This window comes from Mesorhizobium sp. M0496 (assembly GCF_040321205.1).
GTDB lineage: Bacteria > Pseudomonadota > Alphaproteobacteria > Rhizobiales > Rhizobiaceae > Mesorhizobium.
Genome location: NZ_JAMYRC010000027.1, coordinates 1 through 96601, shown reverse-complemented (window position 1 = coordinate 96601; position 96601 = coordinate 1). Strand labels below are relative to the sequence as shown.

The following is a 96601-nucleotide window of genomic DNA, read 5'->3' as shown; positions in this document are numbered from 1 at the left end:
TCCTCTGTAACGAGAAAGCCTCTCAAGAATCCCTCTTTTCCTACTTGGCAAGAGCAAATCAACTTATCTGCGATTCCCCTGCCCTCAAGGGGGGAGATTGGCAGTTTCGAGCGCATTGCTCATCCTTGTGCGTCGGTGATTGGCGAAGGCCGGTGTGACGTCCAATCTCCCCCCTTGAGGGGGAGATGTCCGGCAGGACAGAGGGGGGCGCCACGGAATACCTACCTTTCCTTTCTTAGCCTTCTTGCCAGCCTCTTCTTCCTCCCGATCACCGCCCTCGCTGCCGAACTCCCAGCCCTGACCGGCCGTGTCGTCGACAATGCCGGCATCATCGATGCCGCGACCAAGGCGGCGCTGACGCAGAAGCTCGCCGATTTCGAGACAAAAGGCTCCGACCAGATCGTCGTGGCGACGATCCCCAGCCTCGACGGCGAGGAGGTCGAGCCCTACGCCAACCGGCTGTTCCGCTTCTGGAAACTCGGCCAGGCGAAGGAGAATAACGGCGTCCTGCTGCTGGTGGCCCCGAACGACCGCAAGATGCGCATCGAGGTGGGCTATGGTCTTGAAGGCACGCTGACCGACCTGCACACCAAGCTGATCATCGAAAACGACATGGTGCCAGCCTTCCGCGCCGGTGATTTCTCCGGCGGCATATCCAAGGCCGTCGACGACATGATCATGGTGCTGGAAGGCAATCCGGAGGAGCTGGAAGCGCGCGGCGAGCGCAACCAGCAGGCGCCGTTTGATTCCGACGACCTCTTCTTCGCCGTCTTCATCAGCATCTGGGCGATCATCTTCTTCGGCAGCATCGCGGTTTCCGTCCTGCCACCGATTTTCGGCCAGAAGCTCGGTCCCGGCCGCTACCGCTGGCTCGGCATGACCTTCGAGCCAAGCCGGCGATCCTCCGGTGGCGGCTGGTCGTCGGGAAGCTCCGGCGGCGGTTGGTCTTCGGGAGGCGTCGGTGGCGGCTTTTCCGGTGGCGGCGGCTCGTCCGGCGGCGGCGGCTCGTCGGGAAGCTGGTGACGGCATGACGATCCGCACCATCAGCCTATCGAAACCCGGCCGCTTCGCCTCAGTCGTCCTGATGGCTGTGGCCGTGCTGTTCTCCTGCTTCTCGGCTTCTGCCGCCGACCTGCCGGCGCTGACGGGCCGTGTCGTCGACAATGCCGGCATCATCGATGCCGCGACCAGGGCGTCGCTGACCCGGAAGCTCGCCGATTTCCAGACAAAAGGCTCCGACCAGATCGTCGTCGCGACGATCCCCAGCCTTGATGGCGAGGAGATCGAGCCCTACGCCAACCGGCTGTTCCGCTTCTGGAAACTCGGCCAGGCCAAGGAAAACAACGGCGTCCTGCTGCTGGTGGCCCAGAACGATCGCAAGATGCGCATCGAGGTGGGCTATGGCCTTGAAGGCACGCTGACCGACCTGCATACCAAGCTGATCATCGAAAACGACATGGTGCCGGCCTTCCGCGCTGGCGATTTCTCCGGCGGGATCAGAAAGGCCGTCGACGACATGATCATGGTGCTGGAAGGCAATCCGGAGGAGCTGGAGGCACGCGGCCACCGTAATCCCGCTGACAACAGCATTTCTATCGACCCAATATTCGCGGTGTTCCTGATCCTGTGGGCGACGATGTTCTTCGGCGGGATGGCGATGGCATTCCTGCCGCCGATGTTCGGCACAAAGCTGTCGCCGGGCGTGTACAAATGGCTGGGCATGACCTTTCGCTACGGCCGCGGACCGAGCGGGTCGGGCGGCAGGAGCGGCTGGACAACGGGTTCGTCGTCGGGCGGCGGCTGGTCGTCGGGAAGTTCGAGCAGTGGCTGGTCTTCGGGGTCAAGCAGCGGTGGCGGTTTTTCCGGCGGCGGCGGTTCATCCGGTGGTGGCGGTTCTTCAGGAAGCTGGTGAGACAAATCATGGCAACACGACCAATCAGCCCGCAGGATCATGAGCGCATCGCCACCGCGATCCGCACCGCCGAATCGAAAACCGACGGCGAGATCTACTGCGTCGTGGCGCATGCCAGCGACGGCTATTTCTTCCCGGCCGCCTTCATGGCGACCGTGGGCATGCTGATCGTCAGTCTGGCCGTCGGCTATGGGCTGGAGGCATGGTGGCTGTCGATCCGGCTGCCGCATTTCGTCCTCGCCCAGCTCCTGGCGCTGGCCTGCGTGCTGGCCCTGTTGTGGGCGATGCCCGGCCTGCGCATCCATCTTGTGCCGAGGCGGCTGCGTTACCAGGCGGCGCATGCCAATGCGATCAAGCAATTCCTCGCCCGCAACGTCCACCGCACCACGGCGCGCACCGGCGTGCTGGTCTTCGTCTCGATCGCCGAACGCTATGCCGAAGTGGTCGCCGATTCGGGCATCGATGCCAAGGTCGGCCAGCATGTCTGGGATGGCGTCGTGCGCGATCTCACCGCACATGCCGGCAATGATCGGCTTGCCGACGGCTTCGTCAAGGCGATCGAGCAGGTGGGCGCGGTGCTTGCCGAGCATTTCCCGGTCACGGCGGGTGACAGCAACGAACTGGACGACCATCTGGTCGAAATCTGAGTTCTTCCAGAGAGATTTCGAAGGCGCCTCACCGATGCGATGATCGCCTGTGAGAAAGCCGGCGCCGGGCCGCCCGGACTCTTGCAATCGGGCGATGCGGGTTTATGGTTAACAAATCATGAATACGCTGACCATCGACATCAGAAAAGCTGACCCGCGCGATGCCAGTGCCATCGCCGAGGTGCATCTGGAGGCTTGGCGCGGCGCTTATTCCGGCATCATTCCGCACCGTACCCTGACATCGATGATCAACCGTCGCGGCGCCGACTGGTGGGCGAATGCGATTCGCCGCGCCGCTACCGTTCTGGTGGTCGAAATCGGCGGCAAGATCGCCGGCTATGCGACGATCGGCAAGAACCGTGCCCGCGAACTGCGCCAGCAGGGCGAAATCTACGAATTGTACCTGCGGCCGGAATATCAGGGCATCGGGCTTGGCAGCCGGCTGTTCGCGGCGGCCAGGGCGCGTCTGGCCGATCATGGGCTGAAAGGCATGGTGGTTTGGGCGCTGGAAGACAACCAGAACGCGCTTGCCTTCTATGCCGGCGCCGGCGGCCGCGATGTCGCCGAGGGCGTCGAGATCTTCGAGCAGAAGGCGCTGAAGAAGGTCGCTTTCGTCTGGGAATGACAGCCCGGCTTTTCGGCCGCCGCGTCTTATCACACCCAGCACCATTCGCCGCATTGCACCATGGCGCGCCGCCCGCTATCGATCTCTCATCAAAAGAGGGACAAAGCCATGCGCATTGAAGCCATAGCCATCGGAAAGAATCCGCCGGAGGACATCAACGTCATCATCGAGGTGCCGATCGGCGGTGAGCCGATCAAGTACGAGATGGACAAGGAGGCCGGCACACTGTTCGTCGACCGCTTCCTGCACACCTCGATGCGCTACCCCGGCAATTACGGCTTCGTGCCGCATACGCTGTCGGGTGACGGCGATCCGATCGACGTGCTGGTCTGCAACACGCGCGCGCTGGTGCCCGGCTGCGTCATCAACGTCAGGCCGATCGGCGTGCTGGTGATGGAAGACAATGCCGGCCAGGACGAGAAGGTGATCGCCGTGCCGTCACCAAAACTGACGCTGCGCTACGAAAACGTCACCGAATACACCCATCTGCCCGATATCACGCGCCAGCAGGTGCAGCACTTCTTCGAGCACTACAAGGATCTCGAGCCCGGCAAATGGGTCAAGATCGAAGGCTGGCACGATTCCAAATATGCCAAGAAGATGATCGTCGACGCCATCGAGCGGGCGAAGAAGAGCAAGTAGCCCGACCGGTCAGTTGTCGACCCGGCCGAAAGCCGGCACCTTGCCGATGACGGTGTGCCTGTCCTTGCCGCAGGCGAAGGTTCGCGCCTTGTCGTCGGCAAGCTTGCGCGCCTGGTCGTTGGCGGCGGGATTGCCGGTGGCCAGCACCAGGCCGACCGTGCAGCCGTCGCGGGCGCCCATCTGGCCGACCTTGGCGACGAGCAGCACGTCGGTCGGCTTTTTTTCGTCGTCCGGGTTGCTGATCGAGCGGCGGTGGATGGCGGCAAAGGGCACCGCCGTCTCGCCCTTGGTCTCGATGCGCCATTCGATCTTGGCTCCGGATGAATTGAAACCGGAAAAGCTTTCCCAGACCGTTGTCATGTCGCCGCCGGGCGGAAAACCGTAAAACAGCGATTCACGGGCATCGTCATAGGCGATCAGCACGGGATAGCCGCGATAACCCGAACAGGCGAGTTCGGCCCAGTCGCCGTCGCCTTCTTCGGCCTGCGCATAGGTCACGCAATCCTTCTTCGAGTCGAGATCGGTATAGGCGCTTGCAATGCCGTCGGCGTGTGCAGCCTGGCAGAAGCCGGCGAGGGTGAGCGAAATCAGCAGGCTACGCATCGCGGGACATCTCCGTTGGAGGCTGTCCTAGCGTATCGCCTGCCGCTATTTCTTCAAGCTGGCTTCGATCAACAGATCGGCGTTGCGGGCGACCGCTTGCGCCGGGCCGCCAAGCCCGAACAGCTGGCCGCTGATATAGGCGCCTTCGATCAGGAGCAGCAGGCCGTCGCCGAGCGTGTCAGGGTCTTGCGCACCCATCGCAACCGCCATGGCGCGCAGGCGGCGGCGCAATTCCTGCTTGTTGGCCTCGCTGACGACGCGGGCCGGATGGCTGTGGTCGGGATATTCGACCGCTGCGTTGGTCATGCCGCAGCCGCGATAGTCCGCCACTTGCGTGCGCTTGCCGATACGGGTCAGGAAAGCCTTGATCTGCGCGCGCGGGTCGCCGGGATGAGCGGCGACCGCCTCATCGAAACGCTCCCAGTATTCAAGATCGTATTGCCTGAGATAGGAAGCGGCCAACTCATCCTTGGACGGAAAGCTACGATAGAGGCTGGGCTTGGTGACACCGGCGCGTTTGACGATCTCGTCGACGCCGATCGCCCTGATGCCGCGCCGGTAGAACAAATCATAGGCCACATCGAGGATCTTCTTGGCGGCCTTCGGCGGCGCCGATGCATGACCACGCCTGATGGTCAGATCAATATTTTTGTCCGTTGGCATCGTGTGACTCGATTGACAATGTTACCGATCGGTACGATACAGGTTCCCACCCTGCAACGTACCGGTCAGTAACATGATAACTCAATCCCGTCCCTTTGGCCAGCGCTACGCCTTCGTCGTGGTTGGCGTCATCTTCCTCTGCCTGCTGGTCGCGGCCGGCCTGCGGTCCGCGCCCGCGGTCATGATGCTGCCGCTGGAGAACAGTTTCGGCTGGCGGCGCGACGTCATCTCGCTGGCCGCCGGTGTCGGCATCCTGCTCTACGGTCTCACCGGTCCATTTGCCGCAGCCCTGATGGAGCGCGTCGGGCTGCGTCGCACGCTGCTCGCCTCGCTGGTGGTGATGTCGGGCTCAACCGCGCTCAGCCTGCTGATGACCAAGCCCTGGCATCTGTTCATCACCTGGGGCGTGTTCTCGGGCATTGGTTCCGGCGCTGTCGCCAGCGTGCTCGGCGCCACCATCGTCAATCGCTGGTTCAAGACCAATCGCGGCCTTGTCATGGGATTGATGTCGGCCTCAAGCGCCTCTGGCATGCTGGTGTTCCTGCCGATGATCGCTGCTCTGGCGCAGTCCGGTGGCTGGCAGCCGGTCGTCATAGCGGTCGCGATCGCCACCGCGGCTCTGATACCGCTGGTCTGGCTGCTGGTGCCGGAGCGTCCGGCTTCGATCGGCATGGTGCGCTACGGCGCCGAGGCCGACGACGTGCCGCCGACATCGCCTGCGTCGCAAGGCAATTTCCTCGCGCATACGCTCAACACGCTGCGCCGTGCCGCCGGCACAAGGGTGTTCTGGTACCTGTTCGCCACCTTCTTCGTCTGCGGCTTCACCACCAACGGTCTGGTCGGTACCCATCTGATCGCCTTCTGCGGCGACATGGGCATCGGCGAGGTTCAGGCCGCCGGCCTGCTGTCGATGATGGGCATTTTCGACCTGATCGGTACGACGCTGTCGGGCTGGCTCACCGACCGCTACGATCCGCGCAAGCTGCTTGGCGTCTATTACGGCATTCGCGGCCTGTCGCTGATCTATCTGCCCTATTCCGGCTTCTCGGCGACCAGCCTGATCATCTTCGCCGTGCTCTACGGCCTCGACTGGATCGCCACCGTGCCGCCGACGCTGAGGCTCGCCAATGAGGCGTTCGGCGACCGCAGCGGACCGATCGTGTTCGGCTGGATCGTCGCCGGTCACCAGATCGGCGCGGCCACCGCCGCCGCTTTCGGCGGCACCATGCGCGAGTTGCAGGGCAATTACGAACTGGCCTTCCTGATTGCCGGCATGACGGCGATTGCCGCCGCCTGTATCTCGCTGCTGATCAACACCAGCCGGCCGGCTTTCGATCCGGAGCCGCAGGCGGCGTAGCTGCGACGGCGGAGCGCTAATCTCCCCCCTTGAGAGGGAGATGGCCGCGAAGCGGCCAGAGGAGGTCGGTCCGACCGGGCTCGGCCTCCTGGTGCAGATGGAGGTCGGCGCTCCATGCGAGGCGACCCCTCTGTCGCCTTCGGCGACATCTCCCCCTCAAGGGGGGAGATCACCCTGTTCACTGTTATCAAACCTTCATCATCCCGAGATGCGCCTGAAACATTGACGCTGGACCTTGGTGGCACCGTTCAAGCCACCCAGGAGACAGCCATGAACAAGCTCTCGATGACCCGCCGCGCCTTCGTCACGTCCGCCAGCGCCGTTGGCCTGGCCGGGGTCTCGAGCTTGGCGCTGCCATACTATTCGCGCGCCAATCAGCGGCCAGCCTTCACCCATGGCGTCCAGTCGGGCGATGTCGACGCCACTAGCGGCATGGTGTGGACGCGCACCGACCGCCCGTCGCGCGTCATGTTCGAAGTGTCGTCGACGGAGAATTTCGCCAATGCGACGCGCCTGGCGCCGCTCGATACGTCGCCGGCCAGCGACTACACCGTCAAGCGGCTGCTTACCGACCTCGCTTCCGATCAGGACATCTTCTACCGCATGACATCAGCCGATCTCGCCGACATCAACGCCGTTTCCGAGCCGATCATCGGCCGCTTCAGGACGGCGCCGGCCTCGAAGCGCGACATCCGATTTGCCTGGTCGGGCGACACCGCCGGCCAGGGCTGGGGCATCGACGAGACCGGCATGAAGACCTACGCCACGATCGGCAAGCATACGCCCGACTTCTTCCTGCATTCAGGCGACACCATCTACGCCGACGGCGCCATGAAGGACGAGGTCGACCTGCCCGGCGGCGGCAAGTGGAAGAACGTCGTGCTGATCGACGGCAAGCGCAAGGTCGCCGAGACATTGGACGAGTACCGGGACCAGTGGAAATACAACATGATGGACAGGAACGTGCTCGGCCTGAGTGCCATCTGCCCGACCTTCTACCAGTGGGACGACCACGAAGTGCTCAACAATTGGTCGGATTCGAAGGATCTCAGCGCCGACAATCGCTACACGGAGAAATCCATCCACGTGCTGGCGGCCCGTGCGGCGCGCGCCTTCCATGAAATGACGACGATCCGCTACGAACCGTCCGAGCCCGGCCGCGTCTATCGCAAGATCGCCTACGGGCCGCTGCTCGACGTGTTCTTCCTCGACATGCGGTCCTATCGCGGCCCCAATGGTCCGGACATGCAGGATGAGATGACGCCGCAATCGCGCATTCTCGGCGAACAGCAGACGAAATGGCTGAAGCGCGAACTGGCAAATTCGAAGGCGACCTGGAAAATCATCGCTGCCGACATGCCGCTCGGCCTGGTCGTCTGGGACGACGGCGCCAAGAAAGTTGGCGCCGAGGCAGTCAGCAATGGCGATAATGGCTTGCCAAAGGGACGCGAACTTGAGATCGCCGACCTGCTGCGCTTCATCAAGAATGCCGGCATCAGCAACACCGTCTGGCTAACCGCCGACGTGCATTACACGGCCGCTCACCACTACAACCCGGACAAGGCTCAGTTCCAGGATTTCAATCCGTTCTGGGAATTCGTGTCGGGCCCGATCCATGCCGGCACGTTCGGCCCCAACGATTTCGACATGACCTTCGGGCCGGAACTGAAGTTCATCAAGGCGCCGACTGCCGAACAGGGTCAGAACCTGCCGCCATCGGCGGGCCTGCAATTCTTCGGGCTGGTCGATATTTCAGGCGCCAGCGAGCAGATGACCGTGCGGCTGATGGATCGCGACGACAATGAACTCTACAAGGTGACGCTCGACCCGGTGCGGTCGGCGTAAACGCACTTTTCGCCGGCTTCGCAAAGCGAAGCTGGCGAGACGGGCGGGGGTAAAGCGCCGCCTTAGTCCGGGTAGCAGACCATTGGAATGTTCGGCCAGACGGCGCTGTCGCAGTTGGCGCTGTCCTGTCTTTGCTTGAAAGAGGCGCTGACCGGGCCGGTCACCATCGGGTCGACGCCGTCGGGTGCGTCGGCGAAGACCTGCTCGGCTGTCTGGATGCCGGACTGCGCAACGGGGCGCGCTTCGCGCAGCGTCGCGGCGGACTGCGCGGCATTGGCCGCCAGCAGGATTGCAAAGGCAGCGGACGCGATAAGCGGCCAAAATCGGTTGAGTTTATCGGTCATGACGTTCGAACTGCCCGGGCCCTGAAAGGTTCCCGCCTTGGTTAACAAAATCATCTCACACGCAGATGCTTAAGATTTGATGAGTATTTGGTATCGCGCCTCCTCTTTCGCAATTGCGAAAAACCCTGTATGAGCCGCCCAACCGAAAGAGGCAGCGCCTTTTGGCCTGCTGCCTGCAACGCTCCCGAGACCCAGAACATGAAAATCCGTAATATCGCGATCATCGCGCACGTCGACCATGGAAAGACCACCCTTGTCGATCAGCTTTTGAAGCAATCCGGCTCCTTCCGCGACAACCAGCGGGTCGCAGAACGCGCCATGGATTCCAACGACCTCGAAAAGGAACGCGGCATCACCATCCTGGCCAAGGCGACCTCGGTCGACTGGAAGGATACCCGCATCAATATCGTCGATACCCCCGGCCACGCCGATTTCGGCGGCGAGGTTGAACGCATCCTGTCGATGGTGGATTCGGCCATCGTGCTGGTCGACGCCGCCGAAGGGCCGATGCCGCAGACCAAATTCGTCGTAGGCAAGGCGCTCAAGGTCGGCCTGAAGCCGATCGTGGTCATCAACAAGATCGACCGTCCGGACGCCCGCCATGTCGAAGTGGTCAACGAGGTGTTCGACCTGTTCGCCGCCCTCGACGCCACCGATGAGCAGCTCGACTTCCCGATTCTGTACGGTTCGGGCCGTGATGGCTGGGTTTCGGAGAACCCGGAAGGGCCGAAGGACCAGCAGTTGGCGCCGCTGTTCGACCTCGTCATCAAGCATGTGCCGGCGCCGACCGTGCATCCCGGCCCGTTCCGCATGATCGGCACCATCCTGGAAGCCAATCCGTTCCTCGGCCGCATCATCACCGGCCGTATCGAATCGGGTACGCTGAAGTCCAACCAGCCGGTCAAGGTGCTGCACCATGACGGTACTCTGGTCGAAACCGGCCGTATCTCCAAGATCCTCGCCTTCCGCGGCCTCGAGCGCCAGCCGATCGATGAAGCCCAGGCGGGCGACATCGTCGCCATTGCCGGTCTCTCGAAAGGCACCGTCGCCGACACGTTCTGCGATCCGGCGGTGAGCGAGCCGCTGCATGCGCAGCCGATCGATCCGCCGACCGTGACCATGTCCTTCCTCGTCAACGACAGTCCGCTGGCCGGCACGGAAGGCGACAAGGTGACCAGCCGCGTCATCCGCGACCGCCTGCTGCGCGAGGCCGAGGGCAATGTCGCGCTGAAGATCGAGGAATCGCCCGACAAGGATTCGTTCTTCGTCTCCGGCCGCGGCGAATTGCAGCTGGCCGTGCTGATCGAGACGATGCGCCGCGAAGGTTTTGAGATCGCCGTGTCGCGTCCGCGCGTCGTCATGCAGAAGGGCGAGAACGGCGAGTTGCAGGAACCCATCGAGGAAGTCGTTATCGACGTCGACGAGGAGCATGCCGGCATCGTCGTGCAGAAGATGTCGGAGCGCAAAGCGGAGATGGTGGAGCTGCGCCCATCCGGCGGCAACCGCCAGCGCATCGTCTTCCACGCGCCGACGCGCGGCCTGATCGGCTACCAGTCGGAACTGTTGACCGATACGCGCGGCACCGCCGTGATGAACCGGCTGTTCCATGCCTACGAGCCTTACAAGGGCGAGCTGCCGGGCCGTACCAACGGCGTTCTGATCTCCAACGAGCAAGGCGAGGCGGTGGCCTACGCCATGTGGAACCTGGAAGACCGCGGCCCGATGGTCATCGACCCCGGCGTCAAGGTCTATCAGGGCATGATCATCGGCATCCACAGCCGCGACAACGATCTCGAAGTGAATGTGCTCAAGGGCAAGAAGCTGACCAACATCCGCGCTGCCGGCAAGGATGAGGCGGTGAAGCTGACGCCGCCGATCCGCATGACTCTGGAACGCGCACTGGCCTGGATCCAGGACGACGAGCTGGTCGAAGTCACGCCGAAGACCATCCGGCTGCGCAAGCTTTATCTCGACCCGAACGAGCGCAAGCGCTTCGAAAAGTCGGCCAAGGCGGTCGGCGCCGCGTAATCTTCTCTATTTCCAACAGCTGAGAGGGCGAAGCAAACCAATTGCTCCGCACTCTTTTCATTCACCACCGGCAGCCGAGATAATGTCGTCCTGGTCGACCTCACCGGCCAGATCTATGCGGATCGTCATTCCCTGGCGGATCGGCTTGCGCAAGGCGTTGGCACTGTCGGCAACGACGATCAGCAGTCGCCGCTCGTCCAGCGCCTGAAGCCGTGATCGCGAGATGCCGAGTTCGCTGGCAAGCAACCGGTCGAGTCGCAGGGATGTCGACATTTCGAGCCTAAGCTGGAGTTCCAGCGCGGTTGCGGTCTCCCTTATGCCGCCAAGCCTGCACTTGTGAACGGCGACATCGGGAAACTCCTCGACACGCCCGATCCGGTTTCGCAGTGCGACGACATCGAAGGCATGGCGCCGGGCCAGCGCCGGATCGTTGCTTTCGAGTGCCTGCAGCAGCGCCGGTTCGATATCGCGGCGGTTGCAGCGCTCGAAAATGCCGAAATTCCAGGAATTGTCGCAGTCGATGCAGCGATAGATCAGCCAGACATCGATGCGTTTGCCATTGGCGTTGACGCGGAATTTTCCACTGCTGCAATAGGCCTTGACGGTGCCGCAGCGATTGCAGTTGATGAGCGGTCGAGGTGGGGTTTGGGGCGCGATCGCCCAATGGATACGCAGAAATCCAGACATGCCGATAAGCCCTTCCCGTCGGGAAGTTCATCAGGCCGGCGATGTCGAGATGCCCATGCGGGCACGGCGTGGCGGTAGGCTGCGGTTTTTGGAAATCAGGTGTCACGGGCAAAAGCCGCGCGACGCGGTTCAGCAGTGCCAAACCGGTCTCGAACCGCCGCCCAGAAGAACACGTGAACATGAAAACAGACACCGCGAATGCGGCGTCATGCAGTGTGTCGGGGGAGTTGACGAGACCGGCGGTTACGTAGGCAAAGTGAAGCTCAAAATTGTTTCGCGGCGGCACTTCTAGCCGCGAGATGCCGGACGGGCAAGCCTGTTCTTGTCGGCGCTACCGCAGCAAAGTTACTTGCGCTAATGTCTGACATCGACGGTTTTCAAACAGAGATCCTGGCCCATGCACCTCACATCGCTCCTGATCTTCGCCGCCGCTTTGTTCGTTGCCGCCGGCTCGCCCGGCCCATCGATCGCGGCACTTGTCGCGCGCGTCATCTCGAAAGGTTTTCGCGACGTGTTCCCGTTCCTGCTCGCCATGTGGATCGGCGAGGGCATCTGGCTGTCGCTGGCGGTGTTCGGGCTGGCTGTGGTGGCGCAAACCTTCCATTTTGCCTTTGTCGTCGTGAAATGGGTCGGCGTCGCCTATCTCGCCTACCTTGCCTGGAAGATGTGGACCGCACCTGTCGACGCGAAAGAGAGCGAGATGCCGCGCGAGGATTCCCCGGCAAAGCTGTTCTTCGCCGGATGGCGGTGACGCTCGGCAATCCCAAGATCATGATGTTCTACCTGGCGCTGCTGCCGACCATCATCGACCTCGCTTCGGTCAGCGTCGTCGGCTGGGTCGAGCTGACGGCGACCATGGCCGTGGTGCTGGTCGCCATCGATCTGGCCTGGGTGCTCGCCGCGTCACAGGCGCGCAAGCTCCTCAGGAGCAAGCGCGCCATGAAGATCGCCAACCGCATCAGTGCCACTACGATGGCCGGCGCGGCTGCAGCGATCGCGGCGCGGTCGTAACCCGTCACATCATCTCGATGATCGGCGCGATCTCGACGCTGAAGGCCGGGTCCATCAGGATCGGGCAATCCTTGGCCTTGGCTACGGCATCGTCGATGTCTTTCGCTTCGACGATGGTGTAGCCGGCGGTCGGATTGCTGCCGCCATTGTTCTCGACCTTGCCGCCGGGCAGCACCATCTTCGACATGCCGACCGGATTGCCGCCGTCGACCACGGCCGAGCCGAGCTTGCCGTACCAGCCGTTCCAGGCGTCCATTGCGGCTTTCCGCTCGGCCTCGTCGGTCGGCATCTTGCCCGAGCCATGATAGACGTAGAGATACTTCGCCATGTTCTCCTCCCTTGGTGAGCGGCATCGAACCGGCATGCGGTCATGCCGCCTGCCGATCATCGGACCAAACCGGCAAACAAGCAACGAGAATGCGAAACAGCCAATATAAGGCCTAGTCGGGTTGCCGCCACCAACCTCACCGCGCCATGGCATGATATTCGTCGTTTGGCCGCATATCGATCGCCGCGGCCACCCGGTTCGACATGTTGAAGAAGGCAGTGGTCGTGGCGATGTCCCAGATGTCGCGATCGGTGAAGCCGGCCTTGCGAAGTGCTGCCCGATCGGCCTCGACGATCTTCGCCGGCTCCTCGGTCAACTTGACGGCGAATTCGAGCATCGTGGTCTGCTTGGGCGAAAGATCGGCGGCGCGGAAATTCATCACCATCATTTCGCCGAGCGCAGGGTCGCCGGACAGCTGGCGTACCGCCGCGCCATGCGCGGTCAGGCAATAGTAGCAATGGTTGATCGAAGAGACGGCGACCGCGATCATCTCGCGCTCCAGCTTCGACAGGCCGGATTCTCCGAGCATCAAATCGTTGTACATGTCGGTGAAGGCACGCAGCTTTTTGTCGTCGAAGGCATAGGCGCGCAGCACGTTGGGGACGAGGCCGAGCTTCTCCTCGCATTTGGCGAAATAGGCTTTTGTCGCCTCGCTCTGATCTCTCAGGCCAAGGTCAAGCGCGGTGATTTTGCCGGTCATGGGTCATTTCTCCTCGTTGGATGACGTCTTGTTGCCGAATTCCGATATTTCTTTGCAAGCCGTCAAACCTTTGTCGCCAAACAGCGGTCATCTGCTACCATAGTCGTAAAAGCATTGACGGGAGGGAAGTGCGTGATGGCCAGCGTGAAATCCGCGAGCAAGCCGAAGAAAAGAGCCACGGCAGCGACAAAAGCGGAGGAAAGGCCAGCCAGGCTCGCCGATTATCTGCTCGCCCGCGCGCCGGCTGAAGACATCGCCACTTATGAGGTAGCCGACCTCGAACGCGCCGCCGATCTCGCCGGCCGGGCTGTTGCCGCTCATAAAAAAGGCGAGTGCGTTGTCGCCGTCGATGCCGATTCCGGCGTCATGCGAGACGGCCGCCCGATGACGGTCATCACGGTCGTCAACGACAACATGCCCTTCCTGTTCGATTCCATCCTCGGCGAGGTCACCGAGACATCAGGCGAACCGACTCTTGTCACCCACCCTGTCATCGTGGTGCGTCACGGCAAGAGCGGTGTCGACGAAATCCTCGGCGACGGCAATTTCGCTAGGGATGACGGCAATCACCACCGGCTGAGCGTCATCCATGTCCATATCCCGCGGCTGACCGCGGAGCAGGCGAGCGGACTGACCGAGCGGCTGCGCAAGATGCTCGGCCAGGTTCATGCCGCAGTCAACGACTGGAGACCGATGCTGGCCCGCCTCGATCAGGCGATTTCCGAGTTCCGCTATACGGCCGTGCCGCTCGACAAGAAGAGCGTCGCCGAGGCGATCGCCTTCCTCGAGTGGCTGCGCGACGACAATTTCACCTTCCTCGGCATGCGCGAATTCAAATACACCGGCGGCGAGGAAAGCGGCAATCTGGAACGCGCCGACAAGCCCGGCCTCGGCATCCTCGCCGATCCCGATGTGCTGGTTCTCAGGCGCGGCACCGAAGCGGTGACGACAACGCCGGAAATCCGCGCTTTCCTGCATGGGCCGGAGCCACTGATCGTCACCAAGGCCAATGCCAAGTCTTCCGTGCATCGCCGAATCTATCTCGATTACATCGGTGTCAAGACCTACACCGCAAAGGGCACGCTTGCGGGCGAATTGCGTATCGTTGGCCTGTTCACCTCGACCGCCTACACGCGCTCGGTGATGAAGATCCCTTATCTCCGCTCAAAGGCCGAAACCATCATCGCCAAGTCCGGCTTCGACCGCCACGATCACTCCGGCAAGGCGCTGATCAACGTTTTGGAGAGCTATCCGCGCGACGAGTTGTTCCAGGTGCCGGTGCCGATCCTGAGGAAGCACGCCGCCGCCATTCTCGGCCTGGTCGAGCGGCCGCGGGTGCGGGCGTTGGTGCGCGCCGACCAGTTCGACCGTTTCGTCTCGATCCTCGTCTTCGTGCCGCGCGACCGTTACGACAGCGTGGTACGCGAGAAGATCGGCCTCTATCTGAAAACCATGTTCGAAGGCCGGCTGTCGGCCTATTACCCGGCCTTCCCCGAAGGCGGGCTGGCGCGAGTGCATTTCATCATCGGCCGATCCGGCGGCAAGACGCCGAAGGTCGAGCAGGCGACGATCGAGGCGGCGATCCGGGACATCGTGCGCACGTGGGAAGATGCCCTTTCCGATGCGGCGGAGGCCAGTGGCGGCGACCAGGCGTTGAAGGCGATTGCGGCGCGGCTGCCGGAAAGCTACCGCGATTCGTTCAGCGCGGCGGTGGCGCTGGCCGATGCTCGGCGCATTGCCAAAATCAGCGCCGATAATCCGATCGCCATCGACTATTATCGTCATGCCGAGCAGAAGCCGCACCAGGCTTCGCTGAAGATCTATCACCACGGCAGCCCGGTGGCGTTGTCGCGGCGGGTGCCTGTGCTGGAAAACATCGGCTTCCGCGTCATCAGCGAGCGCACTTTCGAGGTCGGCGACGACCAGTCCGGCATGATCAGTAATGATCAGTCCGGCATGATCAGTAATGATCAGTCCGGCATGATCAGTAGTGATCAGCCCGGCCTGGTCTTCATCCACGACATGGAGCTGGAGAACAGCTACGGCAAGCCGATCGACCTTGCCGATGGCGGCGCGGTGTTCGAGGACGCGTTCCTTTCCGTCTGGCGCGGCGACGTCGACAATGACGGCTATAACGGCCTTGCCCAGACCGCCGGCCTGTGGTCAGGCGAGATCACCATCCTGCGCGCCTATGGCCGCTATCTGCAGCAGGTCGGCATTCCGCAAAGCCAGGATTTCATCGCCGCTGCGCTCAACCGCTATCCCGACATCGCGCGCGGCCTGCATGCGCTGTTCATCGCCCGGCTTGGCCCAACGGCCGAGACAGAAGGCGTGGTGGCGGCAAAGCACCTCAAGGCCAAGATCAAGGACGCGCTGGAAGATGTGCCGAATATCGACGACGACACCATCATCCGGCGTTATCTCAATCTGATCGAAGCCTCGCTGCGCACCAATCATTTCGTTGCCGATACGAAAGAGAAAGGCCAGTCGCTGGCGATCAAGCTCGATTCGCATGCGGTGGAAGGATTGCCGGCGCCGCGGCCGTGGCGGGAGATCTTCGTCTACGGTTCCGAGGTCGAGGGGCTGCACCTGCGCTTCGGTCCGGTGGCGCGCGGCGGCCTGCGCTGGTCGGACCGCGCCCAGGACTATCGCACCGAGGTGCTCGGCCTGGTCAAGGCGCAGCAGGTCAAGAACGCCGTCATCGTGCCGGTCGGCGCCAAGGGCGGCTTCTATCCCAAGAAGCTGCCGATGAGCGCCGGCCGCGATGCGATCTTCGAGGCCGGCACATCGGCCTACAAGAACTTCGTCTCCAGCCTGCTGTCGATCACCGACAATATCGGCCTCGACGGTGTCATCCCGCCGGCCGGCGTCGTGCGCCGCGACCCGGACGATCCGTATTTCGTCGTCGCCGCCGACAAGGGCACGGCGACCTTCTCCGACACCGCCAATGCGATCTCGGAGAAGCACGGCTTCTGGCTCGACGACGCCTTCGCCAGCGGCGGCTCGGCCGGCTACGATCACAAGAAGATGGGCATCACCGCCAAGGGCGCCTGGGAAGCGGTCAAGCGGCATTTCCGCGAGATCAACCGCGACATCCAGACCTCGCCCTTCACCGTCGTCGGTGTCGGCGACATGTCGGGCGACGTGTTCGGCAACGGCATGCTTTTGTCGCCGAAGACCCGGCTGATCGCCGCCTTCGACCATCGCGACATCTTCATTGATCCCGATCCGGACATGGCCGCGTCGATGTCCGAGCGCGAGCGCATGTTCGCTCTCCCCCGCTCGAGCTGGCAGGACTACGACAAGACCAAACTGTCGGAAGGCGGCATCATCGTCTCGCGCAACCAGAAGTCGATCACCTTGCCGGCGGCAGCGGCAGCAGCGATCGGCCTCGGCAAGACGACCGCCACGCCGGTCGAGATCATGACCGCCATCCTGAAGGCGCCGGTCGATCTTCTGTGGTTCGGCGGCATCGGCACATATTTGCGGGCTTCGAACGAGACCAATGCCGAGGTCGGCGACCGCGCCAATGATGCCATCCGCATCACCGCGCTGGAGGTGCGCGCCAAGGTGATCGGCGAGGGCGCCAATCTCGGCGTCACGCAGCGCGCGCGCATCGAGTTCGGCATGAATGGCGGCCGCTGCAATTCCGACGCCATCGACAATTCCGGCGGCGTCAACTGCTCCGACGTCGAGGTCAACATCAAGATCGCGCTGGCGTCCGCCATGCGCAAGGGATCGTTGACGCGCCCGGCACGTAACAAGCTGCTGGCCGAGATGACCGACGAGGTCGGCTCGCTCGTCCTGTCCAACAACTACCAGCAGACGCTGGCGCTTTCGATCGCCCGCAAGCGCGGCCTCGCCGACATCGCGCATCAGAGCCGTTTCATGACGGCGCTGGAGGCGCGGGGCCTGCTCGACCGCGCCGTCGAGACACTACCGTCGCCGGCAGCGCTTGCCGATCGCGAAGCGCGCGGCGAACCGCTGACCAGGGCCGAGCTCGGCGTCTTGCTCGCCTATGCCAAGATCGTGCTGTTTTCCGACATCGTCGCCAGCGACGTGCCGGACGATGCGCATTTCGACCGCGACCTGATGGGCTATTTCCCGGACCGGATGGCGAAGAAATACGCCGCCGAGATCCACGGCCATCGGCTGCGCCGCGAGATCATCACGCGGGTCGTCGCCAACGATCTGGTCAATCGCGGCGGCCCGTCCTTCGTCAACCGGCTGCAGGAAGCCACGGGGCGCACCGCCGCCGACGTGGTGCGGACCTTCGCGGTAGTGCGCGATGGTTTTGCCTTGCCGGCGCTCTATCGCGAGATCGACGCGCTCGACAATCAGATCGACGGCCAGGTGCAGCTCGATCTCTATCAGATGGTCAGCCGGCTGATCTATGTGACGAGCGGGTGGTATCTGAAGAACGACACCGGCACGGCACCGCTTGGCCAGCGCATCACTGAGCTGCTGGAAGCCCGCAAGGCGCTGGAGCCCAAGCTCGTTTCGCTGCTGCCGGCTTTCTCGCGCGAGCGGATCGAGGAGAAGCGCCACGGGCTGTTCAAGAGCGGTGCGCCGGAACGGCTGGCCGGGCAGCTGGCGCTGAGCGAGGTGGCGGAACTGATCCCCGACATCGCGCTGACGGCGCGTACGGCCGGCGCCGACATCGTCGTGGCGGCCAGGGCGTTCTTCGCGGTCAGCGATGCCTTCCGTATCCCGCGTGTCGAGGATGCTGCACGCTCGATCACGCCATCGGACTATTACGACCAGCTGGCGCTTTCGCGCGCCACCGACATGATCGGCGCCGCACGGCGCGGCATCGCTGTGGCGGCGCTCACCGGCCACGCCAAGACGGCCGATCCGGTAGCGACCTGGCTGGAAGCCGGTGGCGAACGAGTGGCGCGCATCCGCGACCGGCTGCAGGCGCTCACCGAGGGCGGCGACATCACCGTGTCGCGGCTATCGGTCGCTTCCGGGCTGATGAGTGATCTGACGGGGATGTGAGCGAGATTCGTTTGGCGCGGTTGGCGCTGCCCGTTCAGCCGGCTGATAAGCTGCGCCAATCGTGGTCGTTTGCATGCGCACTGCAAAACATGCAGACATGGGCCAACCGCTAGCGTTACGAAGGCGATCGGAGGGGACATGACCGAAATAGCACTGCAGCGTGCGTCTGGGCGCGGCATCTGGGGATGGATGCTGTTCGACTGGGCGGCGCAGCCGTTCTTCACGGTCGTCACCACCTTTATCTTCGGGCCTTACTTCGTCTCGCGCATGGCGAGCGATCCGGAATCCGGCCAGGCGGCCTGGGGTTACGGCATCGCCGCGGCAGGCCTGGTCATCGCCGTGCTGTCGCCGGTCCTCGGCTCGATCGCCGATCAGACCGGCCCACGCAAGCCGTGGATCGCGTTCTTCGCCGCGGTCAAGGTCACCAGCCTTTGCCTGCTTTGGTTCGCGGCCCCCGGTTCGAACCTTTTCCTTGTCGTGTTCTTGTTCTCGCTGGCGTCGGTCGCGGCCGAATTTTCGACCGTGTTCAACGATTCGATGATGCCGCGCCTGGTGCCGAAGAGCGAGATCGGCCGGATTTCCAACATGGCCTGGGGTCTTGGTTATCTCGGCGGGATGATCGCGCTGATCTTCGTGGTCGCCTGCATGGCCGGTTCGCCGGAAACGGGCAAGACGATCATCGGCATCGACCCGCTGTTCGGCCTCGACCCGAAGCTCGGCGAGGACGCCCGGGCCACCGGGCCGCTGTCGGCCGGCTGGTATTTCCTCTTCATCCTGCCGATGTTCTTCTTCACGCCGGACGCCATCAAGGGCATCCCGATCGGGCCGGCGGTGCGAGAGGGGTTGGCGGAGCTGAAAGTAACACTGGGTGAGGTGCGCAAGCGCAGCGGTATCTTTCGCTTCCTCGTCGCCCGCATGATCTATCAGGACGGCGTCAATGCGCTGCTGGCGCTGGGTGGTACATTTGCGGCTGCAATGTTCCATTGGTCGATCACCGAGATCGGCATTTTCGGCATCATTCTCAACGTCGTCGCCATCTTCGGCTGCCTGGCTGCAGCCCGTCTCGACACGGCGCTTGGCTCCAAAACCATCGTGATGATCTCACTGATCCTGCTCAGCATCGCCACGATCGGCATCGTCTCGACCGGACCGGGCTACACTTTGTTCGGCCTCTGGATGATGCCCGGACCAGACAGCGGCGGCCTGTTCGGTACGGCGGCGGAAAAGGCCTACATCTTCTTCGGCCTGTTGATCGGCGTGGCTTTCGGGCCGGTGCAGGCGTCGTCACGGTCCTATATGGCGCGCAGCGTCACAGCCGCCGAATCCGGCCGTTATTTCGGCATTTACGCGCTGGCCGGCAGGGCAACCAGTTTCCTGGCGCCGTTCATGGTCGCGTCCGTCACCCTGGCCAGTGGCTCGGCGCGCCTCGGCATGGCGGTCATCGTGCTGTTCCTTGGGCTCGGCATGGCGATCCTGGTCAACACGCCCTATCCGGCGGACCGGCCAAGCGAATAGCAACAGCGCTTCTTCCTTTTCCGCAAAGGGAAAAGGAAGAACGCTCAATGCCGGAAATGCCTCACGCCAGTAAACACCATGGCGATGCCGTGTTCGTCGGCGGCAGCGATGACGTCCTTGTCGTTCATCGAGCCGCCCGGCTGGATGACGGCGGTGGCGCCGGCGGCGATCGCGGCCAGCAGCCCATCGGCGAAGGGGAAGAAGGCGTCGGAAGCGACGACCGAGCCCTTGGTCAGCGGTTCGGCAAGGCCCGCTGCCTCAGCGGCGTCGAGCGCCTTGCGCGCGGCGATGCGTGAAGAATCGACCCGGCTCATCTGGCCGGCGCCGATGCCGACAGTGGCACCGTCCTTGACATAGACGATGGCGTTGGACTTGACGTGCTTGGCGATGCGGAAGGCGAATTTCAGGTCGGCCATTTCGGCCGATGTCGGCGCGCGCTTGGTCACCACTTTCAGCTCAAGGTCGTCGACGACGGCGTTGTCGCGGGACTGGACGAGCAGGCCGCCGGCGACGGATTTGACCGTCGTGCCTGATGTGCGCGGGTCCGGCAGGCCACCGGTCACCAGCAGACGCAGGTTTTTCTTTGCCGCGACGATTGCTGCTGCCTCGTCGGTCGCGCCGGGCGCGATGATCACCTCGGTGAAGGTCTTGACGATTTTTCCGGCGGCCTCGGCGTCGAGGATGCGATTCATAGCGACGATGCCGCCGAAGGCCGAAACCGGATCGCAGGCCAGCGCCTTGACGTAGGCCGCCTTCAGCGAAGCGCCTTCGGCGACGCCGCACGGGTTGGCGTGCTTGATGATGGCGACGGCGGCTGAGTGGTTTGGATCGAATTCGCCGACCAGTTCGAAGGCGGCGTCGGTGTCGTTGATGTTGTTGTAGGAAAGCTGCTTGCCCTGAAGCTGGCGCGCCGTGGCGACGCCCGGCCGCTTGTCGCCATTGACGTAGAAGCCGGCGCTCTGATGCGGGTTCTCGCCGTAGCGCATCACCTCGACCAGCTTGCCGCCGAAGGCGCGCCATGTCGGGTGTTCGATCTCGAGCGCTTCCGCGAACCAGCCGGAGATCGCCGCGTCATAGGTGGCGGTGCGGGCAAAGGCCTTGGCAGCCAGCTTCTTGCGGAAATCCAGCGACAGCGAGCCGATGTTCATCTCCAGCGCGTTCAGCACCGAGGCGTAGTCGCCGGGATCGGTGACAATGGCGACATAGGCATGGTTCTTTGCCGAGGCGCGGATCATTGCCGGTCCGCCGATGTCGATGTTCTCGACGATCGATGCGTAATCGGCGCCGGAGCGGCGGACCTCCTCGAACGGATAGAGATTGGAGACGACGAGATCGATCGGCTCGATGCCGTATTTGCGCATTGCCGCGGAATGCTCCGGATCGTCGCGCACGCCAAGCAGCGCGCCATGCACGCTGGGATGCAAGGTCTTGACGCGGCCATCCATGATCTCGGGAAAACCGGTGAGCTCAGAGACGTCGCGCACCGCCAGGCCCGCTTCGGCGATCGCCTTTGCCGTGCCGCCGGTCGAGACCAACTCGACGCCGGCCGCTGCCAGCGTTTTGGCGAAATCGATGAGCCCGGTCTTGTCGAAAACGGAGAGCAGGGCGCGACGCACCGGAACGAGGTCAGGCGCGGGAATGTTCTTGGCGGCGACGGCCATGGGGTGGCGGCCTTTCACGACTGGTGTGATGGATGCCGCGCCCGTAGCACATGCCGCCCGGAAATCAAACCGGCGGTCAGGCAGGCTCAGCTGTTTTCCGGATAACCGGCGATGCCGGTGCGCGTCAGCTGCCAGTGGATTTCGGCGACTTCCGAGGCCTTGAAGGCAAGCACGATCTGGCGGGTGCGGCGGGGGCCGCCAAGACCGGCGAAATAGATCGACTCCTCGACCTCCGGCACCACTTCGGCTGCCGTAAACACCCACGTGTCGGCCTGGTCGGCGGTCATCACCAGGCGATCATGCTCGTCCTGCAGCAAGTTGATGTCGGGGTGGACGTGAAAGCGGACGGTGACGAAGTCGCGGCCGTTGTTGCGGATCGCCGCATTGCCGGGCCGCTGGAAGCGGTCCCTGCCGGCCAGCACATTGCCGTCCGAGGAGAGCTTCAGTTCGCGCTCATGCAGGAAGCCGAAGCGGGGGACATAGCCATCATGGCGGGCGATGAACCCCTGAATGCCCTTCTGGTCGGTGCGCTTGCACTGCACATGCTGCGGGCCGCCGATCAGCGGCGAACCGAGCAGGTCGTTGACGCGCAGCGAATGGCTGAAGCGTGCCGACGAGGTGTCGTTGATGGTGGCGGTCGAGTGCGCGGCGGTGGCTCGCGCCAGCGGCCGGAATTCAGCCGCGCCATAGGTGTCGATGCCGGCATTGACGATGTAGTGCTGGCGGCCGGACGACAGCTCGAAGGCGAGGCAGCTGGCGTGCGCGGCGTTGGACACGTCGATCGGCGGCGGCAGGCCGGTGTCGGCTATGACCGTCACGCCGCCCATCGACAGGCGCTCATAGCCGGAATGCGGCGCATGCAGCAGCGGCGCGCCGGCGGTGTCGTCATGGCGCAGGATGGTGGCGATGCGGTCGTGGATGGTGGCGCCCATGCCGTTGAAGCGGGCGAGGCTGCCGTCCTGATGGCGGAAGAAGCGCAGCGCCGGCAGCATGCGGTCGATGGCGCCGATCAGCGCCTGCGGCGGCGTCTCCGCCTGATTGGCATAGGTCTGCCGCAGCGGCAGAAGGTCGGCGAGGATTTCCAGGACGACCATCGGATTGCGCGAAATGTGTCCGCCGTCGGCAAGGATCTGGCGGTCGAGTTCCGCGGCAAGGTTGCGGGTCGCGCCACGCAGCGCCGAGGCTGGCGCCGGCAGGGACAAAGCGGCGAAGGCGAGCGCGATGCGGGCGCGCAGCCTGTCCTTGCCGTCCGGCATTTCGCGCGCCATCGACCTGAGGTAGCGGATCTGGACGGCGAGCGATTTCAGAAAGGCGCGGTAGAAGGGGAACTCGGCCCCCTGCAACACGACGGACGAGTGCTGCAGCCAGGCGATAATGCGCTTGGCCGTCGTGCCGGACTCCCAGGCGACGCCGGAAATATGGCTGCCATGCATGACGATCCAGTCGGAAACCAGGGCGCGGGCGTTGGCGGCGGCAAGATCCGTGGCGGCGGCGCGCATGTGGCGCAGCCAGCGAAAACCGTGCAGCGTTTTCTGCCAGCCATGATTGGGCACGTTGATCTGGAAAGGCGACTTGCCGCCGGTCTCGACCAGATGCCCCGACAGGGGATAGCGGCCGTAGTAGATCTCGAGTGCGATCTGCGGGTCGGCGAGGCGCAGGTCCGGCGGTGCGATCAGCACACGTTCCGGCGTGCGGCCAAAATAGCGCCAGCGGTAGACCGGCCCGGCACGCAGGCGCCGGCGCGTTTTGCGCCAAAACTCCTTCGCGACAAGCGTCCACAGGCGCGTCGTGCTGCTGGCAGCAACTGCCAAAACCCCTCCTGATCGTCCTCTACCCCAGCACCGAGTTTACATGATTGCTGGACTCGTGCGAAGGCGAATTCCATCGGACGATGCCGGCTCACCCGGTATTGACCCCGATAGTCGCCAAAAAAGCCGGTAAATCCGGGCAGTTAAATCAAAGCGCGTCGCGCCCGACCGGTCGAATGCAACGCGCTTTGGTATTCTGTTTTATGCATGTCGTTGTCCCAAAACCGCTGCACACTTTTGGGCGACATGCATTAGCCGGCTCGGCGGATGCGAGCCGCGAAGAAGCCATCGAGACCGGAAACCCCGGGCGAACCAAGATCCAGATCGGCGGGCGTGGTGCGCAGTGTGCCTTGTGGCGTCAGGAACGGATCGATGCCGGCGATCTCGCCTTGCTGCAGCGGATCATTGGCTATGTCAGCCGTGCCGGCCAGAAAGGCGCGATAGAGGTCCTCGCCTTCGAGCGGGTCGAGCGAACAGTTGGAAAAGACGATCCGACCGCCGGGTTTCACCAGCGTGACGGCGCGGCCGAGCAGCCTGCGTTGCAGGTCGGCGAGTTTTTCGACATCGGCCACCGTCTTGGTCCATGGCACATCGGGATGCCGCCGCACCGTGCCTGTCGACGAGCAGGGTGCGTCGAGGAGAACGGCGTCGAACAATTCCTTAGGCTCGTATTTGAGCAAATCGGCCTGGACGATCTCGGCGGACAGACCGAGACGGTCGAGGTTTTGCGTCAGCCGCACCAGCCGGTTTTTCGAGGTGTCGACGGCGGTGACCTTGGCGCCGGCGAGAATGAGCTGCGCGGTCTTGCCGCCGGGGGCCGCGCAGAGATCGGCGACGCGAAGTCCCCTGACATCGCCGAACAACCGGGCAGGCAGACTGGCCGCGGCGTCCTGGACCCACCAGGCGCCATCGGCAAAGCCGGGCAGTTCGGTGACGGGCCCGACGAGATTCTCGACCCGGATCGTGCTGGTCGGCAGGACGATGCCGCCGAGCTTTTCGGCCCACAGTTCGGGATCGGCCTTGACCGAAAAGTCGACCGGCGCCTCGACGCGGTGGGCTGCCAGGATCCGTCTGGCCTTCTCATTGCCGTAAGTCGACTTCAGCCGGTCGGAAAACCATTTGGGCGCTTCGTCGGTGGCGGCAAGGGCGGCAGGCAGTTCCGTTTCCTTGGCGCGCGCCAACGTGCGCAGCACACCGTTGACGAGGCCGGAGAATCGCACCGTGCGCGGATCGGACTTGGCATGGGTCACAGCGAGGTCGACCGCTGCGCTGTCGGGAATATCGAGGAACAGGATCTGTGCGGCTGCCACATGCAATATGTGCGACAGCGCGGTAGCGTTGGGCGGCAGCGGCTTTTCCAGGCGCCGCGCCAGCAGCCCCGATATGGTCATGCGATAGCGCAATGCGGTGACCAGAATGGCACGGACCAGGCCACGGTCGCGCAGGTCTAGCGCCTTGTATTGCGGGTGGCCGTTCTCATGATCGGTCAGCCCGTCAAGCGGTGTCCTGGCATCGATGACGGCGGCAAGCAGGCGCGCCGCCGTCTTGCGGGCGGCGAGGCCGGCAACGAAGTCGCCGCCGTCTTTGTGTTCCTGATCGCCTGAAACCGTGCGTCGAGGTCCTCTGTCCGCCACGCTCACGACCACCGGCCCTTGGGCCCGGTCGGGTTGCGGCCTCACGGGTTGGATTTCGGCTTGGCTGGTTCCGCCGGCTGCTCGGGTTGTGCTGCCTGGTCCCAGGGGCCGGATGGCCGCTGTTCGTCCGCCTGCCGTGGCGTCGGGGCCTGGCGCGGGGCGGCCCGGGTTTCGCCGCCTTGCATCTGCTGCGCCATCGCCTGCAGAGCAGCGATGCGGTTTTCTGTGTTCGGGTGTGTGGAAAACAGACTGTCCATACGCTCGCCGGAAAGAGGATTGATGATGAAGAGATGCGCGGTTGCCGGATTGCGCTCGGCATCGGGGTTGCGGATGCGTTCGGCGCCGCGAGCGATCTTGTCAAGGGCGGATGCCAGCCAGAGCGGGTGTCCACAGATTTCAGCGCCGCGCCGGTCGGCCGCGTATTCGCGGGTCCGGCTGACAGCCATCTGCACGATCATCGCGGCAAAGGGCGCCACGATCATCGCCGCCAGCACGCCGACAAAGCCGAACGGGCTGTTGTTGTCGCGGTTGCCGCCAAGGAAGAAGGCGAAGTTGCCGAGCATCGAGATGGCGCCGGCAAAGGTGGCGACGATCGTCATGGTCAGCGTGTCGCGGTGCTGCACATGGGCGAGTTCGTGCGCCATGACAGCTGCGACTTCTTCATGCGTCAAAGCTTGCAACAGACCGGTGGAGGCGGCGACCGCCGCGTTTTGCGGATTGCGGCCGGTGGCGAAGGCGTTCGGCTGCGGATTGTCGATCAGGTAGGTCTTCGGCATCGGCAGGCCAGCCTGTTTGGCCAGCGACTGGACGATAGCATAATATTCGGGCGCGGTCCTTTCGTCGACCTCGACGGCGCGGTTCATCGACAGCACCATTTTGTCCGCGTTCCAATAGCTGAACAGATTGGTGCCGGCGGCGATCAGCAGCGCGATCATCATGCCGCCCGATCCGCCGATTAAAAAGCCGACACCCATGAACAGTGCCGTCATTGCGGCAAGAAGCATGGCGGTGCGAATTGTGTTCATCGTCTGCTCCTGTCGAGGCGATAGCGAAAGGGGGTCGATCGTCGTGAGTTCATCGCTATATGATGGGAAACGCCAGTTCCTGTTTCAATCCGCTGGAAATATCGCATGAACGACGAAACCAGTAAAATCGATGCCGACCTTGGCCGTGACGTCGAGCCAAAGACGCTGACGCCAGCAGCCAGACGTGCGCTCGCGGAAGCCGAAGCGAGACGCGTGAAGTATCTGGAGAAGGAAGCCGCAGTGCCGAAGGAAATCGGCGGCCGCAGCGGGAAGGAGCCCGGTCGCTATGGCGACTGGGAGGTAAAGGGCCTGACCAGCGACTTCTAAGGATATGTTGATATTCAGGTGATGCTGACCTGCAAGCCTGACCTGAATCTCAACACACCTTTGGACGGCGTTGCGCTACATCTTTAGGCGTCGCTGCGCTGCGGCTCGAGCGCGATCCAGCCACGCTCGTCAACGGTGATGCCGACGCCGTCGTAGCCCGCGATCGCGGCATGCTGTGTTGGCAACGGATGCGTATGCGTGGCGTTGATGACCATGACCGCCGCGCCCGCCGCCTCGGCTGCGATGATGCCAGCCGGAGCATCTTCGAACACGAGGCAGTCGCGCGCATCGAAGCCGAGCCGTTCCGCGCCAAGCCGGAAGCAATCGGGCGCCGGCTTGCCGTGGGAAACATCTTCCGCCGCGACGAGAACGGCCGGGACAGGGATGCCGGCAGCCTTCATGCGCAACAGCGCCAGTTCACGTGGCGCGGAGGTCACGATCGCCCAACGCTCGGGCGGCAGCGCGTTGAGAAACGCCACGGCGCCGGCGATCTGGAGAATGCCGTCCAGATCGGCCGCCTCGGCCTTCAGCAGCAATTCAGCCTCGCGCGCCGGGTCGACGCCTGGGAGTGCCAGGCCGGTGATGGTCTCGATTGCCCGCACGCCATGGATCGTCGGCAGGAAGGCGGCGACGTCGAGGCCTTGGCGGCGTGCCCAATCGCTCCACACTCGCTCCGCGGAGGCGATGGAATTGATGAGCGTGCCGTCCATATCGAAGAGGAAGGCCGCGAATTTTCTGCCTGCGTACATGGTTTTCCTTGAGTAAGGGGGTGCTTGTGGCGGTCGCCGAACCTAACGTCGCGGCGTCCTTATGGGAAGGCGTGAGGGGTCACCTTTTCGATGGTCCCTCCGGAATGTTGGCATAGCTAACTCCTCCAATCAGCCGGCTGAACATTGCGCGAATCGGTAGCTGGGTTGCTCGGCAATAGGAAGGGCCGGGGGCCTTGCTCCGCCGGACTCCTCCCCTAATTGCTTGCGTGGGCGCCTTACTCGCGAGTTCGCCTTTGGGGGCAGCGGCGGTTGCGCCGTTCTGACTGCATGCCGCGGAAAGACGGTCAGACCGGCACACCTATGGAGGTCGTCGTGCGTCAATCCCGTGGATCCAGCTGGGCATTTCTCGTAGTCGCTTGCTCGATCGCGGTAGCCTGCGCAAGTACTGCAGCCGGCGGCCAGAACGGCCGAGGGCAAGGCGCTGGCGGCCATCATGGTGACAATGGTGGCGGAAGCCACGGCGCTGGCAGCCATCGCAGCGAAGGCCGCAATAGCGGTCCGCACGAAGGGCTTAGCGGCGAGCCCAGCCCCAGCCCCAGCAGTAGTTCCCCGGTGGACGACGGCGAGACCAGCGCCACTACAACGACCGTAGAGGCGCCAACTACGGCCAGTACCGTCCCGTCCGCAGACCGCGGACGGTCGCTCGGCCTCCCGCCCACCCTACAGCCTTCCAACGACAGCAACAATTCATTGACGGTCAGTCCAATCGCAGCGCTGCCGGGCGTCCCAGATGAAGTCGTTCGCGCCTGCCATGATGCAGTCGAGTCGGCTGCCGCCCCGTTCGGTGCGACCAGTGTGCGCGTCAGCAGCGCAGGTTTCATACAGCGCCCGAGCCCAGATACGATCTCGGCTCCCATTGAGGTCAGCATCGACTATGTGCGGCAAGGCAACGTAGAGACGCGGCGGGCGCCGATTCAATGCGAATTGAATGCGACAGGCAGCGTGATCGGACTGACATAGCGCATCGCGCAGACTCCTCGCCGAGGGGAGCAGGACGAATTCGAAAGAGATGATTCATCCCGGCCTAACGGAGGGCGCGAGGCTATGACCTCAATAATCGGGGCCTTAAAGAGGGATCGCGCAGTCGTTTTGGAAATCACTCCAATGTCGTCTGTATCGGCCTGAGCGAATAGGGAAGTGTGATAGAACGCACGCGGGTCGTCCGGGACGGATTGCGAACCTTGCTGCGTGCAGTCTTCTGGCTGACAGCCTTCACTTGGCCGGTCGCGGCTGCTGCGCGGGCAGAACGCGGCCTCGGCGACGGTTCGACCTGCGCGCTGGGGCGCTCAGTCCTGAGCCTGTCATTGTCGGCACGCGCGGTGGCTAGGTCGCGGGCAAGAGAAGCAGCGGCTTCGCGTTGCTTGTCCAGAGCCGTCTTCAAGCCGGCGACCCCTGCCACGAGTGCTCGGGCGGCGTCGCGCTCGCGGCGAGTTCTGTCGAGATCCTCATGGATCGAGACTGCTGCAGCGCGTTCTCGTGCCAGAGCCTGCGCCGTCTCGGCTGCAGTCTGTTCGGCACGCTGTCTCGCTTTGACAGCAGCGGTCCGTTCCTGCTCAGCCGCGTCCGCGCGCTCCACGAGCGCGGCATTGGACAGTTCGACTTTGGCGAGATCGCCACGAAGGTCCGCAGACTTCCGGCGCTCGTCATCGAGCATTCCGCTCGCTTGCGCCAGCGAAACCTTGGCCTTGGTGCGATCCTTGGCGGTCTCGATCTCAAGCTGTTCGATTTGCGCCCGCGCTCGCGATAGCTCGCGCGCCAGCCACTCCGTTCGCTGACGCTCCAGATGAGCAGCGGGCATCTCCACAAAAACATAGTTGGCGGTCTCGCGCAGCAGCGTGCGGGCATCTCCCGCAATGCGTCGAAGTGCGTCAAGGGTTCGAGCTGCCGCGAGTTCGTTGCGCAATCGCTCCTCGCGTGCGTTGTCGGCGGCTGCCATGGTTGCCCTCAGCGCGTCGATCGGCTTGCTTGACGCGAGGAGCGCTTTCTGCAGAGCGGCGCTCCTTGCGCGCTCGCCTTCCGCCGCCCCCTGCTCCTGGCGGGCCAATTCCCTGGCAGCGGCTGCTTGAGCACGAACTGCCCCGACTTGCGCCCGAGCTACCCTAAGATCCGGATTGAGCAATTCGACATTCGTGCGCCCGTCTCCCTGGGCTGGTCTATGCATGCCTAGCGCAGCACTCGCCGGAAGCTCGAAGGATCGCGAAGGTTCCGGATGGGCGGAGCCTTGCGCCTGCGAAATGGCGGGGGCTCTTTCGATCCAGTTTTGTCTCGTCATCGCATAGCCAAGCGGCACGGCCAGACAGATTGCGGCGACGCCCAAACGGAGTACAAGACCGATCGGCCTGGGAACGTGAGAGGGTGAGGCCGTCGCGGTGGTCACTGACGAGCGCTCGCAAGCTTCGGAACTTGCGTCGAAATGTTCGACCCGCACCCCGAACTGACGGTAATTGGCATTCTGAGGCCGAACATTCAGGTCTGCCGTGTCTGAGAGAGCTGCAACCTGAGAAGAAGATGCACGCCCGGTTGCAGGGTCGACCGGGCATTGCCAGTCCCAAGAAGCCTCCCCGGGAGGATAAGGGATGCCTTCGCTCAGGTCGGCATCTGGTTTTATGCGACGCCTTTGCACTCCGATAGCGATGCGCCGGAGCACAAGATAGATGCCCACTGATGCAAGTATTGCTATCCCGCCCAGGACGGCGATATCTACCTCGTTTGCGTAAATCTCAGCAAGATTTGGCATTGGCGTGCCCTTGCGGTCTTGGGTGTATTCTTAAGCTCGTGAAGCGGTGTTTTGGCCCTCACCTTGGCGCTGGCTAAGCTTTGGATCGCTCGCGAAGTTGTCACTTGCTTCGAGGTCCCGCCAGCGCAGTGCCTCTGCATCTCAACGTTCCGAGAAATCTCACACGGTGCGTACCGTTCCACCATTTCCGGCTGTGGACGGTCCATCCTGAACTCTAAGCTAGGTCACAGGGCTCCACGGTCAACCGTCACCATATTCATAACAGCGGCACCCATAAGCGAAGAAATTCATGCTTGGCGGACACCTTATGACGCGCCGCGCCAAAGCCTGACGTTCACACAGTTACCTATTTCATCGGCTACGCCCGATCGCCGCGCAGAATAGAGCAAAATGCTCGAGAACATGTTCGTCAGGCCGGCCGTCAGGCAATTACGACCGATTATTGGATTTCAGCAGCGCCATCACCGGCACTTTAGTTCTTCGTGCCGTCGGCGACATTCCTCGAAATACTGCGACGCGGTCACCTCGACCGCTGGCGCGGCCTCGTCGGGCGGACCTCATTCCAAGTCTTGGTCAGTAGGTTCGCCACCGAATATGAAAGCATACGAGGAAAATGGTTGGGTGAACCATTCGCTAGCTGGCTGTTTTTGTTGAAAAGGCGACGTCCCAAGGGAACCACAGCCCGTTCTGTCGCGTTTCAACAAACTGCTTTCCGCGATAATCGAGGGGGACTGCGATGCTGATCCGGCTCGGCTACGAAATCGCCATCGAATGCATAGCAGGCACTCCGGTGATTTCGGTGCTCGAGATACACAAGGACAGGCAAGCCGACATCAAGCGGCAGACGCGGGTGCTGACATCGCCTACCGTGCCGACCAGACTCTACCACGATCTGCACGGCAATGCCTGCCGCCGCTTCACGGCGCCAGCCGGGAGCTTTCGCATCCTCTACGATGCGGTCGTCGAGGACAGCGGCGAGACGGATGAGGTCAACGCGCTGGCCAGGGAAGTGCCGGTGGCGGACCTGCCCGACGAGGTGCTCGGTTATCTCCTGGGCAGCCGCTATTGCGAGACAGACCATCTCAGTGACCTGGCCTGGCAACTGTTCGGCCATCTCCCGCCCGGCTGGGCGCGGGTGCAGGCGATCGTCGACTATGTCCACAACCGGCTGTCGTTCGGCTATGGCTATGCGCGCCCGACCCGCACCGCGGCGCAGGCGCATGAGGAGCGCGTCGGCGTCTGCCGCGACTACGCCCATCTGGCGATCACGCTGTGCCGCTGCATGAACATTCCTGCGCGCTATGTGAACGGCTATCTCGGCGACATCGGCGTGCCGATCGATCCGGCGCCGATGGATTTCTCGGCATGGCTGGAAGTGTTCCTCGACGGCAAGTGGTACACGTTCGATCCCCGCCACAACAGGCCGAGGATCGGCCGCGTCGTCATCGCGCGCGGCCGCGACGCCACCGACGTGCCGCTGCTGCACAGCTTCGGCCCGCACCGGCTCAGCCTGTTCAAGGTGTGGACCTACGAACAGGAAGGCAATCTGTTCAACCCGCCCTATCACGGCATCGACAGGACCGTCAGCGCGCAGATGCTGGCCTAGTCGCGAGGCCTACCGACGCAACTGTTCCAGAAACATGATCCGCTTCGGCACACAGGCCCTGTGCCGCAACAGGACGTCGTTGAGCTTTCTTCGATTGCTTCGTCTTGAGCATGGTAACCAGCTCGTAAACGCAGCCGCGGCGGCGTTTTTCTGTTTACCAGTCATTCACCTTCGCAAAGGACGAAATCAAGCAAAAACAATGTATTGCTGAAGGGCGGCGTGCTTTCGGCGGCCAAACGGCGTCATCCGGCTGGAATCCTGCATTGCCTTGTCTGCGGCGACGAGGCCGAGGCAAGCGGAGGCTGTAGGATGCGGAATTACGGGGGTCTTGTTCACGCGGTCGGCGTTTTCGCCAGAGATCGCGGTGGAAATTTCGCAGTCCTGTTCGGCCTTGCTGCCTCGGTCTTGGCGCTGGGCGTTGGCTTTTCCGTCAACGTCTCGCAGCTGTACAATGCCAGATCGAGCCTCCAGGGCGTGGTCGACGCCGCGGTCACGTCGACGGCGCGCGACCTGACGACCGGTGCCATCAAGGAAGCCGATGCCAACAATTCGGTGAAGGCTTTTCTCGACGCCAACGATACCGCCGGAATTCTACAAGCTGGCCAAGTCGTCCTTGACCGGCTGATCGTCGACAAGACCGCCAAGACGGTCCAAGTGGATGCCCATGTCGATGTTGCCTTGTTCTTCCCGATTTTCGGCATGAGCGATACGAGACGCGTCGCCGCCACGACGACATCGCTTTATTCGGACAAGACCATCGAAGTGGCGATGATGCTCGATGTGACCGGATCCATGGCCGGCCAAAAAATCAAAGACCTGAGGACCGCCGCGGCCAATGCGGTGGACAGCTTCCTGGGCGGCCAGGCTCCGAGCAAGCCACGGGTCCGCGTTTCGATCGTGCCCTATGCCAATTCGGTCAATGCCGGTCAGCTTGCGGCCAGCAGCGTCTATGTCGAAACCAACGCCAGCCAGCGCAAACAGGCGCCTGGCAATACAAGCGCTCAGCTTGCTTCGGCATCGCCGCGCCCGGACAATTGCGCCACCGAACGCAAGGGCGCCGATCAATATTCCGACGCGGGTCCTGATTCCAGCATGGTCAATCGCGACTATCTGCTGTCGGGCTTTGCCGCGAACACACGCACGGCCGCTTGCCCGGTCGCAGCGCTCGTGCCTTTGACAGCCGACGCCGCCACGCTCAAAAATGTCATCAAGGATCTTGTCGCTTCGGGCGGCACGGCCGGCCATATCGGCGTCCAATGGACCTGGTACATGCTCTCGGAAAGCTGGGGCAGCGTGCTTAATGCTTCGCAGCGACCAGCCCAGGCCGACCCGAAGAAAGTTGGCAAGTACGCGATCCTCATGACGGACGGCGAATTCAACCTGTCCTATTTCGATGCGAGCAACGTCGACGGGGTTTATAATGATGCGGGCAAAGAAACGACCCGCATGGCGGCGACGAAACTCTGCGCCGCCATGCGCGACAAAGGCATAGAGATATTCACGATCGGTTTCAAACTCGACGAGGCCAATGCAGCCACGACACTGCAGACCTGTGCCAGCCCCGATACCGGTTCGGTCAAGCACTTCTACCAAGCTGCCAGCGGTATCGAATTGGATGCGGCCTTTCAGACGATCGCCCGCAACATAGAAACCCTAGCACTGACGAAGTAGGGCTCGACCCAAACGGAAAAGGCCGCCTCTTCTTTCGAAGCCGACGGCCTTCCGTGTTTCCGTCCGTGGCGCGGCCCATGGCGGCGACCTATCAGGTCACCCGCCGCGCATTTCGCGCCTTAACGGGAAGACTGCTTCCCGAAAGTGCAATCCGCTGAGGCCACGTTCTGGAAAACGAAATCACTCGACATCGGATCACCTCCTTTCGATTCGTTGAACACCCCACAATGATGGGGTGCATTGCAGCAAAAGACAAGGTGCAGGTCTGAAATTAGCCAACGGGCGAGCCGGCTTGCGATTGCCAGGCCGGCCGGGCAAACTCCTGCCCGGGGCCAGCATTCGGGAGGAATCGCATGGAGGCAGCCGAAAAGGCCGCTCGCATCGTTCGAACGGTGATCGAAACATTGAAGCCAGGCTTTGCGGTCAGGCTGTGGACCGGGGAGCGGATCGGCCCCGCCACTGGTCCGGTACTCACCATCAACGACCAGGACATCGTCTGGCAGATCGTGAAGCGACCGTCCCTGTCGACGCTGATCGAGATGTGGATTTCCAAGACCGTCGACATCGAAGAGGGATCACTGTTCGATTTCTATGCCTTGCCTTCGCAAGGTAAACTCAGGACGAAGCTGAAGACATTGCCGAAGCTGGCGATCCTGCGTGACCTGCCGTCGGTGCTGTTTTCAAGGAAACAGATGACGGCGCGGACCGATCTTTCGGGACGCAATCCCTTCGTCAGCGGTTCGAGCCAGGAAGCGATCCAGCATCACTATGACATTTCGAACGCTTTCTATCGGCTCTTCCTCGACGAGCGCATGGTCTATAGCTGCGGCTACTTCAAGGATTCCGCCAACAGCATCGATCAAGCGCAGATCGACAAGCTCGACCATATCTGTCGCAAGCTCCGGCTGAAGCCCGGAGAAAGACTGCTCGATATCGGCTGTGGCTGGGGAGCGATGCTCATCCATGCCGTGAAGAACTATGGCGTCATCGGCCATGGTGTCTCGCTGTCGGAGGCGCAGACCAATCTTGCCCGTGAGCGCATCCGCGCGGAAGGGCTGGAGGATCGCATCACCATCGAGATAAAATCCTATGCCGAACTCTCCGGCTCGTTCGACAAGATATCGTCAATCGGCATGTTCGAGCATCTCGGCCTTGCCAACCATGCCGCCTATTTCTCGACCGTCCATCGCCTGCTCAAACCGGGCGGCATTTATCTGCATCACGCCATCACAAGGCGCAGCAAGGGCGATATGAAAAAAACCTTGCGCAAGGGGCCGGAATACAAGGCGCTGATCAAATACATCTTCCCCGGCGGCGAACTCGATACCATCGGCATGACGCTCGGCAATCTCGAGGCGCACGGTTTTCTCGTCTATGATGTCGAGAACCTGCGCGAGCACTATGCCCGCACCTGCAAGCTGTGGGCCGAGCGCCTGCACGCACGCTTTGGTGAAGCAATCGCCGAGGTGGGCGAACCGAGGGCACGCCTGTGGCTGCTTTACCTGACCGGCTGTTCGATCACCTTCGAACGCGCCTCGGCACAGATTTTCCAGACCGTCGTCACCAAGCGGGCGCGTGGCCCGAGCGGCCTGCCGCCGACGCGAGCGGATCTGTACCGATAGCTTACAGGAAGCGCATCGTGTCGCCGACCTCGACGCCGGCCGGCCGATCGACCGTGCAATAGACGCCGAGATTGTGCGCGTTGTGTCGAACCAGATTGCGCAGGATCGCCGGATCGTGGTCGAAGCCATCCTGGGCGATGATGGTGAAGCCGCAGCGGCGGCACGGCTCGGAGATGGTCAGCAGGAGATCACCGACGGCAAGCTTGCGGCCGATCCATTCCGTCTCCGGAAACGACCCTTCGATTGCCTCCATCTCGACGACGATGTTGGGGCGGAAGCGGCGTGGGTCGGCGGCCCCTTCCGGATGCAGCGCCTTCAGGCGTGCCAGCGACGCCGTGGTCAGAAGATGGATCGGGGCCTTGCGATAGCGTTCCACCGTCAGCGGGCCGGAATAGCCAGAGGCGGCGTTCTCCCGGCGAAACGGCCGGATCGAGACCCCGAAGCCAAGATAGGCCGACGCCGCGCGGTCGCTCTCGATACCCGGCGCAGCCAGCCAATCGCCGTCCGGGACGGCGATCTCGAGTTCGCGGGCAGAAGACAGCCGGGTCCGGATGCGCGGCACCTTGTGCCATTTCGCCTCGCGATCCGGTCGTGCGATTTCATTGTCGGACACGTCAACAAGGCCGAACAGGCGGTCGCCGTCGATGCTTTCCGAGCCGACAAGGATCGCATCGAGCCGCTCGCCGGCGAGCGAACTCGCCGGATAGCGCCAGAGCTCGGTGACGGAACCCAGTGCAGTCCTGGTTTGCATCAAGCCTTCTTATTCTGCCGGTTGGCGATCAGGTCGTCGACGACAGCCGGGTCAGCCAGCGTCGAGGTGTCGCCGAGTGCCGAAAAATCATCCTCGGCGATCTTGCGCAGGATGCGGCGCATGATCTTGCCCGAGCGCGTCTTCGGCAGGCCGGGCGCGAACTGGATCTTGTCGGGCGAAGCGATGGCGCCGATCTCCTTGCGGACATGGGCGATCAGCTCCTTGCGTAATTCCTCGCTCGGCTGTTCGCCGGCCATCAGCGTAACATAGCAGTATATGCCCTGGCCCTTGATGTCGTGCGGATAGCCGACGACGGCGGCTTCCGAGACCTTATCGTGGCTGACCAGTGCGGATTCGACTTCCGCCGTGCCCATGCGATGGCCGGAGACGTTGATGACGTCGTCGACGCGGCCGGTGATCCAGTAGTAGCCGTCGGCGTCGCGGCGGCAGCCGTCGCCGGTGAAGTACTTGCCCTTGTAGGTCGAAAAATAGGTCTGCATGAAGCGATCATGGTCGCCATAGACGGTGCGCATCTGGCCGGGCCAGGAATCGGCGATGCAGAGATTGCCGTCAGAGGCACCCTCCAGCACCCTGCCTTCGCCGTCGACCAGCTGCGGCTTGATGCCGAAGAAGGGCCGCGTCGCCGAACCTGCCTTGAGGTCAGTGGCGCCCGGCAGCGGCGTGATCAGGATGCCGCCGGTCTCGGTCTGCCACCATGTGTCGACGATCGGCACCTTGCCGTTGCCGACGATGTTGAAATACCACTCCCAGGCTTCCGGATTGATCGGTTCGCCGACCGAACCCAGCACGCGCAGCGACTTGCGCGACGTCTTCGTGACATGCGCGTCGCCGGCGCCCATCAGGGCGCGCAGCGCCGTCGGCGCGGTGTAGAAGATGTTGACCTTGTGCTTGTCGATGACGTCCCAGAAGCGCGACTGCGACGGATAGTTCGGCACGCCTTCGAACATCAGCGTGGTGCCGCCGTTGGCGAGCGGGCCGTAGACGATGTAGCTGTGGCCGGTCACCCAGCCGACATCGGCGGTGCACCAGTAGATGTCGCCGTCATGGTAGTCGAAGACATATTGGTGCGTCATCGAGACGTAGACGAGATAGCCGGCGGTGGTGTGCAGCACGCCCTTCGGCTTGCCGGTCGAGCCCGACGTGTAGAGGATGAACAGCGGATCCTCGGCCTTCATCTTCTCCGGCTTGCACTCAGGCCTAACCGTCGCGACCTCGTCATGGTACCAGACGTCGCGTCCGGCCACCCAGCCGGTCTTGCCGCCGGTGCGGCGCACGACCACCACCTTTTCGACTTTCGTCCCGGCTTTCGCGGCGATCTCGATCGCCTTGTCGGTGTTTTCCTTCAACGGGATCGGCTTGCCGCCACGCAGCCCCTCGTCGGCGGTGATGACGAAGGTCGACTTGCAATCGTCGATGCGACCGGCCAGCGCATCCGGCGAAAAACCGCCGAAGACGATGGAGTGGATGGCGCCGATGCGCGTGCAGGCCAGCATCGCATAGGCGGCTTCCGGGATCATCGGCATGTAGATGGTGACGCGGTCGCCCTTCTTGACGCCGTGCTTCTTCATCACATTGGCGAGCCGGCAGACATGCTCGTAGAGCTCGTTGTAGGTGATCTTCTTGTCGTCGTACGGATTGTCGCCTTCCCAGACGATGGCCGTCTGGTTGCCACGCTTCTTCAGGTGCCGGTCGATGCAGTTGACCGAGACGTTGGTCAGCCCGTCCTCGAACCATTTGATCGAGACCTTGCCGTCGAAGGAGGTGTTCTTGACCTTGCTGTAGGGCTTGAACCAGTCGATGCGCTTGCCGTGCTTGCCCCAGAACTTGTCCGGGTTCTTGACGCTGTCGGCATACCATTTCAGGTAGGTTTCATTGTCGATCAGCGCATTTTTCTTCCACGCCGGCTGGACGCGATGGACATGAACCTCGGACATTTCTTCACTTTCCTCCCAAACCGATCCGCCGGCTTGAAACGCCAGCGGGATCGCGGCAAAGCTGCCGCGAATTCGGCGGCATTATTACCAGTTCGTCCGTCATCGCAACATTAGACGTTGGATTCGCGCGGCGGGATGCCGCAGGTGTTTCCCCGGCAGCGCATGACCCCGAAAATCGGATTCGATTTTCGGAAGGGATCATGCGCCAAATCAAAAATGCTATTGCGTCTTTACGCGTCCAAGGGGACGCACGGCACTGTCGTGTCAGCACTCAAGCCGGCTCGCTGCTAACTGCATGTTTTCGCGCGGAAAACCCGTTCTCGATCAGGAAAAATCAATAGACAGTTAAGCAACGGCGCGCACACTCTGACGTTGGGAGGAAGGGAGACTCAACCAGGGACCGCCCAAGGGGGACTGCCATGCGCGACCATTCCGAAATGGACCTGATGCTCAAAGGCTATGGCCTGACCACGGCCAAGATTCTCTATCATTTTCCGGACCACCCGCATCTGCTGCAGAGCTTCATCTGGCAGGATTACGATCTGGCGCCGAAGTTTCCGGTGCTGATCAAGTTCATCGAATTCTGGAGAGCAGAGCTCGACGGGCCACTGCATTCGATCAGCTACACGCACCAGAAGCTGATCGCGCCGAACGAATGGCGCAAGGTCGACGGCGAGTTCGTGCTGCACTGAGGGACTGGCACAGCCGATCTCCCCCGCAAGGGGAGATCGGCAGCTTCAGCACCAGCGCTCACACCGCTGGCGGGTTGAGCCGGGCGAAACCTTTCTGGCGGCGATAGGGGAAATACGGGTAGGGCGCGGTGACTTCGCTCGCCGCGTCTAGCTTTTTCATCTGCTCCGGGGTCAAATTCCAGCCAATGGCGCCGAGGTTCTGGCGCAGTTGCTCCTCGTTGCGGGCGCCGATGATGACGGATGATACGGTCGGGCGCTGCAGCAGCCAGTTGATGGCGATCTGCGGCACGGTCTTGCCGGTTTCCTGGGCCACCGCGTCCAGAGCATCCATGACCCTATAGAGATGCTCGTCCTCGACCGGCGGCCCGAAGCTCGCTGTGTCGTGCAGCCGGCTCTTTTCGGGCAAAGGCTGGCCGCGGCGGATCTTGCCGGTCAGGCGGCCCCATCCGAGCGGGCTCCACACCAGCGCGCCGACGCCCTGGTCGAGACCGAGCGGCATCAGTTCCCACTCATAGTCTCGGCCGACCAGCGAGTAGTAGACCTGATGCGCGACATAGCGCGGATGGCCGTGCTTGCCGGCTTCTCCCAGCGACTTCATCACTTGCCAGCCGGAAAAGTTGGAGACGCCGACATAACGCAGCTTGCCTGCGCGTACGAGTACGTCCAGCGTCGACAGAACCTCCTCGACAGGCGTACCTGCATCGAAGGCATGCATCTGCAAAAGGTCGATGTAGTCGGTGCAGAGGCGCCTCAGCGCATCGTCCACGGATTTGATCAGCCGTGAACGCGACGAGCCGTAATCGGCAGGGCCGTCGCCCATCGGCAGCGAGGTCTTGGTCGAGATCAGCACGGCGTCGCGGCGGCCTTTTATGGCTTCGCCAAGCACCTCTTCCGACGCGCCGTTCGAATAGACGTCGGCGGTGTCGAATAAATTGACGCCAGCCTCCAGGCAGATGTCGATCAGCCGCCGCGCTTCCCTGGCATCGCTGTTGCCCCAGGCGCTGAACAGCGGGCCGGAACCGCCAAAGGTTCCCGCGCCAAATGAGAGTGCCGGCACTTTCAGGCCCGATGCACCGAGACGTCGATAGTCCATTTTTTTAGCTCCTGGTGGTGTGGAAGAAGTGTGTCGAAAGCGATCCGGTTCAGATACTCATGGCCGTACGGAGGCAGGCGTGCCGAGCGTGGCGGTGCGATCGAGGCGCAGCGCCAGTCCGGCCACTGCGAGTGCCGCGAGCGGCAGCAGGGCTGCGACCCAGGTGAGTGCACCAAGGCCGAGGCCATGGGCAATGACCGCGCCACCAAGCCAGGCGCCGGCGGCGTTGCCGAGATTGAAGGCGGCGATGTTGAAAGACGAGGCGAGGCTCTGGCCCGCACCTTGCGCCTTGTCCAGCACCCACATCTGCAGCGGTGCCACGGTGGCGAAGGCGGCGGCACCGAGCAGGCCGACATAGATGACGGCCATCACCTGGCTGTGGATGGCGAAGGTCATGGTGGCGAGCACCAGGGCCAGCACCACGAGACTGCCCAGCACGGCCGGCACCAGCCAACGGTCGGCGACCTTGCCGCCAAGCAAATTGCCGGCGATGAGACCGCCGCCGAAGACGAGCAGGATCGGCGACACGGCCGCTTCCTGGAAACCGCTGATCTGCGTCAACACCGGAGCGATGTAAGTGAAGACGGCGAAGACACCGGCATAGCCGAGCACGGTGGTGGCAAGACCAAGCAGGACGGGCATGCGGCGCAAGACGGCGAGATCGGCGCGCAGGTCGCTCTTTTCGGGCGCCGTCTGGCTGCGTGGCACCAGAGCCATGATGACGGCGAAGGCCGCCAGACCGACCAATGTCACCGCCCAGAAGGTCGCCCGCCAGCCAAAGGCCTGGCCAAGCCAGGTGCCGAAGGGGACGCCGAGGATGTTGGCGATGGTCAGGCCGGTGAACATCAGCGCGATCGCCGAGGCCTTCTTGTTGGGTGCGACCAGCCCGGTGGCGACGACAGAGCCGACGCCGAAGAAGGTGCCATGGGCGAAGGCGGTGATGATGCGGGCGCCCATCAGCGTCCAGTAGTCGGGCGCCAGCGCACAGGCGAGATTGCCAAGCGTGAAGATCGCCATCAGCGCCAGAAGGACGGTCTTGCGCGGCCAGTTGCCGGTGGCGATGGTCAGCAGGGGCGCGCCGATGACGACGCCGAGCGCATAGCCCGAAATGAGCTGGCCGGCGGCCGAGATCGAGACGCCGAGGTCCTTGCTGACATCGAGCAGCAGACCCATGATGACAAATTCGGTGACGCCAATGCCGAAGGCACCGGCGGCGAGGGCGTAGAGGGCAAGAGGCATGGCGGTTTCCACTTCGATGACGAAGAGCGCCGTCCCGCGCCCCGGCCCGAAAGATCGTGCCGCCATGCATTGTGAACCAGACTTGCCTTGGGCACATTTTCTGTGAAATAGATTCACAAATGGCCAGGTCCGACATCAATCGCTCCGGCGAAATTGAAGTGTTCGTGCGCGTCGTCGAGGATGGCAGCTTCTCCTCCGCGGCACGCGCGTTGCGCATGACGCCGTCGGCGGTGAGCAAGCTGATCGCGCGGCTGGAGGCCCGGCTTGGCGCGCGGCTGGTCAGTCGTTCAACACGAAAACTGCAACTGACACCGGAAGGCACCGCGTTCTACGAAAGCGGCCTGCGCATCCTCGCCGACATGGTGGCGGCCGAACAGGAGGCCGCGGCGGGTGCAGCACCGCGCGGACGGCTGCGCGTCAACAGCTACGTGCCCTTCGGGGTGCACCGGCTGATCCCGCTTCTGCCGCGCTTCCTCGAACGCTACCCCGAGATTTCGGTCGATCTGGTGCTGACCGACAGCGTCATCGACCTGATGGCGGAACGCGCCGATGTGGCTATCCGTGCCGGGCCGTTGAGTGAGTCACGGCTGGTGGCGCGCAAGCTCGGGCAAAGCCCCGTGGTCGTCGTTGCCTCGCCCTCGTACCTCGAAACGTACGGCACGCCGCTGACACCGGCCGATCTCGACAGGCACAACCGCATGGGCTTTGGATTCGTGCGGCATGTCGATGGCTGGCCGTTCCTCGACGCGGAAGGCCGCGCCATCGTGGTTCCGATCACCGGCAACATGCTGGTCAGCGATGGCGAGGCGATGCGACTGATGGCGCTGGCGGGCGCGGGCATCGCCCGGCTGGCGTTCTGGCATGTCGCCGCCGATATCGCCGCCGGCCGGCTGGCGTCGCTGCTGGAGGTATTCAATCCCGGCGACGAGGAGCCCACCCACGCTGTCTATGTCGGCCAGGGCCGACATCTGCCGGCGCGGGTGCGCGCCTTTCTCGATTTTCTGGGGGAGAGCGTGCGGCTGACCTGACAAGGCTCTCGGGAGCCGACGGGCTCCCGAGATGTCTGCGCTGGCGGAGCCTATGCCTTCGGCGTGAACGGCGCCGGGCGCCGGCCGGCAGCCTGACGCTCCAGCATCCAGCCGGGATATTCGGCCGGCAGGGCGCTGACTTCGTCGAGGCGGACGAGATCGTCGGTGTCGAGCTTCAATTCAGTCGCGGCAAGGTTCTGCTCCAGTTGCTCCATGCGGCTGGCGCCGATGATGACGCTCATCACGAAGGGCTTGGCCAGGACGTAGCCGAGCGCCACCGTGGCGACACTCACATCGTGCTTTTTGGCGATTTCGCGCATGACGGCGACAGCCGCCCAGGCACGGTCCTCATTGACCGGCGGGAAGTTGAAGGCAGCGCGGCGGCCCTCGCCATTGCCCGGCGCGCCGGGGCCGTATTTGCCGGACAGCAGGCCGCCGGCCATCGGCGACCACACCATCAGGCCGAGCTTCTCCTCATTGAGCAGCGGCACGATTTCGCGCTCAAGGTCGCGGCCGGCGATCGAATAGTAGGACTGGACGGTCTCGAAACGGGCAAAACCCTTGCGCTCAGTGATGCCCAGCGCTTTGGCGATGCGCCATGCCGCCCAGTTGGAGACGCCGACATAGCGGACTTTGCCACTGGCAACGAGATCGTCGAGCGCCCGCAACGTCTCGTCGATCGGCGTCACCGTGTCGGTGCCGTGCAGCTGATAGAGATCGATATGATCGAGCTGCAGCCGCTCCAAACTGGCATCGACCGAATCCATGATGTGGCCGCGCGACGAGCCGCGCTGGTTGGGGCCGTCGCCTATGGCGCCGTGGACCTTGGTGGCGATAACCACATTCTGCCTGTCGACGCCAAGGTCCCTGAGCGACTGGCCGAGCAGCCGTTCGGACTCGCCAAAGGAGTAGACGTCGGCGGTATCGAAGAAATTGATCCCGGCAGCGAGCGAACGGGCGACGATCTCGTTGACGCCCTTCTGATCGAGGCTGGCGATCAGACCCCATTGGGCATTTTCGCCGGCAGCACCGAAGGTCATGGTGCCGAGGCAGAGTTCGGAGACGAACATCCCCGTATTTCCAAGCTGGTTATAACGCATGGTGGAGGCTCCAGAGTTTGTGACGACGCAAAACAAATAGGAACGGTACGTTTCGTTTCCAGTGTTGGCCCAAAGAATTTCTCATCTGGCCGACGCGTGGACGTGCCGACGGTCAGCTGGCCAGTAGCGCCACGATCGCGAAGGCTGTCATGCCGAAGGCGACGGCGGCAAGCGGCAGCAGAATTTCGAGCAGCGCTCTCTTGGAGGCAACGCGGTTGCCCTGGCCGAGATCGAATTCGCCGGCGATCCAATCCTCGAAGCTGCCGATGCTCGCGGGTGTCCACGGGCGATGCCGATGCCAGACATGCCCGGCGAGGGCCGGCAATGCCACCGCGATAACAAGGAAGCCGGTCATGACGACGAGAAGATAATCGGCGTAGCTGCTGCCGCCGAAGCCTACCCAAGCGGACAATGCGTACCACCCGGCAAGCCCAGCCATCGCACTATAGATGTCTGGATGCAGACGGTCGGAGACATGTCGGTTGTGAGGCCGGTCACGGGGTTGTTTGTGGGAAAGGTATTCGTTGTTCATGATGCCCTCCTTCGACATTGCAAAGGAACGGCCATGACGGTCGCTCAAGGTCTCCGACGGAGGTAGGGAGGGGGCGCGGCATCGCAATGCGATGCTATGACGCGGCTGCCGCATCCAACCTCCGGGGTTTGTGGCAATGTGGGACGGGTCAGATCACCCAGGGATTGAAGACCGTCACGCCGGTATCATCAAAGTCGGCAACATTGCGGGTCACGAGAATGAGGTCATGGACAAGCGCGGTTGCCGCGATGAGCGTGTCGGCGCTGCCCCGTGTACGACCAGCAGTGACGCGCCCCCAGGCCAACGCGACATCTTCCGTAACGGCAAGAATGCGGTCGGCGTTGTCCGCCGCAGCTCCCGTAGCCACAAATCGAGGCGCGTTGCCTTTTCGGAATCGACCTTGCGTAGCTTGACGATCCCACGCTCGATCTCGCCAAGGGTAATGACGCTGAGGCTCACCGATGTCGGATCCACCGAAGTAAGCCATTCAGTCGGCTTGGGTAGCCGCCACGTCCGAAACGATGTTCGTGTCGAGCAGATACATCAGAGATCGACATCCCGGATCATGGTATCCGAGCGACGGTTGACCTCCTTGGCGAAATCATCGTCCCAGACCGGGCCAGTCAAAAGATATTCGGCAAGGCTTTTCTTCTTTCCGGCCAAGCGGTCGTAGTCTTCCGCAGAGAGCACCACCGCGGCACGCTCGCCGCGCAGGGTCACCGTCTGTGGTCCCTCGCTGCGCGCTAGTTGAACCACCTTGGAAAAATTGTTCTTTGCGTCCTGAAGATGCCAGTTCATGAGAGTGCGTCCTAGCTAGCTTGGCTAGAGCATTGTTGCGTTGAGGCAGCAAGAAATGCTGCATTCGAACTGCCGCTATCAATGGCTATCGACTGCCGAAAATCGCCGAACCGACCCGGACGCTGGTGGCGCCGAAGGCGATCGCCGTCTCGTAGTCGCCGGACATGCCCATCGACAGTCTGGCGACGCCCGCCTCATGCCCAAGCTTTTCCAGCAAGGCGAAGTGGGGACCGGGATTCTCATCGGCCGGCGGGATGCACATCAGGCCTTCGATGGCGAGGCCATGGACATCGCGGCAACGGGCGACAAAGGCCACCGCGTCGCGTGGCTCGATGCCGGCCTTCTGCGGTTCGGAACCGGTGTTGACCTGGACGTAGAGTTTTGGGGCGCGGCTCTGCCTTGTGATCTCCTTGGCGAGTTCGGCGGCGATCTTCTCGCGATCGACCGTCTCGATGACGTCGAACAGCGCCACCGCTTCCTTGGCCTTGTTCGACTGCAACGGACCGATCAGATGCAGTTCGATATCCGGAAATGCGTCCTTCAAGGCCGGCCATTTGCCTTGCGCCTCCTGCACGCGGTTTTCGCCGAAGACGCGCTGGCCGGCCTTGATGACCGGGTCTATGTCGGCGGCGTCAAAGGTCTTGGAGACCGCGACCAGCGTCACAGCGCCGGCATCGCGTCCGGCCTCCTGCTCCGCTGCGGCGATATTCGCCTTGACCGCGAAAAATTGCTGAACGGCGTCGCCCATATGCAAATCCTGCTGTTTTGGCCCGCGTTTTTGTCAGACGCGATACCCATATGGTTGACGGGTTTGCCAAACCATGGTGAACACCCGGACCACATTCCCTGAACTGCCGAGCCATCGCCCGCAGTTCGCGCATGCTTTTAAGTGAAAAACGTCCCATGGCAACCGAACGATACAATCCGCGCGCGTCAGAGCCCAAATGGCAGAAGGCCTGGGACGCCAAGAAGCTGTTCGAAGCGCACAATGACGATCCGCGCCCGAAATACTACGTGCTGGAGATGTTCCCCTACCCGTCGGGGCGCATCCATATCGGCCACACCCGCAATTACACGATGGGCGACGTCGTGGCGCGCTACAAGCGGGCCAAGGGCTTCAACGTGCTGCACCCGATGGGCTGGGACGCTTTCGGCATGCCGGCCGAGAACGCGGCGATGCAAAACAAGGTCCATCCCAAGGAATGGACCTACCAGAACATCGCCACCATGCGCGAGCAGCTCAAGGTCATGGGCCTGTCGCTGGACTGGGCCCGAGAATTCGCCACCTGCGACGTCGACTACTATCACCGCCAGCAGATGCTGTTCCTCGATTTCGTCGAGAAGGGGCTGGTGACGCGCAAATCCTCCAAGGTCAACTGGGACCCGGAGGACATGACGGTGCTCGCTAACGAGCAGGTCATCGACGGGCGCGGCTGGCGCTCGGGCGCGCTGGTCGAACAGCGCGAACTGACGCAGTGGTTCTTCAAGATCACCGACTTTGCGCAGGACCTGCTGGATTCGCTCGACGGCCTCGATGAATGGCCTGAAAAAGTGAAGCTGATGCAGCAGAACTGGATCGGCCGCTCGGAAGGGCTGCTGATCCGTTGGCCGCTGGCCGTCGCCTCTGATGGCGAGCATGAGCTGGAAGTCTATACGACACGGCCCGACACCATCTTCGGCGCCTCCTTCATGGCGGTCGCCGCCGATCATCCGCTGGCCAAGAAGGCCGCGGCAAGCAATCCGGCGCTGGCGAAGTTCATCGAGGATATCAGCCATATGGGCACCTCCGTGGCGGCGCTGGAGACGGCTGAGAAGAAGGGTTTTGATACCGGCATCCGGGTTGTTCACCCGTTTGATGACAGCTGGACGCTGCCTGTCTACGTAGCCAATTTCGTGCTGATGGAATACGGCACCGGCGCCATTTTCGGCTGTCCGTCGGGCGACCAGCGCGACCTCGACTTCGCCAACAAATACGGCCTGCCGGTGATTCCGGTGGTGATGCCGGAAGGCGGGAATCCGGCGAGCTTCCAGATCATCGATGAAGCCTATGACGGCGACGGCGTGATGATCAATTCGCGCTTCCTCGACGGCATGAAGCCGGATCAGGCTTTCGACGAGGTGGCGAAGCTGCTGGAACAGAAGACCATCGGTAACCGGCCGATGGCCGAGCGCAAGGTGAATTTCCGCCTGCGCGACTGGGGCATTTCGCGCCAGCGCTACTGGGGCTGCCCGATCCCGATGATCCATTGCGAGGATTGCGGCGTGGTGCCCGTGCCGAAGGCCGACCTGCCGGTCAAGCTGCCCGACGATGTCGATTTCGACCGGCCGGGCAATCCGCTCGACCGCCATCCGACATGGCGCCATGTGAAGTGCCCGCAATGCGGCAAGGACGCGCGGCGCGAAACCGACACGATGGACACCTTCGTCGATTCGTCGTGGTATTTCGCCCGCTTCACGGCACCGTGGGCGCATGAGCCGACCGATCCCAAGGCGGCCAATGAATGGCTGCCGGTCGACCAGTATATTGGCGGCATCGAGCATGCGATCCTGCATCTGCTCTACTCGCGCTTCTTCACCCGCGCCATGCGCGAGGCCGGCCATGTCGATCTGGCCGAGCCGTTCAAGGGCCTGTTCACGCAAGGCATGGTGGTGCACGAGACCTATCGCGTCGGCTCGGCATCGAATGGCCGCTGGCTGGCGCCCACGGAGGTTCGGCTGGAGGACGTCGACGGCAAGCGCAGCGCCATCGACATCGCCACCGGCGAGGCCGTCACCATCGGCCCGCTGGAAAAGATGTCGAAGTCGAAGAAGAACACGGTCAGCCCGGAAGACATCACCGATGGCTACGGCGCCGACACGGCGCGCTGGTTCATGCTGTCGGATTCGCCGCCCGAGCGCGATGTCGAATGGACCGACGACGGCGCCGCCGGCGCGCATCGCTTCATCCAGCGCATCTGGCGCCTGGTGTCGACGGCGGCCGAGACGCTGGCCGGCATCGAGCCCGCGGCCGCCGGCAGCGGCGAGGCCGCGGTGGTTTCCAAGGCCGCCCACAAGATCCTGAAGGCGGTCGGCGAGGATATCGAGAAGCTCGCTTTCAACCGAGCCATCGCCCGCATCTACGAACTGGCCAACGCGCTGACCACGCCGCTCAACGAGGTGGCCGAAGGCAAGGCCAACCCGGCGCTGAAAGGCGCCTGTCGGCAGGCCGTGGAGATCCTCGTGCATCTGATCGCGCCGGTCATGCCGCATCTGGCCGAGGAGTGCTGGGAAACGCTCGGCGGCACCGATCTGGTTGCCGAACGGCCATGGCCGGTCTTCGATCCGGCGCTGGTCGTCGACAACGAAGTCACCTATCCGGTCCAGGTCAACGGCAAGAAGCGGGGGGATTTGACAATTGCCCGCGACGCGGACCAAGGTGCGGTCGAAAAAGCGGTATTGGCTCTCGACTTCGTGCAGAAAGCGCTCGAAGGAAAGGCTCCGCGCAAGGTGATCATCGTGCCGCAGAGGATCGTCAATGTCGTTGCCTGATCGGGAAAAGACAGGGCTGAGCCGTGTGCTGCGCCATATCGCGTTCGCAGGCCTGGTCGGCTCGCTCGCGCTTGTCTCGGCCTGCACGGTGCGACCGCTCTATTCGAGCGCGTCGCTGTCGGGTTCGCAGGCGCGCGCCAGTGCCGAACTGGCTTCGATCGCCATCAAGCCGGTCAGCTCGCGTTATGCCAAGCAGGTGCGCAACGATCTGATTTTCGGCTTTGGACGCGGTGCCGGCGAGCCGGCTTCGCCGGCCTATTCGCTCAATCTCGGCGTGACCGAAGCCGTCGAATCAGCGGCACTTGTGCAGGTTGGAACCAACGAGGACGAACCGACCGCCGGTTCTGTGACGCTGACTGGCAACTATACGCTGTCCGATGCGAAGTCCGGTGTGGTCATCGCATCCGGCAAGCGTTCGATCACCTCGTCCTTCGACAGGCCGCGTCAGGAGTTCGCCGCATACCGGGCGCAGATCGATGCCGAGAATCGCGCCGCGCGCGAACTGGCCGAAGCGCTGCAATTGTCGATCGCCCAGGACCTGGTCAGGCACGGCAAGGCCGGCTAGCGCGGCTTATCGGTCTAGCGCCCCCACATGATGGGATGATCGTGAGACCCCGATCAGGTTCCCGAATAGAGCTTGTGCGGCATCGCCGCGACGATACGCCATCAAACTCCCCATGGCACAGCGAGCAGATCGCGCCACCGGCGTGCGCTGTGAGATGACGATCCGGCCTCGTCGCTTGTAGAGGCTGTCACGGCGATTTTGCTGCTCAAGGATCGTTGCCGACCCATCCGGGAAGCAACTGTTAACCACTCGCTCCCTATTGCTCGGCAGACAGTTCAGAGTGAGTCTTGAGAATGGAAGCCAGGCGTTTTTCCCGGGTCAATTTGTTGAAGGCAGCATCGCCCGATGATCCCGGGGTGAAGCGTTTCGATGGCATCAGCGACAGGGGCGGTCAGCGAACGTCTTCAGCCGCGACAGACAATCCGGATCGTACGGCTCACAAGGGACTGGATGGCCGGCAGTCCGGCACACACCAGGCCGGCTATTCCGCGCCGGTTGTCGATCTCGGCGGTAACAAGCGGCCCTATATGGAGCCGAGGGGTAGCGCGGAGGCGAGCAACGCGTCCTCGAAAATCGGCGATATCGAAAGTCCTGCCTGGCAAGAATATTTCTTCCTCGCGCCCAACGTGCGTTTTACCCGCACACCAGACTATGAGGCCAAGAAGCATCGTCCGCAGCACGAACGTGTTGTCGAACAGGGCGATGCAGATGCGCTCCCAACGCAGCAAGCAGCCGCGCAAGCCATGGCCGATGGGGCATCCTCCGCGCCCTCGCTCCTGGCATTGCCGGCGTCGGTGAAAAGTCATGCCTCCCAGCCATTGGCCGGCCGTGGAGCCGCAACGCAAAGGCCGTCACCGCCGGCTGCGGCTTTCGTTCCCCCGGCGCGCGCCAGAGAGCAGGCGCGCGTCGTTGCTACGGTGCCGCCGATGACGGCCGCAACAGGACGAGCGTCCGCGCGCGGGACCGCCGCTCCGGGCGTCCCGATCAAACCGGCCACTCCTGAAAAGCCGCGCTGGCCCTATCTTTCGGATCACGCCTTCTTCGAGGCTATGGCGCCCCATCTGGTCGATGTTTCGTCCCAGGCCCGGCAGGCCCGCCCAGCTTCATCTGCCCCTGCCGCCACCGCGCGGATCGATACCAGCCTGCCGATGGCGGCCGATGCCACCTCGCTGTTTCGTGTCATCGAATGTCTTCCAGGCCAGGCCTCGAAGCCGTTGCCGGACGTTTGGCCGGCCAATTCGAACCAGGCCGTCGTCCAGCCTGACGTATCTGCGGGCAACGCGCCGCTGCGGGCCGAGGCAATCCCCGCTGCTAAAAGCGATGCCGTTCCAGCGCCGGCCGCGCCAGGTGTGGACGTCACTGTCAGGGTCGCTGCCGCTCGCTCTCCCCGCTTGCCCGGGGCTGGAAAAATTGTGCTGTCAACCGCGGGCGATCCTTATGAGCTTCCTTCGGAAGAGCTGTTGCAGCAGCCACCGGAGGGGCAAGGCTTCTACATGTCGCAGGAGCGGCTCGAGCAGAACGCCGATCTGTTGGAAAGCGTGCTCGAGGATTTCGGCGTGCGCGGCGAGATCATTCACGTTCGCCCAGGCCCGGTCGTCACGCTCTATGAGTTCGAACCGGCACCGGGTGTCAAATCCTCGCGTGTCATCGGGCTCGCCGATGACATCGCCCGCTCCATGTCGGCGATTTCGGCGCGTGTCGCCGTCGTGCCTGGCCGCAACGTCATCGGCATAGAGCTTCCGAACGAGATGCGCGAAACCGTCTATTTTCGCGAGCTGATCGAATCGGAGGGCTTCCGCAAGACCAGCTGCAAGCTGGCGCTTTGTCTCGGCAAGACGATCGGCGGTGAACCAGTTATCGCCGAGTTGGCGAAGATGCCTCATTTGCTCGTGGCCGGAACCACCGGCTCCGGCAAATCGGTTGCCATCAACACCATGATCCTGTCGTTGCTCTACAGGCTGAAGCCCGAAGAATGCCGGCTGATCATGGTCGATCCCAAGATGCTCGAACTCTCCGTCTATGATGGCATCCCGCATCTTCTGACGCCCGTCGTCACGGATCCCAAGAAAGCCGTCACCGCGCTCAAATGGGCGGTGCGCGAGATGGAAGACCGCTATCGCAAGATGGCGCGGCTCGGTGTGCGCAACATCGACGGCTACAACGAGCGTGCCGCCGCTGCCCGCGACAAGGGCGAGACTGTCGTCATGACGGTGCAGACCGGTTTCGAAAAGGGCACCGGTGAGCCGCTTTTCGAACAGCAGGAAATCGACCTTGCGCCGATGCCCTACATCGTCGTCATCGTCGACGAGATGGCCGACCTGATGATGGTTGCCGGCAAGGAGATCGAAGGCGCCATCCAGCGTCTGGCGCAGATGGCGCGCGCTGCCGGCATTCACCTGATCATGGCAACTCAACGTCCTTCCGTCGATGTCATCACGGGCACGATCAAGGCCAACTTCCCGACCCGGATTTCCTTCCAGGTGACGTCCAAGATCGACAGCCGCACTATCCTGGGTGAGCAGGGCGCCGAACAGCTGCTCGGACAGGGCGACATGCTGCACATGATGGGTGGGGGACGCATCTCCCGCGTGCATGGTCCCTTTGTCTCCGATGCGGAGGTAGAGCACGTCGTGGCGCATCTGAAGGCGCAGGGCCGGCCTGAATATCTGGAAACCGTGACAGCCGACGAGGATGAGGAAGAAGCCGAAGCCGACCAGGGCGCGGTCTTCGACAAGGGATCGGTTGCAGCCGAAGACAGTGATGCCATCTACGACGAGGCGGTCAAGGTGGTGGTGCGCGACAAGAAGTGTTCGACGTCCTATATCCAGCGCCGCCTGGGCATAGGCTACAACCGCGCCGCATCCCTGGTCGAGCGTATGGAAAAGGAAGGGTTGGTCGGCACACCCAACCATGTCGGCAAACGCGAAATCATCATGGGGCGGCGCCCACCGGTGACCGCGCCTGACGATGACGGCACGGATTGATCCGCGGACTCCTTTGGCGGCGTGACTTCGTCTGAAGCGCATTAAAAAGGCCGGGTACCCCGGCCTTTTCTGATTGAAAGTGGTGCGGCTTCAGCCGATCGCCATCTCAGCCGATCTTCTGGCCGGTCTTTGCCCAGTCGGCGAGGAAGGCGGCGAGGCCTTTGTCGGTCAGCGGATGGTTGACCAGCGCCTTCAGGGTCGCCGGCGGCGCGGTAACGACATCGGCGCCGATGAGTGCTGCCTGCTTGACATGGTTCACAGTGCGCACGGAAGCGACGAGGATTTCGGTCTGGAAATCGTAATTGTCGTAGATCTGCCGGATCTCCTGGATCAGCTCCATGCCGTCGATACCGATGTCGTCGATGCGGCCGACGAAGGGCGAGATGAAGGAGGCGCCGGCCTTGGCCGCCAGCAGCGCCTGGTTGGCCGAAAAGCACAGCGTGACGTTGACCAGGCGGTTCATCTCGCTGCGGATCGTCTTGCAGGCCTTCAGCCCGTCCAGCGTCAGCGGCACCTTGATGCAGACATTGTCGGCGATCTTGGCCAGAGCCTTGGCCTGCTGCATCATCTCGGAATATTCGGTGGCGGTGACTTCAGCCGAGACCGGGCCCTTGACGATGTCGCAGATTTCTTTGGTGACCTCGGCGATCTTGCCGCCGGATTTGAGGATCAGCGACGGATTGGTGGTGACGCCGTCGAGCAGTCCCAGATCGTTCAGCTCACGGATATCCTTGACGTCGGCGGTGTCGACAAAAAATTTCATGGCGGGTCTCCTGAAGATTCTCATGTGCATGTCATGCACATTCGGGGTCGGCCTTTGATCTAGACCAAAGTCAGGGCAAGGTCACGCCTCATGATCGAAGATTCGCCCTTTGTCGCAGCCGCACCGGTGCTGGTGCCGATGCCCGCCGAACGCCCCTACACCTATGCCGTGCCCGCCGGCATGCGCGTGGTGCCGGGCTCGATCGTACGCGTGCCGCTCGGGCCGCGCCAGGTCGCCGGAATCGTCTGGGATGGCGCGGTCGAGAAGGTCGATGCGAAGAAGTTGCGCCCGATCGAGCAGGTCTTCGATTGCCCGCCGATCGACCGCGCCATGCGCCGTTTCGTCGACTGGGTGGCGCAGTACACGCTGTCGCCGCCGGGCATGGTGGCGCGCATGCTGCTCAGGGCACCGGAAGCATTCGATCCCGAACCGTGGATCGAGGGGCTGCAGCGCACGCTTCTCGTACCCGATCGGATGACGGGAGCCAGAGAGCGCGTGCTGGAGACGGCCGAAGGCGGCCTTGCCTGGACGCGGTCCGGGTTGGCTCATGCCGCAGGTGTATCGTCGACGGTGATCGACGGGCTGAGGGCGCAAGGCGTGTTCGAGACGGTGATGATCCCGCCGCGCCCGGTCGTGGCGGCACCCGACCCCGGCTACGCCATACCGGAACTGATGCCGGACCAGAACGACGCCGCGCTGATGCTGCGCTCCAATGTCGCAGCCGGCGTGTTCAATGTCGCGCTGCTCGACGGCGTCACCGGATCGGGCAAGACGGAGGTCTATTTCGAGGCGGTTGCAGCCGCGCTCGACCAGGGCAAGCAAGTGCTGATCCTGCTGCCGGAAATCGCGCTGACGCATGCCTTTCTCGAGCGCTTCCAGCAGCGCTTCGGTGCCAAGCCGGGCGAATGGCATTCCGACCTGCCGCCGCGGATGCGCGAAAAAGTCTGGCGGCAAGTGGCGGAGGGCGGCGTGCGGGTCGTCGCCGGCGCGCGCTCGGCGCTGTTCCTGCCGTTCAAGGAGCTCGGCCTGATCGTCGTCGACGAGGAGCACGATCCTGCCTACAAGCAGGAGGACCGCGTCTTCTACAATGCGCGCGACATGGCGGTGGTGCGCGGCCATATCGGTAGCTTTCCGGTCGTGCTGGCGTCGGCGACGCCATCGGTCGAAAGCCAGGTCAATGCCAGCCAGGGGCGCTACGCCAGGGCGGTGCTCTCCGCCCGCTTCGCCGAGGCAGCACTTCCCCACCTGAAGGCGGTCGACATGCGGCGCGCACCGCCGGCGCGCGGCGGCTTCCTGTCGCCGGTGCTGCTCGACCAGATGCGCCAGACGCTGGAGAGGAAGGAACAGTCGCTGCTGTTCCTCAACCGGCGCGGTTATGCGCCGCTGACGCTGTGCCGGGTCTGTGGCCACCGCTTCGGCTGCCCGGTCTGCTCGGCCTGGCTGGTCGAGCATCGCTTTCGCGGCCAGCTGGTCTGCCATCATTGCGGGCACAATGAGCGCCGTCCCGAAGCCTGCCCTGAATGCGGGACACTCGATCATCTGGTCGCTTGCGGACCGGGGGTCGAGCGTATCGCCGAAGAGGTCGTCGCGCATTTTCCCGACGCGCGCACCATCGTTTTGTCGTCCGACCTGATGGGCGGCGTGCGGCGGCTGCGGCTGGAACTGGAGGCGATCGCCAATGGCGAGGCCGACATCGTCATCGGCACGCAGCTTGTCGCCAAGGGTCACAACTTCCCCAACATGACGCTGGTCGGCGTCGTCGATGCCGATCTCGGCCTTGCCAATGGCGATCCGCGCGCCGCCGAGCGCACCTTCCAGCTGCTTAGCCAGGTGACCGGCCGCGCCGGCCGCACCGGCAAGAAGAGCCTTGGCCTGCTGCAGACCTTCCAGCCTGACCATCCGGTGATGCGGGCGATCGTCTCCGGCGACGCCGAGGCCTTCTACGAGCGCGAGATCGCCGAGCGCGAGCGGGCGGCCCTGCCGCCTTTCGGGCGGCTGGCCGGTGTCATCGTCAGTGCAGTGACGCGGGCGGAAGCCGAGGGCCATGCTCGCGGCCTGCGCCGCGCCGCGCCGGAGGCCACCGATCTGTTCGTACTGGGGCCAGCCGAGGCGCCATTGTCACTGCTCGGCGGCCGCCATCGCTTCCGCCTGCTGATCCAGGGCGAACGGCGTGCCGACATGCAAGGTTTTATCAGGGCCATGCTGGCCAACGGGCCAAAACAGCGCGGCTCAGTCAGAGTGCAGGTCGATATTGATCCGCAGAGCTTTTTGTGAGTTGAACGCCGCCGGCCACTCTCGGTAAATGGGCTTATAGAGAGCGGATCAAAATTCGACGTCCCTCAATGGCGATTCATTTCGCTCAAGTTCGATGCCGCCCGGATACCGAAGCAAAAAGTCCCCGAAGTTTTTCTGGCTGTCTTGCGGATAAAGCTTTCGCCCCTCAGCAACCGGAATGACCATGGCGGTCGGCTTGCCGTTTCTCGTGATAATGGTTGGCTCGCCGTTTCCTGCGGCCCCGACGATTGCCGAGAGTCCCACCTTGGCCTGCCGAAGCTCAATAGTTTTCACGACGACCTCCTTTATAGTCTCGTGTGTTTATAATATCGCGGCTACCCAGCAAAGGAACAGCCCTTATGAAAACCCTTGGCCTTCTGGGCGGCATGAGCTGGGAATCGACCGCGATCTACTACCGCCTGCTCAACGAGATCGTGCGCTCGCGGCTGGGCGGGCTGCATTCGGCGAAACTGCTGCTGTGGTCGTTCGACTTCGCCGAGATCGCCGAGCGGCAGCATCATGGCGACTGGGAGGGCGCCGGCGTTCTTCTCGTCGAAGCGGCGCGCAAGCTCGAGGCGGGCGGCGCGGAAGGCCTACTTCTGTGCACCAACACCATGCACAAACTGGCCGATCAGGTGCAGGCGTCGGTGTCGATCCCGCTGATCCACATTGCCGACGCCACGGCGGTGGCGGTCAAGCGCGCCGGCATGCAGCGGCCGGCACTGCTGGCGACGCGCTTCACCATGGAGCAGGATTTCTACAAGGGCCGGCTCGCCGACAAATACGGCCTGCAGCCGGTCGTGCCCGATGCCGCCGGGCGCGACATGGTCCATCGCGTCATCTACGAGGAATTGTGCCAGGGCATCGTCACGGAAACCTCCAAGGCGGCCTATATCGCCGAGACCGAACGCCTGCGCCGCGAAGATGCCGCCGACAGCGTCATCATGGGCTGCACCGAGATCACCATGCTCATCGGCCAGCAGGATTTCGACATTCCGGTCTTCGACACGACGCGCATTCATGCCGAGGCGGCAGTGGAATTCGCGCTCGGTTGATACGCTTCTCCTAAAGTTCCTAAAGTGCCGGCAGCCATCTGGCGCGGGGGTTTTCCTCCGCTAGAATGCCCGGAATTTCAAAACAGGCATTTCGAGGGGACAAGATGGATTTTGCGCTTCCGTGGCCGACGAGCCAGGGCGAATGGCTGGCGTGGTCGAGCGCCGTCTTCACCGTGCTGCTCGGGCTTTTGTTTTTTCTGGCACCGAGCCTCGCCTTCCGTGCCCTGCGTTTGCAGGTCAAGCCCGAGAAGGCGGCGGCGATCGCCGAGGGGCGTGGCAGGATGTCGGGCTTCTATCTCGGCGTCGGCTTGTGTTGCATCCTCTTGGCGCAGCCGCTGATCTACATGGCGCTCGGCTTCTCCTGGCTGTTCACCGCCTTCGGCCGGCTGCTGTCGATGATGTCGGATGGCGCCAACACGCCTTTCAATTGGGTTTCCATCGTGGTGGAATTGGTGCTGGCGGCATTGCCGCTTGCCTTTGCCTTCGGCTTTCTGCCTTGAATCGTTGGGTATTCCGCGATGGAAGACGGGTGACTTTCGCCGGATGCGACAATAGTGCCTGAAAACCATGCGGAACGACGCATTGCGGTCTTAAAATGCCTGTGCTAGACGGCAATCGACTTTCGGCCGGGGATAGCGGAAGCCGCGCCTCCGTGCTCGAAAAAATGCAGTAAGGTCAAAGATTTAGCCAGAGTTTTTGCTCGCGCCAACAATCTGCGGCCTGTCAGACAAGAGAAAAGACGGTCCGTGGCTCAATCGTCATCGCCAATCTCAGGTGTCGCAGAACGCTATGCGGGTTCGCTGTTCGAACTCGCCCTGCAGGCAAATTCCGTCGCCAAGGTCGAAGGCGACCTCAACAGCTTCGAAGCCATGCTCGCGGGCAGCGCGGACCTTACCCGTCTGATCAACAGCCCGGTGTTCTCCAGCGAGGACCAGGCCAAGGCCATCGCGGCGATCGCCGACAAGGCTGGCATTACCGGCCTCACCGGCAATTTCCTGCGCGTCGTCGCCAGAAACCGCCGGCTGTTCGCCATTCCCGGCATGATCAGGGCGTTCCGCCAGATCGCCGCCGAACATCGTGGCGAAACCGCTGCTGAAGTGACGTCGGCACATGAGCTGACCGCTGCGCAGCAGACCGAACTCAAGGCGGCGCTGAAGAGCGTTGCCGGCAAGGACGTGGCCATCTCCGTCACCGTCGATCCGTCGCTGCTTGGCGGGCTGGTGGTCAAGATGGGCTCGCGCCAGATCGATACGTCGCTCAAAACCAAACTCAATTCGCTCAAGCTTGCACTGAAAGAGGTCGGCTGATGGACATCCGCGCCGCGGAAATTTCCGCAATTCTGAAAAACCAGATCAAGAATTTCGGCAAGGAGGCCGAGGTCTCCGAAGTTGGACAGGTGCTGTCCGTCGGTGACGGTATCGCCCGCGTCTACGGCCTCGACAATGTCCAGGCCGGCGAGATGGTCGAGTTTCCCGGCGGCATCCGCGGCATGGCGCTCAACCTCGAAGCCGACAATGTCGGCGTCGTCATCTTCGGTGCCGACCGCGACATCAAGGAAGGCGACATCGTCAAGCGCACCGGCGCCATCGTCGACGTCCCCGTCGGTCCCGGTCTGCTCGGCCGCGTCGTCGACGCACTCGGCAATCCGATCGACGGCAAGGGCCCGATCAAGGCAGTCGAGCGCAAGCGCGTCGACGTCAAGGCGCCCGGCATCATCCCGCGCAAGTCGGTGAACGAGCCGATGTCGACCGGCCTCAAGGCCATCGATGCGCTGATCCCGGTCGGCCGCGGCCAGCGCGAGCTGGTCATCGGCGACCGTCAGACCGGCAAGACCGCCATCATCCTCGACACGATGCTCAACCAGAAGTCGGTGCACGACAACGGCCCCGAGAAGGAAAAACTCTACTGCGTCTATGTCGCCGTCGGCCAGAAGCGTTCGACCGTCGCGCAGTTCGTCAAGGTGCTGGAAGAGCGCGGCGCGCTCGAATACTCGATCATCATCGCAGCTACCGCTTCCGATCCGGCGCCGATGCAGTTCCTGGCGCCGTTCGCCGGCTGCACGATGGGTGAGTATTTCCGCGATAACGGCATGCATGCGCTGATTAGCTATGACGATCTGTCGAAGCAGGCCGTCGCCTATCGCCAGATGTCACTGCTGCTGCGCCGCCCGCCGGGCCGCGAAGCCTATCCGGGCGACGTCTTCTATCTGCATTCGCGCCTGCTCGAGCGTGCCGCAAAGCTCAACGACGATCTGGGCGGTGGATCGCTGACCGCACTGCCGATCATCGAAACGCAGGCCAACGACGTGTCGGCCTATATCCCGACCAACGTGATCTCGATCACCGATGGCCAGATCTTCCTCGAAACCAACCTGTTCTTCCAGGGCATCCGTCCTGCCGTGAACGTCGGCCTGTCGGTCAGTCGCGTCGGCTCGGCCGCGCAGGTCAAGGCGATGAAGCAGGTCGCCGGCTCGATCAAGGGCGAACTCGCGCAGTACCGCGAAATGGCGGCCTTCGCGCAGTTCGGCTCGGATCTCGACGCCGCCACGCAGCGCCTGCTTAACCGTGGATCGCGCCTGACCGAACTCCTGAAGCAGCCGCAGTTCTCGCCGCTGAAGACGGAAGAGCAGGTCGCGGTGATCTTCGCCGGCGTCAACGGCTATCTCGACAAGCTGCCGGTCAACCAGGTCGGCAAGTTCGAGCATGGCCTGCTCAGCCACATGCGTGCGGCCGGCAAGGACGTTCTCGACGCCATCCGCAAGGAAAAGGCGCTGTCGGACGATCTGCGCGCCAAGCTGAAGGCCGAGATCGACGCTTTCGCCAAGACCTTCGCTTGAGCGAATTGCAAGACGGGATCAGGTTTGAAGCATGCCTTCATTAAAAGACCTTCGTAACCGTATCGCCTCGGTCAAGGCGACGCAGAAGATCACCAAGGCGATGCAGATGGTCGCCGCGGCGAAGCTGCGCCGTGCGCAGGAGGCCGCGGAAGCGGCGCGCCCCTATTCGGAGCGCATGGGTTCCGTGCTGGCCAACATCACCCAGGCAATCGGCGGCGGCGGCGATGCCCCGGCGCTGATGACCGGTACCGGCAAGGATGACGTGCATCTGCTCGTCGTCTGCACCGCCGAGCGCGGCCTGTGCGGCGGCTTCAATTCGCAGATCGCTCGCCTTGCCCGCGACCATATCCGCAAGCTGCTGGCCGACGGCAAGCAGGTGAAGATCATCTGCGTCGGCAAGAAGGGTTTCGACATCCTGCGCCGCGACTATGCATCGCTGATCATTGACCGTGTCGATCTGCGCGAGGTCAAGACGCTTGGTTTCGTCAATGCCGATGCCATCGCCAAGAAGGTCATCCACCTCTTCAACGAGGGCGCCTTCGACATCTGCACGCTGTTCTATTCGCAGTTCAAGTCGGTGATCAGCCAGATCCCGACCGCGCAGCAGATCATCCCGGCCGGCCTGGCTTCGACTCCGGCCGAGGCGAACGACGGCGGCAACGCTGTCTATGAATACGAGCCGGAGCCGGGCGAAATCCTCTCCGATCTCATTCCGCGCAACATCTCGGTACAGGTTTTCCGGGCACTGCTCGAAAACGCCGCCGGTGAAATGGGCGCCAAGATGAGCGCCATGGACAATGCGACGCGCAACGCCGGCGAGATGATCAACAAACTGTCGATCACCTACAATCGTCAGCGGCAGGCGCAGATCACCAAGGAACTGATCGAAATCATTTCGGGCGCCGAGGCGCTCTAGGCGCGGTCCGCGGGTCATCGATCCGCGACCGGACCGCGTGAGAAACAAAGGACGAAAAAGGGTAAAGACGATGGCGAAAGCAGCGACCCCCCAGAAGGCGGCCCCCAAGGCGGCAGCCGCGAAGACCGCAGCCCCCGCGAAGGCGGCGGCCAAGGCTCCAGCAGCGAAGGCAGCTCCGGCAAAGTCGGCGGCCGCACCCACCAAGGCTGCCGCGGCCAAGACATCGGCAGTGGCCAGCAAGGCAACCGGCGTTGTCGGCAAGGTCCGCCAGGTCATCGGCGCCGTCGTCGACGTGCAGTTCGGCGATCACCTGCCGGCGATCCTGAACGCGCTCGAGACGACCAATGTCGGCAACCGCCTCGTGCTGGAAGTTGCCCAGCATCTGGGTGAAAACACCGTGCGCTGCATCGCCATGGACTCGACCGAAGGTCTGGTTCGCGGCCAGGACGTGCGTGACACCGGGGCGCCGATCACCGTGCCGGTCGGCCCGGGCATGCTCGGCCGCATCATCAACGTCATCGGCGAGCCGGTCGACGAAGAAGGCCCGGTCGACGCGACCGAAATGCGCTCCATCCACCAGCCGGCTCCGACCTATGTCGAGCAGTCGACGGAAGCCCAGATCCTGATCACCGGCATCAAGGTGCTCGACCTTCTGGCACCCTACGCCAAGGGCGGCAAGATCGGCCTGTTCGGCGGCGCTGGCGTCGGCAAGACCGTGCTGATCCAGGAGCTGATCAATAACATCGCCAAGGCGCATGGCGGCTATTCGGTGTTCGCCGGCGTCGGCGAGCGCACCCGCGAAGGCAACGATCTCTATCACGAGTTCATCGAATCCGGCGTCAACAAGAAGGGCGGTGGCGAAGGCTCCAAGGCAGCACTCGTCTACGGCCAGATGAACGAGCCGCCGGGCGCGCGCGCCCGCGTCGGCCTGACCGGCCTGACGGTGGCGGAATATTTCCGCGACCAGGGCCAGGACGTGCTGTTCTTCGTCGACAACATCTTCCGCTTCACGCAGGCGGGTTCGGAAGTGTCGGCTCTGCTCGGCCGTATCCCGTCGGCGGTGGGCTACCAGCCGACGCTCGCCACCGACATGGGTGCGCTGCAGGAACGCATCACCACCACCACCAAGGGCTCGATCACGTCCGTGCAGGCCATCTACGTGCCCGCCGACGACTTGACCGATCCGGCGCCGGCGACCTCGTTCGCTCACCTTGACGCGACGACGACGCTCAACCGCGCCATCGCCGAGAAGGGCATCTATCCGGCCGTCGACCCGCTCGATTCGACCTCGCGCATGCTCGACCCGCTGGTCGTCGGCGACGAGCACTACGGCGTCGCGCGCCAGGTGCAGTCGATCCTCCAGCGCTACAAGTCGCTGCAGGACATCATCGCCATCCTGGGCATGGACGAGTTGTCGGAAGAGGACAAGCAGACCGTGGCCCGCGCCCGCAAGATCGAGCGCTTCCTGTCGCAGCCCTTCTTCGTCGCCGAAGTGTTCACCGGCGCGCCGGGCAAGCTGGTCGACCTCGCCGACACCATCAAGGGCTTCAAGGGCCTCTGCAACGGCGACTACGATCACCTTCCGGAAGCTGCCTTCTACATGGTCGGCGGCATCGAGGAAGCAGTCGAGAAGGCACAGCGCCTCGCGGCTGAAGCGGCGTAATCAAGCGAATAGGGAGTAGCGAATAGGGAATATGGGCTGGCGAATTCTTCTGACTACTCGCTACTCGCTATTCGCTATTCGCTAAATTGACATGGCTGAAGCTTTCAAGTTCGAACTGGTCTCGCCGGAGCGCCTGCTGGTTTCCGCCGAGGTCGAATCCGTCGTCATTCCGGGCGCCGAAGGCGAGATGACCGTGATGGCGCACCACGCGCCGGTCATGACCACGATCAAGCCTGGCGTCGTCACGGTGAAGACCGCTTCGGGCGGCGAAGAGCGCTATGTGGTGTTCGGCGGCTTCGCCGACATCGTTCCAGCCGGCTGCACGCTGCTGGCGGAATCGGCTGTCGCGGTGAAGGATGTCGACCGCGCCGATCTCGCCCGTCGCATCCAGGAAGCCAAGGAAGATGCAGCCGATGCCAAGGACGACCAGGCTCGCAGCAAGGCGGAACAGTTCCTTAGCCAGCTCACCACGCTGGAAGGCGCCATCCTGCCGGCCTGAAGCCTGCTTCGGATGACGGATTGAAAAGCGGGGCCTTGCCTCGCTTTTTTGTTAGAGGCCCAATGCAGCGAAGGCTGCTGCCGAGCCGCCACGGCGCAGCTGTTCAAGATGGGCGGTCGTGAGATCCACCAGGTTTTTGCGCCCGGACTCTCCCTTGGCAAAGCCAGTCAGATCGAACACCGACGCGACGCTTTCGGCGGATGACAGGCGCCTGTCACCGATTGCCGCCAACGCTGCATCGAGCGGATCGGTGAAATGGCTCTCCGGCAAGGTCCTGCCGCGTGCTTCGCAGGCTGCGATCCAGGCGGCGATCACCAGCGTCAGATGTTCGGGCACAGCGCCGGCTTCGAGGCACTCCAAGGCGGAAGCGACGATGCGTTGCGGCAGTTTCTGGCTGCCGTCATTGGCGATCTGTGCCGTGCGGTGGGCAAGTGCCGTGTTTGAGAAACGCTCGGCCAGTTCAGCCGTATAGCTTGCCGTATCCAGCCCGGCATTCCTCGGTAGCGTCGGAATGGCCTCGGCCCAGAGTGCATCGACAAAGGCCCGTATCGCCGGATCGGCGAAGGCGCGGTCGACGGTGGCGTGACCGCTGAGCAGGCCGAGATAGGCGATGGCCGAATGCGAGCCGTTGAGCAGCCTGAGCTTCATGTCCTCGAACGGCCTGACGTCGTCGACCATGGTGACGCCGAACTGTTCCCAGGCCGGCCGGCCCTGTGGGAAATTGTCCTCGACCACCCACTGGCAGAACGGCTCGGTCATCACAGGCCAGGCGTCCTCGACGCCGAGTTCGACAGCGACCCGCGCGCGGTCGGCATCGGTGGTTGCCGGGACGATACGATCGACCATGCTTGAGGGAAACGCCACTTGATCGGCGATATGGTTGGCGAGCCCGGCATCGCCCTTCGCATCGAGCCTGGCATCCCGCAATTCGGCGAATTCGATCAGCAGCCGGTGCAGCGTGGCGCCGTTGGCCGGGAGGTTGTCGCAGCACAGCACGGTGAAGGGCGGTGTGCCGGCGGCGCGTCGCCGGGCAAGCGCCTCAGTCAGAAAACCATGCGCTGTCTTCGGCATTTGCGGATTTGCCAGGTCGTGGGCGATATCAGGATGAGCGGTATCCAGTCCACCGCCCGCCGCCCTCAGATAGGCCTTTTCGGTGATCGTCAGCGTGATGATCCAGGTACGCGGATCGGTCAGCGCGGCCAGCACCGCGCCCGGGTCTTCCGGCGCCACCAGCATCGCGCCGATCGAGCCGATGACGCGAAGCTTCTCCTCGCCGCTGCTTCTGATCGCCAGCGTGTATAGGCCGTCCTGCGGCGCGAGCGCGTCGCGTGTGTCGGTACTGCGCAGCGACACGCCTGTTATGCCCCAGCCTGTCTCGCCTGCCGCCAGGCAGTCGTCGACATAGGCTGCCTGATGGGCGCGATGGAAGGCGCCGACACCGAGATGCACGATGCCCGGGACGACGCGGCTGCGATCATACGAAGGTGTCGCGATCGAAGCCGGCAGTGCGTGCACCGTCGTCATGGAAAGGCGGTTGGTCATCGTCGTACGGCTGGTCTGTTCGGATGGCATTAAATCGCCCTCAGGGAGTAGTCGGCTAGCGGCCTAACATTCGATTTCCTGCCACACAATGGGTCGAAAAGTCATCATACAACAATCTAATTTTTGTATGTTGACATTATTTCTTGTCGACCCTACCGATAGCGGCTCTGGGAGGATGATCGTGGCACTGACCGATGCGGATTTGCTGTTTCCCGCCGAGGCGCATTCGCGCTCGGTCGCCCGCGATCTCTATGCTGGGATCAAGGATCTGCCTCTGGTCAGCCCGCATGGTCACACCGATCCGCGCTGGTATGCGCAGAACGAGCCGTTTCCGGATCCAGCGCAACTGCTCATCGTGCCGGACCACTACATCTTCCGCATGCTGTTCAGCCAGGGCGTTCGTCTTGAGGATCTCGGCGTGGCGACGCTCGACGGCGGGCCGGTGGAGACCGACGGCCGGACGATCTGGCGGCGTTTTGCCGAGCACTATTATCTGTTTCGCGGCACGCCGACCCGGCTGTGGTTCGACCATGTGCTCGCCGATCTGTTCGGCATCGACGAACCGCTGACCGCGGCGACCGCCGACGGCCATTACGACACGATCGCGACGCTGCTGCAGTGGGAGAATTTCCGCCCGCGCGCGCTGTTCGAACGCTTCAACATCGAGGTCATCGCGACCACTGAAGGCGCGCTCGACGATCTCAAATGGCACCAGATGATCCGCGAGAGCGGCTGGCAGGGCCGCGTCATCACCGCCTACCGGCCGGACGCGGTCGTCGATCCCGACTTCGAAGGATTCTCGGCCAATCTCGACCGGCTCGGCGAGGTAACCGGCTGCGACACCGGCAGTTGGGCAGGCTATCTCGACGCGCACCGCCAGCGGCGCGCCTTCTTCAAGGGTTTTGGCGCGACCTCGTCCGACCATGGCCATCCAACGGCCGAAACCGCCAATCTTTCGGATGCCGCGGCGGCGGAGCTGTTTAGCCGCATCCGCCGTGGTTCCGACGACGAGCGCGAGCGAAAACTGTTCCGCGCCCAGATGCTGACCGAGATGGCCAAGATGAGCCTCAACGACGGGCTGGTGCTGCAGATCCATCCCGGCTCCTGGCGCAACCATTCGCCGGCTGTTTTCCAAAAATTCGGCCGCGACAAGGGCTTCGATATCCCGACCCGGACCGACTATGTGACGGCGCTGAAGCCGCTGCTCGACTGCGTCGGGCTGGAGCGCGACCTCACCGTCATTCTCTTCACGCTCGACGAAACCAGTTATGCGCGCGAACTCGCGCCGCTGGCCGGTGTCTACCCGGCGCTGAAGCTCGGGCCGGCCTGGTGGTTCCACGACAGCCCGGAAGGCATGCGGCGCTTCCGCGAGATGACCACCGAGACGGCCGGCTTCTACAACACCGTCGGTTTCAACGACGACACCCGCGCCTTTCCATCGATCCCGGCGCGCCACGACGTGGCGCGGCGGGTCGACTGCGCGTTCCTCGCGCGTCTCGTCGCCGAGCATCGGCTACACGAGGACGAGGCGCATGAGCTGGCGCGGGAGCTTGCCTACACGCTTGCCAAGAAGGCGTACCGGCTCTGAGCCGGGCGCTTCGATTTTAAAAGGGAGGAAGTCATGTTGCATTTTTCGAAATTGACGGCAGCCACGTTCGCTTTCGGCTCACTGCTGGTCGGCATTGCCAACGCCGAAACCGTGCTGCGCTCGGCCGACACGCATCCGGATGGCTACCCGACCGTCGACGCGGTGAAGTACATGGGCGAGCTGATCAAGGAGCGCACTAAGGGCGCCTACTCGGTCGAGGTCTATCATTCGGCGCAGCTTGGTGAGGAAAAGGACACGATCGAGCAGACGCAGACCGGCGTCATCGATCTCAACCGCGTCTCGATGGGACCGTTCAACGGTATCGTCCCGGAAACCGCCGTGCCGTCGCTGCCCTATATGTTCCGTTCGGTCGAGCACATGCGCCACGTGATGGACGGGCCGATCGGCGACGAGATCCTGAAGGCTTTCGAGGCGCATGATCTGGTCGGACTCGCCTTCTACGATTCCGGCGCCCGCTCCTTCTACAACACCAAGAAGGACATCGCCTCGATGGCCGACATGAAGGGCATGAAGTTCCGCGTCATCCAGTCCGACGTTTTCGTCGACATGGTCAATGCGCTCGGCGCCAACGCCACGCCGATGGCCTATGGCGAGGTCTATTCGGCCTTGCAGACCGGTGTCATCGACGGCGCCGAGAACAACTGGCCAAGCTTCGAATCGGCCAAACACTATGAGGTTGCCAAGCACTACACGATGGACCAGCACCAGATCGTTCCGGAGGTGCTGGTGATGGCGAAGGCGAGCTGGGACAAGCTGTCGCCGGAGGACCAGGCGATCGTGCGGCAGGCGGCCAAGGACAGCGTCGTCAAGATGCGTGAACTGTGGGACGCGCAGGAAAAGAAATCGCGCGACATCGTCGAAGCCGCCGGCGTCAAGGTCAGCGAGATCGACAAGCAGCCGCTGATCGACGCGATGAAGCCGGTCTACGACAAGTATCTCTCGACGCCCGAGCTGAAGGATCTCGCGGCGCGCATCCAGGCAACCAAATAATCCGTTCGCGACAATGGTGGCGCGTTGATCCGCGCCACCATCCGGGGAGACGCGTATATGAAATCATTCTGGCTGGCCACGGAGCGGCTGCTGTCACAGCTCGCAAGGCTTGCACTGTGGGTCAGCGGTGCCGGACTGACGCTGATGACGTTGATCATCTTCTGGCAGGTGTTTTCCCGTTACGTCCTCAATAGTTCGCCGAGCTGGACTGAGTCCTTTTCGGTGCTGCTGATGGGCTGGTTCATCTTCCTGGGTGCTGCCGTCGGCGTTCGCGAGCGCACCCATCTGGGTTTCGATGTGCTGCTTTACTTCCTGCCGCATGGCGCCAAGGCGGTACTGCGCAGCATTTCGGACATCGTCGTGCTCGCCTTCGGCGCGGGCATGATCATCTACGGTATCCAGCTCACCAGGCTGACCTGGAACACGGTGATGCCGTCGCTTTCCTTGCCGGGCGGCGTCGGATTCCTGCCGGTCATCCTGGGCGGCGCGCTCGTCTGTCTGTTTTCCCTGGAGCGGCTGGCCGGGCGATTTGCCGGACTGCCCGTAGACGCCGATCAGTACGCCACGGGCGAGGAGGATCTGTAATGGCCCTGACGGTTCTGTTCGGCACCTTCGTCTTCCTGCTGATCATCGGCACACCGATCGCGTTCTGCCTTGGCGTCGCCAGCTTCGCGACGGTTCTGGTGCTGGACCTGCCGCCGCTTGTGGTGTTCCAGCGTCTCAACTCCGGCGTCAGCGTGTTTTCGCTGATGGCCATCCCGTTCTTCATCTTCGCCGGCGACCTGATGGTGCGCGGCGGCATTGCCGCCAGGCTGGTGGCGCTTGCCGGTTCCCTGGTCGGTCATCTGCGCGGCGGGCTGGGGCAGGTCAACATCGCTGCCTCGACCATGTTCGGCGGCATTTCCGGATCCGCAGTGGCCGATGCTTCGGCGGTCGGCGGGCTGATGATCCCGCAGATGAAGGCGCGCGGCTACGGCATCGACTATGCCGTCAACATCACCTCGGTCGGCGCCATCATTGCGCTGCTGATCCCGCCCTCGCACAACATGATCATCTATTCGATATCGGCCGGCGGCCGCATCTCGATCGCCGACCTTTTCACCGCGGGCGTCATACCCGGCCTGCTGTTGGCGCTGTCTCTCATGATCACGGCCTATTGGGTTGCCAGCCGTCGCGGCTACCCGACCGAGCCGTTCGCGGGCTTCGGCCGCGCGTTGCAGCTGCTTGTCGCCGCAATTCCGGGCCTGGTCCTTATCGGTATTATCTTCGGCGGCGTCCGCTCCGGCGTCTTCACGGCCACTGAAAGCTCGTGCATCGCCATCGTCTACGCCTTCCTGGTGACGCTTGTCATCTACCGCTCGATGAGCTGGAACGACTTCGTCGCCGCTACAACGGCGGCCGTGCGCACGACGGCAATGGTGCTGATGATCATCGGCTGTGCTGCTGCCTTCGGCTGGCTGCTGGCCTATCTCAGGGTCCCCGCCGCGCTCGTCGCCTTCCTGCAGTCAGTGTCCGACAACAAGCTGGTCATCCTGCTGATGATCAATGTGGTGCTGCTTATCCTCGGCACGTTCATGGATATGTCGCCGCTGATCATCATCACCACGCCGATCTTCTTGCCCGTGGTGATGGCCTACGGCGTAGACCCCGTGCATTTCGGCGTCATCCTGATCCTTAATCTCGGCATCGGCCTGTGCACGCCGCCAGTGGGGGCGGTGCTGTTCGTCAGCTGCGCCATCGGGCGGATCCCGATCTGGACGGCGATGCGCTCGATCTGGCCATTCTACGGCGCGGCTTTCGTCGTGTTGATGCTTGTCACCTACATACCGGAAATCTCATTGTGGCTACCGAGCCTGTTCCACTAGGAGAACCATCAAGTGCCCGCTGCATCCGCCGACCTCAAGGTCGAGAGAAAACCCAAACTGTCGGAAACCGTCGTCGCGGCGATCCGCAGGCAGCTGCAGGCGGGCGAGATTCAGCCTGGCCACAAATTGCCGACCGAGGGCCAGCTGACCGAGACCTTCGGCGTCAGCCGCACCGTCATCCGCGAGGCGCTGGCCAAGCTTGCCGCCGATGGGCTGGTCGAGCCGCGCCAAGGCGCCGGCGTCTTCGTCAACGAGCACATCTCGACGATGTTCGGCGCGCTGGCCGCCGACATGGGTAGCAAGGATTCGATTGCGCTCAACGTGCTGGAAGTGCGGCTTGCGATCGAGATCGAATCGGCCGGGATCGCCGCCATCCGCCGCAACGCGGCGCAGGAGGCAGCGATCCAGGAAGCGTTTTTCGAGTTCGAACGGCTGCTGCTTGCCAGCGAGCCGACCGGCCCGGCCGACCTCGCCTTCCACCGCGCGATCGCCAGCGCCACCAACAATCCGTTCTATGTCGAGATGCTCGACGTGCTCGGCCGGCGCGCCATTCCGTGCGACGTGACCTCGCCCTGGTCGACCGAGCTGGTGCAATCCGACAGCTATCAGCGCGGTCTGCAGCGCGAGCATCTGGTGATCCTCAACGCTATTACCTCAGGCGATGCCGAGGCCGCGCGTGAAGCGATGCGGACGCATCTCACCGCCAGCCAGCAACGCTACCGCGAGCGCCTGCATGCAAGGCAGCATTTTTATGCCAGTTCGGTCAAGGCCGCTGCCGGCGAATAAATCAATCAAGTCAGGACAGCCCCATCTCAAGTCAGGATTGAAATGAGCCAGAGCCATACCGATTATACCTCGCGCTTCGCCATCGATCCGGTCGCCGCGGCGGCCATGGGAACCGATGAGCTGCGCCACAATTTCCACATCGAAGACCTGTTCCAGCCGGGTCGCATCAGCCTGACCTACACCCATTACGACCGCATGATCGTCGGCGGTGCCGTGCCGACCGGCTTGCCGCTTCAACTGGAGGCGATCAAGCCGACCGGGACCAAGAACTTCCTCGACCGCCGCGAGCTGATCGCCGTCAACATCGGTGGGGCAGGCGTCATCGAGGCCGGCGGCCAGTCCTTTGAATTGCAGGCGCGCGACATGCTCTATCTCGGCATGGGAACAGCCCACGTGTCGTTCGCGTCGGCGGACAAGGGCGTGCCGGCAAAATTCTATCTGCTCAGCGCGCCGGCGCATCACGCCTGGCCCAGCCGGCTGATCCGCATCGGCGACGCCAAGCGCCTCGATCTCGGCAGCAAGGATGCCTGCAACGAACGCTCGATCTTCCAGTTCATCCATGCCGAGGGTGCAAAGACCTGCCAGTTGGTGGTCGGCATGACGCAGCTGGCGCCGGGCTCAGTGTGGAACACCATGCCATGCCATGTGCATGACCGGCGCATGGAGGCCTATCTCTATTTCGACCTGGCCAAGACGGCGCGCGTCTTCCACTTCATGGGCGAGCCGGACGAGACGCGCCATCTGGTGATGCGCAACGAGGAAGCGGTGCTGTCGCCTGGCTGGTCGATCCATTCGGGCGCCGGCACGTCCAACTACGCCTTCATCTGGGCGATGGCCGGCGACAATGTCGACTATACCGATGTCGATCCAGTGGCATTGGACGAATTGCGGTGAGCGATAACTCCGCATTCAGCCTGGCCGGAAAGCGTATGCTGGTGACCGGCGCCAACACCGGCATCGGCCAAGGCATCGCGGTGTCGATCGCACGCGCCGGCGGCGCGGTGATCGGCGTCGGCCGCTCGTCGATGGACGATACGGCAAGCAGGGTTGCCGCGATGGGCGGGCAATTCGAGGCGGTGAGTGCCAACCTTGCCGATACGTCGGCAGCGGGTCCGTTGCTCGAACGTATCTGGGAGGAAAGCGGTCCGCTCGACGGACTGGTCAACAATGCCGGCATCATCCGCCGCGCCGATGCCGTCGATCTCAGCGAGACCGATTGGGATGACGTCATGGACGTCAATCTGAAGACGGTTTTTCTGCTCTGCCAGTCCTTTGCCAGGCGTGTCCTGGCCGGCGGGCATCAGGGCAAGATCGTCAACATCGCCTCGGTGCTGAGTTTCCAGGGTGGCATCCGGGTCGCATCCTATACCGCCTCGAAGCATGGCGTGCTCGGCATCACCCGGCTGCTCGCCTGCGAATGGGCGGCAAAAGGCATCAACGTCAACGCCATCGCGCCGGGCTATATAGAAACCAACAACACGCAGGCACTGCGCGCCGATCCCGATCGCAGCGCCGCCATCCTGGCGCGCATCCCGGCAGGCCGCTGGGGCGACGCGGGCGATATTGGCGACGCCGCCGTCTTCCTGCTGGCGCCGGCGTCGAACTATATGCATGGCGCGGTGGTGCCTGTGGATGGCGGCTGGCTAGCGCGCTAGCGCGGTTCATCGTTTCACGGAAATGCCGAACTGCGCTACCTCTTTGTTTCGACGCAATTCCGAACGGAAAACCGTTTCACACTTTTCCTGGAATTGCTCTGAGGAGATGACGATGACCGCAAAGATTTTCGCGCATGCGGGCGAGGGCGCCTGGACGGCGACGCCGGACGGTAACAGGAGGTGCGTTCTCCTGCACACGGATGAATTGATGATGGTCGAATTCGGCTTCGACAAGGGTGGCGTCGGCGCTCTGCATTCGCACCCGCATGTCCAGGCAAGTTACGTCGCCGAAGGCCGCTTCGAGGTGACCATCGACGGCCGGACCGAAACCATTGCGGCCGGCGGCAGCTTCATCGTGCCGTCCGGTCTGGTGCACGGCGTCAAGGCGCTGGAGGCAGGAAGGCTGGTCGATAGCTTTACGCCGCACCGAGCCGATTTCCTCGCTTAACGGTGAGAGATCGAGCAGGGAAGACCCGCGCCCCTGAAGAGGCGCGGGTTGTTGCCTGGGCGCTTGTGGCGCCGCGGTACTCAAGACATGACCGCAGGATGCGGAAGCTGCCGCATGATGGTGAAGATAGTCTTAATGCGCCGGAGGTGGATGGCCGGTGCTGCGTTCGGTCAGGTGATGTGCCGGAGCAGGCTGAAAAGCCGCTCGAACGTCTTGCCGTAGGGCGGGCGCAGCAAGGCCCCGGCGCTCAGCCGCGACTGCAGCGGGCGCTTCAGGCGGTCCTTGCAGACGCCAAAGTCGGGGAAGGCTGCGCCTCGAAGGCGGTGCGCTGCAATTGGAACAGCTCGCCGAGAGCATCCTGTCTGATCTTCAGCATCGCGCCCTCCCTGGCCTGTCGGGCCGAGCTTACATCGTGGTGCGTGGAGGAATCCAGCGGGGTGCAGGTGTCGCGGGGAAGGCGCAGGCTGCGACCACCTGTTCCTGTTGTGGTGCGATGACAGCTGCGATAAGCCAAGGTGCCCATGCAGAGAGTCGTTTTGACCGGTTTCCACATCCTCTTCGGTTCACGAGATTCCAGCCCGGTGTCTGCCTGATGCAGGCATCGGCGACGAGCACCTTGGCCGAGGATCCCAAGCGGCGCGTGCTGAAGGACGTGTTCGGCTTCGATGATTTTCGCCCCGGCCAGGCCGATGTCATGGATGCGCTGCTGGCCGGGCGTCATGTGCTGGCTGTCATGCCGACGGGTGCCGGCAAATCGCTTTGCTACCAGGTTCCGGCGCTGGTGCTGGGCGGGCTCACCATTGTCGTTTCGCCGCTGGTGGCGCTGATGCAGGATCAGGTCGCGGCCTTGCGCCTTGCCGGCGTGGCAGCCGATACGATCAATTCCTCGATCGACCGCGAGGTCAACATCGCCGCATGGCGGCGCGTGGCTTCGGGCCAGACGCGCCTGCTCTATCTCGCGCCGGAGCGGCTGATGACCGAGCGGATGATCGAGGCGCTGGCCAGGCTCGATATTCGCCTGATTGCCGTCGACGAGGCGCATTGCATCTCGCAATGGGGTCCGGCGTTTCGACGCGAGTATGAGGACCTATCGCGGCTGCGTAATATCTTCCCCGGTGTGCCGATCATCGCGCTGACGGCGACGGCGGACGAGAGCACGCGCACCGACATCGAAGCCCGGCTGTTCGCCGAGCGCGTCGAGACCCTGGTGCTGGGCTTCGACCGGCCGAACATCAAGCTTGCCATCGAGGCCAAGCAGGACAGCAAGCGCCAGTTGCTGCGCTTCGTCGAGCGTCATCCCGGCCGCAGCGGCATTGTCTACTGCCTGTCGCGCAAGAAGACGGAGGAGATGGCGGCCTTCCTCGAGAAGAACGGCGTCACCGCGCTCGCCTATCATGCCGGCATGAGCAAGGACGCGCGTGATGCGAATCAAAACGCTTTCATGACCTTGTCCGGCGTCGTCATGGTGGCGACCATCGCCTTCGGCATGGGCATCGACAAGCCTGATGTGGCCTATGTCTTCCACACCGACATGCCGGGCAGTCTCGAGGCCTATTACCAGGAGATCGGCCGCGCCGGCCGCGACGGGCGGGATGCGGAAGCGCATATGCTGTTCGGCCTTGGCGACATCCGCATGCGCCGGCTGTTCATCGACGACGAGGACGCTGCCGTGGAGCACAAAAGGCGCTCGCATCGCCGGCTCGATACGCTGATCGGCTATTGCGAGACGGCGCAGTGCCGCCGCCAGGTGCTGCTTGGTTATTTCGGCGAAGAGGCTCAGCCTTGCGGCAATTGCGACACCTGCCTCGACCAGGCGCCACGCGCCGATGGCGGAGCGGAGGCGCGGATCATCCTGGCGGCCATCGCGCAGAGCGGAGAACGCTTCGGTGCCGGCCATGTCATCGACATTCTGCTTGGCCATGAGACAGAGAAGGTACTGGCCAGGAACCACCAGAGGCTCGCCAGCTTCGGCAGCGGGCTGGCGCACAAGAAGGACTTCTGGCAGTCGCTGATCCGGCAGCTTGCCGCAGGCGGGTTCCTGGAACCCGATCCGAGCGGCCATGGTGGTCTCGCCATCGCCGAAAAAGGCCATGCGCTCGGCCGTGGCGAGATGCCGTTCCACTACCGCGTCGAGGTCCGCACCCGCGCCTTGCGCAAGATGCGAGCGGCCGAGGGTATGAATGCCGAGGGCATCGATGCGTCGCTGTTGGCCGCGCTCAAGGCGCTGCGCCTGCGCCTCGCCAAGGAGCGCCAGGTGCCGGCCTATGTGGTGTTCTCCGATCGCACGCTGATCGACATGGCCGAACGCTGTCCCCGCGACCTCGACGCCTTCGCCGAAGTGAATGGCGTTGGGGCGGCGAAGCTCAAGGAGTTTGGGAAGGTTTTTCTGGGTGCAATCGCGGCGCATCGGGCGACGCCTCTGTAATCCATCCGAGAGCCAAACTCGCCCTACGAACCTGTTAGCGATGGCTTCACCCGCCGAATCGCTGGGCAGGCCGCCGCGAGCACTTAGCCATTGAACTTATCGGCGAACTGTTTGGCGATCCCGTCCGTCAACATGTCAGCGAACTTCAACATGTGAACGTGACCTTCGTCGTAGGATTTGATATCCGCTACCCAATCTTTCTTCAGCCGGCCAACGACCTCACCAGTTGTCAGCTCAAGATGCTTGTGCGGCATTTCCTTCAGGTCTTGTTCGGACCAGTTGGGATTGGCCTTGCTGAGAAACATGGCAATGTCGTCCGCATTGCCCGTCCATTTCTTCTGAGCGGCCGCGAGCTTGTTCTTGCTCCCCGATTTGACCGGTTTGACCGCCTCCGTTGACATCAGCCGTCCCTCGACAGATCCTCGCCGACTGGAACAAAAGGGTTCCTCTGTTGTTCTACAACCGTCCTGATGTTCGATGGGCTGGTACGCCGGCCAAGGGCAATCCTCGCGGCCCGCGCTCGGCAGGCATGCGAAGACAAGGGATGGCAAATGGATCCCGCCGATCTCAACGTGGAACGGATCGTCACCGTATTCGGCGGAACAGGCTTTCTCGGGCGTAGAATCGTGAAGCGACTCCTGGAAAGGGGGTTCACGGTCCGCGCCGCATCCCGCCATCCGGCTCGCGTGGTTCCAGTCTTTTCCTCGATTACAAGGATGCCCGAAGCAGTCGAGGCGGATATATTGAATGCGTCCTCGATCGGCTCGGCCATTGCTGGATCAGAGGCGATCGTGAATGCTGTCAGTCTTTATGTCGAGCAGGGCGTCCAGACTTTCGAACGCGTGCATGTGGAGGCCGCGGCTAAACTCGCCGCCGCGTCGCGCGATGGCAAGGTCGACCAGTTCGTCCAGATTTCAGGGATCGGCTCCGATCCTCAATCGGATTCGAATTATATTAGGGCACGTGGGCGCGGAGAAATTGCTGTGCAGGGCGCATTTCCCGGTGCTTTCATTGTGCGTCCCGCCGTCATGACAGGACCTGACGACGCTTTCCTCACAACCATTGTGAGGCTGATACGCCTCCTGCCGGTCTATCCGCTGTTCGGCGATGGCGGCACTCGGCTTCAACCGGTCTACGTGGAAGACGTCGCAGAAGCAGTGAGCCGGCTGATCGACGGGCGAAGCCACAAGGGTTCGCCCGCATTCGAATTCGGTGGCCCGCGCATCTACACCTACAAGGAACTGCTTCGGGAGATCGCCCGGCAGCTCGATACTCACATCAGGCTGATGCCGGTGCCGTTTGCGGCGTGGAACGCCTTGGCTGGCGTCGCGGAGCTCCTTCCGGCCGCACCCATAACGCGTAACCAGGTCGATCTTATGCGTCACGACAATGTGGCAGCAATCGACGCGCCGGGCCTGAAGGAACTCGACATCGGGCCGTGGGACATCAACGAGGTGATCCGCTTGATCGAACAGCGCCGTGACGCAGGCTCGCGCACATCTCCCGCTTAGGAAGCCCCAATGATCCTGGCGGGAACCTATCGCCGCGCGACAAGTTGGTCGAGCTTGAAGCCAATGAAAGAAGGAAAAGAACTATGGCCAGATGCGATCAATGCGGGAATGACTACGATAAGGCTTTCAAAGTGACGATTGCAGAGGAAATCTACACGTTCGACAGCTTCGAATGCGCGATTCAGAAACTTGCTCCGACGTGTCCGCATTGCAGATGTCGGATCATCGGACATGGCGTCGAACAAGATGACATCATCTACTGCTGCGCACATTGCGCTTCGGAGGAAGGTGCGAGCGCGCTGACCGATCGCGCACCTTGATGGTACTCTGTGCAGGAGGCAATCGCAATCACACTCAGCTTTGGGTAGTGGGTCAGTTTGAAATTATGAAGCCGTAATAAACGCCGGACAAACCGCCCGCCGTCGCGTCGGCGGCTATCTCCCAGGCAGTCATGGAACGCACAGCTGGCTTTCAGCGTCCCAATTTCGCCTGCCAGGGTCATCCCAGCATCGAACGTCCAACATCACAAAGGCGACGCCGAACAGAACAGCAAGGACGGTGCCAGACACGCTGCCCCATATAAGCGCGCTGATGATCTGCGTTTTGGTCATAGCCGTTCCTCTCGGATGATTATGCCCGCGAAAAAAAGTTCACCTTGTGCAGAATATGGGTTCGAGTCCGCGACCCTTGGCGGAGAGGGAGGGACTCTAACCCGCATTCGGGCAAAACACCGGATTCCCACCCGTCTCCAGGCGGCTGGCCCTTCCAGCGATACAATCAGCGATGCATAGCACGATACATGGCTCCTGGGAGCCCGGTTTCTCACAGCAAGCGATCGCCGCCATTCGGTGCTGCTGTCTAACGTTGCCCGCGCGACACGACGTACAGGCGGCCGGGCAACGCTCGACGAGTTCGAGGGATGGTTGAGCGTGTGAGTGATCAGCACTTGCGTCGATCGCGCTGCTGTGATGTGCGCGGCGTCAAACGTCTCGATGGCGAGACACGCCGCCTCGTCTTCTTGGACGGAGTCGCAAAACGTGATGTGCTAACACGATGGTGAGAGGCAATGTTTGCCTACTCATGAGCCATTGCGAAAGCCAAGCTCATTGGGATCGACAGGAAGATCGCCGAACTGATCGAATTGCGCGGGCTGATTCATCACCTGGTCGAGCACTGCCACGGCGGCGAGGGGCCGGATTGCCTGATCATCGACGAGTTGGCAGGACAGGACAAGGCATGGCCCAGTGAGGCGAACAACCCCGCCCCAGCGGTGCTGTCGCTTGTTGCGCCTCCGGCACGTCCGGCTGCCGACGTTGGCTACGAAGCCACAGAGGGCGACACGAGCGGTTTCGAAGGCCGCGGCGAACGTCTGTGCGAGCATGCACATAGTAGCGTCGTCGGGCGGGATGGTGATAGCGGGGGACCGCTGTCTATGGAATCGCGTCAAATCACCAGTACATGCATCGGCTATTTGAGGTTCGCCTCAAGCTTTTCATGCCCAAAAGAATTGTCTCCCATGTGCGGCGGGATATCCGAAGCTTGGCGATCCTGTTCCACATACTTGCCCTCACGTCCGCACCCTCAGCGCCTGCTCCAGCCTGTCGGCAATCTGGGTGACGATATAGGCAATCACCATGTAGATCACGACGGCAATCACGAAGGCTTCGAGGTAGTAGTAGTTCAGCGCGGCGGTCAGCTGGGACTGGGCGAAGATATCGACAACCTCGATGGCGAATCCGAGAGAAAGCGCCTTCATGATGACCATCATCGAGGTAGTAAGATCGGGAATTGCCGTGAGGACCACCTGGGGAAATAGAATCCGCCGGAACAGCTGGCCATTTGTATAGCCCAGCGAATGGGCTGCGTCCGACTGACCGGTGTCGAATGCATTCAGGGCTCCCTTGATAATCTCCGATTGGAACGCAGCGACACAGCCGGTAATCGCAACTACAAGGATGACCCAATTGGGGGTTTCGTGGGCGTTGAAGTTGATCCCCAGCAATGAGAACAGGAACTGGAATGCGGGCGGCAGACCGAAATAGGCGAGGAAAATCACGATGACCATCGGAACGCCCTTGAAGACGATCTTGTAAGTCATGATGAGCTCTCGCAGCACCGGTACCCGTCTGTATTCGATAAGCGCGAATATGCTGCCGACTATCGTCGACAGGACGAAAATCATGAGCGCCATTCCAATTGTCACGGGTACGGCACTCAGAATTTCCTGCGTGTCCTGAAGCAAAATATCGGTATCAAACATGGTTGAATACCCTTACGTCAGACGCTCGCGAGGAGCTGGTTCTTGATCGGAGTTGTTGTCGTGGCCTCAGGCGCTTGCATCGGTGATCGAAGCTCGAAGAAGCGCACGATGAGCCATGCGACCAGGCACATCAGCGAATAGATGACCGCCAGGACGAGGTAGGTTTCGAATTGGAACTGGTTGTAATCGCGCTCCATGATCAGATGTGCAGTCGCCATGACGTCGGCTGCCCCGATGTACATGACCAGCGCAACGTTATGGATCAGGTAGATGATGGAGTTCCCATAGCCCGGCAATGCGAAGTGCACCGCTTGCGGGCCGACGACGCGAGTAATTTTCTGTCGGAACGTATATCCAAGGCTGTCGGCCGCATCGTGCTGGCCGCGATCGACGGCCAGGTATGCGGGCCGCATGACTTCCGACAGATAGCCGCCGTGGTAGAGGCTCAACCCCACCATGGCAGCCATCGTCGCTGAAATAAAATCTTTGGCGCCGAACAGGATCACCAACAGCGGAAGCCCATAAAACGCGACGAACAACTGCAGTACGACAGGAACACTCCGGGCATAGGACACGTAGAGGTCCACCAGGGGACTGATGACTGGCACTCTGCGGACCCGGAGGGTTGTCGCGATGAGAGCCAGGCAGAACCCGGAAATGAGGGCTGTAAACGTGATGGCGAGCGTCAGCGGCAGTGCCGAGAGCAACTCGGGAATCATAGCAGATACATCCACTTTGAAACGCTCCTTCTTGCAATTCAGCCTTGCCGCTGACTAGCGAATATGGTCGTCGACGGCCGTGCTATTTCATGTACTGGACGATGCCCTCGCCGAACCACTTCTGCGAGAGCTTTTCGATCGTGCCGTCGTCTTTCAATTCCTTGAGAACCTTGTTCACATCGTCGGCCAGACCCTTGTTCTCGTCAGATCGGTGGATCAGCATGTAGGTGTTGTTGCTGAACACTGGTTCGGATGCCACGATATCGAGTTTCTTTTGCTCGATGACGGTCTGCTCACCGAGATTCGACGGCAGGACGAGAGCGTCGAACTTGCCGTTCTGAACTTCGTCCAGCCGGTTCGGGTAGGGGATACCGGCACTCGATGCCGTGACTTCGAGCTTGTATTGCGGGTTTTCTTTCTGCCAATTCATGATGAACTTGTAGGTTCCACCGCCGGCCGTGGTCGGAACGATCCTCTTGCCGACCAGGTCTTTCATTTCCTTAATGCCGCTGTCTTTCTTGCTGTAGATCTTCATCAGGCTGGCGCCCATGGGATTTTCCGGAATGAGGAACTGCTTGGAGCGCTCGGGCGACTTGTAGTAGCCACCGACCGCGATGTCGTACTTGCCCGTGGCGAGGCCGGTTTCCTGGGCAATGTCGGAGACGCCTTCCATTTCGAACTTGTATTGCGGCAGCTTTGCGTTGATCGCCCTCAGGAGATCGGGCTCATAGCCTTGCGGCTCGACGCCGATCGCGCCCCATGCCAGCGGCTTGGATTCGGCAGACGTGGCGATCTTGATCGTCCGAACGGTCTGGCCATGGCTGATCCCCGCTGTTGCAAGGGCAATTGCGATGCCGCCAGCGATGGCCAGGGCATAGCGGCGAGAAAAACTGGATGTGATTGCAGACATTTCTTAGGTTCCCTTCTTGTTGGATTATTGAAAAGCGAGTTCTGACTGCAGAAATTGAGCAAGTCGTGGGCTGGACGGTGCGTCGAAGATGTCAGCCGGGCTGCCATCGGCGGCGACCACGCCACGATCCATGAAGACGATCCGGTTGGAGATGTTCTTTGCGAATTGCATCTCGTGGGTCACAAGCAGCGAAGTGATCCCTGACGAGGTGACGTCTTTGATCACCTTCAGAACTTCACCGACCAGTTCAGGATCAAGCGATGATGTCGGTTCGTCGAAGAGGATCACATCTGGTCGAACCGCCAGCGCTCGTGCGATTCCAGTCCGCTGGAGCTGTCCGCCTGACAGTTGGGACGGATAGCTGTCCCGCTTGTCGGAAAGGCCAACTCGTTCAAGCTCACTAAGCGCGATTTCACGCGCCTCGTCCGTGGATTTACGCTGCACGACGACCAGCGGATCCATGACGTTCTGGAGGACGGTCATGTTCTTGAAGACGTTGAATTGCTGAAAGACCATCGCTGTCCGGAGGCGGATCGCCTGAACAGCCGCCTTGTCGGGGCGCTGGTAATCCATTCGAATCTGATCGAACGCGATGGTTCCAGATGCCGGCTTAACCAGGTAGTTGATGCATTTCAGCAGGGTGGTCTTGCCGGTGCCGCTGGGGCCGATGATTGACACAACGTCGCCTCGCTTTACCGAGAGATTGACGCCGTTTAGGACCTGCGTGCTTCCGTAGGACAGCTTTATATCTTTGAGTTCAAGCATTTCTGGTTGGTGCCCTTCAGAGTGTGGGACGGAGTGCCTTTGACCGCATGCGACATCATCACCCGCTCTCCGCATGGCCGAGAACGTGCATCAGCCGGTTTGCCCAGCCGAAGATCGATATGGCGTGGATCAGGTCGATGATCTCGCGGTCATCTATGCCGACTGATCGAAGCGCGGCGATATCGTCTGCCGTCGCTTCCGACGGTGCCGCCGACAGGCGGCGGGCAAAGCTGTAGATAGCCGCATCGCGTGGGCCGAGCGCCTCAGGTTTGTCGAGATACAGCGCGGTGACCACTTCGTCGCTCTTGGTCAGCTCTGCATGCCTGCGGGCGTGAACGACGGCACAGAATTTGCAGCCATTGACGATCGAGGCACCCAATGCACCGAGTTCGCGGTCAGGACGGGCAAGCCCGCCTTCGACGTACATGATTGCGTTGAACAGAACCGTGCGGGCAAGATAGCTCTCTGGGTCATGCGCAAGGGTGCGCACATATTCCGAAACTTTCTTGGCCGATGGCGTGACCTTCATCGCTTCAAGCTGTTCCGGCGTGGCCTCGGATAGCTCGACCGGCACGATGTACGGATGCCAATTCAATGGCTTCAGACGCACCGAGGAAATCATGTCGACCTCATCAGGCGCAAGCCGGTCGCCACCCGTGTCTGGAAGTTGACAAAAGCGATCAGCTCGGAGAGCGCGACGATCTGAGGATTGTTCAATCCAGCCTTCTCCAGGAGAGCGATATGGCTCGCTTCCGCCTTTTTCGGCGTCAGGGTGACCAGGTCAACGTGACGAACGATGGTCGCCAGGGGTTCATTCAAATCCGTTTCCCCCTGGGCCAAGGCCAGAAGCTGCTCAGTCGGACCAAGCTGAGCCAATTGCACATCATATTCGGCCACCAAGACCGGATCGGCGTTCAGGGCCGCCATGCGACGGGCAAGAGCAATACGCAAATTCGGCGCCAGCCCCTGATCAGTTGCCGGGTGCAGCACCGAGAGGCGACATTCTTCTGCCCCTCGCACGAATTCGGGCCGAAATCGCCGTGCGGCGAAAAGGGGATCATCTGGTGAAAGGCCGGCAGCCTTGTCCATCGCGTCGATCACAACGCGGCCTCCTTCTGCAGCAAGGGTGTTGAATCGACCCACTCGTCGCCCAGAAGTTCGGGCGTGTCGTAGGCGATCAGATTGGTGAAGTGGGCTTCGACATCCTCGGCAAAAAGTGAAGATGCGATGCCGCGCACAAGACGGTCGGCACCGGCGCTGACGGCCGGGATGTCGCCGGAGACCTTGCCGTGCGTCAGCATGGCCGCGTCGTTGAAGCAGTGGATATGTGCCAGCATCGGGCAGGAACCGGGAATGCGTTCACGAAACTCGAAGGCGGGACCGAGATCCGGCGCATCCGACATGCCTGCACGAGCCGGCCCCATATCCGGCGTATATCGGCCATCCGACCAGATGCGGATATGTGGGGCGATCGCCGCGAATTCCGGGCGGCCATTGAAGTCATTTGAGAAGCCGGTTGCCGCGATCAGGAAATCGTAGCGCATCGGCCCTTGTGTGGTTTCGATCAGCAGGCCTCCCGGATCTTCCCTTACCGCAACGATGCCGCAGTCGAGAAAGAACCGAGCATTCGCGTGGCGAGACACGCGAAGCGTCGATGAACGCGGCGGCGGCGTCTGGGTGGAGGCGGTGTAGTCGAAGAACTTCCACTTCCAGGCATCGGGCAATTCATGCATGCCGAGTACAACACCCGGGCTGCCGATGCCGGTCAGCTTGTTGATGCGCGGCATCTCCTTGCGCCGGATCAACATGTCGACAGAGCCGGCGCCCGCCTCAAGTGCGGTCGCAGCATTGTCCATGGAAGAGGCACCGGCGCCAATAACTGCCACACGCTTGCCTTTCAGCGCATCGAAATCGATGTCGTCGGCAGAATGGGCCCAATAGGCGCGATCGATTCCGTTGAGGAAATCGGGTACGGCAAAACCGCCCAGACCGGAGCGACCGGTGGCCAGAACGAGATGACGGCTGAGCACCCGGCCGGATTCCGCGCCCTCGATATCGATCGCAATCAGATCACCAACCGGTGCGACGGCGGTCATGCGCACGCTGTTGCGCACTGGCAGAGCAAGAACCTTGCGGTACCAGACCAGGTAATCCATCCACTGGCCCTTGGGGATTTTGTCCAGCGACCGCCAGGCCTCAACGCCCCATTGCGCCGTGAACCAGGCGCGGAACGTCAATTGCGGAAGGCCGAGCGACGGACCGTGCAGGGTCTTCGGCGACCGGAGCGTTTGCATGCGGGCAAACGTTACCCACGGCCCTTCGAGCCCTGCCGGAGCCGCGTCATAGGCGACGACATTGGTTATCCCGGTCAGCACCAGCTTTGCCGTGGCAGCAAGTCCGCACATGCCGGCGCCGATCACCACGACATCACGGACCGGCACGCCATCGTGCGAACGCGCGGGAACCCATGGCTTGGCGGGCAGTTCGAGAAAGTCGAGATCTTGCGCGAGCTGTGCTTCGAGCGCAGCAAGACCTGTCGGCGTTGGCGCGGCGGGGGTATGCTTCATATTCCTGTTCCGTGATTTGTGCCGGATGCAGGATCGCTCACCAATTGGCCAGCGAGGGTCGGATCTAGTTTCTTGAAGCCGACGATCGACCGTTCAGCCACCGCCTCGACCGCATCCATCAACGCCTGCGCGACTGGACGAAGGGGGCGTTTCTCGGCAGCCACAACGCCCCAATAGAAAAGAACGGTCACGTCGATCGGGCGGATGACGACATCAGGCAGGGCGACGCCATAAGCGGTGAGGGGATCTATGACCGCCGCCGCACCAGTCTGGCGCACGATCTGTAACGCGCCGTATGCGGTATTGGTCCGGATCACTGGGCCGGTGTCGATGCCCCTGGCCGCCAGTGCCTTGGAGACATGCAACTGGAAACGCAGGGGGTTGAGCAGTGTGGCGACGCGGCGACCGGCAAAGGCGGAAAGCGGTATGACGTCGAGTTCAGCCAGCGGATCGTCTTTCCGCACGGCCGCAACATCAGGCGCCGAATAGAGCCTCAGGACATCCAGGCCGGGCGTGTCGAGCGGCAAGCTTGAAAACCCGATCTCGGCACGACCGCTGCGCACTTCCTGGGCAACGATCGACGGAAGAAACTGCCCGAGATGCGTCTCGTGCGGAAGTTCGACACCGTTGAGCTCGGCCATGGCCGTCGGGATCAAGCCGGTTCCGATTGCCGAGGTGGTGACAATCTGCAGGATCCGCCCTCTGCCGGCGGCAATCATCTTGGCCCGCGCGGCAAGCTCGGTGAAGGACATCAGCAAGCGCCGCGCCTCCTCCTCGAAAGCCACGCCCTCTTCCGACAACTGCACGCGTCGACCGACACGGTGCAGCAATTCGAAGCCGAGTTCCGCCTCGAGGTCCTGGATGGTGCGGGTCACCGAAGGCTGGGAGCGCCCGAGCACGTCAGCCGCCTTGGTGATGCTACCGCTGGCAGCAACAGCAAGGAATGCCTGGAGGTCTCGAGTTTCCATTTACGCCTACATGCGTTTTATGTATGAGTACGATCGTCTCATGCAGATTTGATATATGTCAAGGCGGAAATGAAATATGGCCGGAGAGGCGTGGGTGATTCGCCGTACGATCGGAATGATACGCAAGCCCACAGAGCGTCGTCGGCCGTCTCGGCCATGTGGCCCGAACGCGTTCCAGCTGAACCCCATGGATGACGATTTTCATGGGTAGCCAGGCTCAAGGAAGCCACAGGCTTCGATCGAGTTGTGCCTGCCTGCCGGCCGTGCATGCAATGGCGTTCGCCGCGCTGCGATCCATAACGAATGAAACAGGAGAACTCCTATGCGGGTGAGTATTCTGGGGGCCGGCGCAATTGCTTACGGCCTTGCTGCCTGCCTGGCGGAGGCGGGGCACGATCCAATGCTTTGGTCGCCGTCGGGAGAGCGCACCAAGGCACTGGCCACCGGCGAATCGCTAACGGCCACGGGCGCTATCGAGGCAACGGTGTCGGTGCGTATCGCCAAGGATTGTAAAGAGGCTGTTGCCACTGCAGACGTTGTGATGATCGCGCTGCCGGCTAATGGGCACAAGAAAGTGATGGATGCTGCCGCTCCTTATCTGAGGGAGGGAATGCCGGTAATCATCAGCTCTCACAGTTCCTTCGGAGCGCTGTATCTCTCCAGGCAATTGGCGGAACTCAAGGTTCGCCTGCCGATCGTCGTCTGGGGCACAACGTTGGTGACCGGCCGTCAGTCTGGACCAACAGAAGTCCACGTTGCCAGTGTTCGCCAGAAGGTCGATGTTGCGACGCTCCCGTTCGACGCGATGGACCAAGGGTTCCGACTTTGCACGACCCTGTTCGGCGATCGTTTCGTCAAGCGCGACGGCATGCTTGCTATCGCGCTCAGCAACCTCAATCCGCAGAACCATCTCGGGATCGCCCTTCTTAATCTCACACGCATGGAGAAGGGAGAGCAGTGGAGCCAGGCCGGAAATGTCACGCCGGCTGTCGGCCGCGTTATCGAGGCTCTGGACGCGGAACGATTGGCGATCGCCGCCCGTTTTGGAATTGCCGTGCGCACAGTTGAAGAGCATTTTTCATTGTCGTTTCACGTCCCTATGGGTACCGTTTCGGAAATGAACCAGGAGATGGATCGCCAAGGCCGCGGCGGCTTGGGCCCGTCAACTATCGAAAGCCGCTATGTTCTGGAGGACGTTCCTTTCGGGCTGCTGCCGACGGTACTCTTGGGGAAGATCAGCGGAAACCCAGCGATCCTCCATGAGGCTGGAATTTCGATATTCTCTGCAGCCTATGGTCGCGATCTTAAGGCAGACAATGATATCCTTCCTGCGCTCGGCATCGAAGGAATAGGAAAAGTGGATCTGGAGAACCTTTGCCGTAAGGGTTTTTAGCGACTCTTCACACGTGAGCAGGCAATCGGCTGTCAGCGACACTTCCCGAGGCGCGTCAATCAAACCGCCCTCATCTCTGATCAATCCGCTGCAAGTTGTTGCGGAAGCCGACGGATCGGCTTCCGTTCTTATATCGGGGGCGCGCAGGGGCTAGATCACGCGCTTGATGTCGATGTAGTTCCCTTCTGTCGTGATCGTCAGCGTTACTTCTCTGTCACCGCGATTCCGCCAGAACCAACCGTGATTTCCGTCGAAGGCGGCTTCAATGGCACCTTCGTCAGCGGGAACGCTGCGACCTTTTTCGTAGCTGACGGACTGACCGCCGCCATCGCCGTGCGTCTCGAAGTTCACCACGCCACCGTCAGCTGTCCAGGAAAAGTTTGCCTTGGCGCCCTGCCGCATCACGAGCTTGACTTCGGCACCTTGGCCTGGCGCCAACGTGAAGGATAGCTCGTCTTGCCTTCCATCTGGGCGGATCGGGGCTTCCGAGGTTGCTTCGGCGACAGGCGCTGCAGCAATGGCCGGAGCCTCGGCAGGAGCAATCTCTCCAACCGTCACATTATCTTGGGCAACGGCCTCCCCAGTTGGGGATGGCTGCGACGCGGGCTGTTCGGCGGTAAGGGCAACGAGGAGGTTTTCAATTCGGTCCATGCGCGCCATCAACTCGGCCGGAGGCACCATTTGCGTCATCCGCTCGGCCGAAGCCTTCGCGCTGGCCATTTCGTCCTCTGCCGCCTCGGCTGCCAACTGTGTCTTGATTTCACCCATATTGGTGAGGCCGAGCAATCTGCCTGCTCCGGTCGGGTCGATCGCATACTCGGACGGCATGACGACCGTGACGAGCAAGGCAAGCGCCGTCAGCGCGGCAATGAAGGTGGAGCGCTTCAGCTGCGCTGACGTCGGCAAATCGGTGCGGCTGGGAAGGTCGGTGTTGTACATGATTTCGATTCCTTATGCTGCGACAAACAGGCCGGTGAGCTGATATCCGATCAGCAGGAAACCGGCCGTCATCATGATGACGTTTGCGGTATAGGCGTGGCGCCAGAAGCCGCGTGTCCGGCGCCAGTAGCCCATGACGATCAGGATAGCGCCAAGGGCCATGAGTTGGCCGACCTCGACACCGACATTGAAGGCCAGCAGATTGGGCACAAGGCCGTCAGGAGAGATGTTGTATTCGATGATCTTCGTCGACAGGCCGAAACCGTGGAAGAATCCGAAAACCAGCGTCGCGACCTTGGTGTTCGGCTGGAAGCCGAGCCATCTCTGGAAAGCGCCCATATTGTCGAGCGCCTTGTAGACCACGGACAGGCCGATGATGGCGTCGATGATGTAGCTGTTGATGCCGACGTTGAAATAGACGCCGAGCAGCATCGTCGTCGAATGACCGAGCGCAAACAGGCTGACATAGATGCCGATATGCTTCATCCGATAGAGGAAGAAGATCACGCCGAAAAGGAACAGGATGTGGTCGTATCCGGTCACCATGTGCTTGGCGCCGAGATAGATGAAGGGCAGCACGTTGATGCCCGAGATTTCCTGGATATAGCCCTTGTCGCCCTCGGCCACGGCGTGGGCGAAGGCAGCCCCGCCCAGGAGCGGCAGGGTCATGAGAGCGATAAGCAGGGGCAGGGTGGGTCGCCAACGCGCGCGGCGCGAGCGTGACCGACCCCGGTCGAAGGGTCCTTGCATAAGATTTCCAATCTTCGTCGTTGAGGGTAGCCGCGTGAGCGGCCGCGATCATGCGGCGAGGAACGGTCTCGGCGGTCGCTCGAGCCGGAATGTCGTGCCCGGATCGACGAAAGTCGGCGGATAGTTCAGCCAGCCCCGTTCGAGCTGTGGAACGGTCGGTGCGAAGTCGGCGGGCGTACTCGCTGTCTCGTGCGAGTGGTCTGCCGCATTGTGCCCGTGAAAATGGTCAGAGCTCTGCTCGCCGGAAACGCCATCATCATATGCGTGGCCATGATCTTCGATCTGCGCGGCGGCTCCGCCTTGACGTTCAACCGCGGTGGCAATCGCGATCGGATCGTGTGAGGTCGAATAGCCGAAAGGACGGAGCATGCCGAAAATCATCGCTAAAGCGATGACCAGGCAAAAAACCGTGCTGTGGATCCGATTCGGCATGAACGGCGATTATTCTCTAAAACCTTAACGAATGGTTTTTGCTAGATTAGAATCGAGGCCTCTTTGAGGCTTGCCTATCCCCTCCAGGAGGATAGTATCAAGCTATGAGCGACCAGCCCCACATCCACGAAACGCATCCCGATATCGTCAAGCGCTTGAAACGGGCCGATGGACATCTCAAGGGCGTCATCGAAATGATCGAGGCGGGCCGGTCCTGCCTCGACCTCGCCCAGCAGCTTCATGCTGTCGAGAAGGCCATTTCGCAGGCCAAGAAGACCCTGATCCAGGATCATCTCAACCATTGCCTTGAAGACGTCGTCGGGCCGCTGGCGCGCGAGCAGCGCCGCTCGATCGACGAGTTCAAAGATATCACCAAGTACCTGTGAGAAGCGTCATTATGGACAAAGTTCGCGACTGGTTTGGGTTTGGCCCAATGACGCATGGCATGGGCAGCCACGGGCATGATCACGGTGATGGTGGCCATGGCCACACACACGGTGTCATAGATCCGGCGATCGCCACGACGACGCGCGGCATCTGGGCGATCAAATGGTCATTCGTCGTTCTGGCCATCACGGCAGCGCTCCAGCTTGTGGTTGTGTTCCTCTCCGGCAGCGTGGCGCTGCTGGCCGATACGATCCACAATGTCGGCGACGCGGCCACTGCCATTCCGCTGTGGATCGCGTTCGTGCTGGCCCGCCGCAAACCGAGCAAGACGTTCACCTACGGGCTGGGCCGGGTCGAGGATCTGGCTGGGATCGTCATCGTTCTCATCATCCTCTTCAGTGCCATCGTCGCCGGCTATGAGGCGATCGATCGCCTGATCAATCCGAAGCCCATCACATTTCTTGGCTGGGTCGCCATCGCCGGCCTGATCGGTTTCATCGGCAACGAAGCCGTCGCCGTGTTCCGTATCCGCGTCGGCCGCGAGATCAACAGCGCGGCGCTGATCGCGGACGGCTACCATGCCCGCACCGATGGCTTTACCAGCCTGGCGGTTGTCCTGGGCGCCATTGGCGTATGGCTGGGCTTTCCGCTTGCCGATCCGATCGTCGGACTGTTGATCACGCTGGCGATCTTCGCCATCGTCTGGCAGTCGTCGAAAGCCGTGTTGACCCGCATGCTCGACGGAGTCGAGCCCGCCATCGTCGATGAAATCCATCATGCCGCCGAGCACGTATCCGGCATCGAGCATGTCCATAGCGTGCAGGCACGCTGGATCGGACATCGCCTGCATGCCGATGTCGCCATCAGTGTTCCGGAGATGGCGACGGCCAAGGACGTGCTGGGCGTAACCGAAGCCCTCAAGGAGGAGCTGTTCGCCCACTTGCCGGCGTTGGCGGAAGCCAATGTCCGCCTGATGAGCTCGGCCGGGCCGGCCGCGGAAATCTCTCATGCTCACCATCATGCGCCAGAGCCCTTCAAGGTAGTCTGCGATCTGGCTGAAGGGACATTGGAAATCGTCGATACACCGGCCGGCGAGCGGATGCGGCTGACTATCGATCGTCACGCCGATGACTTGGCGGCGACGGTGATTATCGATCGACCCGAAGGGCCAGAGACGCTTCGCCTCGATCCCGTTGCAGACAACCATCATCGGCTTGAAAGCACCGTCGCCCCTGCTGAGCCGCATGAGTTCCAGGCGAGGTTGATCCTGGCCGCGAATGGTCGCGAGCAGGTGCTGCCATTCAAGATGGTCGAGCCGGAAGGCCACCACCACTGAGACAGGCGGGCTGTCGCGCTACATTCCTGGCTCGACGAACCCCCAATCCGCTGCAAGAAGGCAAAATATGCTTCAGGTCCTGGCCAATCGCACTTACCGTCATCTCTTCCTGGCCCAGGTCATCGCCCTGATCGGCACTGGCCTTGCCACCGTGGCGCTCGGGCTGCTGGCCTATGATCTTGCCGGCGCCGATGCCGGCGCGGTGCTCGGCACGGCGCTCGCCATCAAGATGATCGCCTATGTCGGCGTGGCGCCTGTCGCCGCTGCGTTCGCAGAGCGCCTGCCACGCCGCACCATGCTGGTTTCGCTCGACCTCATCCGGGCTGCAGTCGCGGTGTTCCTGCCCTTTGTCACCGAAGTCTGGCAGGTATATCTTCTCATCTTCGTCCTGCAGTCGGCGTCGGCAGGCTTCACTCCGGCCTTCCAGGCCTCTATTCCTGACGTGCTGCCCGAGGAGAAGGACTACACGCGAGCCCTGTCGCTGTCGCGACTGGCCTACGACTTGGAAAGCGTCGTCAGTCCCATGCTGGCCGCGGCGCTGCTTTCCGTCATCAGCTTCCATAGCCTGTTCGCCGGTACGGTTATCGGCTTTCTCGCCTCGGCGGCGCTGGTGGTGTCGGTGGTCCTGCCGAGCCCTAAACCGTCGCAGCCGCGCGGCGTTTACGATCGTACCACGCGCGGATTGCGCATCTATCTGGCGACGCCGCGATTGCGCGGGCTGCTGGCCCTTAACGTTGCCGTCGCGGCGGCAAGCGCGATGGTGATCGTCAACACGGTCGTCCTGGTTCAGGCACAGTTCGGCCTTTCGCAAAGTGACACGGCGCTGGCGCTCGCAGCGTTCGGCGGCGGATCGATGATTGCAGCTCTTGCCCTGCCGCGGCTGCTGGAGAACGTCCCGGACCGGGTTGCGATGCTCTCGGGCGCCGCGATCCTGGTCGTGGGCGTGCTGGTGGGACCTCTCGCCGGCAGCTACTATCTGCTGCTGGCGCTCTGGTTCGTGCTCGGGCTCGGCTATTCGCTGGCGCAGACGCCTTCGGGCCGATTGATCAGGCGTTCCGCCGATGCCGTCGACCGGCCCGCTCTGTTTGCTGCCCAATTCGCGCTTTCGCATGCCTGCTGGTTGATCACGTATCCCATTGCCGGCCGCGTCGGTGCGGCGATGGGATTGCCTTTCACATTCATTCTGCTCGGCGTCATAGGCGCCGCTGCTCTGCTTGCCGCGATCTGGCTTTGGCCGAAACATGATCCCGACGTGCTTGTGCATACGCATGTCGATCTGCCTGAGGACGACCGGCACATCGGCGACGCAGCATGGTCGGAAGCGGGGTATGAGCATTCGCATGGCTACGTCGTCGATGATCGGCACCCGAAATGGCCCAAGACAAGCTGAGAACTCAACATGCTTGGCGAGCTCGCCATCTATGGCGGTCTATTTCTGACCGCGTTCGCGGCGGCGACCATCCTGCCGATGCAATCGGAAGCAGCCCTTGCGGGACTGCTTCTGACAGAAAGCTATGCCCCGACTCCGCTCATCGCCTCCGCAAGCGCCGGCAATGTGCTCGGCTCGATCGTGAACTGGTGGCTCGGCCGGGGCGTCGATCGCTTTCGCGACCGCAAATGGTTCCCGGTGAAGCCCTCCGCGCTGACGCGCGCGACGCGATGGTATCAGCGCTATGGACGATGGTCGCTGCTGTTGAGCTGGTTGCCATTCGTTGGCGATCCGCTGACGGTTGTGGCGGGAGCGCTGCGAGAGCCATTCTGGAGCTTCCTTGCGATCGTCACGATCGCGAAGGTCGGCCGCTACCTCGCGCTGGCGGCGATGACGCTGAGCTGGATTTAGCCCTTGTCGAGACCCGCGCCGGCATGGCGACATTACGCGAGAGGGCGCATTTCCTTTGCCAAACGCAGCGCTGCGCGCCAACTTGGATTTGCGCCGCATATGTCTATACAAATGGGAATGCATGTGTATAATCACACCAATCAAAAAATGGGGAACTGACATGATCACTCTCGACCGCCGCAATTTCCTTGTTTCCACCGCTGGCCTTGCCTTCGCCGCCGCGCTGCCACGCGCCGCCTTTTCCGAAACCAACGACACGCTGAAGATTGCCATCGCCGCAGAGACCGGCGATCTCGATTTGCTGCAGAACGTTTCGACGCTGAGCACCTACACCATCGTCTTCGATGCGCTGATCCATTATGGCCAGAATGGCGCGCTGGAGCCGGGACTTGCCACCAAATGGACCATTGCCGACGATCAGCTTTCGATAGCCTTCGATCTGCGTGAAGGCGTGACCTTCAGCGACGGCACGCCCTTCGATTCCACCGCGGCCGAATGGAACCTCAAGCGCTGGATGGGGGTGAGCGACTTCTCCTGGATCGGCATCTCCGACGCGTTCGACAGCATCGTCACGGACGGACCGAACAAGCTGACGGTCAAGCTGAAGCGGCCGGTGCCGGCGGCACTCCTCGAACTCACAATCGTGCGGCCTGTCCGTTTCCTGTCGCCCAAGGCAGTCGACAAGGATGGCAAACAGACTGCGCCGATCGGGACCGGTCCGTGGATCGTCGAAAAATACGATTCGAGCGGCACCAGCCTCGTTCGCAACGACAAATACTGGGGTGAGAAGCCGCTCTTCAGCCGCATGGAATTGAAGGTGGTTCCCGATGAACTCGCCCGCGCCAACGGCCTGCGTTCAGGCGACCTCGATGTCATCGGTGGCGACTGGGTCGCGACGCTGTCGCCGCGCCGCGCTCGCGCGCTCGAAAGCGACGGCATGAAGGTCGTGGCCGAGCCGGGCACGGCGACGATGCTGCTCGGCTATTCGCCGAAGTCGAAGATCATTGCCGACAAGGCCGTCCGCGACGCCGTCTATGCATCGGTCGACCGGGCGGCGATCGCCAAGGTGCTGTTCGAGGGCTTTGCCGACCCGGCCGCCGATCTGTTCCCGGCGAACGTGCCTTCGTCGGGCAAGCGGCATGACGTGCCGGTGCGCGACGTGGCGGCGGCCAAGAAGATCCTCGCCGATGGCGGCTGGGTCGACAGCGGTGGCGCCTGGACCAAGGCTGGCTCTCCGCTGGCCATCGACTTTCTGGTTTCCGAAGAATCCCTGCCAGGGTCGCGGCGCATCGCCGAAATGATCCAGGGTCAGTTGTCCGAGGTCGGTTTCCAGGTCCAGGTGTCCTCGGTGGACAATGCCACCATGCATGAACGGCGTCCGGCCTTCGACTACGACCTGGCCTTCTTCACCACCTATGGAGCGCCCTACGATCCGCACGGCACGCTCGGCAACGCCTTCGTCTCGACCGCCGACAGCGGCCCTGACGGCAAGATCTACGTCTCCGACGCGCTCGACGGCGTCGTCAAGGCTGCGCTCGAGGCGAGCGGCGCCGAACGCGACCTGAAGATGCAGGCCCTCTACGACTGGCTCCACGACAACACCGCCATCTGTCCTCTCGTCGTCAGCCAGCGACTGTGGGCCCACAATCCGCGCGCGGAGAATTTCTCGCTCCCGGCGACCGACTATGATCTGCCGTTCAAGGCGATTACGCTGAAGGCCTGAAGACTTCGAGCCTAAGCGAGGCCTGACGATGAAACGCACGATCCTGCGACGGATGCTGCTTGCCTGCCTTTTGATCCTGGCGGCATCCGCGCTGACATTCGCCCTGGTTGCGGCGGCTCCGGGCAATGTTGCGGCACTGATTGCCGAGCGTGCGGCAGGCCCTGGCGCGAGCGCCGAAATGATCACCAAGATCGGCAACGAGCTTGGCCTTCACGACCCGCTGCCGATCCGCTATGGACGCTGGCTGGCCAGCGCGCTGGCCGGCGATTTCGGCATATCGCTGCGAACGGGAAAGCCGATTTCTCGGGAGTTTGCCGCCCGCATCCCGATGACGGCGGCTCTGCTTGCCGGCGGCGGCGTTCTCGCCTTCATTTTCTCGATCACGCTTGGCATTGCCGGGGCCGTCAGCAATGGCGGCTTCATGGACAGATTTCTGCACGCATTTTCGCTGATCGGCGCATCGACCCCCAACTTCTTCGTGGCGGCGCTGCTGGTGATCGTGTTTTCGGTCATGCTCGGCTGGGTGCCCACCTTCGGCACGAGCGGCTTCACCTCATGGCTTTTGCCATGGGTGACGATCGCGCTGTTCCCAGCCTCCGTTCTCAGCCGTGTCGTTCGGGTCAACCTCCAGGAAGCGATGTCGCGGCCGTTTGCGACCACTGGCTTCGCAAAAGGCTATACCAGAACGCAGGTGCTATTGCGCGAGGCGCTACCCAACATCGCCATTCCGTTCCTGACGACATTCGGGGCGCAATTCACGCTGATGATCATCGGATCGATCGTCGTCGAGACGGTGTTTGCATTGCGCGGCGTCGGTGCCTTTTTCATCGAGGCGATACGCTTCCGCGACTTCATCGGCATGCAGTCGGTGCTGCTGCTGTTTGTCGTCTTCTTCGTCATGGTCAATTTCATCGTCGACATGATCTGCATTGTTGCGGATCCGCGAATGCGCCGGGCGCGGGGAGCATGAGACGATGAACTTTTCCGCAATCAGAGATATCAAGGACTGGCCGTGGCTGGTGCTGCTCCCCGTCATCGGCTTTGTGCTGGTCGGCATCTTCGCTCCGATAATCATGCCTTACGATCCAAGCGCGCAGGACTATTCGGCGACACTGGAGGGCGTGAGCTGGAGCCACTGGCTCGGCACCGACTATCTCGGCCGTGACGTTTTGAGCCGCATCGTCGGTGGCGCGCGCATTTCCCTGGTGGCCATGGTCATCGTGCTCGTCGCCGCACTGGCGATCGGCGTGACGATCGGCTCCTTTGCTGGCTACGTCGGGGGACGTGTCGAGCTTGTCCTGATCAGCCTCATCGATATTGCGCTGGCGCTTCCGAGCCTGGTGATCGCGCTGGCGCTGATCGGCATTCTGGGCACCGGCTATTGGTCGATGATCACGGCGCTCACCTTGGCGTGGTGGGCGAACTATGCCCGCATGAGCCGCGCCGTCGTCACGGCCGAGCTGCAGCAGCCTTATATCGAGGCGGCCAGGGTCATGGGCGCTGGCCATCTCTGGATCTTTGTCCGCCATATCCTGCCGCATGTACTTGCACTGGTCGTCGTCTATGCAAGCGCCGACGCCGGCGCTCTTGTGCTGGCTATCGCTACACTCAGCTTTCTTGGACTTGGCGTCGCGCCGCCAACGCCGGAGTGGGGCCAGATGCTCGTCGACGGCATGAGCTACATCGAGGAGGTTCCACGCCTTGTCGTGCTGCCCGGCCTCGCACTGACACTTGTCGTCGTCAGCTTCAATCTGCTTGGCGAAGCCTTCGCGCTGCAAAAGGTGCCACGGCCAGTTCGCGGCAGAACGCTGCGTAAAAGAAAGCTGGCGCGCGCCCGTGAAGAGACGGAACGCAACGCCGTCGAAACCGGAACGACTTCACCATGAGTGACAATCAGCCGCTCTATGCGATCGAAAATTTGGTCATCGATCTCTACGCCACGACCGTCTCGGTGCGGGCGGTGGACGGGGTGTCGTTCAACGTCCGTCCTGGAGAAACGGTCGCGGTCGTCGGCGAAAGCGGTTCGGGAAAGACCGTCATGACGCTCGGGCCGCTCGGTCTGCTGCCCGAGGGCGTGACGGTGGATATGAAGGGGTCGGCGCAAGCCGACGGAAGCGAGCTGCTCGCCATGGATTCCAGACAATTGTCGGATCTGCGCGGACGCTATTTCGGCGTGATTTTCCAGGATCCGATGAGCGCGCTGAACCCGATGCTGAAAATCGGCCCGCAGTTGGCCCGGCAGGCGCGCCGTTTCGCGGGCCTGTCGCGCGAGGCTGCGCGCAAGCAAGCGGTTTCGCTTCTAGCACGCTCCGGCATTCCGGACCCTGAGGATCGCTACAACCGCTATCCGCACGAAATGTCGGGCGGCATGCTGCAGCGCGCGATGATCGCGCTGGCGCTTGCGGCCCGGCCGCGCGTGCTGATTGCCGACGAGCCGACAACGGCGCTGGACGCCACCGTCCAGGCACAGATTCTGGAGCTCATTCGCCAGATCCAGCGCGAGGACGGCATCGCGGTCGTGCTGATCACGCACGACATCGGCGTGGTTGCTTCCGTCGCAGACCGCGTCATCGTGCTATACGCGGGGCAAGTGGCAGAGGAGGGGACGGCGATGGATGTGCTGACCCAGCCGGTCCATCCCTATACGCGCGGGCTGCTCGCATCGGTGCCGGATTTTCGTGCCGACGAACGTGCGGCGACCCGCGAGATACCGGGCCTGCCGCCAAACCAGATCAGGCTGGAACCGGGTTGTCGGTTTGCCGAGCGCTGCGAACTGGTCGAAGCCGGTTGCCGGCAACACCGGCCGCCGCTGCAGACGATATCTGTGTCCACAAGCCCGCACCGCGTGGCTTGCCCCGTCGTTCTGAAACGAGAGGGAATCGCTGCCCATGTCTGATGCTGCGGCGATCGAGGTCACGGGATTGAAGGTGCATTTCGCCAACCGTTCGGGCACCGGCGCGGTGCGGGCGGTCGATGGCATAGACCTGACGGTCGCGCGCGGCGCGTTCCACGGCATCGTCGGCGAGTCCGGCTGCGGCAAGACTACGCTGGCGCGCACCATCGTCGGTTTGCAGAAGGAGAGCGAAGGCACCGTCCTGATTGGGGGAAGGGATCGCGCCGAATGGCAGAAATCAGACAGGAAGTCGTTCAGCCGCGAAGTCCAGTTCGTCTTCCAGGATCCGTTGGGGTCGATGAGCCGCCGCCAGAGCGTCTATCAGACACTCGAGGAGCCGTTGCAGATCCACCGGCTCGGCTCGTCAGCCGAGCGACGCCGCCGTATCGCCGAGCTTCTGGACCTGGTTGCGCTGCCTGCGACGGTGCTCGACCGTTTACCAAGGTCGCTCTCCGGCGGCCAGCGCCAGCGCGTTTCGATTGCGCGCGCACTCGCCCTCAAACCATTCATACTGGTATGCGACGAACCCCTCAGCGCGCTCGACGTTTCGATCCGGGCGCAAATCGTCAACCTGTTTACGTCGCTGCAGAAGCAGCTTGGTCTGACCATTGTCATTGTCGCGCACGATCTGGCTATCGTGCGCGAGGTCTGCTCGGACGTGACGGTGATGTATCTCGGCCGCATCGCGGAGGCCGGCGCGACTCGGCCGCTGTTTCGTGAGCCGGCCCATCCTTACAGTCAGGCGCTGCTGTCGGCTGTTCCTTCTCCCGATCCTCGCATCGAAGCCGGGCGCCGCCGGATCATCCTCGCCGGCGATCCGCCAAGTCCGAGCGCGCCACCTCCGGGGTGCCGGTTCAACACGCGCTGTCCGGTGGCGATCGATGTCTGCCGGGTCGAGGAACCGATGCTGCGATCCGTGCCGCATGGCGGCGTTGCCTCTTGTCACCTGGCTGATAGCGGCCGCCGCCCGGTCATTTGAAGAAGCTGACCTATCGAGCCATGAAGGGTCCAAAAGGTCCAATCTCAACATTAAAGCGACTGCCGACTCGGTACAAACAGCAGCAATGGCGGTTTCAGGCGTAGCAACATTACGGGCCAATCGCGGGCTGACCATCCGAGCCCTGCTGGATCTGCCACACGTTCGGCCAGTTCGAGCCCTTTTTGGCCTCCAGCTATTCTCCATCTGAACGCGGACGCCAGCCTGGACACCCAGTATGGGCCTCAAACGATTTTGTTACCGCGATTGAAGCCGGAACGTCGTCTAAGTCGGGATTTTTCAACAAAAAGACGCGGTAAATGTCCGGCAAATCGCGCATGCTAACCGCTGGCAGTTCGCAATGGGTCTCCGTGGCGTAGAGTTGGGACCAAACCGCTGCCAGGAATCCGACGCAAAACTCAGCGGATGGGTCATTGCACTTCGAGGCCACCACGTCCGCGCGATAGATTAGACCGTCCGTGTGAGCCTTGGCCGGACTCGCGGCAACCAATGCCGACAATCCCAAAGCCACAATAACTGGTGCGCGCATATCCCACCTCCAGTCTGACACAGCATATGCAGGACAGCGGTTCGCATGCAAGCTTCACCAGGCGGAAAGTTTTCCCGCAAATACCTCCTGAGCAGGCAACGCCGGCAGTCATCCGGGTTCGAGTTTGTTAGGACAGCGCCACGGCTCGGTGAACGGGCTGCAACGTTGGGCTTAAGGCCGGGCACCTGACGAATTTATCGAGGTAAAGTACTTCGCGCGAGGCAGATCTCCGGAGCACGCACACGTCCACTTGACCAGTGTGCTTCACCAGCTTTCCAACCGCCAAGCGCGGCCAGACGATCAAAGCGGTAAACGACGTCTCAATCCACCTCAATCAAGGCGAGATCGTCGGCTTGGTGGGGGAGTCTGGCTGCGGCAAGTCCACGCTCGGTCGTTCGATCGTCGGCTTGGAAAAACCCCAATCCGGACCTGTCGTTTTTGATGGCGTCGACCTCGGCTCCTTGAGTGGTCGCCGTCTGCGGGAAGCGCGTCGGGCAGTTCAGTACGGGTTCCAGGACCCCTATGCGTCCCTGAATGATCGCCAGACTTTGGGCGAAGCCATTAACGAAGCCCTCATCATTGCAGGCTTGCGTTCGCAGACGGAACGCGAGGCGAGGATCACTGAACTCCCCAGGTCGGTCTGGCGACAACGGTCCGGGGCAGATTCACCCGTGAGCTCTCAGGCGGCCAGAGGCAACGCATCGCGATAGCGCGCTCGCTGGCTGTAGAGCCGCGGGCTTAGATCTGCGACGAACCGGTCAGCGCGCTAGACTTGTCGATACGGGCGCAGGTCATGAACCTATTCCTCGACCTCAGAGGGAAGCTCGGCGTGTCCTGCCTCTTCATCGCGCTTGTCCGGCAGGCAGCGAGCCACGTCTACGTGATGTACCTCGGCAAGGTGGTGGAAAGCGGTAGCTCGGAAGAGGTCTACCGGAATCCGATATCCTTATACCCAACTACTTCTCGCGTCTGTCCCCGATGCTGATCCTGCCACCGAACGTCGGCGCAACCCTCCGTTGATCACGGGCGAAATCCCAAGTCCGACGAATCCGCCCTCCGGCTGTTTCTTCAGGACGCGGTGTCCCCTTTCAGTGGAAGCTTGTGCGGAGGCTGAGCCCGTGTCGCAAGAAGTAAGCTCAATGTACAAGGCGGCGTGCTGGTTCGCCGGAGACCTCTTCGCGAAACGCGTCTCGGCTGCATGATCAAAAGATGCAAGCCATCGCTTTCTGAATGCGCCTAAGTGTGAGCTTTCAGAGGGTTGTCCATTCGGACCGGACCGAGGAGACTGGAGTTACCAAGCTGCAGCACTCACCGGAGGGTCCGAA

85 protein-coding genes and 3 pseudogenes are annotated in these 96601 nt (G+C 62.5%); 52 read left to right on the top strand and 36 right to left on the bottom strand.

Annotation, left to right across the window (positions count from 1 at the left end; genetic code table 11):
• Positions 1–174: 174 nt before the first annotated feature.
• The 5 genes from NKI73_RS21705 to ppa all read left to right on the top strand — a co-directional run bounded on the left by NKI73_RS21705 (position 175) and on the right by ppa (position 3826).
• Entirely contained in the window at positions 175–1023 is an 849-nt protein-coding gene (locus tag NKI73_RS21705) for a TPM domain-containing protein (protein WP_352632931.1), read from the top strand.
• 61 nt (positions 1024–1084) lie between these two features.
• Positions 1085–1912, top strand: coding sequence for a TPM domain-containing protein (locus NKI73_RS21700; RefSeq protein ID WP_502909580.1), 828 nt, complete (start codon positions 1085–1087; stop codon positions 1910–1912).
• Between the two features lie 8 nt (positions 1913–1920).
• Positions 1921–2559 carry a TPM domain-containing protein gene (locus NKI73_RS21695; RefSeq protein WP_352632930.1) on the top strand — a complete coding sequence of 213 codons (639 nt, stop codon included), beginning with the start codon at positions 1921–1923 and terminating at the stop codon, positions 2557–2559.
• A gap of 118 nt (positions 2560–2677) precedes the next feature.
• A complete protein-coding gene (locus tag NKI73_RS21690) occupies positions 2678–3184 on the top strand; it encodes a GNAT family N-acetyltransferase (RefSeq protein WP_056586049.1) in 507 nt (168 codons plus the stop codon).
• A gap of 108 nt (positions 3185–3292) precedes the next feature.
• Positions 3293–3826 (top strand): inorganic diphosphatase, encoded by a 534-nt coding sequence (ppa, locus tag NKI73_RS21685; RefSeq protein ID WP_258590510.1) that lies wholly within the window; start codon positions 3293–3295, stop codon positions 3824–3826.
• Between the two features lie 9 nt (positions 3827–3835).
• Here ppa and NKI73_RS21680 read toward each other — a convergent pair whose 3' ends face one another.
• A complete protein-coding gene (locus NKI73_RS21680; RefSeq protein ID WP_352632929.1) occupies positions 3836–4429 on the bottom strand; it encodes a hypothetical protein in 594 nt (197 codons plus the stop codon).
• A gap of 45 nt (positions 4430–4474) precedes the next feature.
• Positions 4475–5092: a TetR/AcrR family transcriptional regulator gene (locus NKI73_RS21675; RefSeq protein WP_352632928.1), complete on the bottom strand. Its 618-nt coding sequence runs from the start codon at positions 5090–5092 to the stop codon at positions 4475–4477.
• A gap of 73 nt (positions 5093–5165) precedes the next feature.
• Here NKI73_RS21675 and NKI73_RS21670 point away from each other — a divergent pair, with 73 nt between their 5' ends.
• Entirely contained in the window at positions 5166–6449 is a 1284-nt protein-coding gene (locus NKI73_RS21670) for an MFS transporter (protein WP_352632927.1), read from the top strand.
• Positions 6450–6719: 270 nt separating this feature from the next.
• Positions 6720–8294 carry an alkaline phosphatase D family protein gene (locus NKI73_RS21665; RefSeq protein ID WP_352632926.1) on the top strand — a complete coding sequence of 525 codons (1575 nt, stop codon included), beginning with the start codon at positions 6720–6722 and terminating at the stop codon, positions 8292–8294.
• Between the two features lie 62 nt (positions 8295–8356).
• Here the strand turns inward: NKI73_RS21665 and NKI73_RS21660 are convergent, their stop codons facing one another.
• Positions 8357–8638 carry a hypothetical protein gene (locus NKI73_RS21660; RefSeq protein WP_352632925.1) on the bottom strand — a complete coding sequence of 94 codons (282 nt, stop codon included), beginning with the start codon at positions 8636–8638 and terminating at the stop codon, positions 8357–8359.
• Positions 8639–8836: 198 nt separating this feature from the next.
• Between NKI73_RS21660 and typA the strand changes: the two genes are divergently transcribed.
• The gene (typA, locus tag NKI73_RS21655) at positions 8837–10666 is read left to right on the top strand and encodes a translational GTPase TypA (RefSeq protein WP_352632924.1); all 1830 of its coding nucleotides are present in this window, start codon (positions 8837–8839) and stop codon (positions 10664–10666) included.
• A 57-nt stretch (positions 10667–10723) separates the two neighbouring features.
• Here the strand turns inward: typA and NKI73_RS21650 are convergent, their stop codons facing one another.
• The gene (locus tag NKI73_RS21650; RefSeq protein WP_352632923.1) at positions 10724–11353 is read right to left on the bottom strand and encodes a DUF1062 domain-containing protein; all 630 of its coding nucleotides are present in this window, start codon (positions 11351–11353) and stop codon (positions 10724–10726) included.
• 397 nt (positions 11354–11750) lie between these two features.
• On the opposite strand from NKI73_RS21650, the pseudogene NKI73_RS21645 reads away from it, so the two are divergent.
• Positions 11751–12364: pseudogene (locus tag NKI73_RS21645) on the top strand (LysE family translocator).
• A 4-nt stretch (positions 12365–12368) separates the two neighbouring features.
• Here NKI73_RS21645 and NKI73_RS21640 read toward each other — a convergent pair.
• Entirely contained in the window at positions 12369–12692 is a 324-nt protein-coding gene (locus NKI73_RS21640) for a YciI family protein (protein ID WP_352632922.1), read from the bottom strand.
• Between the two features lie 136 nt (positions 12693–12828).
• Positions 12829–13392, bottom strand: a complete 564-nt coding sequence (locus NKI73_RS21635; protein ID WP_352632921.1) for a peroxidase-related enzyme — start codon at positions 13390–13392, stop codon at positions 12829–12831.
• A gap of 135 nt (positions 13393–13527) precedes the next feature.
• On the opposite strand from NKI73_RS21635, the gene NKI73_RS21630 reads away from it, so the two are divergent.
• Both NKI73_RS21630 and NKI73_RS21625 read left to right on the top strand, forming a co-directional pair.
• Complete coding sequence (locus tag NKI73_RS21630; protein ID WP_352632920.1) at positions 13528–18390, top strand: NAD-glutamate dehydrogenase; 4863 nt, start codon at positions 13528–13530, stop codon at positions 18388–18390.
• Positions 18391–18528: 138 nt separating this feature from the next.
• Positions 18529–19905, top strand: a complete 1377-nt coding sequence (locus tag NKI73_RS21625; protein WP_352632919.1) for an MFS transporter — start codon at positions 18529–18531, stop codon at positions 19903–19905.
• Positions 19906–19949: 44 nt separating this feature from the next.
• Here NKI73_RS21625 and purH read toward each other — a convergent pair whose 3' ends face one another.
• From purH to htpX, 4 genes are all read right to left on the bottom strand, one after another.
• Complete coding sequence (purH, locus tag NKI73_RS21620) at positions 19950–21566, bottom strand: bifunctional phosphoribosylaminoimidazolecarboxamide formyltransferase/IMP cyclohydrolase (RefSeq protein WP_352632918.1); 1617 nt, start codon at positions 21564–21566, stop codon at positions 19950–19952.
• Positions 21567–21652: 86 nt separating this feature from the next.
• Complete coding sequence (locus NKI73_RS21615; protein WP_352632917.1) at positions 21653–23377, bottom strand: heparinase II/III family protein; 1725 nt, start codon at positions 23375–23377, stop codon at positions 21653–21655.
• Between the two features lie 248 nt (positions 23378–23625).
• Positions 23626–25014, bottom strand: a complete 1389-nt coding sequence (locus NKI73_RS21610; RefSeq protein ID WP_352632916.1) for an RsmB/NOP family class I SAM-dependent RNA methyltransferase — start codon at positions 25012–25014, stop codon at positions 23626–23628.
• Between the two features lie 35 nt (positions 25015–25049).
• Positions 25050–26033, bottom strand: coding sequence for a zinc metalloprotease HtpX (htpX, locus tag NKI73_RS21605; RefSeq protein WP_352632915.1), 984 nt, complete (start codon positions 26031–26033; stop codon positions 25050–25052).
• A 105-nt stretch (positions 26034–26138) separates the two neighbouring features.
• On the opposite strand from htpX, the gene NKI73_RS21600 reads away from it, so the two are divergent.
• Positions 26139–26360: a DUF1674 domain-containing protein gene (locus tag NKI73_RS21600; protein ID WP_352632914.1), complete on the top strand. Its 222-nt coding sequence runs from the start codon at positions 26139–26141 to the stop codon at positions 26358–26360.
• 83 nt (positions 26361–26443) lie between these two features.
• Here the strand turns inward: NKI73_RS21600 and NKI73_RS21595 are convergent, their stop codons facing one another.
• Entirely contained in the window at positions 26444–27109 is a 666-nt protein-coding gene (locus NKI73_RS21595) for an HAD-IA family hydrolase (RefSeq protein WP_352632913.1), read from the bottom strand.
• Between the two features lie 1117 nt (positions 27110–28226).
• The gene (locus NKI73_RS21590) at positions 28227–29867 is read right to left on the bottom strand and encodes a coiled-coil domain-containing protein (protein ID WP_352632912.1); all 1641 of its coding nucleotides are present in this window, start codon (positions 29865–29867) and stop codon (positions 28227–28229) included.
• Between the two features lie 736 nt (positions 29868–30603).
• Here NKI73_RS21590 and NKI73_RS21585 point away from each other — a divergent pair.
• The 3 genes from NKI73_RS21585 (at position 30604) to NKI73_RS21575 (ending at position 34766) form a co-directional block, all read left to right on the top strand.
• The gene (locus NKI73_RS21585; RefSeq protein WP_352632911.1) at positions 30604–31473 is read left to right on the top strand and encodes a transglutaminase-like domain-containing protein; all 870 of its coding nucleotides are present in this window, start codon (positions 30604–30606) and stop codon (positions 31471–31473) included.
• A 309-nt stretch (positions 31474–31782) separates the two neighbouring features.
• Complete coding sequence (locus NKI73_RS21580; protein WP_352632910.1) at positions 31783–33144, top strand: pilus assembly protein TadG-related protein; 1362 nt, start codon at positions 31783–31785, stop codon at positions 33142–33144.
• A gap of 353 nt (positions 33145–33497) precedes the next feature.
• Positions 33498–34766, top strand: a complete 1269-nt coding sequence (locus NKI73_RS21575) for a class I SAM-dependent methyltransferase (protein WP_352632909.1) — start codon at positions 33498–33500, stop codon at positions 34764–34766.
• A gap of 1 nt (position 34767) precedes the next feature.
• Here NKI73_RS21575 and NKI73_RS21570 read toward each other — a convergent pair whose 3' ends face one another.
• Both NKI73_RS21570 and acs read right to left on the bottom strand, forming a co-directional pair.
• On the bottom strand, positions 34768–35517 hold the full coding sequence (locus NKI73_RS21570; RefSeq protein WP_352632908.1) for an MOSC domain-containing protein: 750 nt from the start codon (positions 35515–35517) through the stop codon (positions 34768–34770).
• Entirely contained in the window at positions 35517–37472 is a 1956-nt protein-coding gene (acs, locus tag NKI73_RS21565) for an acetate--CoA ligase (protein ID WP_352632907.1), read from the bottom strand. Before acs ends, NKI73_RS21570 begins: the two co-directional genes overlap by 1 nt.
• A 419-nt stretch (positions 37473–37891) precedes the next feature.
• On the opposite strand from acs, the gene NKI73_RS21560 reads away from it, so the two are divergent.
• On the top strand, positions 37892–38164 hold the full coding sequence (locus NKI73_RS21560; RefSeq protein ID WP_352632906.1) for an usg protein: 273 nt from the start codon (positions 37892–37894) through the stop codon (positions 38162–38164).
• 58 nt (positions 38165–38222) lie between these two features.
• On the opposite strand, the gene NKI73_RS21555 is transcribed toward NKI73_RS21560, so the two are convergent.
• Both NKI73_RS21555 and NKI73_RS21550 read right to left on the bottom strand, forming a co-directional pair.
• Positions 38223–39257, bottom strand: a complete 1035-nt coding sequence (locus NKI73_RS21555) for an aldo/keto reductase (RefSeq protein ID WP_352632905.1) — start codon at positions 39255–39257, stop codon at positions 38223–38225.
• A 57-nt stretch (positions 39258–39314) separates the two neighbouring features.
• Entirely contained in the window at positions 39315–40496 is a 1182-nt protein-coding gene (locus tag NKI73_RS21550; RefSeq protein ID WP_352632936.1) for an MFS transporter, read from the bottom strand.
• A gap of 119 nt (positions 40497–40615) precedes the next feature.
• On the opposite strand from NKI73_RS21550, the gene NKI73_RS21545 reads away from it, so the two are divergent.
• A complete protein-coding gene (locus NKI73_RS21545) occupies positions 40616–41524 on the top strand; it encodes a LysR family transcriptional regulator (protein WP_352632904.1) in 909 nt (302 codons plus the stop codon).
• A gap of 50 nt (positions 41525–41574) precedes the next feature.
• On the opposite strand, the gene NKI73_RS21540 is transcribed toward NKI73_RS21545, so the two are convergent.
• The 5 genes and pseudogenes from NKI73_RS21540 to NKI73_RS21520 form a co-directional block, all read right to left on the bottom strand.
• Entirely contained in the window at positions 41575–42624 is a 1050-nt protein-coding gene (locus tag NKI73_RS21540) for an aldo/keto reductase (RefSeq protein WP_352632903.1), read from the bottom strand.
• Between the two features lie 112 nt (positions 42625–42736).
• Positions 42737–43174: a hypothetical protein gene (locus NKI73_RS21535; protein ID WP_352632902.1), complete on the bottom strand. Its 438-nt coding sequence runs from the start codon at positions 43172–43174 to the stop codon at positions 42737–42739.
• Positions 43175–43304: 130 nt separating this feature from the next.
• Positions 43305–43700, bottom strand: a pseudogene (locus NKI73_RS21530) (type II toxin-antitoxin system VapC family toxin).
• Positions 43700–43954, bottom strand: coding sequence for a type II toxin-antitoxin system Phd/YefM family antitoxin (locus tag NKI73_RS21525; RefSeq protein WP_352632901.1), 255 nt, complete (start codon positions 43952–43954; stop codon positions 43700–43702). Before NKI73_RS21525 ends, NKI73_RS21530 begins: the two are co-directional and overlap by 1 nt.
• 85 nt (positions 43955–44039) lie before the next feature.
• Positions 44040–44702 (bottom strand): YggS family pyridoxal phosphate-dependent enzyme, encoded by a 663-nt coding sequence (locus NKI73_RS21520; RefSeq protein ID WP_352632900.1) that lies wholly within the window; start codon positions 44700–44702, stop codon positions 44040–44042.
• A 155-nt stretch (positions 44703–44857) separates the two neighbouring features.
• On the opposite strand from NKI73_RS21520, the gene leuS reads away from it, so the two are divergent.
• The 3 genes from leuS (at position 44858) to NKI73_RS21505 (ending at position 51031) form a co-directional block, all read left to right on the top strand.
• Positions 44858–47482: a leucine--tRNA ligase gene (gene leuS / locus NKI73_RS21515; protein ID WP_352632899.1), complete on the top strand. Its 2625-nt coding sequence runs from the start codon at positions 44858–44860 to the stop codon at positions 47480–47482.
• Positions 47469–48047 (top strand): LPS assembly lipoprotein LptE, encoded by a 579-nt coding sequence (locus tag NKI73_RS21510; RefSeq protein WP_352632898.1) that lies wholly within the window; start codon positions 47469–47471, stop codon positions 48045–48047. Before leuS ends, NKI73_RS21510 begins: the two co-directional genes overlap by 14 nt.
• Before the next feature lie 293 nt (positions 48048–48340).
• Positions 48341–51031, top strand: a complete 2691-nt coding sequence (locus NKI73_RS21505; protein WP_352632897.1) for a DNA translocase FtsK — start codon at positions 48341–48343, stop codon at positions 51029–51031.
• A 106-nt stretch (positions 51032–51137) separates the two neighbouring features.
• Here the strand turns inward: NKI73_RS21505 and fsa are convergent, their stop codons facing one another.
• Positions 51138–51794 carry a fructose-6-phosphate aldolase gene (fsa, locus tag NKI73_RS21500; protein WP_352632896.1) on the bottom strand — a complete coding sequence of 219 codons (657 nt, stop codon included), beginning with the start codon at positions 51792–51794 and terminating at the stop codon, positions 51138–51140.
• 90 nt (positions 51795–51884) lie between these two features.
• Here fsa and NKI73_RS21495 point away from each other — a divergent pair, with 90 nt between their 5' ends.
• A complete protein-coding gene (locus NKI73_RS21495) occupies positions 51885–54068 on the top strand; it encodes a primosomal protein N' (protein ID WP_352632895.1) in 2184 nt (727 codons plus the stop codon).
• Positions 54069–54116: 48 nt separating this feature from the next.
• Here NKI73_RS21495 and NKI73_RS21490 read toward each other — a convergent pair whose 3' ends face one another.
• Entirely contained in the window at positions 54117–54362 is a 246-nt protein-coding gene (locus tag NKI73_RS21490) for a type II toxin-antitoxin system Phd/YefM family antitoxin (RefSeq protein WP_352629113.1), read from the bottom strand.
• A 65-nt stretch (positions 54363–54427) separates the two neighbouring features.
• Between NKI73_RS21490 and NKI73_RS21485 the strand changes: the two genes are divergently transcribed.
• The 7 genes from NKI73_RS21485 (at position 54428) to NKI73_RS21455 (ending at position 61037) form a co-directional block, all read left to right on the top strand.
• Complete coding sequence (locus NKI73_RS21485) at positions 54428–55123, top strand: aspartate/glutamate racemase family protein (protein ID WP_352632894.1); 696 nt, start codon at positions 54428–54430, stop codon at positions 55121–55123.
• Between the two features lie 104 nt (positions 55124–55227).
• Positions 55228–55623, top strand: a complete 396-nt coding sequence (locus NKI73_RS21480) for an AGROH133_08824 family phage infection protein (RefSeq protein WP_136622211.1) — start codon at positions 55228–55230, stop codon at positions 55621–55623.
• A gap of 246 nt (positions 55624–55869) precedes the next feature.
• A complete protein-coding gene (locus NKI73_RS21475) occupies positions 55870–56430 on the top strand; it encodes a F0F1 ATP synthase subunit delta (RefSeq protein WP_352632893.1) in 561 nt (186 codons plus the stop codon).
• Positions 56430–57959, top strand: a complete 1530-nt coding sequence (gene atpA / locus NKI73_RS21470; protein WP_352632892.1) for a F0F1 ATP synthase subunit alpha — start codon at positions 56430–56432, stop codon at positions 57957–57959. Before NKI73_RS21475 ends, atpA begins: the two co-directional genes overlap by 1 nt.
• A gap of 31 nt (positions 57960–57990) precedes the next feature.
• The gene (locus NKI73_RS21465; protein ID WP_352632891.1) at positions 57991–58875 is read left to right on the top strand and encodes a F0F1 ATP synthase subunit gamma; all 885 of its coding nucleotides are present in this window, start codon (positions 57991–57993) and stop codon (positions 58873–58875) included.
• Between the two features lie 70 nt (positions 58876–58945).
• Entirely contained in the window at positions 58946–60538 is a 1593-nt protein-coding gene (gene atpD, locus NKI73_RS21460) for a F0F1 ATP synthase subunit beta (RefSeq protein ID WP_352632890.1), read from the top strand.
• Positions 60539–60629: 91 nt separating this feature from the next.
• Entirely contained in the window at positions 60630–61037 is a 408-nt protein-coding gene (locus tag NKI73_RS21455) for a F0F1 ATP synthase subunit epsilon (protein WP_095775824.1), read from the top strand.
• A 51-nt stretch (positions 61038–61088) separates the two neighbouring features.
• On the opposite strand, the gene NKI73_RS21450 is transcribed toward NKI73_RS21455, so the two are convergent.
• Positions 61089–62609 (bottom strand): mannitol dehydrogenase family protein, encoded by a 1521-nt coding sequence (locus NKI73_RS21450; RefSeq protein WP_352632889.1) that lies wholly within the window; start codon positions 62607–62609, stop codon positions 61089–61091.
• 145 nt (positions 62610–62754) lie between these two features.
• Here NKI73_RS21450 and uxaC point away from each other — a divergent pair, with 145 nt between their 5' ends.
• The 9 genes from uxaC to recQ all read left to right on the top strand — a co-directional run bounded on the left by uxaC (position 62755) and on the right by recQ (position 72357).
• On the top strand, positions 62755–64167 hold the full coding sequence (gene uxaC / locus NKI73_RS21445) for a glucuronate isomerase (protein ID WP_502905589.1): 1413 nt from the start codon (positions 62755–62757) through the stop codon (positions 64165–64167).
• Positions 64168–64200: 33 nt separating this feature from the next.
• Positions 64201–65178: a TRAP transporter substrate-binding protein gene (locus NKI73_RS21440; RefSeq protein WP_352632888.1), complete on the top strand. Its 978-nt coding sequence runs from the start codon at positions 64201–64203 to the stop codon at positions 65176–65178.
• Between the two features lie 57 nt (positions 65179–65235).
• Positions 65236–65763, top strand: coding sequence for a TRAP transporter small permease (locus tag NKI73_RS21435; RefSeq protein ID WP_352632887.1), 528 nt, complete (start codon positions 65236–65238; stop codon positions 65761–65763).
• Positions 65763–67043: a TRAP transporter large permease gene (locus tag NKI73_RS21430; RefSeq protein ID WP_352632886.1), complete on the top strand. Its 1281-nt coding sequence runs from the start codon at positions 65763–65765 to the stop codon at positions 67041–67043. The genes NKI73_RS21435 and NKI73_RS21430 overlap by 1 nt, the downstream gene beginning before the upstream one ends.
• A gap of 12 nt (positions 67044–67055) precedes the next feature.
• Entirely contained in the window at positions 67056–67829 is a 774-nt protein-coding gene (locus NKI73_RS21425) for a FadR/GntR family transcriptional regulator (protein WP_352632885.1), read from the top strand.
• Positions 67830–67871: 42 nt separating this feature from the next.
• The gene (gene kduI, locus NKI73_RS21420; protein ID WP_352632884.1) at positions 67872–68723 is read left to right on the top strand and encodes a 5-dehydro-4-deoxy-D-glucuronate isomerase; all 852 of its coding nucleotides are present in this window, start codon (positions 67872–67874) and stop codon (positions 68721–68723) included.
• A complete protein-coding gene (gene kduD, locus NKI73_RS21415; RefSeq protein WP_352632883.1) occupies positions 68720–69484 on the top strand; it encodes a 2-dehydro-3-deoxy-D-gluconate 5-dehydrogenase KduD in 765 nt (254 codons plus the stop codon). Before kduI ends, kduD begins: the two co-directional genes overlap by 4 nt.
• A gap of 112 nt (positions 69485–69596) precedes the next feature.
• Positions 69597–69932 carry a cupin domain-containing protein gene (locus NKI73_RS21410; RefSeq protein ID WP_352632882.1) on the top strand — a complete coding sequence of 112 codons (336 nt, stop codon included), beginning with the start codon at positions 69597–69599 and terminating at the stop codon, positions 69930–69932.
• A gap of 592 nt (positions 69933–70524) precedes the next feature.
• On the top strand, positions 70525–72357 hold the full coding sequence (gene recQ / locus NKI73_RS21405; protein WP_352632881.1) for a DNA helicase RecQ: 1833 nt from the start codon (positions 70525–70527) through the stop codon (positions 72355–72357).
• An 83-nt stretch (positions 72358–72440) separates the two neighbouring features.
• Here the strand turns inward: recQ and NKI73_RS21400 are convergent, their stop codons facing one another.
• Positions 72441–72758 carry a hypothetical protein gene (locus tag NKI73_RS21400; protein WP_352632880.1) on the bottom strand — a complete coding sequence of 106 codons (318 nt, stop codon included), beginning with the start codon at positions 72756–72758 and terminating at the stop codon, positions 72441–72443.
• Positions 72759–72908: 150 nt separating this feature from the next.
• On the opposite strand from NKI73_RS21400, the gene NKI73_RS21395 reads away from it, so the two are divergent.
• Together NKI73_RS21395 and NKI73_RS33680 are read left to right on the top strand one after the other, a co-directional pair.
• Positions 72909–73868: a complex I NDUFA9 subunit family protein gene (locus NKI73_RS21395; protein ID WP_352632879.1), complete on the top strand. Its 960-nt coding sequence runs from the start codon at positions 72909–72911 to the stop codon at positions 73866–73868.
• Between the two features lie 83 nt (positions 73869–73951).
• A complete protein-coding gene (locus NKI73_RS33680; RefSeq protein ID WP_502905590.1) occupies positions 73952–74188 on the top strand; it encodes a metallothionein in 237 nt (78 codons plus the stop codon).
• A gap of 1247 nt (positions 74189–75435) precedes the next feature.
• Here the strand turns inward: NKI73_RS33680 and NKI73_RS21390 are convergent.
• The 8 genes from NKI73_RS21390 to NKI73_RS21355 all read right to left on the bottom strand — a co-directional run bounded on the left by NKI73_RS21390 (position 75436) and on the right by NKI73_RS21355 (position 82057).
• Positions 75436–76128, bottom strand: coding sequence for an amino acid ABC transporter permease (locus NKI73_RS21390; RefSeq protein ID WP_352632878.1), 693 nt, complete (start codon positions 76126–76128; stop codon positions 75436–75438).
• Between the two features lie 17 nt (positions 76129–76145).
• Positions 76146–76862, bottom strand: a complete 717-nt coding sequence (locus NKI73_RS21385) for an amino acid ABC transporter permease (protein ID WP_352632877.1) — start codon at positions 76860–76862, stop codon at positions 76146–76148.
• A gap of 67 nt (positions 76863–76929) precedes the next feature.
• Entirely contained in the window at positions 76930–77757 is an 828-nt protein-coding gene (locus tag NKI73_RS21380) for a transporter substrate-binding domain-containing protein (protein ID WP_352632876.1), read from the bottom strand.
• Positions 77758–77781: 24 nt separating this feature from the next.
• Positions 77782–78522 carry an amino acid ABC transporter ATP-binding protein gene (locus tag NKI73_RS21375; RefSeq protein ID WP_352632875.1) on the bottom strand — a complete coding sequence of 247 codons (741 nt, stop codon included), beginning with the start codon at positions 78520–78522 and terminating at the stop codon, positions 77782–77784.
• Positions 78523–78580: 58 nt separating this feature from the next.
• Complete coding sequence (locus tag NKI73_RS21370; protein ID WP_352632874.1) at positions 78581–79144, bottom strand: peroxidase-related enzyme; 564 nt, start codon at positions 79142–79144, stop codon at positions 78581–78583.
• Complete coding sequence (locus tag NKI73_RS21365; RefSeq protein ID WP_352632873.1) at positions 79141–79623, bottom strand: CMD domain-containing protein; 483 nt, start codon at positions 79621–79623, stop codon at positions 79141–79143. The genes NKI73_RS21370 and NKI73_RS21365 overlap by 4 nt, the downstream gene beginning before the upstream one ends.
• Complete coding sequence (locus tag NKI73_RS21360) at positions 79620–81089, bottom strand: NAD(P)-binding domain-containing protein (RefSeq protein WP_352632872.1); 1470 nt, start codon at positions 81087–81089, stop codon at positions 79620–79622. The genes NKI73_RS21365 and NKI73_RS21360 overlap by 4 nt, the downstream gene beginning before the upstream one ends.
• Complete coding sequence (locus NKI73_RS21355; RefSeq protein WP_352632871.1) at positions 81086–82057, bottom strand: LysR family transcriptional regulator; 972 nt, start codon at positions 82055–82057, stop codon at positions 81086–81088. The genes NKI73_RS21360 and NKI73_RS21355 overlap by 4 nt, the downstream gene beginning before the upstream one ends.
• Before the next feature lie 322 nt (positions 82058–82379).
• On the opposite strand from NKI73_RS21355, the gene NKI73_RS21350 reads away from it, so the two are divergent.
• Entirely contained in the window at positions 82380–83450 is a 1071-nt protein-coding gene (locus tag NKI73_RS21350) for an NAD/NADP octopine/nopaline dehydrogenase family protein (protein WP_352632870.1), read from the top strand.
• A gap of 150 nt (positions 83451–83600) precedes the next feature.
• Here NKI73_RS21350 and NKI73_RS21345 read toward each other — a convergent pair whose 3' ends face one another.
• The 3 genes from NKI73_RS21345 to NKI73_RS21335 all read right to left on the bottom strand — a co-directional run bounded on the left by NKI73_RS21345 (position 83601) and on the right by NKI73_RS21335 (position 85571).
• Positions 83601–84389 carry a hypothetical protein gene (locus NKI73_RS21345; RefSeq protein ID WP_352632869.1) on the bottom strand — a complete coding sequence of 263 codons (789 nt, stop codon included), beginning with the start codon at positions 84387–84389 and terminating at the stop codon, positions 83601–83603.
• Positions 84390–84401: 12 nt separating this feature from the next.
• Positions 84402–85058: a HupE/UreJ family protein gene (locus tag NKI73_RS21340; RefSeq protein WP_352632868.1), complete on the bottom strand. Its 657-nt coding sequence runs from the start codon at positions 85056–85058 to the stop codon at positions 84402–84404.
• A 129-nt stretch (positions 85059–85187) separates the two neighbouring features.
• Complete coding sequence (locus NKI73_RS21335) at positions 85188–85571, bottom strand: hypothetical protein (protein ID WP_352632867.1); 384 nt, start codon at positions 85569–85571, stop codon at positions 85188–85190.
• A gap of 104 nt (positions 85572–85675) precedes the next feature.
• Here NKI73_RS21335 and NKI73_RS21330 point away from each other — a divergent pair, with 104 nt between their 5' ends.
• The 12 genes and pseudogenes from NKI73_RS21330 (at position 85676) to NKI73_RS21275 (ending at position 96478) form a co-directional block, all read left to right on the top strand.
• A complete protein-coding gene (locus tag NKI73_RS21330) occupies positions 85676–85957 on the top strand; it encodes a metal-sensing transcriptional repressor (protein WP_352632866.1) in 282 nt (93 codons plus the stop codon).
• Positions 85958–85965: 8 nt separating this feature from the next.
• The gene (locus tag NKI73_RS21325) at positions 85966–87294 is read left to right on the top strand and encodes a cation diffusion facilitator family transporter (RefSeq protein WP_352632934.1); all 1329 of its coding nucleotides are present in this window, start codon (positions 85966–85968) and stop codon (positions 87292–87294) included.
• Positions 87295–87361: 67 nt separating this feature from the next.
• Positions 87362–88684: an MFS transporter gene (locus tag NKI73_RS21320; protein WP_352632865.1), complete on the top strand. Its 1323-nt coding sequence runs from the start codon at positions 87362–87364 to the stop codon at positions 88682–88684.
• Between the two features lie 9 nt (positions 88685–88693).
• On the top strand, positions 88694–89134 hold the full coding sequence (locus tag NKI73_RS21315) for a YqaA family protein (protein WP_352632864.1): 441 nt from the start codon (positions 88694–88696) through the stop codon (positions 89132–89134).
• Positions 89135–89294: 160 nt separating this feature from the next.
• Positions 89295–90857 carry an ABC transporter substrate-binding protein gene (locus tag NKI73_RS21310; RefSeq protein WP_352632863.1) on the top strand — a complete coding sequence of 521 codons (1563 nt, stop codon included), beginning with the start codon at positions 89295–89297 and terminating at the stop codon, positions 90855–90857.
• A gap of 28 nt (positions 90858–90885) precedes the next feature.
• The gene (locus NKI73_RS21305) at positions 90886–91827 is read left to right on the top strand and encodes an ABC transporter permease (RefSeq protein ID WP_352632862.1); all 942 of its coding nucleotides are present in this window, start codon (positions 90886–90888) and stop codon (positions 91825–91827) included.
• Between the two features lie 4 nt (positions 91828–91831).
• Positions 91832–92743, top strand: coding sequence for an ABC transporter permease (locus NKI73_RS21300; protein WP_352632861.1), 912 nt, complete (start codon positions 91832–91834; stop codon positions 92741–92743).
• On the top strand, positions 92740–93753 hold the full coding sequence (locus tag NKI73_RS21295) for an ABC transporter ATP-binding protein (RefSeq protein ID WP_352632860.1): 1014 nt from the start codon (positions 92740–92742) through the stop codon (positions 93751–93753). The genes NKI73_RS21300 and NKI73_RS21295 overlap by 4 nt, the downstream gene beginning before the upstream one ends.
• Positions 93746–94729 carry an ABC transporter ATP-binding protein gene (locus NKI73_RS21290; RefSeq protein WP_352632859.1) on the top strand — a complete coding sequence of 328 codons (984 nt, stop codon included), beginning with the start codon at positions 93746–93748 and terminating at the stop codon, positions 94727–94729. The genes NKI73_RS21295 and NKI73_RS21290 overlap by 8 nt, the downstream gene beginning before the upstream one ends.
• A gap of 804 nt (positions 94730–95533) precedes the next feature.
• Positions 95534–95887 (top strand): annotated as a pseudogene (locus NKI73_RS21285) (ATP-binding cassette domain-containing protein); the annotation flags it as partial.
• A gap of 29 nt (positions 95888–95916) precedes the next feature.
• A complete protein-coding gene (locus NKI73_RS21280; protein ID WP_352632933.1) occupies positions 95917–96018 on the top strand; it encodes an ATP-binding cassette domain-containing protein in 102 nt (33 codons plus the stop codon).
• Positions 96019–96211: 193 nt separating this feature from the next.
• Positions 96212–96478 (top strand): oligopeptide/dipeptide ABC transporter ATP-binding protein, encoded by a 267-nt coding sequence (locus tag NKI73_RS21275; RefSeq protein ID WP_352632932.1) that lies wholly within the window; start codon positions 96212–96214, stop codon positions 96476–96478.
• Positions 96479–96601: the final 123 nt, after the last annotated feature.

What these genes read in the sequence shown, in the direction of transcription:
- NKI73_RS21700 (WP_502909580.1), top strand. Translation starts at nt 1,085, where the DNA reads ATGGCTGTGGCCGTGCTGTTCTCCTGCTTCTCGGCTTCTGCCGCCGAC.
- NKI73_RS21695 (WP_352632930.1), top strand. Translation starts at nt 1,921, where the DNA reads ATGGCAACACGACCAATCAGCCCGCAGGATCATGAGCGCATCGCCACC.
- NKI73_RS21690 (WP_056586049.1), top strand. Translation starts at nt 2,678, where the DNA reads ATGAATACGCTGACCATCGACATCAGAAAAGCTGACCCGCGCGATGCC.
- ppa (WP_258590510.1), top strand. Translation starts at nt 3,293, where the DNA reads ATGCGCATTGAAGCCATAGCCATCGGAAAGAATCCGCCGGAGGACATC.
- NKI73_RS21680 (WP_352632929.1), bottom strand. Translation starts at nt 4,429, where the DNA reads ATGCGTAGCCTGCTGATTTCGCTCACCCTCGCCGGCTTCTGCCAGGCT.
- NKI73_RS21675 (WP_352632928.1), bottom strand. Translation starts at nt 5,092, where the DNA reads ATGCCAACGGACAAAAATATTGATCTGACCATCAGGCGTGGTCATGCA.
- NKI73_RS21670 (WP_352632927.1), top strand. Translation starts at nt 5,166, where the DNA reads ATGATAACTCAATCCCGTCCCTTTGGCCAGCGCTACGCCTTCGTCGTG.
- NKI73_RS21665 (WP_352632926.1), top strand. Translation starts at nt 6,720, where the DNA reads ATGAACAAGCTCTCGATGACCCGCCGCGCCTTCGTCACGTCCGCCAGC.
- NKI73_RS21660 (WP_352632925.1), bottom strand. Translation starts at nt 8,638, where the DNA reads ATGACCGATAAACTCAACCGATTTTGGCCGCTTATCGCGTCCGCTGCC.
- typA (WP_352632924.1), top strand. Translation starts at nt 8,837, where the DNA reads ATGAAAATCCGTAATATCGCGATCATCGCGCACGTCGACCATGGAAAG.
- NKI73_RS21650 (WP_352632923.1), bottom strand. Translation starts at nt 11,353, where the DNA reads ATGTCTGGATTTCTGCGTATCCATTGGGCGATCGCGCCCCAAACCCCA.
- NKI73_RS21640 (WP_352632922.1), bottom strand. Translation starts at nt 12,692, where the DNA reads ATGGCGAAGTATCTCTACGTCTATCATGGCTCGGGCAAGATGCCGACC.
- NKI73_RS21635 (WP_352632921.1), bottom strand. Translation starts at nt 13,392, where the DNA reads ATGACCGGCAAAATCACCGCGCTTGACCTTGGCCTGAGAGATCAGAGC.
- NKI73_RS21630 (WP_352632920.1), top strand. Translation starts at nt 13,528, where the DNA reads ATGGCCAGCGTGAAATCCGCGAGCAAGCCGAAGAAAAGAGCCACGGCA.
- NKI73_RS21625 (WP_352632919.1), top strand. Translation starts at nt 18,529, where the DNA reads ATGACCGAAATAGCACTGCAGCGTGCGTCTGGGCGCGGCATCTGGGGA.
- purH (WP_352632918.1), bottom strand. Translation starts at nt 21,566, where the DNA reads ATGGCCGTCGCCGCCAAGAACATTCCCGCGCCTGACCTCGTTCCGGTG.
- htpX (WP_352632915.1), bottom strand. Translation starts at nt 26,033, where the DNA reads ATGAACACAATTCGCACCGCCATGCTTCTTGCCGCAATGACGGCACTG.
- NKI73_RS21600 (WP_352632914.1), top strand. Translation starts at nt 26,139, where the DNA reads ATGAACGACGAAACCAGTAAAATCGATGCCGACCTTGGCCGTGACGTC.
- NKI73_RS21595 (WP_352632913.1), bottom strand. Translation starts at nt 27,109, where the DNA reads ATGTACGCAGGCAGAAAATTCGCGGCCTTCCTCTTCGATATGGACGGC.
- NKI73_RS21590 (WP_352632912.1), bottom strand. Translation starts at nt 29,867, where the DNA reads ATGCCAAATCTTGCTGAGATTTACGCAAACGAGGTAGATATCGCCGTC.
- NKI73_RS21585 (WP_352632911.1), top strand. Translation starts at nt 30,604, where the DNA reads ATGCTGATCCGGCTCGGCTACGAAATCGCCATCGAATGCATAGCAGGC.
- NKI73_RS21580 (WP_352632910.1), top strand. Translation starts at nt 31,783, where the DNA reads ATGCGGAATTACGGGGGTCTTGTTCACGCGGTCGGCGTTTTCGCCAGA.
- NKI73_RS21575 (WP_352632909.1), top strand. Translation starts at nt 33,498, where the DNA reads ATGGAGGCAGCCGAAAAGGCCGCTCGCATCGTTCGAACGGTGATCGAA.
- NKI73_RS21570 (WP_352632908.1), bottom strand. Translation starts at nt 35,517, where the DNA reads ATGCAAACCAGGACTGCACTGGGTTCCGTCACCGAGCTCTGGCGCTAT.
- acs (WP_352632907.1), bottom strand. Translation starts at nt 37,472, where the DNA reads ATGTCCGAGGTTCATGTCCATCGCGTCCAGCCGGCGTGGAAGAAAAAT.
- NKI73_RS21560 (WP_352632906.1), top strand. Translation starts at nt 37,892, where the DNA reads ATGCGCGACCATTCCGAAATGGACCTGATGCTCAAAGGCTATGGCCTG.
- NKI73_RS21555 (WP_352632905.1), bottom strand. Translation starts at nt 39,257, where the DNA reads ATGGACTATCGACGTCTCGGTGCATCGGGCCTGAAAGTGCCGGCACTC.
- NKI73_RS21550 (WP_352632936.1), bottom strand. Translation starts at nt 40,496, where the DNA reads ATGCCTCTTGCCCTCTACGCCCTCGCCGCCGGTGCCTTCGGCATTGGC.
- NKI73_RS21545 (WP_352632904.1), top strand. Translation starts at nt 40,616, where the DNA reads ATGGCCAGGTCCGACATCAATCGCTCCGGCGAAATTGAAGTGTTCGTG.
- NKI73_RS21540 (WP_352632903.1), bottom strand. Translation starts at nt 42,624, where the DNA reads ATGCGTTATAACCAGCTTGGAAATACGGGGATGTTCGTCTCCGAACTC.
- NKI73_RS21535 (WP_352632902.1), bottom strand. Translation starts at nt 43,174, where the DNA reads ATGTCGAAGGAGGGCATCATGAACAACGAATACCTTTCCCACAAACAA.
- NKI73_RS21525 (WP_352632901.1), bottom strand. Translation starts at nt 43,954, where the DNA reads ATGAACTGGCATCTTCAGGACGCAAAGAACAATTTTTCCAAGGTGGTT.
- NKI73_RS21520 (WP_352632900.1), bottom strand. Translation starts at nt 44,702, where the DNA reads ATGGGCGACGCCGTTCAGCAATTTTTCGCGGTCAAGGCGAATATCGCC.
- leuS (WP_352632899.1), top strand. Translation starts at nt 44,858, where the DNA reads ATGGCAACCGAACGATACAATCCGCGCGCGTCAGAGCCCAAATGGCAG.
- NKI73_RS21510 (WP_352632898.1), top strand. Translation starts at nt 47,469, where the DNA reads ATGTCGTTGCCTGATCGGGAAAAGACAGGGCTGAGCCGTGTGCTGCGC.
- NKI73_RS21505 (WP_352632897.1), top strand. Translation starts at nt 48,341, where the DNA reads ATGGAAGCCAGGCGTTTTTCCCGGGTCAATTTGTTGAAGGCAGCATCG.
- fsa (WP_352632896.1), bottom strand. Translation starts at nt 51,794, where the DNA reads ATGAAATTTTTTGTCGACACCGCCGACGTCAAGGATATCCGTGAGCTG.
- NKI73_RS21495 (WP_352632895.1), top strand. Translation starts at nt 51,885, where the DNA reads ATGATCGAAGATTCGCCCTTTGTCGCAGCCGCACCGGTGCTGGTGCCG.
- NKI73_RS21485 (WP_352632894.1), top strand. Translation starts at nt 54,428, where the DNA reads ATGAAAACCCTTGGCCTTCTGGGCGGCATGAGCTGGGAATCGACCGCG.
- NKI73_RS21480 (WP_136622211.1), top strand. Translation starts at nt 55,228, where the DNA reads ATGGATTTTGCGCTTCCGTGGCCGACGAGCCAGGGCGAATGGCTGGCG.
- atpA (WP_352632892.1), top strand. Translation starts at nt 56,430, where the DNA reads ATGGACATCCGCGCCGCGGAAATTTCCGCAATTCTGAAAAACCAGATC.
- NKI73_RS21465 (WP_352632891.1), top strand. Translation starts at nt 57,991, where the DNA reads ATGCCTTCATTAAAAGACCTTCGTAACCGTATCGCCTCGGTCAAGGCG.
- atpD (WP_352632890.1), top strand. Translation starts at nt 58,946, where the DNA reads ATGGCGAAAGCAGCGACCCCCCAGAAGGCGGCCCCCAAGGCGGCAGCC.
- NKI73_RS21455 (WP_095775824.1), top strand. Translation starts at nt 60,630, where the DNA reads ATGGCTGAAGCTTTCAAGTTCGAACTGGTCTCGCCGGAGCGCCTGCTG.
- NKI73_RS21450 (WP_352632889.1), bottom strand. Translation starts at nt 62,609, where the DNA reads ATGCCATCCGAACAGACCAGCCGTACGACGATGACCAACCGCCTTTCC.
- uxaC (WP_502905589.1), top strand. Translation starts at nt 62,755, where the DNA reads ATGATCGTGGCACTGACCGATGCGGATTTGCTGTTTCCCGCCGAGGCG.
- NKI73_RS21440 (WP_352632888.1), top strand. Translation starts at nt 64,201, where the DNA reads ATGTTGCATTTTTCGAAATTGACGGCAGCCACGTTCGCTTTCGGCTCA.
- NKI73_RS21435 (WP_352632887.1), top strand. Translation starts at nt 65,236, where the DNA reads ATGAAATCATTCTGGCTGGCCACGGAGCGGCTGCTGTCACAGCTCGCA.
- NKI73_RS21430 (WP_352632886.1), top strand. Translation starts at nt 65,763, where the DNA reads ATGGCCCTGACGGTTCTGTTCGGCACCTTCGTCTTCCTGCTGATCATC.
- kduI (WP_352632884.1), top strand. Translation starts at nt 67,872, where the DNA reads ATGAGCCAGAGCCATACCGATTATACCTCGCGCTTCGCCATCGATCCG.
- NKI73_RS21410 (WP_352632882.1), top strand. Translation starts at nt 69,597, where the DNA reads ATGACCGCAAAGATTTTCGCGCATGCGGGCGAGGGCGCCTGGACGGCG.
- recQ (WP_352632881.1), top strand. Translation starts at nt 70,525, where the DNA reads ATGCAGGCATCGGCGACGAGCACCTTGGCCGAGGATCCCAAGCGGCGC.
- NKI73_RS21400 (WP_352632880.1), bottom strand. Translation starts at nt 72,758, where the DNA reads ATGTCAACGGAGGCGGTCAAACCGGTCAAATCGGGGAGCAAGAACAAG.
- NKI73_RS21395 (WP_352632879.1), top strand. Translation starts at nt 72,909, where the DNA reads ATGGATCCCGCCGATCTCAACGTGGAACGGATCGTCACCGTATTCGGC.
- NKI73_RS33680 (WP_502905590.1), top strand. Translation starts at nt 73,952, where the DNA reads ATGGCCAGATGCGATCAATGCGGGAATGACTACGATAAGGCTTTCAAA.
- NKI73_RS21390 (WP_352632878.1), bottom strand. Translation starts at nt 76,128, where the DNA reads ATGTTTGATACCGATATTTTGCTTCAGGACACGCAGGAAATTCTGAGT.
- NKI73_RS21380 (WP_352632876.1), bottom strand. Translation starts at nt 77,757, where the DNA reads ATGTCTGCAATCACATCCAGTTTTTCTCGCCGCTATGCCCTGGCCATC.
- NKI73_RS21375 (WP_352632875.1), bottom strand. Translation starts at nt 78,522, where the DNA reads ATGCTTGAACTCAAAGATATAAAGCTGTCCTACGGAAGCACGCAGGTC.
- NKI73_RS21370 (WP_352632874.1), bottom strand. Translation starts at nt 79,144, where the DNA reads ATGATTTCCTCGGTGCGTCTGAAGCCATTGAATTGGCATCCGTACATC.
- NKI73_RS21360 (WP_352632872.1), bottom strand. Translation starts at nt 81,089, where the DNA reads ATGAAGCATACCCCCGCCGCGCCAACGCCGACAGGTCTTGCTGCGCTC.
- NKI73_RS21355 (WP_352632871.1), bottom strand. Translation starts at nt 82,057, where the DNA reads ATGGAAACTCGAGACCTCCAGGCATTCCTTGCTGTTGCTGCCAGCGGT.
- NKI73_RS21350 (WP_352632870.1), top strand. Translation starts at nt 82,380, where the DNA reads ATGCGGGTGAGTATTCTGGGGGCCGGCGCAATTGCTTACGGCCTTGCT.
- NKI73_RS21345 (WP_352632869.1), bottom strand. Translation starts at nt 84,389, where the DNA reads ATGTACAACACCGACCTTCCCAGCCGCACCGATTTGCCGACGTCAGCG.
- NKI73_RS21340 (WP_352632868.1), bottom strand. Translation starts at nt 85,058, where the DNA reads ATGACCCTGCCGCTCCTGGGCGGGGCTGCCTTCGCCCACGCCGTGGCC.
- NKI73_RS21335 (WP_352632867.1), bottom strand. Translation starts at nt 85,571, where the DNA reads ATGCCGAATCGGATCCACAGCACGGTTTTTTGCCTGGTCATCGCTTTA.
- NKI73_RS21330 (WP_352632866.1), top strand. Translation starts at nt 85,676, where the DNA reads ATGAGCGACCAGCCCCACATCCACGAAACGCATCCCGATATCGTCAAG.
- NKI73_RS21320 (WP_352632865.1), top strand. Translation starts at nt 87,362, where the DNA reads ATGCTTCAGGTCCTGGCCAATCGCACTTACCGTCATCTCTTCCTGGCC.
- NKI73_RS21315 (WP_352632864.1), top strand. Translation starts at nt 88,694, where the DNA reads ATGCTTGGCGAGCTCGCCATCTATGGCGGTCTATTTCTGACCGCGTTC.
- NKI73_RS21310 (WP_352632863.1), top strand. Translation starts at nt 89,295, where the DNA reads ATGATCACTCTCGACCGCCGCAATTTCCTTGTTTCCACCGCTGGCCTT.
- NKI73_RS21305 (WP_352632862.1), top strand. Translation starts at nt 90,886, where the DNA reads ATGAAACGCACGATCCTGCGACGGATGCTGCTTGCCTGCCTTTTGATC.
- NKI73_RS21300 (WP_352632861.1), top strand. Translation starts at nt 91,832, where the DNA reads ATGAACTTTTCCGCAATCAGAGATATCAAGGACTGGCCGTGGCTGGTG.
- NKI73_RS21295 (WP_352632860.1), top strand. Translation starts at nt 92,740, where the DNA reads ATGAGTGACAATCAGCCGCTCTATGCGATCGAAAATTTGGTCATCGAT.
- NKI73_RS21290 (WP_352632859.1), top strand. Translation starts at nt 93,746, where the DNA reads ATGTCTGATGCTGCGGCGATCGAGGTCACGGGATTGAAGGTGCATTTC.